At 42.6% G+C, this 114,260-nt stretch carries 111 protein-coding genes, 2 tRNA genes, 1 other RNA gene and 3 pseudogenes (1 of these 117 only partly in view); 78 read left to right on the forward strand and 39 right to left on the reverse strand.

Going from position 1 to position 114,260, the window contains the following annotated elements; genetic code table 11:
- The 6 genes from atpA to J7R05_RS01415 form a co-directional block, all read left to right on the forward strand.
- Window positions 1-1,488, forward strand: the 3' portion of a protein-coding gene (gene atpA / locus J7R05_RS01390; protein WP_208540872.1) for a F0F1 ATP synthase subunit alpha. Its footprint begins 48 nt before the window's first position; only the last 1,488 of its 1,536 coding nucleotides appear in the window; its start codon lies beyond the left edge, outside the window; the stop codon is at window positions 1,486-1,488.
- 24 nt (window positions 1,489-1,512) lie between these two features.
- A complete protein-coding gene (locus J7R05_RS01395) occupies window positions 1,513-2,424 on the forward strand; it encodes a F0F1 ATP synthase subunit gamma (protein WP_208540873.1) in 912 nt (303 codons plus the stop codon).
- 19 nt (window positions 2,425-2,443) lie between these two features.
- The gene (gene atpD / locus J7R05_RS01400) at window positions 2,444-4,054 is read left to right on the forward strand and encodes a F0F1 ATP synthase subunit beta (protein ID WP_208540989.1); all 1,611 of its coding nucleotides are present in this window, start codon (window positions 2,444-2,446) and stop codon (window positions 4,052-4,054) included.
- Window positions 4,055-4,146: 92 nt separating this feature from the next.
- Window positions 4,147-4,563 (forward strand): ATP synthase F1 subunit epsilon, encoded by a 417-nt coding sequence (atpC, locus tag J7R05_RS01405; RefSeq protein WP_208540874.1) that lies wholly within the window; start codon window positions 4,147-4,149, stop codon window positions 4,561-4,563.
- Between the two features lie 21 nt (window positions 4,564-4,584).
- Entirely contained in the window at window positions 4,585-6,261 is a 1,677-nt protein-coding gene (locus J7R05_RS01410) for an MFS transporter (protein ID WP_208540875.1), read from the forward strand.
- Window positions 6,258-7,241: an HlyD family secretion protein gene (locus J7R05_RS01415; protein WP_208540876.1), complete on the forward strand. Its 984-nt coding sequence runs from the start codon at window positions 6,258-6,260 to the stop codon at window positions 7,239-7,241. The genes J7R05_RS01410 and J7R05_RS01415 overlap by 4 nt, the downstream gene beginning before the upstream one ends.
- Before the next feature lie 193 nt (window positions 7,242-7,434).
- On the opposite strand, the gene J7R05_RS01420 is transcribed toward J7R05_RS01415, so the two are convergent.
- Window positions 7,435-7,725, reverse strand: a complete 291-nt coding sequence (locus tag J7R05_RS01420; RefSeq protein WP_208540877.1) for a hypothetical protein — start codon at window positions 7,723-7,725, stop codon at window positions 7,435-7,437.
- Between the two features lie 272 nt (window positions 7,726-7,997).
- On the opposite strand from J7R05_RS01420, the gene ispG reads away from it, so the two are divergent.
- Entirely contained in the window at window positions 7,998-9,239 is a 1,242-nt protein-coding gene (gene ispG, locus J7R05_RS01425) for a flavodoxin-dependent (E)-4-hydroxy-3-methylbut-2-enyl-diphosphate synthase (RefSeq protein WP_208540878.1), read from the forward strand.
- A 132-nt stretch (window positions 9,240-9,371) separates the two neighbouring features.
- Here the strand turns inward: ispG and J7R05_RS01430 are convergent, their stop codons facing one another.
- Window positions 9,372-10,274, reverse strand: coding sequence for a polyprenyl synthetase family protein (locus tag J7R05_RS01430; protein WP_208540879.1), 903 nt, complete (start codon window positions 10,272-10,274; stop codon window positions 9,372-9,374).
- Window positions 10,275-10,969: 695 nt separating this feature from the next.
- Here J7R05_RS01430 and rpmF point away from each other — a divergent pair.
- Window positions 10,970-11,149, forward strand: coding sequence for a 50S ribosomal protein L32 (gene rpmF, locus J7R05_RS01435; RefSeq protein ID WP_004857790.1), 180 nt, complete (start codon window positions 10,970-10,972; stop codon window positions 11,147-11,149).
- Window positions 11,150-11,509: 360 nt separating this feature from the next.
- Here rpmF and J7R05_RS01440 read toward each other — a convergent pair whose 3' ends face one another.
- The 3 genes from J7R05_RS01440 to J7R05_RS01450 all read right to left on the reverse strand — a co-directional run bounded on the left by J7R05_RS01440 (window position 11,510) and on the right by J7R05_RS01450 (window position 14,330).
- Window positions 11,510-12,094: a CarD family transcriptional regulator gene (locus J7R05_RS01440; RefSeq protein WP_010704358.1), complete on the reverse strand. Its 585-nt coding sequence runs from the start codon at window positions 12,092-12,094 to the stop codon at window positions 11,510-11,512.
- Between the two features lie 307 nt (window positions 12,095-12,401).
- Window positions 12,402-12,740 carry a ferredoxin FdxA gene (fdxA, locus tag J7R05_RS01445; RefSeq protein WP_010704357.1) on the reverse strand — a complete coding sequence of 113 codons (339 nt, stop codon included), beginning with the start codon at window positions 12,738-12,740 and terminating at the stop codon, window positions 12,402-12,404.
- Between the two features lie 21 nt (window positions 12,741-12,761).
- The gene (locus J7R05_RS01450) at window positions 12,762-14,330 is read right to left on the reverse strand and encodes a hypothetical protein (RefSeq protein ID WP_208540880.1); all 1,569 of its coding nucleotides are present in this window, start codon (window positions 14,328-14,330) and stop codon (window positions 12,762-12,764) included.
- Between the two features lie 565 nt (window positions 14,331-14,895).
- On the opposite strand from J7R05_RS01450, the gene J7R05_RS01455 reads away from it, so the two are divergent.
- The gene (locus J7R05_RS01455) at window positions 14,896-15,807 is read left to right on the forward strand and encodes an RNA polymerase factor sigma-32 (protein ID WP_010704355.1); all 912 of its coding nucleotides are present in this window, start codon (window positions 14,896-14,898) and stop codon (window positions 15,805-15,807) included.
- 167 nt (window positions 15,808-15,974) lie between these two features.
- On the opposite strand, the gene J7R05_RS01460 is transcribed toward J7R05_RS01455, so the two are convergent.
- Window positions 15,975-17,381: a M48 family metalloprotease gene (locus tag J7R05_RS01460; RefSeq protein ID WP_246468186.1), complete on the reverse strand. Its 1,407-nt coding sequence runs from the start codon at window positions 17,379-17,381 to the stop codon at window positions 15,975-15,977.
- 281 nt (window positions 17,382-17,662) lie between these two features.
- Here J7R05_RS01460 and J7R05_RS01465 point away from each other — a divergent pair, with 281 nt between their 5' ends.
- From J7R05_RS01465 to J7R05_RS01480, 4 genes are all read left to right on the forward strand, one after another.
- Window positions 17,663-18,301 (forward strand): thiamine diphosphokinase, encoded by a 639-nt coding sequence (locus J7R05_RS01465; protein ID WP_208540882.1) that lies wholly within the window; start codon window positions 17,663-17,665, stop codon window positions 18,299-18,301.
- A 92-nt stretch (window positions 18,302-18,393) separates the two neighbouring features.
- Window positions 18,394-18,555 (forward strand): hypothetical protein, encoded by a 162-nt coding sequence (locus J7R05_RS01470; protein ID WP_153302017.1) that lies wholly within the window; start codon window positions 18,394-18,396, stop codon window positions 18,553-18,555.
- A 678-nt stretch (window positions 18,556-19,233) separates the two neighbouring features.
- Window positions 19,234-19,620, forward strand: a complete 387-nt coding sequence (locus tag J7R05_RS01475; RefSeq protein ID WP_182479822.1) for a glycine zipper domain-containing protein — start codon at window positions 19,234-19,236, stop codon at window positions 19,618-19,620.
- On the forward strand, window positions 19,620-21,443 hold the full coding sequence (locus J7R05_RS01480; protein ID WP_208540883.1) for an ABC-F family ATP-binding cassette domain-containing protein: 1,824 nt from the start codon (window positions 19,620-19,622) through the stop codon (window positions 21,441-21,443). The genes J7R05_RS01475 and J7R05_RS01480 overlap by 1 nt, the downstream gene beginning before the upstream one ends.
- 13 nt (window positions 21,444-21,456) lie before the next feature.
- Here the strand turns inward: J7R05_RS01480 and J7R05_RS01485 are convergent, their stop codons facing one another.
- Window positions 21,457-21,714 (reverse strand): DUF2312 domain-containing protein, encoded by a 258-nt coding sequence (locus J7R05_RS01485; RefSeq protein ID WP_010704350.1) that lies wholly within the window; start codon window positions 21,712-21,714, stop codon window positions 21,457-21,459.
- Between the two features lie 289 nt (window positions 21,715-22,003).
- Here J7R05_RS01485 and J7R05_RS01490 point away from each other — a divergent pair, with 289 nt between their 5' ends.
- Together J7R05_RS01490 and pyk are read left to right on the forward strand one after the other, a co-directional pair.
- Window positions 22,004-22,549 carry a DUF1036 domain-containing protein gene (locus J7R05_RS01490; RefSeq protein ID WP_208540884.1) on the forward strand — a complete coding sequence of 182 codons (546 nt, stop codon included), beginning with the start codon at window positions 22,004-22,006 and terminating at the stop codon, window positions 22,547-22,549.
- Window positions 22,546-23,982: a pyruvate kinase gene (gene pyk / locus J7R05_RS01495; protein ID WP_208540885.1), complete on the forward strand. Its 1,437-nt coding sequence runs from the start codon at window positions 22,546-22,548 to the stop codon at window positions 23,980-23,982. Before J7R05_RS01490 ends, pyk begins: the two co-directional genes overlap by 4 nt.
- Before the next feature lie 216 nt (window positions 23,983-24,198).
- Here the strand turns inward: pyk and J7R05_RS01500 are convergent, their stop codons facing one another.
- Complete coding sequence (locus J7R05_RS01500) at window positions 24,199-24,564, reverse strand: cell division protein ZapA (protein ID WP_208540886.1); 366 nt, start codon at window positions 24,562-24,564, stop codon at window positions 24,199-24,201.
- Between the two features lie 11 nt (window positions 24,565-24,575).
- Window positions 24,576-24,851, reverse strand: coding sequence for a DUF4164 domain-containing protein (locus J7R05_RS01505; protein ID WP_208540887.1), 276 nt, complete (start codon window positions 24,849-24,851; stop codon window positions 24,576-24,578).
- Between the two features lie 351 nt (window positions 24,852-25,202).
- On the opposite strand from J7R05_RS01505, the gene tkt reads away from it, so the two are divergent.
- From tkt to J7R05_RS01535, 6 genes are all read left to right on the forward strand, one after another.
- Window positions 25,203-27,209 carry a transketolase gene (gene tkt, locus J7R05_RS01510; protein ID WP_208540888.1) on the forward strand — a complete coding sequence of 669 codons (2,007 nt, stop codon included), beginning with the start codon at window positions 25,203-25,205 and terminating at the stop codon, window positions 27,207-27,209.
- The gene (gap, locus tag J7R05_RS01515) at window positions 27,206-28,213 is read left to right on the forward strand and encodes a type I glyceraldehyde-3-phosphate dehydrogenase (protein ID WP_208540889.1); all 1,008 of its coding nucleotides are present in this window, start codon (window positions 27,206-27,208) and stop codon (window positions 28,211-28,213) included. The genes tkt and gap overlap by 4 nt, the downstream gene beginning before the upstream one ends.
- A gap of 278 nt (window positions 28,214-28,491) precedes the next feature.
- The gene (locus tag J7R05_RS01520; protein WP_208540890.1) at window positions 28,492-29,685 is read left to right on the forward strand and encodes a phosphoglycerate kinase; all 1,194 of its coding nucleotides are present in this window, start codon (window positions 28,492-28,494) and stop codon (window positions 29,683-29,685) included.
- 87 nt (window positions 29,686-29,772) lie between these two features.
- Window positions 29,773-30,804 (forward strand): class I fructose-bisphosphate aldolase, encoded by a 1,032-nt coding sequence (locus tag J7R05_RS01525; RefSeq protein WP_208540891.1) that lies wholly within the window; start codon window positions 29,773-29,775, stop codon window positions 30,802-30,804.
- A gap of 6 nt (window positions 30,805-30,810) precedes the next feature.
- Window positions 30,811-30,981, forward strand: coding sequence for a hypothetical protein (locus J7R05_RS01530; protein WP_208540892.1), 171 nt, complete (start codon window positions 30,811-30,813; stop codon window positions 30,979-30,981).
- A gap of 463 nt (window positions 30,982-31,444) precedes the next feature.
- The gene (locus J7R05_RS01535; protein WP_208540893.1) at window positions 31,445-31,654 is read left to right on the forward strand and encodes a hypothetical protein; all 210 of its coding nucleotides are present in this window, start codon (window positions 31,445-31,447) and stop codon (window positions 31,652-31,654) included.
- Window positions 31,655-31,820: 166 nt separating this feature from the next.
- Here the strand turns inward: J7R05_RS01535 and tolB are convergent, their stop codons facing one another.
- From tolB to ybgC, 5 genes and pseudogenes are all read right to left on the reverse strand, one after another.
- A complete protein-coding gene (gene tolB / locus J7R05_RS01540) occupies window positions 31,821-33,155 on the reverse strand; it encodes a Tol-Pal system beta propeller repeat protein TolB (RefSeq protein ID WP_208540894.1) in 1,335 nt (444 codons plus the stop codon).
- 98 nt (window positions 33,156-33,253) lie between these two features.
- The gene (locus tag J7R05_RS01545; protein ID WP_208540895.1) at window positions 33,254-34,375 is read right to left on the reverse strand and encodes a superantigen-like protein SSL4; all 1,122 of its coding nucleotides are present in this window, start codon (window positions 34,373-34,375) and stop codon (window positions 33,254-33,256) included.
- 111 nt (window positions 34,376-34,486) lie between these two features.
- Window positions 34,487-34,939 carry a protein TolR gene (gene tolR, locus J7R05_RS01550; protein ID WP_208540896.1) on the reverse strand — a complete coding sequence of 151 codons (453 nt, stop codon included), beginning with the start codon at window positions 34,937-34,939 and terminating at the stop codon, window positions 34,487-34,489.
- Between the two features lie 10 nt (window positions 34,940-34,949).
- Window positions 34,950-35,663, reverse strand: coding sequence for a protein TolQ (tolQ, locus tag J7R05_RS01555; protein ID WP_208540897.1), 714 nt, complete (start codon window positions 35,661-35,663; stop codon window positions 34,950-34,952).
- 144 nt (window positions 35,664-35,807) lie between these two features.
- Window positions 35,808-36,224: pseudogene (gene ybgC, locus J7R05_RS09155) on the reverse strand (tol-pal system-associated acyl-CoA thioesterase); the annotation flags it as partial.
- Window positions 36,225-36,296: 72 nt separating this feature from the next.
- Here ybgC and J7R05_RS09160 point away from each other — a divergent pair.
- Window positions 36,297-36,614 (forward strand): hypothetical protein, encoded by a 318-nt coding sequence (locus J7R05_RS09160; RefSeq protein WP_246468195.1) that lies wholly within the window; start codon window positions 36,297-36,299, stop codon window positions 36,612-36,614.
- On the opposite strand, the gene ruvB is transcribed toward J7R05_RS09160, so the two are convergent.
- From ruvB to ruvC, 3 genes are all read right to left on the reverse strand, one after another.
- Window positions 36,544-37,635, reverse strand: coding sequence for a Holliday junction branch migration DNA helicase RuvB (gene ruvB / locus J7R05_RS01565; protein ID WP_208540899.1), 1,092 nt, complete (start codon window positions 37,633-37,635; stop codon window positions 36,544-36,546). The genes J7R05_RS09160 and ruvB overlap by 71 nt on opposite strands.
- A gap of 78 nt (window positions 37,636-37,713) precedes the next feature.
- A complete protein-coding gene (gene ruvA, locus J7R05_RS01570) occupies window positions 37,714-38,349 on the reverse strand; it encodes a Holliday junction branch migration protein RuvA (RefSeq protein ID WP_208540900.1) in 636 nt (211 codons plus the stop codon).
- A 3-nt stretch (window positions 38,350-38,352) separates the two neighbouring features.
- Window positions 38,353-38,856, reverse strand: coding sequence for a crossover junction endodeoxyribonuclease RuvC (gene ruvC, locus J7R05_RS01575; RefSeq protein WP_010704334.1), 504 nt, complete (start codon window positions 38,854-38,856; stop codon window positions 38,353-38,355).
- Window positions 38,857-39,294: 438 nt separating this feature from the next.
- On the opposite strand from ruvC, the gene J7R05_RS01580 reads away from it, so the two are divergent.
- Together J7R05_RS01580 and J7R05_RS01585 are read left to right on the forward strand one after the other, a co-directional pair.
- Window positions 39,295-39,555, forward strand: coding sequence for a hypothetical protein (locus tag J7R05_RS01580; RefSeq protein WP_208540901.1), 261 nt, complete (start codon window positions 39,295-39,297; stop codon window positions 39,553-39,555).
- Between the two features lies 1 nt (window position 39,556).
- Window positions 39,557-39,763 (forward strand): hypothetical protein, encoded by a 207-nt coding sequence (locus tag J7R05_RS01585; protein ID WP_208540902.1) that lies wholly within the window; start codon window positions 39,557-39,559, stop codon window positions 39,761-39,763.
- On the opposite strand, the gene J7R05_RS01590 is transcribed toward J7R05_RS01585, so the two are convergent.
- Together J7R05_RS01590 and J7R05_RS01595 are read right to left on the reverse strand one after the other, a co-directional pair.
- Window positions 39,738-40,256: a DUF1465 family protein gene (locus tag J7R05_RS01590; RefSeq protein WP_208540903.1), complete on the reverse strand. Its 519-nt coding sequence runs from the start codon at window positions 40,254-40,256 to the stop codon at window positions 39,738-39,740. The genes J7R05_RS01585 and J7R05_RS01590 overlap by 26 nt on opposite strands.
- Before the next feature lie 175 nt (window positions 40,257-40,431).
- Window positions 40,432-41,592 carry an OpgC family protein gene (locus J7R05_RS01595; protein ID WP_246468187.1) on the reverse strand — a complete coding sequence of 387 codons (1,161 nt, stop codon included), beginning with the start codon at window positions 41,590-41,592 and terminating at the stop codon, window positions 40,432-40,434.
- Between the two features lie 99 nt (window positions 41,593-41,691).
- Between J7R05_RS01595 and J7R05_RS01600 the strand changes: the two genes are divergently transcribed.
- The 5 genes from J7R05_RS01600 (at window position 41,692) to J7R05_RS01620 (ending at window position 45,474) form a co-directional block, all read left to right on the forward strand.
- A complete protein-coding gene (locus tag J7R05_RS01600) occupies window positions 41,692-42,357 on the forward strand; it encodes a thiamine phosphate synthase (RefSeq protein ID WP_208540904.1) in 666 nt (221 codons plus the stop codon).
- A gap of 37 nt (window positions 42,358-42,394) precedes the next feature.
- Window positions 42,395-43,477 (forward strand): tetratricopeptide repeat protein, encoded by a 1,083-nt coding sequence (locus J7R05_RS01605; RefSeq protein WP_208540905.1) that lies wholly within the window; start codon window positions 42,395-42,397, stop codon window positions 43,475-43,477.
- A 384-nt stretch (window positions 43,478-43,861) separates the two neighbouring features.
- Window positions 43,862-44,434: an elongation factor P gene (gene efp / locus J7R05_RS01610; protein WP_078690184.1), complete on the forward strand. Its 573-nt coding sequence runs from the start codon at window positions 43,862-43,864 to the stop codon at window positions 44,432-44,434.
- Between the two features lie 3 nt (window positions 44,435-44,437).
- Entirely contained in the window at window positions 44,438-45,229 is a 792-nt protein-coding gene (locus tag J7R05_RS01615) for an inositol monophosphatase family protein (protein ID WP_208540906.1), read from the forward strand.
- Window positions 45,230-45,336: 107 nt separating this feature from the next.
- Window positions 45,337-45,474 (forward strand): hypothetical protein, encoded by a 138-nt coding sequence (locus tag J7R05_RS01620; RefSeq protein WP_208540907.1) that lies wholly within the window; start codon window positions 45,337-45,339, stop codon window positions 45,472-45,474.
- A 117-nt stretch (window positions 45,475-45,591) separates the two neighbouring features.
- Here the strand turns inward: J7R05_RS01620 and J7R05_RS01625 are convergent, their stop codons facing one another.
- Complete coding sequence (locus J7R05_RS01625; protein ID WP_425490149.1) at window positions 45,592-47,403, reverse strand: ABC transporter transmembrane domain-containing protein; 1,812 nt, start codon at window positions 47,401-47,403, stop codon at window positions 45,592-45,594.
- A gap of 214 nt (window positions 47,404-47,617) precedes the next feature.
- On the opposite strand from J7R05_RS01625, the gene rpmE reads away from it, so the two are divergent.
- Window positions 47,618-47,839: a 50S ribosomal protein L31 gene (rpmE, locus tag J7R05_RS01630; protein ID WP_007476551.1), complete on the forward strand. Its 222-nt coding sequence runs from the start codon at window positions 47,618-47,620 to the stop codon at window positions 47,837-47,839.
- A gap of 982 nt (window positions 47,840-48,821) precedes the next feature.
- On the opposite strand, the gene J7R05_RS01635 is transcribed toward rpmE, so the two are convergent.
- The gene (locus J7R05_RS01635) at window positions 48,822-49,568 is read right to left on the reverse strand and encodes a YebC/PmpR family DNA-binding transcriptional regulator (protein WP_010704326.1); all 747 of its coding nucleotides are present in this window, start codon (window positions 49,566-49,568) and stop codon (window positions 48,822-48,824) included.
- Between the two features lie 437 nt (window positions 49,569-50,005).
- Here J7R05_RS01635 and J7R05_RS01640 point away from each other — a divergent pair, with 437 nt between their 5' ends.
- From J7R05_RS01640 to J7R05_RS01675, 7 genes are all read left to right on the forward strand, one after another.
- Window positions 50,006-50,722, forward strand: coding sequence for a DUF1013 domain-containing protein (locus J7R05_RS01640; protein WP_208540909.1), 717 nt, complete (start codon window positions 50,006-50,008; stop codon window positions 50,720-50,722).
- 690 nt (window positions 50,723-51,412) lie between these two features.
- Window positions 51,413-51,934, forward strand: coding sequence for a peptidoglycan-associated lipoprotein Pal (gene pal, locus J7R05_RS01645; RefSeq protein ID WP_208540910.1), 522 nt, complete (start codon window positions 51,413-51,415; stop codon window positions 51,932-51,934).
- 802 nt (window positions 51,935-52,736) lie between these two features.
- On the forward strand, window positions 52,737-53,609 hold the full coding sequence (locus J7R05_RS01650; RefSeq protein ID WP_208540911.1) for a tol-pal system YbgF family protein: 873 nt from the start codon (window positions 52,737-52,739) through the stop codon (window positions 53,607-53,609).
- Window positions 53,594-55,582, forward strand: a complete 1,989-nt coding sequence (gene tilS / locus J7R05_RS09165) for a tRNA lysidine(34) synthetase TilS (RefSeq protein WP_246468188.1) — start codon at window positions 53,594-53,596, stop codon at window positions 55,580-55,582. Before J7R05_RS01650 ends, tilS begins: the two co-directional genes overlap by 16 nt.
- A 137-nt stretch (window positions 55,583-55,719) precedes the next feature.
- A complete protein-coding gene (gene ftsH, locus J7R05_RS01665) occupies window positions 55,720-57,774 on the forward strand; it encodes an ATP-dependent zinc metalloprotease FtsH (protein ID WP_208540912.1) in 2,055 nt (684 codons plus the stop codon).
- A gap of 698 nt (window positions 57,775-58,472) precedes the next feature.
- The gene (glmM, locus tag J7R05_RS01670; RefSeq protein WP_208540913.1) at window positions 58,473-59,822 is read left to right on the forward strand and encodes a phosphoglucosamine mutase; all 1,350 of its coding nucleotides are present in this window, start codon (window positions 58,473-58,475) and stop codon (window positions 59,820-59,822) included.
- A gap of 248 nt (window positions 59,823-60,070) precedes the next feature.
- On the forward strand, window positions 60,071-60,295 hold the full coding sequence (locus tag J7R05_RS01675) for a hypothetical protein (protein WP_208540914.1): 225 nt from the start codon (window positions 60,071-60,073) through the stop codon (window positions 60,293-60,295).
- A 146-nt stretch (window positions 60,296-60,441) separates the two neighbouring features.
- On the opposite strand, the gene J7R05_RS01680 is transcribed toward J7R05_RS01675, so the two are convergent.
- Together J7R05_RS01680 and J7R05_RS01685 are read right to left on the reverse strand one after the other, a co-directional pair.
- Entirely contained in the window at window positions 60,442-60,879 is a 438-nt protein-coding gene (locus J7R05_RS01680; RefSeq protein ID WP_208540915.1) for a hypothetical protein, read from the reverse strand.
- Between the two features lie 3 nt (window positions 60,880-60,882).
- Entirely contained in the window at window positions 60,883-61,212 is a 330-nt protein-coding gene (locus J7R05_RS01685) for an ElaB/YgaM/YqjD family protein (protein WP_208540916.1), read from the reverse strand.
- A gap of 1,333 nt (window positions 61,213-62,545) precedes the next feature.
- Here J7R05_RS01685 and J7R05_RS01690 point away from each other — a divergent pair.
- The 3 genes from J7R05_RS01690 to J7R05_RS01700 all read left to right on the forward strand — a co-directional run bounded on the left by J7R05_RS01690 (window position 62,546) and on the right by J7R05_RS01700 (window position 64,303).
- On the forward strand, window positions 62,546-62,683 hold the full coding sequence (locus J7R05_RS01690; protein ID WP_208540917.1) for a hypothetical protein: 138 nt from the start codon (window positions 62,546-62,548) through the stop codon (window positions 62,681-62,683).
- A gap of 214 nt (window positions 62,684-62,897) precedes the next feature.
- Complete coding sequence (gene exbB, locus J7R05_RS01695; RefSeq protein ID WP_208540918.1) at window positions 62,898-63,710, forward strand: tonB-system energizer ExbB; 813 nt, start codon at window positions 62,898-62,900, stop codon at window positions 63,708-63,710.
- Window positions 63,707-64,303, forward strand: coding sequence for a biopolymer transporter ExbD (locus tag J7R05_RS01700; protein ID WP_208540919.1), 597 nt, complete (start codon window positions 63,707-63,709; stop codon window positions 64,301-64,303). Before exbB ends, J7R05_RS01700 begins: the two co-directional genes overlap by 4 nt.
- A 270-nt stretch (window positions 64,304-64,573) precedes the next feature.
- Here J7R05_RS01700 and dut read toward each other — a convergent pair whose 3' ends face one another.
- The 4 genes from dut to J7R05_RS01720 all read right to left on the reverse strand — a co-directional run bounded on the left by dut (window position 64,574) and on the right by J7R05_RS01720 (window position 68,075).
- Window positions 64,574-65,164 (reverse strand): dUTP diphosphatase, encoded by a 591-nt coding sequence (dut, locus tag J7R05_RS01705; protein ID WP_208540920.1) that lies wholly within the window; start codon window positions 65,162-65,164, stop codon window positions 64,574-64,576.
- Window positions 65,165-65,624: 460 nt separating this feature from the next.
- The gene (locus tag J7R05_RS01710; protein WP_425490150.1) at window positions 65,625-66,374 is read right to left on the reverse strand and encodes a VIT1/CCC1 transporter family protein; all 750 of its coding nucleotides are present in this window, start codon (window positions 66,372-66,374) and stop codon (window positions 65,625-65,627) included.
- Between the two features lie 493 nt (window positions 66,375-66,867).
- Window positions 66,868-67,437: a disulfide bond formation protein B gene (locus J7R05_RS01715; protein ID WP_208540922.1), complete on the reverse strand. Its 570-nt coding sequence runs from the start codon at window positions 67,435-67,437 to the stop codon at window positions 66,868-66,870.
- A gap of 35 nt (window positions 67,438-67,472) precedes the next feature.
- The gene (locus J7R05_RS01720; RefSeq protein WP_208540923.1) at window positions 67,473-68,075 is read right to left on the reverse strand and encodes a YqaA family protein; all 603 of its coding nucleotides are present in this window, start codon (window positions 68,073-68,075) and stop codon (window positions 67,473-67,475) included.
- Between the two features lie 237 nt (window positions 68,076-68,312).
- On the opposite strand from J7R05_RS01720, the gene J7R05_RS01725 reads away from it, so the two are divergent.
- A tRNA-Leu gene (locus tag J7R05_RS01725) sits at window positions 68,313-68,397 on the forward strand.
- Window positions 68,398-68,746: 349 nt separating this feature from the next.
- On the opposite strand, the gene J7R05_RS01730 is transcribed toward J7R05_RS01725, so the two are convergent.
- The 3 genes and pseudogenes from J7R05_RS01730 to J7R05_RS01745 form a co-directional block, all read right to left on the reverse strand.
- Window positions 68,747-69,322, reverse strand: coding sequence for a hypothetical protein (locus tag J7R05_RS01730; protein ID WP_208540924.1), 576 nt, complete (start codon window positions 69,320-69,322; stop codon window positions 68,747-68,749).
- A gap of 459 nt (window positions 69,323-69,781) precedes the next feature.
- Entirely contained in the window at window positions 69,782-71,806 is a 2,025-nt protein-coding gene (locus J7R05_RS01735) for a toprim domain-containing protein (RefSeq protein WP_208540925.1), read from the reverse strand.
- 1,322 nt (window positions 71,807-73,128) lie between these two features.
- Window positions 73,129-73,615 (reverse strand): annotated as a pseudogene (locus J7R05_RS01745) (YdaU family protein); the annotation flags it as partial.
- Between the two features lie 517 nt (window positions 73,616-74,132).
- Here J7R05_RS01745 and J7R05_RS01750 point away from each other — a divergent pair.
- The 7 genes from J7R05_RS01750 (at window position 74,133) to J7R05_RS01780 (ending at window position 78,144) form a co-directional block, all read left to right on the forward strand.
- Window positions 74,133-74,450: an XRE family transcriptional regulator gene (locus J7R05_RS01750; protein ID WP_208540926.1), complete on the forward strand. Its 318-nt coding sequence runs from the start codon at window positions 74,133-74,135 to the stop codon at window positions 74,448-74,450.
- Between the two features lie 351 nt (window positions 74,451-74,801).
- Window positions 74,802-75,191, forward strand: a complete 390-nt coding sequence (locus tag J7R05_RS01755) for a hypothetical protein (RefSeq protein WP_208540927.1) — start codon at window positions 74,802-74,804, stop codon at window positions 75,189-75,191.
- Window positions 75,192-75,197: 6 nt separating this feature from the next.
- Window positions 75,198-75,386 carry a hypothetical protein gene (locus tag J7R05_RS01760; protein WP_208540928.1) on the forward strand — a complete coding sequence of 63 codons (189 nt, stop codon included), beginning with the start codon at window positions 75,198-75,200 and terminating at the stop codon, window positions 75,384-75,386.
- An 86-nt stretch (window positions 75,387-75,472) separates the two neighbouring features.
- Window positions 75,473-75,625 carry a hypothetical protein gene (locus J7R05_RS01765; protein WP_208540929.1) on the forward strand — a complete coding sequence of 51 codons (153 nt, stop codon included), beginning with the start codon at window positions 75,473-75,475 and terminating at the stop codon, window positions 75,623-75,625.
- A gap of 114 nt (window positions 75,626-75,739) precedes the next feature.
- Complete coding sequence (locus tag J7R05_RS01770) at window positions 75,740-75,904, forward strand: hypothetical protein (protein WP_208540930.1); 165 nt, start codon at window positions 75,740-75,742, stop codon at window positions 75,902-75,904.
- Between the two features lie 724 nt (window positions 75,905-76,628).
- Window positions 76,629-77,291 (forward strand): YqaJ viral recombinase family protein, encoded by a 663-nt coding sequence (locus J7R05_RS01775; protein ID WP_208540931.1) that lies wholly within the window; start codon window positions 76,629-76,631, stop codon window positions 77,289-77,291.
- Window positions 77,292-77,964: 673 nt separating this feature from the next.
- On the forward strand, window positions 77,965-78,144 hold the full coding sequence (locus J7R05_RS01780) for a hypothetical protein (RefSeq protein ID WP_208540932.1): 180 nt from the start codon (window positions 77,965-77,967) through the stop codon (window positions 78,142-78,144).
- A gap of 88 nt (window positions 78,145-78,232) precedes the next feature.
- Here J7R05_RS01780 and J7R05_RS01785 read toward each other — a convergent pair.
- A tRNA-Thr gene (locus J7R05_RS01785) sits at window positions 78,233-78,307 on the reverse strand.
- A gap of 224 nt (window positions 78,308-78,531) precedes the next feature.
- On the opposite strand from J7R05_RS01785, the gene J7R05_RS01790 reads away from it, so the two are divergent.
- Together J7R05_RS01790 and murA are read left to right on the forward strand one after the other, a co-directional pair.
- The gene (locus J7R05_RS01790) at window positions 78,532-78,723 is read left to right on the forward strand and encodes a hypothetical protein (protein WP_208540933.1); all 192 of its coding nucleotides are present in this window, start codon (window positions 78,532-78,534) and stop codon (window positions 78,721-78,723) included.
- 201 nt (window positions 78,724-78,924) lie between these two features.
- Window positions 78,925-80,220 (forward strand): UDP-N-acetylglucosamine 1-carboxyvinyltransferase, encoded by a 1,296-nt coding sequence (gene murA / locus J7R05_RS01795; protein WP_010704304.1) that lies wholly within the window; start codon window positions 78,925-78,927, stop codon window positions 80,218-80,220.
- Window positions 80,221-80,855: 635 nt separating this feature from the next.
- On the opposite strand, the gene J7R05_RS01800 is transcribed toward murA, so the two are convergent.
- Together J7R05_RS01800 and J7R05_RS01805 are read right to left on the reverse strand one after the other, a co-directional pair.
- Window positions 80,856-81,719: a TIGR00282 family metallophosphoesterase gene (locus tag J7R05_RS01800; RefSeq protein ID WP_208540934.1), complete on the reverse strand. Its 864-nt coding sequence runs from the start codon at window positions 81,717-81,719 to the stop codon at window positions 80,856-80,858.
- A gap of 3 nt (window positions 81,720-81,722) precedes the next feature.
- On the reverse strand, window positions 81,723-82,331 hold the full coding sequence (locus tag J7R05_RS01805; protein ID WP_208540935.1) for a 5-formyltetrahydrofolate cyclo-ligase: 609 nt from the start codon (window positions 82,329-82,331) through the stop codon (window positions 81,723-81,725).
- A gap of 811 nt (window positions 82,332-83,142) precedes the next feature.
- Here J7R05_RS01805 and J7R05_RS01810 point away from each other — a divergent pair.
- Window positions 83,143-83,361: a hypothetical protein gene (locus J7R05_RS01810; RefSeq protein WP_208540936.1), complete on the forward strand. Its 219-nt coding sequence runs from the start codon at window positions 83,143-83,145 to the stop codon at window positions 83,359-83,361.
- Window positions 83,358-83,537, forward strand: a complete 180-nt coding sequence (locus J7R05_RS01815) for a hypothetical protein (protein WP_078690157.1) — start codon at window positions 83,358-83,360, stop codon at window positions 83,535-83,537. Before J7R05_RS01810 ends, J7R05_RS01815 begins: the two co-directional genes overlap by 4 nt.
- Before the next feature lie 60 nt (window positions 83,538-83,597).
- Here J7R05_RS01815 and ssrS read toward each other — a convergent pair.
- Both ssrS and J7R05_RS01825 read right to left on the reverse strand, forming a co-directional pair.
- A non-coding RNA gene (gene ssrS / locus J7R05_RS01820) (6S RNA) lies at window positions 83,598-83,758 on the reverse strand.
- Between the two features lie 68 nt (window positions 83,759-83,826).
- Window positions 83,827-84,607, reverse strand: a pseudogene (locus tag J7R05_RS01825) (tetratricopeptide repeat protein).
- Here J7R05_RS01825 and J7R05_RS09170 point away from each other — a divergent pair.
- A complete protein-coding gene (locus J7R05_RS09170) occupies window positions 84,566-84,871 on the forward strand; it encodes a hypothetical protein (protein WP_425490148.1) in 306 nt (101 codons plus the stop codon). The pseudogene J7R05_RS01825 and the gene J7R05_RS09170 overlap by 42 nt on opposite strands.
- Before the next feature lie 63 nt (window positions 84,872-84,934).
- On the opposite strand, the gene ykgO is transcribed toward J7R05_RS09170, so the two are convergent.
- Window positions 84,935-85,060 carry a type B 50S ribosomal protein L36 gene (gene ykgO, locus J7R05_RS01835; protein WP_034990194.1) on the reverse strand — a complete coding sequence of 42 codons (126 nt, stop codon included), beginning with the start codon at window positions 85,058-85,060 and terminating at the stop codon, window positions 84,935-84,937.
- A gap of 246 nt (window positions 85,061-85,306) precedes the next feature.
- Between ykgO and J7R05_RS01840 the strand changes: the two genes are divergently transcribed.
- Window positions 85,307-85,510 (forward strand): hypothetical protein, encoded by a 204-nt coding sequence (locus J7R05_RS01840; protein WP_208540938.1) that lies wholly within the window; start codon window positions 85,307-85,309, stop codon window positions 85,508-85,510.
- A 618-nt stretch (window positions 85,511-86,128) separates the two neighbouring features.
- Here the strand turns inward: J7R05_RS01840 and J7R05_RS01845 are convergent.
- Both J7R05_RS01845 and purE read right to left on the reverse strand, forming a co-directional pair.
- On the reverse strand, window positions 86,129-87,241 hold the full coding sequence (locus tag J7R05_RS01845) for a 5-(carboxyamino)imidazole ribonucleotide synthase (protein ID WP_208540939.1): 1,113 nt from the start codon (window positions 87,239-87,241) through the stop codon (window positions 86,129-86,131).
- Window positions 87,225-87,740, reverse strand: coding sequence for a 5-(carboxyamino)imidazole ribonucleotide mutase (gene purE / locus J7R05_RS01850; RefSeq protein WP_078690155.1), 516 nt, complete (start codon window positions 87,738-87,740; stop codon window positions 87,225-87,227). The genes J7R05_RS01845 and purE overlap by 17 nt, the downstream gene beginning before the upstream one ends.
- 1,369 nt (window positions 87,741-89,109) lie before the next feature.
- Here purE and infA point away from each other — a divergent pair.
- From infA to J7R05_RS01955, 24 genes are all read left to right on the forward strand, one after another.
- A complete protein-coding gene (gene infA / locus J7R05_RS01855; RefSeq protein ID WP_004857577.1) occupies window positions 89,110-89,328 on the forward strand; it encodes a translation initiation factor IF-1 in 219 nt (72 codons plus the stop codon).
- A gap of 299 nt (window positions 89,329-89,627) precedes the next feature.
- Window positions 89,628-90,257 carry a Maf family protein gene (locus J7R05_RS01860; RefSeq protein WP_208540940.1) on the forward strand — a complete coding sequence of 210 codons (630 nt, stop codon included), beginning with the start codon at window positions 89,628-89,630 and terminating at the stop codon, window positions 90,255-90,257.
- A gap of 634 nt (window positions 90,258-90,891) precedes the next feature.
- A complete protein-coding gene (locus J7R05_RS01865) occupies window positions 90,892-91,068 on the forward strand; it encodes a hypothetical protein (protein ID WP_208540941.1) in 177 nt (58 codons plus the stop codon).
- 561 nt (window positions 91,069-91,629) lie between these two features.
- Entirely contained in the window at window positions 91,630-91,758 is a 129-nt protein-coding gene (locus tag J7R05_RS09510) for a hypothetical protein (protein ID WP_281388194.1), read from the forward strand.
- A gap of 365 nt (window positions 91,759-92,123) precedes the next feature.
- Window positions 92,124-92,267: a hypothetical protein gene (locus J7R05_RS01870; RefSeq protein ID WP_208540942.1), complete on the forward strand. Its 144-nt coding sequence runs from the start codon at window positions 92,124-92,126 to the stop codon at window positions 92,265-92,267.
- A 209-nt stretch (window positions 92,268-92,476) separates the two neighbouring features.
- Window positions 92,477-92,656 carry a DNA gyrase inhibitor YacG gene (gene yacG / locus J7R05_RS01875; protein ID WP_010704294.1) on the forward strand — a complete coding sequence of 60 codons (180 nt, stop codon included), beginning with the start codon at window positions 92,477-92,479 and terminating at the stop codon, window positions 92,654-92,656.
- 610 nt (window positions 92,657-93,266) lie between these two features.
- Window positions 93,267-95,849 (forward strand): ATP-dependent chaperone ClpB, encoded by a 2,583-nt coding sequence (gene clpB, locus J7R05_RS01880; protein ID WP_208540943.1) that lies wholly within the window; start codon window positions 93,267-93,269, stop codon window positions 95,847-95,849.
- Window positions 95,850-97,146: 1,297 nt separating this feature from the next.
- Window positions 97,147-97,476 carry a hypothetical protein gene (locus J7R05_RS01885; protein WP_208540944.1) on the forward strand — a complete coding sequence of 110 codons (330 nt, stop codon included), beginning with the start codon at window positions 97,147-97,149 and terminating at the stop codon, window positions 97,474-97,476.
- Window positions 97,477-97,807: 331 nt separating this feature from the next.
- Window positions 97,808-97,954 carry a hypothetical protein gene (locus J7R05_RS01890; RefSeq protein ID WP_153302006.1) on the forward strand — a complete coding sequence of 49 codons (147 nt, stop codon included), beginning with the start codon at window positions 97,808-97,810 and terminating at the stop codon, window positions 97,952-97,954.
- Between the two features lie 73 nt (window positions 97,955-98,027).
- On the forward strand, window positions 98,028-99,353 hold the full coding sequence (locus J7R05_RS01895) for a phage terminase large subunit (RefSeq protein ID WP_208540945.1): 1,326 nt from the start codon (window positions 98,028-98,030) through the stop codon (window positions 99,351-99,353).
- A gap of 211 nt (window positions 99,354-99,564) precedes the next feature.
- Window positions 99,565-99,687, forward strand: a complete 123-nt coding sequence (locus J7R05_RS09515) for a hypothetical protein (RefSeq protein ID WP_281388195.1) — start codon at window positions 99,565-99,567, stop codon at window positions 99,685-99,687.
- A 375-nt stretch (window positions 99,688-100,062) separates the two neighbouring features.
- The gene (locus J7R05_RS01900; protein WP_208540946.1) at window positions 100,063-100,227 is read left to right on the forward strand and encodes a hypothetical protein; all 165 of its coding nucleotides are present in this window, start codon (window positions 100,063-100,065) and stop codon (window positions 100,225-100,227) included.
- Window positions 100,228-100,305: 78 nt separating this feature from the next.
- The gene (locus J7R05_RS01905; RefSeq protein WP_246468189.1) at window positions 100,306-102,159 is read left to right on the forward strand and encodes a portal protein; all 1,854 of its coding nucleotides are present in this window, start codon (window positions 100,306-100,308) and stop codon (window positions 102,157-102,159) included.
- Between the two features lie 616 nt (window positions 102,160-102,775).
- Window positions 102,776-103,579 (forward strand): hypothetical protein, encoded by an 804-nt coding sequence (locus tag J7R05_RS01910; protein ID WP_208540947.1) that lies wholly within the window; start codon window positions 102,776-102,778, stop codon window positions 103,577-103,579.
- Between the two features lie 147 nt (window positions 103,580-103,726).
- Window positions 103,727-104,845: a N4-gp56 family major capsid protein gene (locus J7R05_RS01915; protein WP_208540948.1), complete on the forward strand. Its 1,119-nt coding sequence runs from the start codon at window positions 103,727-103,729 to the stop codon at window positions 104,843-104,845.
- A gap of 267 nt (window positions 104,846-105,112) precedes the next feature.
- Window positions 105,113-105,826, forward strand: a complete 714-nt coding sequence (locus J7R05_RS01920) for a phage adaptor protein (RefSeq protein ID WP_208540949.1) — start codon at window positions 105,113-105,115, stop codon at window positions 105,824-105,826.
- A 119-nt stretch (window positions 105,827-105,945) separates the two neighbouring features.
- Complete coding sequence (locus J7R05_RS01925; protein WP_208540950.1) at window positions 105,946-107,409, forward strand: hypothetical protein; 1,464 nt, start codon at window positions 105,946-105,948, stop codon at window positions 107,407-107,409.
- A 149-nt stretch (window positions 107,410-107,558) separates the two neighbouring features.
- Entirely contained in the window at window positions 107,559-108,116 is a 558-nt protein-coding gene (locus tag J7R05_RS01930; protein WP_246468191.1) for a hypothetical protein, read from the forward strand.
- Window positions 108,113-109,225: a tail fiber domain-containing protein gene (locus tag J7R05_RS01935; RefSeq protein WP_208540951.1), complete on the forward strand. Its 1,113-nt coding sequence runs from the start codon at window positions 108,113-108,115 to the stop codon at window positions 109,223-109,225. Before J7R05_RS01930 ends, J7R05_RS01935 begins: the two co-directional genes overlap by 4 nt.
- Window positions 109,222-110,205 (forward strand): phage tail protein, encoded by a 984-nt coding sequence (locus J7R05_RS01940; RefSeq protein WP_208540952.1) that lies wholly within the window; start codon window positions 109,222-109,224, stop codon window positions 110,203-110,205. Before J7R05_RS01935 ends, J7R05_RS01940 begins: the two co-directional genes overlap by 4 nt.
- A 348-nt stretch (window positions 110,206-110,553) precedes the next feature.
- On the forward strand, window positions 110,554-110,808 hold the full coding sequence (locus J7R05_RS01945; RefSeq protein WP_208540953.1) for a hypothetical protein: 255 nt from the start codon (window positions 110,554-110,556) through the stop codon (window positions 110,806-110,808).
- A 72-nt stretch (window positions 110,809-110,880) separates the two neighbouring features.
- Window positions 110,881-111,543, forward strand: coding sequence for a lysozyme (locus J7R05_RS01950; protein ID WP_208540954.1), 663 nt, complete (start codon window positions 110,881-110,883; stop codon window positions 111,541-111,543).
- 652 nt (window positions 111,544-112,195) lie between these two features.
- Window positions 112,196-112,321: a hypothetical protein gene (locus J7R05_RS09520; RefSeq protein WP_281388196.1), complete on the forward strand. Its 126-nt coding sequence runs from the start codon at window positions 112,196-112,198 to the stop codon at window positions 112,319-112,321.
- A 33-nt stretch (window positions 112,322-112,354) separates the two neighbouring features.
- Entirely contained in the window at window positions 112,355-112,801 is a 447-nt protein-coding gene (locus J7R05_RS01955; RefSeq protein WP_208540955.1) for a hypothetical protein, read from the forward strand.
- 480 nt (window positions 112,802-113,281) lie between these two features.
- Here J7R05_RS01955 and fdhE read toward each other — a convergent pair whose 3' ends face one another.
- Window positions 113,282-114,181: a formate dehydrogenase accessory protein FdhE domain-containing protein gene (fdhE, locus tag J7R05_RS01960; RefSeq protein ID WP_208540956.1), complete on the reverse strand. Its 900-nt coding sequence runs from the start codon at window positions 114,179-114,181 to the stop codon at window positions 113,282-113,284.
- Window positions 114,182-114,260 lie beyond the last annotated feature (79 nt).

Consider the following 114,260-nt stretch of genomic DNA (forward strand, 5'->3'; position numbering starts at 1 on the left):
AAGAACTTTGACCAAAAAGCTGAAGTTTCAGAAATTGGGTGGGTTTTGTCTGTAGGTAATGGTATCGCTCGCGTTTATGGTTTGGATAATGTCCAAGCGGGTGAAATGGTTTCCTTTTCAAATGGTGTGCGTGGTATGGCACTTAATTTGGAAATGGATAATGTCGGGGTGGTGATTTTTGGATCAGATCGCGATATTCGTGAGGGTGATTGTGTTAAACGGCTTGGGTCTATTATTGATGTTCCTGTGGGGCCGGCTTTGCTTGGGCGTGTTGTGGATGCATTGGGTAACCCCATTGATGGAAAAGGGCCTATTCAGACGCCGCATCGTCGCCGGGTGGATGTGAAAGCCCCGGGTATTATTCCGCGCCAGTCTGTGCATGAACCGATGGTGACAGGGTTGAAAGCTATTGATGCGTTAGTTCCCATTGGGCGTGGTCAGCGTGAGCTTGTGATTGGTGATCGTCAAACAGGTAAAACAGCAATTTTGCTTGATGCGTTTTTGAACCAAAAGCCTTTTCATGAAAAAGGTGCTGAGCATGATCAGGATAAAGTTTATTGTATTTATGTGGCTATTGGTCAAAAGCGTTCAACGGTTGCGCAATTTGTTAAAGTTTTAGAAGAGCGTGGGGCTCTTGATTATTCGATTATTGTGGCCGCTACAGCTTCTGACCCGGCACCGATGCAGTTTATTGCACCTCTTGCAGGTTGTGCTATAGGGGAATATTTCCGGGATAATGGCCAACATGCTTTGATTGGCTATGATGATCTTTCAAAACAGGCTGTGGCTTACCGCCAGATGTCTCTTTTGCTTCGTCGCCCACCTGGTCGTGAAGCATACCCGGGAGATGTTTTTTATCTTCACTCTCGTCTTTTGGAGCGGGCTGCAAAGCTTAATGGCGACCATGGGGCTGGGTCTTTGACTGCTTTGCCAGTGATTGAGACACAGGCCAATGACGTTTCTGCCTATATTCCGACTAATGTTATTTCGATTACAGATGGTCAGATTTTTCTAGAGACCAATTTATTTTATCAGGGAATACGCCCTGCTATCAATGTTGGTCTTTCTGTGTCACGTGTTGGTTCTGCTGCGCAAATTAAGGCGATAAAACAAGTTGCAGGCTCGATTAAGGGTGAATTGGCGCAATATCGTGAAATGGCAGCTTTTGCGCAGTTTGGTTCAGATTTAGATGCATCAACACAACGTCTTTTAAATCGTGGTGCTCGTTTGGTTGAGCTTTTAAAGCAAAAGCAATTTTCACCACTTAAAATACAAGAGCAGGTTGTTGTGATTTTTGCTGGTGTGAATGGTTACCTTGATTCATTGGCTGTTTGTGATGTTAGCCGATTTGAGCAGGGGCTATTGGCGCTTTTACGTAGAGATTATCCAGATCTTTTGGATGCGATTGGTGATCAAAAGCAACTTACAGATGCTCTGAAGAGTAAATTGGTTGATATTCTTGATGCTTACAAGAAGAATTTTTCTTAAAACACGGATTGATGGAATGTTTGGATGGCATCGCTGAAGACTTTAAGAGACCGTATCGCCTCGGTTAAGGCAACGCAAAAGATTACTAAAGCCATGCAAATGGTTGCAGCCACAAAATTGCACCGTGCACAAGAGGCGGCTGAGGCTGCGCGCCCTTATGCTCAGCGTATGGCTCATGTTTTGGCACATGTTAGCGCTCATGTTGATGGGGTTGATGCACCGCTTTTAATGCGTGGTAGGGGCCTGGATAATGTGCATCTTTTGGTGGTTTGCACGGCTGAGCGTGGTTTGTGTGGTGCTTTTAATACGCATATTGCTCGTTGTGCACGTGAGCATATTCACGCTCTTCTCTCTAAGGGTAAAGAAGTTAAAATTTTAACTGTAGGCAAAAAAGGTGCTGATATTTTGCGCCGTGATTTTAAAGCTCTGATGATTGACCATATTGATTTGCGTTGTGTAAAATCTATAGGTTTTGCAGATGCAAAAAGAATTGGTGAGCGCATTATTGATTTGTTCAATGAGGGTGCTTTTGATGTATGCACACTTTTTTACTCTGAATTTGTTTCTGTGATTAACCAGCGTCCAACAGCTTTGGGTTTAATTCCATCTGTTGTTCAAGAATGTTGTGTTGAAAAAGTTGGTGTTGGTAAGAAGGGGGATAAGGGGGAAGCTTTGCAATCGGCCGTTTATAGTTATGAGCCTGATGCAGCTTCTCTTCTAGAGACACTTGTTTTACGTAATCTTTCTGCGCAAATTTTTCGTGCTTTACTTGAAAATGTCGCGGGTGAAATGGGTGCAAAGATGAGTGCTATGGATAATGCATCGCGCAATGCCGGTGAGATGATTAATAAATTGACAGTGACTTATAATCGTCAGCGTCAGGCGCAGATTACCACAGAGTTAGTTGAAATTATTGCGGGCGCTGAAGCGCTTTAAATTGAGAAGGTAGGGATTGATGGTAAAAGCAGTGACGTCAAAAAAGGGAGCACCAAAAGCTGAAGAAAAGGAATCAGCCGCTCGTTCAGGCGTAAAAAAAGCCGCCTCGAAGTCTCAAGGGAGTTCTAAGAGTTCTGGTAATCTTGCGCGCACTTCTTCTAAATCTGTTAGTGCTTCTAAGCCTGTTCGTGGCAAGGGGTCAGTTGGTGAAATTAGGCAGGTGATTGGGGCTGTTGTTGATGTGCAGTTTGAGGGAGAATTGCCCAATATTCTTAATGCATTAGAAACTGAGAATATGGGCAACCGGCTGGTTTTGGAAGTGGCGCAACATTTGGGTGAGAACACGGTTCGTACCATTGCGATGGACACGACAGATGGTCTTGTGCGCGGGCAAAAGGTTTTTGATACAGGAACACAGATTTGCGTTCCTGTTGGAGAGGCCACACTTGGGCGTATTATGAATGTGGTTGGGGAGCCTGTTGATAATGCTGGTCCAATTGTTGCGACTAAAATGCGTTCAATTCACCAAGAAGCTCCTGAATATGTTGAACAATCAACGGAATCAGAGATTCTTGTTACGGGTATTAAAGTTGTTGATCTTTTAGCGCCTTATGCCAAGGGTGGTAAAATTGGTTTATTTGGTGGTGCTGGTGTTGGTAAAACCGTGTTGATTATGGAATTAATCAACAATATTGCAAAAGCGCATGGTGGTTATTCCGTGTTTGCAGGTGTGGGGGAGCGTACACGTGAGGGTAATGACCTTTATTATGAAATGATCGAAAGTCGTGTGAATGTGAACCCTAAAGACAATAAGGGTTCTGCTGCTGGATCAAAATGCGCACTTGTTTATGGGCAGATGAATGAACCACCAGGAGCACGTGCACGTGTTGCGCTTTCAGGTTTGACAGTTGCGGAAAGTTTTCGCGATGAAGGTCAAGATGTTCTTTTCTTTGTGGATAATATGTTCCGTTTTACACAGGCAGGTTCAGAAGTTTCGGCTCTTTTAGGGCGTATTCCTTCTGCTGTGGGGTATCAGCCAACTTTGGCAACAGAGATGGGAGCTTTGCAAGAACGTATTACCAGTACTAAAACAGGTTCTATTACGTCTGTTCAGGCCATTTATGTTCCTGCTGATGATTTGACTGACCCAGCACCTGCGACATCTTTTGCACACTTGGATGCGACAACAGTTCTTTCTCGTGCGATTGCTGAAAAAGGTATTTATCCAGCGGTGGATCCGCTCGATTCTTCTTCGCGCATGTTGGATCCAATGGTGGTTGGTGAGGAGCATTATGCTGTTGCTTGTCAAGTTCAAATGATTTTGCAGCGTTATAAATCTTTACAAGATATTATTGCTATCCTTGGAATGGATGAGCTTTCTGAAGAAGATAAAGCTTTGGTAGGGCGGGCACGTAAAATTGAGCGTTTCCTTTCACAACCTTTCCATGTGGCTGAAGTTTTTACTGGTTTTCCTGGGAAGCTTGTACCTTTACAAGACACCATCAAGGGGTTTAAAGGTCTTTGTGCTGGTGATTATGATGATTTACCAGAGGCGGCTTTTTATATGGTTGGTTCAATTGATGAAGCAATTGAAAAGGGCAAGCGTTTAATGGCAGAAGCTTCTTCATAAAAGGAGTTTTGTGGTAAATAAAGAAATTACTGCGACGAATGTCAGAAGAATTGTGTAAGGGATATTTGTCGTAGGAATGACAAGAGGTTGCTGTGGAAAACAATAGAGCAAAGCGTTTTTTGTTTGAGCTTATATCGCCTGAGAAACTTATTTTTTCAGATGAAGTGGTATCGGTTGTTTTTCCTTCAGCTTCAGGTTATTTGACAGTTATGGCCAATCACGCACCTTTAATGGTTCGCCTTATGCCGGGAAGTATTCGCGTTTTATCATCTTCAGGTGAAAAATTGTTTGCTCTTTGTGGAGGGGTTGCGGATATTACACCTTCAAGATGTTCTCTTTTGGCTGAGGCTGTTGTTGCTGTTGATCATCTTTCTTTTGATGAACTTGAACAGCGGATTTTAAAAGTTCGTGCAGCGTTAGAAGAGGGTTTAAATAGTGGGGACAATGATCCAGTGGAGGAATTTTTGCATCAACTGACGACTGTTAGCGGTGTGTTAACAGTGGTGTAGTATAATGTAGGGAGTGCAGACATGAACGGCAAAAAAAGTGCGATTGTGTCTGCTGAAAAAGGTGAAGGGGATCTTCCCCAGTCTAGTCCTATTTTTGCAGGGCCTTTACCGAAATGTTTTGTTTATATTTTTGCCTCTTTTATTTTGCAATGGGCTTATGGCTTAGGGGCAAATATGGTTCAATCCAACATTCTTCAACTTTCTGGTAATTTTCGCGCAACACTTCCTGAAACGACATGGTTGGTTGCTGCTTATATGGCGCCCAATGTCAGTGTTGCGATTATGTTGATTAAAATTCGTTATCAATTTGGGTTGCGGTCTTTTGCTGAATTATCGATTCTTGGATTTGTTTTGGTTTGTGTTTTGCAATTGTTTGTTACGGATTTGCGTTCAGCTCTGATTATTCGTTTTTTTGCTGGTATTGCTGCAGCACCAATGGCTTCATTAGCGTTTTTATATATGTTGGAGGCTTTTGCACCGGAGAAAAAATTCACGGTTGGTCTTAGTTTGAATTATATGAATGCAGCTTTAGCAGTTCCTTTATCGCGTTTGATTTCACCTCATTTGCTGGAAAATAATGGGGGATTTTCTAGTCTCTCGGCAATGGAAATGGGGCTTGTTTTAATTAGTTTGGGGTGTATTTTTTCTCTTCCGCTTGCACCTGTTGCATGTAACAAGGTGATTAGAAAGTTCGATTGGGTGAGTTATAGTTTGATTGCATTTGGGCTTGGTTTAAATGCAATGATTATGTCTGTTGGTAAGCTTTACTGGTGGCATGAGGCACCATGGATTGGTTGGGGGCTTGCTCTTGCAATTTTGTCATTAGTGATTGCAACCATTTTTGAATTGAATAGAGAATACCCATTGATTGATTTACGTTGGTTGTTCAGTAAAGAAATGGTGCAAGTTGTTTTGGTGTTGCTAATCTTTAGGATTCTTTTATCGGAACAATCTACTTTAGCGGCAGATTTTTTTGGTCTTTTGGGTTTGTTAAATGGTGATATGGCGCCGATGTATTTTGCCGTTACCATTGGGACGCTTTTAGGGGGTGGGATTTGTGTTTGTTTTTTACGCGCTGGCCGTGAAGACTATTTTTATTTTATGTCTTTAAGCTGTTTGGCGCTTGGGTCTTATTTAGATAGTTATGTAAATCACTTAACGCGCCCAGAGGATCTGATGTTGAGTCAAGGTTTGATAGGTTTTGGCTATGCACTTTTTTTACCCCCAGCTTTATTTAATGGGTTTGTGAGAGCAAATGCACGAGGCCCCAGTTATGTTTTAAGCTTTATTGCTATTTTTCTGCTAACTCAGGTAACGGGAGGGTTAATGAGTGCGGCTTTTTTTGGGAGTTTGCAATTTATTTTTGCCTATAAGCATTTTGAGTGTTTAAAGCAAGACATTGTTATTACAGATCCTCTTATTTTAAATGAGATAAATGCCTTATTATCGTCTTCTTATAATGCTTTAAGTCCTAGTAATATTGGGAGTGGGCAGTTCATGTCTGATCTGATTGGGCAGTTAAAGTTGGCAGCAAATATTTTGGCTTATGATGATGTTTTTCGGCTTTATTTTTATATTGCAGCGGTTGTATTAATTGTTTTTCTTGTCAAAATTATTTATCAATTACGCCCTTTTATTCTTGTGGAGCCGAACTGGAAAGATAAGGCAGTTTTAGTGAAGAAAAGTGAAAAAAGATGATAAGGGCATTGCGGTCGAAAGCGACAATTGTTGCATTTATATCAGGAATTGCTGGAATTTTATTAATTTTATGGGCTTGGAAGCTTCCGCCATTTGTAAGCACTATTCAAATAACCGATAATGCTTCAGTTAAGGGGGATGTCACTTTGATAAGCCCACAGATTTCTGGTGTAGTTACACAAATTTATATTCAAGATTATCAAAGAGTTGAAAAGGGAACTGTTTTATTTGAACTGGATGATACTCTTTTTCGGCAACAACTTTCTCAAGCGCAGGCAATTTTTGATTCAAAGAATGCAAAGCTTGCAAGTGTTTTATTGCAAACTCAGCTTTTGCAGGAAGAAATTGATGCGGCAGAGTCAGAATTGGCCCATTTGCAAAAGCTATCGAATGTTACTTCTGAAATGAAGAATTTAAGAACTGATGAGGCTTCGCGTCCACCTTCTTCTCTTTCACAATTATTAGCAGCACTTGAAGTAAAACGCCGATTACAAAAGCAATTGGATCTTGAACGGCAAAGTTTACAGTCAGATGTTGCTGGGGCAAAAGTAGGGGTTGAATTGGCGGAGCTTAATTTGGCACATACCAAAATTGTCTCTCCTTGTGCTGGGCAAGTTGGGCTTGTTGGCGCGCGGGTTGGGCAATATGTTTTACCTGGAACGCAATTGGTGGCTGTTATTTCTGATGATGTTTGGATTGTTGCTAATTATAAAGAAACACAGCTTGCTCATATGCGCGTTGGACAACCTGTTGTTTTTTTTGTTGATGCCCTAAATAATCAAAAGTTAACAGGTCGTGTAGTACGTTTTGCCCCTGCGACAGGTTCGGAGTTTTCATTATTGAAGACAAACACTGCGATTGGAAATTTTACTAAAATTGCACAACGTATTTCAGTTCGTATTGCTTTAGATCCTGGGCAAATAGGGGCTGAGCGACTTATTCCTGGTATGTCAGTGGTTACATATGTGGATACTTCGTGACATATTTAAAAAGGCTAAAGGATATTTATTTTGGGTTTAATTTTTATATTGCTTATTTATAGCAAATGGTTGCTGATAGTAGAGGATGTCGTTGGGTTTATAATATTTGCGTTCTGGTATATGGGGTGTAAGTTATTTTTAGGATTTGGAGAAGGGGGATGCCCGCTTTTTGGGCGGGCTTTAGAGGAGCTGATTATTTGATTTTACGCGTCAACAGGCAGCTTGCTAGAGCAACACCGGTGATAAGTGCGATTGTTGTTTTAGGGTTTTCTTTTGCTTTTTTTTTCAGATCTTCAGTGTGATTGTTAATGCGATAAAGAGCATGACGGCCTTTTTGTTTCCATGTGTCAAAGAGGTCAAAAATGGTATTTGAAGTGTTGTTATCATGACGCCAACGGCTGATTGTTACCAATTCATCTTTTAATTGTGCTATATGTTTTTTAATTTTAGTATCTCTGCAACAGGGGGGCTGAAATGTGCACATAGATTGACTCCTTCGTATTGTTAGCGTCTTCTAAATTAGAATTTTATTGAAAGACTGACTTGTTAAACAACTTGAAAATTGAAAAGTTGCATGAGAAAAACGCTTAGTTGTTGGTTTATGTTGATCATTGCGCGAGTGTTGGCTTATTTTAAGTCAGTTTTGACTCATTTGTTTATTCAAATCATTCTATGATACGGGGTGTATTGTGGTCGTATAATGATGACTTGTGTGATGAAAAAAGATAAAGTGGATTTTTAAAAATTGGGGAGTTGATGAGCGCACCATATTATTTATCTAAGCCTTTAGAGCGTCGCCGATCTGTTGGAGTAAAAGTTGGTGATGTGATTGTTGGTGGTGATAACCCGATTGTTGTCCAGTCTATGACGAATACAGATACTGCCGATATTGATGCGACAGTTACGCAAATTAGTGCTCTTTGGCGCGCAGGTTCGCAATTGGTACGGGTAACTGTTGATCGGGATGAAGCGGCAGCGGCTGTCCCTAAAATACGTGAACAATTGGAACGGTTAGGCATTTTTGTGCCGTTGGTGGGGGATTTTCATTATATTGGGCACAAACTTTTAGCAACCCACCCTGCATGTGCTGAGGCTCTTTCAAAATATCGGATTAATCCTGGAAATGTTGGTTTTGGTTCAAAAAAAGATCAACAGTTTAGTGAAATTATTGAGATGGCTTGCCGTTATCATAAACCCATACGCATTGGAGTCAATTGGGGGTCACTTGATGAGGGGTTATTAACCCGGCTTATGGATGAAAATGCAAAGCAAGAAAAGCCTTTGTCGACTGTTGAAGTGATGCGGGAATCTGTAGTTCAGTCGGCATTGCATTCAGCTTTTTTTGCTGAGGAGTTGGGATTGGGGCGTGATCAAATTATTCTTTCGGCTAAAGTGAGTGATGTACAAGATTTAATTGTTGTGTATGGCCTTTTAGCAAAGCGTTGTGATCACGCACTTCATTTGGGTTTAACAGAGGCAGGAATGGGTACAAAGGGGATTGTTGCTTCTTCAGTGGCTTTGGGGATTTTGTTACAGCAAGGGATTGGTGATACTATTCGTATTTCACTCACACCTGAACCAGGAGGTGATAGGACCCAAGAGGTGAAGGTGTGCCAAGAGCTTTTGCAGGTTATGGGATTTCGCCAGTTTATGCCTGTGGTTGCTGCGTGTCCTGGGTGTGGGCGTACGACTTCAACGGTTTTTCAGACATTGGCGCAAAAAATTGAGGCTGATTTATGCAAGAATATGCCAGTTTGGCGTCAAAAATATCCTGGGGTTGAAGGTTTGAAGGTGGCTGTTATGGGGTGTATTGTCAATGGGCCGGGGGAATCAAAACATGCTGATATTGGCATTTCTCTGCCTGGAACAGGTGAACAACCAGCAGCACCGGTTTTTATTGAGGGCAAAAAGGTGAAGGTTTTGCGTGGGCCCAATATTGCTGAAGAGTTTGAAGGCATATTGGGTGATTATATCCACACGCGTTTTGGGCAGAACTAGACAAATTGGGTAGAGCTAGACACAAGTGGTTTGTTTCTGCTCTTTCTTTTGTTGTTTAAATTATTTTGTTGTTTAAGTGGTGTAATGCGCTTTAAAATAAGAGACAATTTTAAAAGAGGGGAGAGGCATTTTTTAATTATTGCGTGTGGCAATAAAGTGTGCTGCTTGTTTGAGTGGTTTTGCTTTATCACCAAAGGGGTGGAGAAGTTCTTCTGCTTGAGTAATGAGTGTATCTCGTTTTTTTTGTGTTTTTTCAATTCCATAGAGACTGGCTAAAGTGGCTTTATTGGCTTCTTTATCTTTTCCAGCAGTTTTGCCAAGAGTTTTGGTACTCATGGTGACATCAAGAAGGTCATCTGTTAATTGAAAAGCCAACCCAAGATGTGTCCCAAAGGTGGAAAGTTGCTCAATCTGGGTTTTAGAAGCATTGCCAATTATAGCACCTGCTTGGCAAGCAAAGCTTATAAGAGCAGCTGTTTTCATGTGTTGTAGCGTGATAATTGCGTGATGATCTTGCGGTTTGTTTTCAGCTTCAAGGTCAAGCATTTGTCCACCAAGCATACCACCAAGCCCTGCTGCTTGCGCAAGAGCTGTGATAAGGTCAATTCTTATTTGGGGGCTTAGAGCACAGGCTTTGTGGGCAATAATTTCAAAAGCAAGGGTCAAAAGGGCATTGCCTGCTAGAATGGCTGTGGCTTCATTAAATGCTTTATGAACTGTGGGTTTTCCACGCCGTAGTGTGTCATTATCCATGGCGGGAAGATCATCGTGAATAAGCGAATAACAATGAACGCATTCTAATGCGACGCCAATATCGAGAGATTGTTCAAGGGGGATATCAAAAAGTGCAGCACTTTGGATAACTAAAAAAGGACGCAAACGTTTGCCGCCATTAAGCGTGCCATGACGCATGGCTTTGATTAAGATTTCAGGACGAGCAATTTCATTGTTTTGAGCTTTATAGTTTAAAAGTGTATCAAGTCTTTTTTCAATATTGTGGGTATGTTTTGCAAGAAGGGCCATGAATTCATGCATCGTTTCTTCCTTTGTTTTTGCAAAATGAGTGAGCTCTTTTTAGGATAGGAAGACGAAGAATGAAACGGTTTTTTAGTGATCTTTAAGTTCTATCAGGCAAAAATAATGCAAGATTTTTTTAATGCCTAGTCTTTGAGGATGCTTCAAGTCTAGTATGATCTTTGTTTTTTGTTGTGATTTTTACCTTTTTGTCTGGTTGTTTAGATATTCTCATGTGGTGATGCGTGATTTGCAGTTTGATGATGCATGATGTGATAAAGTGGGTGGCTATAAGCGGGAAGAAGATTGTGCTATTTTAATGTATGTTTAATCTTTTAAGGATTATGGTTGATCTATCTTGTTTTTTTAAAGGGCAGTTACAATTCTTGCCGATCAGTTTAAGAGGCCTTTATGGGGGCCATCTGCCATTAGCTTACAAATTGTTTTTTGGTTTTAACCTGGCTTGTTGAAAAATGAATTTCTCTTTTTGATGCTTGACCGATGTTGTTTTCATTAAAAATGTTTAAATAGGCTCGTAAAATCGGATAAAAAATTAAACGAAAGTCTGGTCAAAAGATTTTAATCAGTGTATAGGAAGCTATAACATTGTTACCAAAAGTGACATTACTGTTGTTAAAGATGACATAAAAGTGACAACAAATGTTATTGTTTAAGTGTTATTTGTTCTTTTTCGAGTCTATTTGGAGTATCTCTTTATGGCTGTACCTAAACGAAAAACTTCTCCATCGAAGCGGGGTATGCGCCGTTCGGCTGATGCCTTGAAAGCACCAACTTATATTGAAGATAAAAATTCTGGTGAATTGCGTCGCCCTCATCATATTGATTTAAAAACAGGCATGTATCGCGGGCGTTCAGTTTTACCCCCTAAAGATTAAGTGCTGAAATTTCACACCCCTGTGATCTAATAGAGTGGATGAATAACGGGAAATCTTTTAGTATTTCTTGTAAGCAAGCCTCATTGTTGAGGCGTAAGGCTTTTAAGTGGTGTGTAAAATTACCGATAAATTAGATTATTATAAAGTAAAAGGCTTTTGCAGTAACGCATCAGTGTGTATAGAGCTCTTCGTGTATGGAAAGGCGCTTGAAAAAACTATTTGTACTCTCTTGTTTAAGAAGTACTTTTTACAAGTGTTTTTATTTTCTAGCCGGCTTTGAGTTAAACGAAAAAATAGATCCATGCTCACATAAGTAGTGCACGGGTTTTAGTGTACTTTTTATATACATTTTATAGTTTATTATGCTGCATAGACAGCACTGCTGTCATCTTTTTCTTCATCCATTCCAGCTTTAAATTTGCGTTTGGATTCTTTGGTAAGGTGCGTTTCTATCAAATTGATAGCTTCTGTTTCAGAAAGATTATTAATGATAGCAATTTCACGCGCCATTCGATCAAGTGCAGCAGCATAGAGTTGGCGTTCGGAATAAGATTGCTCAGATTGCAATTCTGAACGAAAAAGATCGCGCACTACTTCAGCAATGAAAACGAGATTGCCTGAATTGATTTTCGTGTCATATTCTTGAGCACGGCGTGACCACATAGCCCGTTTAACACGTGCTTTTCCCTGTAGAGTTTTTAATGCACGCTCAACCAGATCAGACTCAGATAATTTACGCATTCCAATGGAAAGCGCTTTTGCAACTGGCACTTTTACGTCCATTTTATCTTTAGCAAAGTGGATGACAAAAAGCTTTAATTTATGCCCTGCAACCTCCTGCTCTTCAATTGCTATAATTTGCCCCACTCCATGTGTGGGGTAGACGATATATTCAGAGGTTGAAAACCCTTTAACACTAGAGGTTTTCTTTTGCTGGGACGCCATATTAATTTACTCCCTTTGTAACCAACAATGATGTCGGAGAACAAGTTGAAACGCCTGAAAACTAGAGTCTTCTGTAACTTATGCATATTATGCTCGTTGATATAGCATAGAAGTTAAGTGTTTCCAGTTACAAATAAAAAAACACTTCGCTTTATAAAAAAGCAAAACAAAATACTTAGCAAAATGGCTTTATTAAGACATTGTTAACATTTAAAATGAAAAAAATCAATCATTTCACTTAAGATTTTTGTTATTACATGAAATAATCTAAGTTTTTAAAAAAAGAGAACAATACATTATGGAGTTATTATTCACCACTTCCTGGATTTTCTGAAAAATACTTTTCTAATTTATTGGGAACACCATCCATTTCTTTTGCTTGGGGAAGAGGACTTTTTTGGGTGGTTAAATTAGGCCATTTAGTTGCATACTCACGGTTGAGTTCTAACCATGTTTCTAGCCCTGGTTCTGTATCAGGCTTAATGGCTTCAGCAGGGCATTCTGGTTCGCATACACCACAGTCGATGCATTCATCAGGGTGAATGACAAGCATATTTTCACCTTCATAAAAACAATCAACAGGGCAAACTTCAACACAATCAGTGTACTTACACTGGATACAATTATCGGTTACAACGTAGGCCAAGATTAAACTCCATTTCCCATTTTAATGACCTTTAAAGGGAATGATATGTACATCCTTATCGCTTTGAAGTTGGTCACGAAGCGCTGCTAATTTTGCAAAAGGTGAATCAGGATCGGGGTGTTTTCGTGTTTGAGATGGTTTGTTCTTTGCGTATTGAGTAGATGTTTTAGTGTATTTATGGGTAGAGGTGGTTTGTGATGCCTCTTTTTTGAAGGGGGCTTTATTTGGATTGGCTTCTTTTTTGAAAGTTTTTCTGTGTTTGTTTTGCCGTTTTTGCTCAGATTTAGTGCGATTACTATAAAGGCGATTGTGCTGATAATTATAACGCCATAATAAAACAATTTTATCTTCTGCTGCTAGGCAGTTTTGGTGTGCAAAAGCACCAACGGGCTCAGCAGCTGGTAAATCAGGTTCAACAGCTGATAAATGATCTTTTGAACAAGATGGTTCTTCAATACAAGCAGATGAAGCCTTTTTTTCTTCCTGCATTGTTTCTGATGCTAGGATGTCTTGCCATTGATTGCCCACAAATTCTGCTAAAGGATAATTTTCTTTTGTTATTACATCACTTGCAAAGGATTCTTTGTGCGTGAGCTCTTTTTGAAGTTCAGCGCTACTTTTGGGTTGTGATTGATAACCAAGACCTTTGAGAATTTCTTCCATGTCTGCACTATTGGCACCAAGAATGGACATCATCGTTGGTGTGACGAAAAAACTTTTGCCATCATAGGCACCTTCAGGTTTGGGTTCTATACCTGGCTTCCAATGGAGTGCAGGGCGAATAAGGTTGGCAAGGCGTTCTAAAATATCGATACGTACAGCACGCCGCCCTAAAATTTGATAACCAACAAGATGATAAATTTGAGGATTATATGTTGGATCAATAATCAGTGAAGTTCGCCCAGCAGTTAAAGCGGCTAAAATTTCACTTAAACCAATTTGGTCACGCTCTTCTTTATGAAGGCTCCAAAGAAGTGTAATGGCTTGGGCTGCAGTGGGCTTGAGCACTCCTGTGAGGTAGATATGAAAAGCGCCAAAACGAACCCCTAGTTGTCGTAACACTGCACGTGATTCTTGACCAAGATTTTTGACAATTTCAGCCACTTTTCGACGCGGTAAAATGCCCAAATTATCTACAAGTTGTAGAGCAAGAGTCTGCATTGGTCCACTCAAAGTATCAGCATTGCGTAAATCAAAAAGTGGTTTTAAGGCTGTTTCAAAATGAAAAGTTACAAAACGTTCCAATCGTGCGACCACTTTATCGCGGGCTTCACCAGTTAATTGTGCATCTGCTAAGAGAATGAGCTTGGGCTTTAAAATATTATCCGTTGAGGTTAGTTGTGCCACTGCTTGGCCAATCCAGCGTACAATTCCATCGCAGCTAAGGGTAAAATCTCCATTAGCTGAAGCACAAAAACGTGTAACACGTTGAGCAAAGGCGGTGGCTAAATCTTCATTATTTATTGTATTTTGTGTTTCAGCTTCTGTATCTGTACCACTTTTATGGGCATAAAAACGCAATCCCTCAAATCTGCCATTTTCAGGGTTTTCGACACGAATATCATTCTTGTGAACAGTTTCGCTATCCATCGTTGTTTTCTTTCTCGGCTTTTTATGGGCAAGAAGATGTGTTTTCGGCACTTTAGTATCTATGCCGTTTCTCTAGCACATTTGTTGCGCTTTCTTCAATCATTCTTGTGGTTTTAATGTTTCTTTACATCGTTTTTGCTTGAAAATTTCTTCTTTGCTTTATTCAGTTGACCCTTTGCGTGTGTATATTCACAAGTATAGGTTGTGTTAAAAGAGTGCTAGCATAAAGATGGATCTTCCAACATAAAAAACAATTTATTGACCCTTCAACAAAAGAATCTGTGTTTTTTGTATCCTTTATGGCCTTGTTTTTGTGGCAATAAAGATGTGAGGGAAGAGTGCTTTGCTTTACTGCTAAGGGCGAGGTTTTCTCTATTTTTTATTGCACGTTACCTCGTAAATTTTCATCGCATAAATTGGGCTCTTACAACAAAAACAATTATAAGTTGCAAACTACACGTTAAAGTAGTATAGACGCAATAAACAATTTTTACGTTCTTTTATATGAGAGAGCAAGTGGGTCGTTATCAAAGTAAATTTGATAATTTTAATCGCAGGGGTTGTAATGCGTAATCTTTCAAATGCAGTTTACAAAAGTAGCAAAAATTATAGCGATGCTGACAAAAGTCTGGGACGCAATATGATGCGTTCTGCAATGCAGGCGCCTTATCTTGAGAAAAAGAAGGAGCATGATTTAGCTTTACGCTGGAAGGACAAGCGTGATGATAAAGCTATGCACCAAATTGCAGCAGCGCATATGCGTTTGGTTATTTCAATTGCTAGTCGTTTTAAGCGCTTTAAAATGCCATTAAGCGACTTGGTTCAAGAAGGATATGTGGGGCTTTTAGAGGCGGCTGCGCGTTTTGAACCGGACCGGGATGTGCGTTTTTCAACCTATGCAACATGGTGGATTCGTGCTTCTATTCAAGATTATATTTTGCGCAATTGGTCGATTGTTCGAGGGGGAACGAGTTCTTCTCAAAAAGCTCTTTTCTTTAATCTTCGTCGTTTGCGGGCTCAATTGGTGCAAGATGATAGCACTATGAGCAAACAAGATATTTTTCGCGTTATTTCTGAAAAGCTTGGTGTTTCAGTGAGCGATGTTGAAACGATGGACTTTCGCTTTTCTGGCACTGATAATTCATTGAGTATGTCTGTTTCTGAGAATGATGATAATTCAGTTACTAAACTTGATACTTTAGTGGATGAAAAGCCGCTTCCTGATTCTTTAATTGAAAAAGTAATTGATGGTCAAAGACGCACACAGTGGCTTTATGATGCTTTACAAATTTTAAATGAACGAGAGCTTGAAATTATTCGTTTTCGCCGCTTAAATGAAGAAAGTGCTACTTTAGAATTTTTAGGTGAGAAATTAGGAATTTCAAAAGAGCGGGTGCGCCAAATTGAAGCGCGCGCTTTGCAAAAGCTGCGTTGTGCTTTGCTTAATGTTAACCCAGCTGATGCTTATGAAGTGTAAGTATTTAAAGTATAACTATAAGTATTTAAAGCATAAGCGTTTGAAGTGAAGGCATTAGGCGTAAACTGTAAGTCATTTGAAGTGCTCAAACCAGTAAAACGCTTAAATGAGCCTTAAAAGTTGCTTTAAGATTAAAAGTTGCTTTTAAGAATTGAGCTGTTTGCGTCTTATTCAGCAATGATTTTGACGCGTTCTCCCTCATGTAGAATTTGGGTTGGAGAAAGTGCATTCATAATGCGAAACAGCTTTTCTTTATGGGCTGTATCTTGCATTTTTTCAGCAATGTCTGCAACACTTTCTCCTTTTTTTACGCGTATAACACGAAGCCTTAAAGGTTTGAGTTTATTTAACGCCCGCGATGAAAGTAAATGAAAACTTTCGATGGTGCTTTTGGTAATATGGTTAAAGTTTTGAGGGTGATGAGGGGCGGCGGTGAGAAAACGCAAGACCTGGTCTTTAATAGGAATGACAACAACATCAAATTGCCAATGTTCATTGGATGCATGGGCGTAAGCTGCAGCTAAACCTTGGATGGTGGTGGACTTAACAGAGGCTTGATCAAGCCCTGCGACCCATCCACTTTTTAGATAATCACTAGCAGACATATTTTCAGGCAGGGGTACTGCATCAAAACGGATGGCGGTTTTGTCTGGGCCACTGGCAACAACAGCATATCCTGACGTGTTTATGGTAAAATTATTGGGGACAGAAAAAGCTATATGTAATTGTGGATGAATAAATTGGTTTCCTCGGATATATCCTTCGTGAAGGCTTCCACCAAAAATCATACCATCAATATATTTTAAAAAACTGTCACGATCGGTTTCTCCAATGTTAGGTGCACTGATTTCGTGCGCTTTTTTTATAGCAAGTTGGATTCTTTGTGGAGTAGTTGGATGGGTTGCCAAAAAATCAAGTGAAACATTTGTGGACGATGAGCTATTGCGAAAGACACTATAAGCTTCCATTGATTTTAGAAAGCGTGGAAATGCAAATGGGTCATAGCCAGCTTGGTTAAGCATTTCGATCCCTATTGAATCGGCTTGGAGTTCTTGGCTACGCGTAAATTGCGCCAGTTGTTTTTTATCTTTCAAAATATTGTGCGATTTGGTGTTAGAATGCTCTAGTATGTTTGTGGCAGCATGATCTGCAAGTTTTAGCTCAATTTCTTTTTGAAGACGCAAGATGCCATGATTGGCTGTAATATGTGCTATTTCGTGGGCTAAGATTGCTGCAACTTCTGAAGTATCATTGGCTAATGCCAACATGCCACGGGTGACATAAATATAGCTACCTGGAAGGGCAAATGCGTTGATATTTTCTGTGTCTAAAATAGTGACATAATAGGTTTGGTCAGGACTTTGTGAGGAATCTGTTAGTCTGTTTACGATTTTTGCTAACATCTGTTCAAGTTTTGGATTGTAATATTGACCACCATATGTTTGCAAAATACGTGAATGGTATGTAGCGCCCAGTGTCGTATAGAGATCATTTTTATTGTTGGTTTGGTCGACTATTTCACCAGTGTGATCTTCTGTAACAGGAGAACGGGAAGAATGAAGCTTATTGTTCACTTGGAAAGCAGTGTGACATGCAGACAATAAAAACAGGAAGCTTATGATCGCTATTGACCAGATTTTGCTCAAAACGCCTATTTGCTGAAAAAATCTGATGCTTTGGATCAAAAATTTGATGCCTTGGATCATTGCGCACCTTGTTTGTTGAATATTTTTCTTTAAAAACTTTATATGTATTTTTTTTGTTTTATTACAATCGAGGATCCTTTTGGCTTCTTTATGATGATAGCTTATAGAAATGATAATAAAAGAAGCTTCATGAAAGGCATTAATATGTCATGACAACATTTACAATATTGTTAAATGGAGATATTTTTGTCACCAATCGTTTGCTCAACCAAATTCGCAAAAGCCGAGTCATTGCTGCTGATGGAGGGATGCGCCATGCTGCAGCATTAAATGTGGTGCCTGAACTTTGGTTGGGGGATTTTGATTCTTGTGATCAAACTTTACTGCACACATATGGTGATGTTCCCCGTGAAGCTTTTCCTGCCGATAAAGATGCAACAGATGGTGCATTAGCATGTCAGAGAGCTTTAAGAGAGGGAGCTCAACGGCTTATTTTATGCGGTGCTTTTGGAGGTGAGCGCAGTGATCATAGCCTTTCTCATATGACACAAGCAATAGCCATGGAAGAGCAAGGTATTTCAGTTTTGTTGACGAGTGGTCGTGAAGAAGGGTGGCCGATTGTGCCAAAGCCTTTTTCGTGTGATTTACCTGACGGTTGTCTGTTAAGTATTATCGGATTTTCTGATTTGCAAGGTTTAACGATGTCAGGTGTTCAATGGCCCATTTTGAAGCAAAATGTGTCTTTTGGGTCTTCTTTAACACTTTCTAACCGTGTGTGTGGAACTTTTTATTGTCATTTATACTATGGCAAAGCTATAATATTAGCATCTATACCTGCTTATTCTTAATGTGTAAGAGTAAAGAAGCAAGAATACAAGAGGTATAAGAACTGACAAAACATATGAATTCATTTTGTATTTAACAAAGAAAGGATTTTGATATGTTAAAACCAATTTTAACAATGGTAATTGTTTTAGTTGTTGGTTTAAGTTCGATGGCTTGTAGGCGCGTTGATCCAGAATTATTAGATGCTCTTTTTAGTGATTTGCCCGTTGATCATGCACCAGGCATGTGTAACAGGAAAGATAATTCTTGGAGATAACTTAAGAAAATTTGCGATAACTGTGTGAGTGCAGCAGCGCAATCAATTGCTGCTGCATGCTAAATATTTGTGCAACTGTTTATTGCTATTTATATTGTTATTTATAATGTGGAGACTATATTACTGAAAGCTATAATATATTACTTAATTATAAGCATCTATACTTAATTCCATAAAGCTCTTCTTAATGCATAAAATAAAATAGCGGGGGCAGAAAGATATGTGCTAATGGGGTGTAATTTTGTTTTATTTTTACAAGGAGGGAATTTTGATATACTTAAGATCAGTTTTAACAAATGGTGGTTGTTTCAATCATTAAGTTAGACTTTGTAGTTTATACAACAACTAAGCGATAAATTGCAGATTATAGTGTTCATGGTGCCCTGTTAATATTTTGGTTGAGGGTGCTTTAAGCCGATACAGAAATTTCAGGAGTTTTTTTAAAAGTAGCTCCTGGTGCAATATTCATATTTATTATGATTTATACCATTTAAACTAGTTGTATTTGTAGAACTTTTTATTGCCATTTATGGTATAGCAAAGTTATATTATGAATATCTACACTTATTCTACGAAGCTCTTTTCAATGTATAAGAATAAAATAGTGAGAGCAAAAAGGGTAAGGGTTGATAGATACATGTAACTTTATTTTGTTTTTAACAAAGAAAGGGTTTTGATATGTTAAAGTCAATTTTAACAATGACGGTTGTTGCAATCGTTGGGTTAAGCTCGGTAGCTTGCACAACAACTGAGCAAACAGTTGCAGGATATGGTGTTGGTGGTGCTGCATTAGGTGCTTTAGCCGGAACAGCAATTAGTGGAAGCAGTTCTGGAGCAGTTCCAGGTGCAGCAATTGGTGCTATTGCAGGTACAGTAACAGGTGCTGCTGCTGCTCAGAAAAAACAGAAAATGCCTCAGCAAGTACCATTATGCACCTATCGTGATGTGAGAGGTCAGCTTTACCAAGCTCCTTGCCCACAACCTGTACCACAATTGTGCACCTATCGTGATGTGAGAGGTCAGCTTTATCAGGCTCCTTGCCCACAACCCGTACAGCCTTATTAATGGGTGTACCGCTTTTACGACTTGATCGTATTGTTTTAACTTTTGGAACAACCCCTTTGCTCAATCAGGCTTGTTTATCGGTTGGGCAGGGGGAACGTATTGCACTTGTTGGCCGCAATGGGTGTGGAAAATCAACACTCTTAAAAATTGCAGCTGGTCTATTGGAGCCTAGTGAAGGTGAAATTTTTCACCACCCTCGCGCGCATGTGCGTTATGTATCACAAAGCTCTGATTTTTCAGGGGGTGATGATGTTTATACTTGTGTAGAGGCTGGTTTAAACGATGGGCATGATGTTCAATGGGTGCAGACCCTTCTTAGAGATCTTGGTTTTGTAGGGACTGAGAAATTAGTAACGCTTTCTGGTGGAGAAAAGCGGCGCGTATCCTTACTGCAGGCGATTGCAGCAAAACCAGATATTCTTTTATTAGATGAGCCGACCAATCATCTTGATGTATCAACCATTGAGTGGCTTGAAGGTGTTTTGTGTTCTTTACGTTCAGCAATTGTTGTTATTTCGCATGATCGGCGATTTTTAGAAACAGTGGCGCATTCAACCGTATGGCTTGATCGGGGTGTGACTAAAAGGGTTGAAAAGCGCTTTTCTGCATTTGAAAGTTGGCGTGATAAAGAGCTGGAAAAAGAGGCGCGTGATCATCATAAATTGGAGCGTCAGATTGTTCGTGAAGAGCAATGGGTGCGCTATGGAGTAAGCGCAAGGCGCAAGCGTAATGAACGGCGTTTGAGCGCATTAAAGGAGATGCGAAAACTTCATCGAACCTATAAAGGGCCTGCAGAACGCGCGCTTTTTGCGGTGTCTGAGCGCCAAGATTGTGGTCAATTGGTGCTTGAAGCAAAAGGGATTTCTAAGTCTTATGGTGAGTGCGTTATTGTTAAAGATTTTTCATTGCGTTTGCAGCGTGGTGACAAGGTTGGCATTGTAGGTCCCAATGGTGTTGGAAAAACAACGCTTCTTTCTGTTTTAATTGGCCGCGAGTTGGCAGACAGTGGGGTGATTAAGCATGGAGTTAATGTGACGATGGCTCTGCTTGATCAACAGCGGATTTTAGACGGGGAAGAAACTTTAGCGCATTATTTAACAGGTGGCAGGGGTGATAGTGTGCTCATTAATGGGCAGCAGCGCCATGTTGTTTCTTATCTTAAAGATTGTTTGTTTTTGCCTGAGCAAGCTTATACCCCTATTAAAGAATTATCAGGGGGGGAAAGAGCCCGTTTAATGTTAGCGCGGCTTTTATTACAGCCTGCAAATTGTTTGATTTTAGATGAACCAACCAATGATCTTGATATGGAAACATTGGATTTGCTTCAAGAACTTATTTCTGATTTTGCAGGAACAGTGATAGTGGTTAGCCATGATAGAGATTTTTTAGATCGAACTGTGTCTCATGTTTTGGCACCTGAAGGTAATGGGCGCTGGACCCTTTATGCTGGTGGTTATAGTGATATGATGGCACAAAGAAAGCAGGCTGAGCTTTCGCAGCGTCAAGAATTGCAAAAGCCTGTTGCACGTGATCGGAAAAAACAAACAGCTTCTTCTTCAAAAATAACGCCGCGCAGATTGTCTTATAAGCAGGTCTACGCGCTGGAGCACTTGCCTGAACACATAACGCTTTTACAAAATGAGATCAGAAACCTTGAAAAAGAATTGTCTGATCCTGCACTTTATAGCTGTGATCAGGCTCGTTTTGAGCGTTTATCTGCAGCACTTGAAGAGAAAAAGAACTTGTGCACGCAAAAGGAAGAAGAATGGTTGGATCTTGAGCTTTTGCGTGAAGCTATTGAAAAAGATAATTGCTTAAATTAATCCATTATTTAAATTAATCCATGCCGAGTGCATTTTTATAAAGTTGGATGATAGCTTCTTCTTCGCTACGTTCATGATCTTCTTTTTTGCGCAGTCGTATAATGTGGCGCACGGCTTTACTGTCAAAGCCAGATCCTTTAAGTTCCGTATAAACGTCTTTAATATCGTCGGAAATTGCTTTTTTTTCTTCTTCTAATCGTTCAATACGTTCAATAAAAGCGCGCAATTGATTGGCAGATACGGCTTGTGTTTCATCGGCTAGAGTGCTCATTATATTTTTCTCCAAGGTATGTGTTATAAATTGGCTCTTTGAATAATAAACTCTTACATTAAGGATACCTGATACATTAAGGGTGCCTGAAGAGTGGGAAAAAAGTCAATCGTTTCACTTTTTTATAAATTGGCTCTAAATGGTGTGAATGAAAAAATATATGCGTGAATAAAGAGAAGATAAGCTTATACATGGATAAAAAGAAGATAAAAAAGAGAAAAAATAAAAATATGATAAATCACGCTTTAAAATTGCAGTATTTTGAATAAAAAAAGAAAAGAAGGGATGAATGTTTTATTGTAAGGACTGTTTTTGTAAGATTGGGCTTAAAAATGTCAAAAAGCACAAAGGTATGTTTGAACAGGGAAGGCATAAAAAGTTGAAGGTTTTTCTGTTGAACGTTCTTCTTTTGTTCTTATTTACCGGATATGTAAAAGCTGATTTTCGGGTTTGTAATATGACTCAAAAAACAGTAGGTATTGCCCTTGGCTATCGCACACTTTCAGACTGGGTAAGTGAAGGCTGGTGGGTTATTCTACCTACAGTGTGTAAATCCCTGATTGATGGGCCTCTTTCATCACGGTTTTATTATTTATATGCAGAAGATGCACAAAAAAAGGGAAGTTGGGTTGGTTCTATAACAATGTGTGTAAAGGATAGCAAATTTGTTATTGAGGGTGTTCATGATTGTTTTGCTAGGGGATTTCAAAAAGCTACATTTGAAGAAATTGATACAGGTGATCAAACCAGTTGGATGGTCCAGTTAACTGATAAGCCTTTTTTGAATAATTCAACTTCAAAGTCTCCTAATACTTCAGGGGAGGATTCACCATGAAACGTGCACGTAACATTAAAATCATTGCCACACTTGGTCCCTCTTCTTTTTCAGTACCAATGATTGAAAAGCTTTTTAAAGCTGGAGCGGATGTTTTTCGGATTAATATGAGCCACACAGATCATGCGACAATGCGTGATGTGGTTGAGCGTATACGGGCTGTTGAAAAGGCGGTTTGTCGGCCTATTGGCATTTTAGCAGATCTGCAAGGGCCGAAATTACGAATCGGGCGTTTTGAAAATGGCAAAGAGAATTTGGTTATTGGGCAGCGTTTTACGTTAGATAATAAAGATGTGCTGGGTGATGCACGGCGTGTTTTTTTACCCCATAGGGAAGTTTTAGCGGCTGTTAAACCCAGTGATCGTTTATTGCTGGATGATGGGAAGCTTGAACTTTTGGCTGAAGCTTGTGATGGCGCTTCTATTGAGTGCCGTGTGATTGCTGGAACACATATTTCTGATCGCAAGGGGATTAATCTTCCTGATACGGTTTTGCCTTGTGGGACGATGACATCAAAAGACCATGCTGATCTTATGGCTGTTTTAGAACAGTCAGTTGATTGGGTGGCACTTTCTTTTATCCAACACCCGGAAGATATTTTATCGGTTCGCAAGCTAACGCAAGGCAAAGTATCCTTGATGGCTAAGATCGAAAAACCTCAGGCTTTAGAGCATATAGAAGACATTATTGATGTTTCTGATAGTCTTATGATTGCACGAGGAGACCTTGGGGTGGAAGTGCCTTTAGAACAAGTGCCATCTCTTCAGATGAAGATTATCAAAGCGTGCCGTTTGGCAGGAAAGCCTGTGGTTGTTGCAACGCAGATGCTTGAATCAATGATTACGGCGCCTGTACCAACACGGGCAGAAGTTTCTGATGTGGCTACAGCTGTTTATGCTGGTGTTGATGCGGTGATGTTATCGGCAGAATCAGCTTCTGGTCTTTACCCTGAAGAGGCTGTGGGCATGATGGACCGTATTGCAAAGCAGGTTGAGAGTGATCACACCTATGCTACAATGGTTAATGCGCAGCGCCCCAAACCAGAAGCAACAGGGCCAGATGCGATTTCTTTTGCAGCCCGTCAGATAGCTGAAACACTGCAGTTAGAAGCTATTGTTGCCTATACTGCTTCAGGTGCAACAGGTGTGCGTACATCACGTGAACGCCCAAACAGACCCATTATTGCTTTATCACCGATTGTTAAGACAGCGCGCCGGTTGGCTTTGGTTTGGGGGCTTCATTGTGTGGTTAGTGAGGATGCGCATAATTTAGATGATATGGTTCATCGTGCAGCTGCAATTGCCTTTCAGGAAGGCTTTTGTCAGGCGGGTGATCGGTTTATTGTGATTGCTGGGGTTCCCTTTGGAACGCCTGGTGCAACAAATTTATTGCGTATTGCTTCTTGTTGTTTAAACAATTCAAAAAGTGTCTGACCCTTTAAAGGGTATTTTAAAAAGGCACTCAAAGAAGCCTGTTGAACAGGTGCATACTCTTAACTTTTAGCAAAAAGCTTGAAAGGTGTAAGGCTTAGAAAATGTGTGGTTTGGGCTTTGAGTGTTTGCAAGCTTTGACATTTAAGTGATTATTTGACATTTGAATGATTTTTTGGACGCATGAGAATCTTATGCTTTATGCTTTTTTCTGTTATTTTAAGAGGGTGTGAGATTAGTCTCATCGTCTTGCAGGAGTAATTGATTGGTCAGCTTTTCAATGCGCTTAGTTGTTTCGTGCACAATTTTGCTTAAGGTTTGATCTCGTTGAGAGTTTTGTTGTAAGAGAGTTGCACAGCTTTCTTGTAATTTTTTATTTTCTCGTTTTATTTCTTCCATTTCATCGATAATCATAATGCCTGCCATAACGGATAAACGATGATCACCAATTTCCCCAAAATCATTTTTCAGGTGTGTGATATATTGATCTAATTGGGCAGCAAGCTGCTGAAGGTGGTTTTCTTGCCCTTTATCGCAAGCCATACGATAAATTTTGCCATCAATAGTGACAGAAACAGTTTCCATGGTTTAAACCTTTACCTGTCAAGTACAGTACGAATTGTTTCCATAGCACGAATTAACCGTTTGGAAACCTCTTTATTGGTTATCTCTAGCCGCTCTGCATGGGCTTCTGATTTATCAAGTTCTTGAGCAAGACGGCTACGATCAGCGTTCATTTGTTGAATTTCTGCTTCCCATTCATTGTGTTTGTCGATAAGAGTATGCTGATTGGTAATGGCAGCTTCTAAGTTCCTGAGTGCTTTTTCTAGTTGCTTTAAAGCTTGTGGCAGAATATCAGTCTCTTGGTTCATAGTGATTATATCCTTTAACTTAAGCCTTTTTATAAAGACGAATCACTCATTCTCTTTTGTTGCGTTGATTTTATTGTGAAAGATAAAGAATATTTTGGCAAGAAAAACAGGATGTTGATGTTAATTAAAAACTGGATTTTTAAATACTGTTGGCATAAATATTATAAGCATGATTGGTATCATGTTAGGGGCATAGTTTAAGGGCGTAAAACGTAAAATTTAGAGGCATAAAAAGTGTAAGGAAGAAAATAGAAAGACGTGATTACAAGACATATATAGCAAAGTATATACGTATTATAAAATGTCTTCAAGTTGTCAAAAAATAACAAATTAAAAAATGGTCTATCATTCATGACAAATACTGAACAACAAAATCAAATGGCCAATGCTATTCGCTTTCTTGCTATTGATGCGATTGAAAAAGCACAATCTGGCCACCCTGGCTTGCCAATGGGTGCGGCTGATATTGCGACAGTTCTTTACACAAAATTTTTAGTGCATGACCCAAAAAACCCTCGTTGGCCCAACCGCGATCGCTTTGTTTTGTCGGCCGGGCATGGGTCAATGTTGCTTTATGCTTTAATGTATCTTTCAGGCTATGAAGATATCTCTCTTGATGATATCCGCAATTTTCGTCAAATGGGTTCTAAAATCGCTGGGCATCCAGAATATGGTCATGGTGCAGGAGTTGAGACAACCACCGGACCACTTGGACAGGGGCTGGCCAATGCTGTGGGAATGGCATTGGGTGAGCGTTTGTTAAACGCACGTTTTGGTGATTTGATCAATCATTATACTTATGTTTTGGTTGGCGATGGGTGTTTAATGGAAGGTATAGCCCAAGAAGCAATTTCGCTTGCTGGTCATTTAAAACTAAATAAGCTGATTGTATTTTGGGATGATAATGATATATCGATCGATGGGGCTATCTCTCTTACAGATAGTACAGACCAAGTGGCGCGTTTTAAAGCGTGTGGTTGGAATACCATTAAGGTTAATGGGCATAATCAAGGTGCATTGGCACGAGCCATTGAGACGGCACAAATTTCTGATAAACCCACGCTCATTGCGTGTAAAACAATTATTGGTTTTGGGGCACCTCGTAAAGGGGGGACCAATAAGGTTCATGGGTCACCTTTGGGGGCAGAAGAAATTGCTGCAACCCGTAAAGCTTTAGGTTGGGCACAAGAGTCTTTTGTTGTTCCTGCTGATATTCTTGATAGTTGGCGTTTGGCAGGTCTTAGTGCTGCAAAAAAACGAAAAAAATGGGAAACACAGCTTTCTGCTTTATCTGTGTCAAAGCGGGCTGAATTTGAGCGGTTGATGCGTGGCGATCTTGTAAGTAGCTTTGAGAGTGTGCTTGATGAATATAAAAAACAATTGGTTCTAGATTGTCCGCATGTTGCAACGCGTAAAGCTTCTGAAATGGCTCTTGAAGTCATTAACGGGGTGGTTGTTGAAACCATTGGTGGTTCTGCTGATTTAACCGGTTCTAACTGTACAAAAACAAGCCAGATGAAAAGCGTTACTGCTGAGGATTTTTCAGGCCGTTATTTGCACTATGGTATTCGCGAGCACGCAATGGGTGCAGTGATGAATGGGCTTGCTCTTTATGGAGGGTTTATTCCTTATGGGGGGACTTTTTTATGTTTTTCTGACTATATGCGTCCTGCCATGCGTTTGTCTTCCTTAATGGGGTTGCGGGTAATTTATGTGATGACCCATGATTCCATCGGTCTTGGTGAGGATGGGCCGACTCATCAGCCAGTAGAGCATTTGGCTTCTTTGCGCGCACTTCCTAATCATTTTGTTTTCAGGCCTGCTGATGCTGTGGAAACGGTGGAATGTTGGCAATTGGCTTTGAGGGCATGTAAGACGCCTTCTACTTTGGCTTTGAGCAGACAAAATTTACCGCTTTTGCGCCGGGATTATAAAGAAGACAATTTGTGTATGCTTGGTGCTTATGAATTGTTGATGGCAAGTGATACGGCTCAAGTTACCCTTTTTGCTTCAGGTTCAGAAGTGGAAATTGTTGTAAAAGCGCATGCTATTTTAGAAGAAAAGGGTATTCCAACGCGTGTGGTTTCGGTCCCTTGTTTTGAGCTGTTTTTTGAACAATCTGCTGCCTATCAAAATGCTTTAATTGGTGATGCTCCTCTTAAAATTGCTGTTGAGGCAGCCATTCGGCAAGGATGGGATTATTTTATTGGTAGTGATGGTGTATTTATTGGTATGGAAGGATTTGGTGCAAGTGCGCCGATGGACGACCTTTATATGCATTTTGGGATTACATGTGAAAATGTAGTTGCTGTTGTTGAAGAAAGATTGAAACAAATCAATGAGGGAAAAATCAAATGAGTATTCGCGTTGCAATTAATGGATTTGGTCGTATTGGGCGCTCTATCTTGCGTGCTATTGTTGAAAGTGGACGCAAAGATATTGAGGTTGTTGCAATCAATGATTTAGGTTCTGTGGAAACCAATGCCCATTTATTACGCTATGATTCGGTGCACGGGCGTTTTGGTGCACCTGTTAAGGTGGTGGGTGATGCACTTGATGTTGGGAATGGTTTGATTCAGGTAACAGCACAGCGTGACCCGGCGCATTTACCTTGGAAGGATTTGGGTATTGATGTTGCCCTGGAATGTACAGGTTTTTTTACCGAGCGCGATAAAGCCAGTGCCCACTTGGTGGCGGGTGCAAAGCGTGTTCTTATTTCTGCACCTTCTAATGATGCTGATTTGACTGTGGTGTATGGGGTTAACCACCAGACTTTAAGTAAAGAACATCAGGTGGTGTCGAATGCTTCTTGTACAACCAATTGTTTGGCACCTGTTGCGCAAGTGCTCCACAAGGTTGTTGGCATTGAAAAGGGCTTTATGACGACAATCCATTCCTATACGGGTGATCAACCTGTTTTAGATACAATGCACCGTGATCTTTACCGTTCTCGTGCTGCTGCTCTTTCTATGATCCCTACATCAACGGGGGCTGCTAAGGCAGTTGGATTGGTTTTGCCAGAATTGAAAGGTCTGTTAGATGGGGTGGCCATTCGTGTTCCAACGCCTAATGTTTCTGTTGTTGATTTGACCTTTACAGCTCAGCATTCCACAACTGTTGAAGAAATTAATGCGGCCATTTGTGATGCTGCGCAAGGACAGCTTAAGGGAATTTTAGACTATACAGAAGAAAAACTTGTCAGCAGTGATTTTAATCATAATCCGCATTCAGCCATTGTTCAAGCTGAGCAAACTAAAGTTGTTGATGGTAAGCTTTGCCGGGTTCTTGTTTGGTATGATAATGAATGGGGCTTTTCAAACCGCATGGCTGATACTGCTGTGGCTTTTGCCAAAACCTTGTAAAGAAAGAGGACTAAAAGGAGCTTTGGTTTCTTTTTTGATGGGCATGCTAGCGAGAGTTTTCTTTGTGCAGCAAGCTTCATGAAATTTCTTTTAAAAAAGAAGAGTCTTTTTTCAAAAGAATGGAGATAAGCGTTTGTTTTTTACTCTTGGACTTAAAGAGAAATATTGCTGTTTAATTGAGAGGTTTCAAGAAGAGATATGTGGGTTGCGAGAATTTTTTGGATAAAAGAGTTAAACTAAAACAATTGATGAAAAAAATCAAAAAGAGGGAGCAATTAATGGGGTTTCGGACAATTGATGAGGCTGATGTTGCAGGAAAATGTGTGCTGGTACGGGTGGACTTTAATGTCCCGATGTTGCGGGGAAAAGTATGTGATGAGACACGTCTTAAGCGACATAAAGAGACGCTGGTTGAACTGCAAAAGCGCGGTGCTAAGATTATACTGATTTCCCATTGTGGTCGCCCTAAAGGGCAAAAGGTTCCAGAACTTTCGCTTCGTCCTGTTGCGCAGGCTCTTTCCAAAATCATGGGGCAGGAAGTTTCTTTTTTGGACAAATGTTTTGGTCTTGAGGTACGTTCTGCTGTTCAAGCCTTGAAAGAGGGTGATATTCTGCTTCTTGAAAATCTGCGTTTTCATCAAGATGAAGAGGACAATGATGATGCTTTTGCTGAAGCTTTAGCATGCAGTGCTGACATTTATGTGAATGATGCTTTTTCTGTTTCTCACCGTGCTCATGCCTCAACAGAGGGAATTACACATTTTTTGCCTTCTTATGCGGGGCGTTCTTTGCAACGCGAATTACATGCTTTAGAACAAGGGCTTGGTGACCCGACGTATCCATTGGCGGCTGTTGTGGGTGGTGCTAAGGTTTCAAGTAAGCTTTTTGTGCTCAATCATTTGGTTCAAAAGGTTAATGCTTTGGTGATTGGTGGTGGTATGGCTAATAGTTTTTTAGCAGCTCAAGGCTATGCTATTGGTCAATCACTCTATGAGCACACTTTAATGGAAACGGTTGAAGAAATTATTGAAAAAGCGTACGAATATAACTGTGAGCTTGTTTTACCGGTAGATGTGGTGGTTGGATTGCATTGTGAAAAAAATACCCCGCATCGTCAGTGTGATCTTGAGGATATTTCTGATAATGAGATGATTTTGGATATTGGCCCGCGTTCTATTGCCCAGATTAATGAAATGATTGATACTGCTGCAACTGTTGTGTGGAATGGGCCGCTTGGTGTTTTTGAGGTTTCCCCCTTTGATCAGGGGACGATTGCAGTTGCGCGCCACGTTGCAAAATGTACTCAGCAAGGTAAGTTAGTGTCGATTGCTGGGGGTGGTGATACAGTTTTTGCGCTCAATCATGCGGGTGTTGCGAATGATTTTACTTATCTTTCGATTGCTGGGGGGGCTTTTTTGGAATGGATGGAAGGAAAAAGCCTTCCTGGTGTTTTGGCTTTAATGCGGGCTTGAATAAGTTATGCATATATGATGGCTTATGGGAAGCTTTCTGATGAGCCATTGTTGTTAAGAGAAATTGGGAAAAAAGAGGAGCTTTTTATGAAAGAACGTCTTGAAGATATAGCGCTTTGTTTAGTCAGTGCAGGAAAAGGCATTTTGGCGGCAGATGAAAGCAATGCGACAATTGGTAAACGGTTTGAATCAATTGGTTTGGAAGCAAATGAGGATCATCGCCGGGCTTATCGTGAAATGCTTTTTACTGCAAAGGACGCTATGAAATGCGCTATTTCTGGTGTGATTTTATTTGATGAAACCATTCGTCAAAAAGCATCCTCTGGTCAAATGTTGACCGACCTTATTCGAGATGTTGGTGCATTGCCAGGTATTAAGGTTGATACAGGTGCTAAGCCTTTGGCAGCTTTTCATCATGAGACGATTACAGAAGGGTTAGATGGCCTTCGGGAACGTTTAAAGGACTATTTTACTTTGGGAGCACGTTTTGCCAAATGGCGTGGAGTGATTGCTATTGATGAGCATTCTTTGCCAACAAGAGGAGCGATACGCCAAAATGCGCAAGCTTTGGCACGTTATGCTGCTTTATGCCAAGAGGCAGGTCTTGTGCCGATTGTGGAGCCAGAGGTGCTGATGGATGGCCAGTCGCGCCAGCATTCAATTGCGCGCTGCTTTGAGGTAACGCAAGCGGTTTTAAAGACAGTATTTACAGAATTATTCGAGGCACGGGTCGTACTTGAGGGTATGATTTTAAAACCCAATATGGTGATTGATGGGAAAGATGCGCGCAAAGCCTGTGTTGAAGAAGTAGCTGAAAAAACTCTTTGTGTTCTCAAACAGACTGTTCCTGCTGCTGTTCCAGGAATTGCTTTTCTTTCAGGAGGCCAGTCAGATGAAGAAGCCACGGCTCATTTATCCGCTATGAATGCTTCAGGCCCATGGCCTTGGACATTGACTTTTTCTTATGGTCGTGCGTTGCAATCTGCTGCTTTGAAGACATGGGGTGGAAAACAGGACAATGTTGCAGCTGCACAAAAGGCTTTTTATCACCGTGCGCGGATGAACCACCTGGCAGCTTTAGGACAATGGACAAAAGAGCACGAACATTCTTGTGCTTGACTATTTATGTGGGCAAAGCGCGATTATCGTGGGAATGGCCAGTTGTTGTCTGACACATTGACTCGTGTGTATCGTCATGATGAGGTTGGGTTTTGTGCTTGGGGTATCTGTTTGTGTCATGTGGGAGAGGTTATGGTTGATGGTGTTGAAGTGAAGGCTTTTCAAGCGTGCCTATAGGTGGGGATGCATGGGGTGTGGAAGCTTGTGGGGCAGAAACCGTGGCCATGGTGTGAAAATGTGCGCTGGATAGCGCATAAGAGATGCGGTATGTAGAGTGGTTGTGGTGTATTAGGTGGGGGTGTAGTGTATAGAGTGGATACAGTGATTGTGGGCTTGGACCAGTCATTGTTGACGCGTTGATCGCGTGCATCATCATGATCGGGGTTGGGTTTTGCCCTTAAAGGGCATCTGTTTGTATCATGTGGGAGAGGCTGTGGTTGATGGTGTTGAAGTGGAGGCTTTTCAAAAGCGTGCCTATAGGTGGGGATTGTGCATAGGGTGGATGCATGGGGCGTGGAAGCCTACAATAGGGTGGATGGCCTGATGCGTAAGGTGTGGGGGCGATTATAGGTGGATGCGGTGATCGTGAGAATGGCCAGTTGTTGTTGACGGTTGATCACGTGCATCATCATGATTAAGGTTGGGTTTTGCCCTTAAAGGGCATCTGTTTGTATCTGCTGTGGGAAAGGCTGTGGTGGATGGTGTTGAAGTGAAGGCTTTTCAAGCATGCCTATGGTGGATAGCAGTGTGTAGGGTGGATGTATGGGGTGTGGAAGTCTACGTAGGGTGGAAGCTGTGGACATGGGGCGAAAACGTGCGCTGGATGGCGCATGAAAGACGCAATATGTAGAGTGGTTGTGGTGTATTGGGTGGGGGTGTAGTGTATAGAGTGGATGTGGTGGGTAGATGTGGTGATTGTGAGAGTGGCAGTATTTAGAGTGGGGACGGTTTCATTATAGTTTGTGGAAGATTAATAAAGCGCCATTGCAAGATACGTGTGTGTTGGTTGGTTTTGTTTATTTGCTATATGAATGTACCGTAAGCAAGGCTGACCATGCTGGGTCAGAGGCATCATGGGGGGTTGGTAATTGGCGTTCATTACGCCCAGTAATATCAATTGTGTAAATTTTTGTTCCTACACCCGCATTTTGACGAAAGAACATAAGTACGCGACCATTGGGTGCCCAAGTGGGTCCTTCATTATGAAAACCTGTGGTTAAAAGCCGTTCGCCTTTCCCATTGGGGTGCATAACGCCAATGGAGAATTGTCCCTGAAATTTCTTTGTAAAAGCGATATAGTCACCGCGCGGTGACCAAACGGGGGTAGAATAACTGCCCTCATTAAAAGAAATACGGCGAGGGTTAGTGCCATCGGCATTCATGACATAAATTTGTGGTCTGCCATCGCGGTCGGATGAAAAGACGATCTGTTTGCCATCAGGTGAATAAGAGGCTGAGGTATCAATGGCTTTAGTTGTGGTTAAACGCGTCATGGTGCGTGTGCGCAGATCCATCGTGTAAAGGTTTGCGCTGCCATTATTTTGTAATAAACTCATAATTACTTTTTGCCCATCTGGCGAAAAGCGAGGGGCAATTGTCATATTGTCAAAAGTTCCAATTAATTCTCTTTGCCCCATTTCAATTTGCTGAAGATACACATGAGGCGTTTTATTCTTATCATATGCCATGTAGGTAATTTCTTGCCTATTAGGTGAGAAACGAGGCGTGAGGACTAATTCGCTTCCATCAGAAAGATAGGTTAGATTTGCGCCATCTTGATCCATAATGGCTAAGCGTTTAACCCGTGCATTGCGCGGTCCTGTTTCATCAACAAAAACAATGCGTGTATCAAAATAGCCATGTTCGCCTGTCATTTTAGCGTAGATTTCATCTGCAATCATATGGGCAATGCGCCGCCAGTGTTCTGGACCTGTATAAAATCGCCGCCCTTTAATTTGGCGGTTGCCAAAGACATCCCATAGACGAAAGTCAACTCTCAGTCGCCCATTTGGTTCTCTACTGACATGCCCAGTGACTAACCCTTGAATATTGGTATGCTGCCATTCAAGAAAGCGTGGTTGACTGTTGGGATTGATGATTGTTTCAGGAAAAGATGCTTTATTTAGTGGTAAAAAAAGTCCAGACCGCTCAAGATCTGCTGCAACGACAGCAGCAATCTTCAGCCCTATTGAATCGTTGGATATAAAATCTGCGATTGCGATCGAGATGGGGTTAAAATCAGCACTCGAAATAGTCCCCTTCAGTTGTGCGTGGGCTGATGAAAAACTGGAAAGCCATACACTTATGGTAACAATTAACCACGAAAAAAGAGAGTATCTCATTCCTGTCATACTGGATTTATCCTTTTTTTTAAGAGAGACAATATCTTCATATTATATGGTTTTTCTCTTTTTAAGAGCTTTCTCTTGGATTATAGAGTTTTTTCTTATTATAGAACTTTCTCTTGAAGGGGATCAACATTAAAATCAAAACCTTGCCCCCATAAGTTATATTGGTCACGCGGGAGATCTGGGTAGGGTTGGCATGCAAAAACGGCTGCATATACCTGTTGAACCATGACGGCTTGTTGGCTTTCATCACCTTTTAAGGGTTCAATGATTGGCGTGCCTATAATCATTCCATTACGGTTTAATTGAAACTGCAAACGCACAACTGGACGGTTATTTAAATTCCCACCAATAGCAACAAGTTTAAGCTTTTTTTGAATACATGCGCCCGCAAGATTGACGAGGGTTTGTGCCATTTTTGTGGTGTCGCCAATGTTTTTTCGCGCTCCTTGTGATTCTTGTTCTTTAGAACGTTTTGCCCCACCTCCTTGTGTGCGTGCACGATTGATTAGATTGCTTTCATCCATTGCTAAGATATCTTCAATTGTTTGTTCACCTTTTTTTTGAGAAGATTGTGCGCTTTGGGAGGAAGCGTATTTGGTGGGTTTTGGCTTCATTTTTGTCGTTGGACGAGGGATATTTGTTGGTAGCTGAACGGTGGTTGGCTGTGGTTTAGTTTCAGGTTCTGTTGGAACAGGTATTTCTGGTGTTTGTGGTTCTTCTGGCAGTGTTATATTTTCGTTTTTTGGTGTTTCTTCAGTGATTTTTGAGGTAATTTTTGGCGTTGTTTGTGGAGGGGTTTGTGTTTTTATTTTTTGTTTTTCTGGTGTTGTAAGGGATTGTTTTTCTGTTCCAGATGCATCTTTTTCACCAAAAGAGAGAGGTGTTGCCTCAACATTTTTATTTTGTAGTTTTTCTTTTGGCTTTAAGGGGGCTTTAGTGTCGAGTTTTCCGTCACCTATATGGTGTGCATCTTCTTTTTCTTGTGGCCACGTGGTTGGTTTTGGTGCTGGGCGTTCGTTAAATGGCGCATTTTTTGAGCCTTGTGCACTTGCAAGCTTTTGATCAAGAGGGGCTAAGGTGATGGGAATGGCCTCTAATTGGTGTTGAGGAAAAGAGGTGGGATGTGTCAAATGTATTCCACCCCAGATGAGAATGGCTATATGGGCTGCAAGTGAGAAAGCTAAGCTTTTTTTCATGCTATGATGAGAATTTGTATTCATCTTTTTTAAGCCTTAGCCTTTTTTTACTGTTGATCGACTGTTGTATGGTACTATTGTATGATTTTGTGTGCGCTTTTTGCCGATCATCTAGTTCTTTATGATTTTATTATATTATTGCGCTAAACTGGCTAAAGCAACTTGCGAAAAACCGGCCTTTTGAATATTTGCGAGAAGTTGTAAAACTTTTTCATATTCAACAGTTTTGGCAGCGCGCACAAAAATGCGTTGGTTTTGCAATGTTTGATCGGTTGATAGCTGCTCTTTTAATTTTGCAATCAATGCTTGTGATGTAGAGTAATAGTCTTGATTGATTGCAAAACGCCCTTGTGCATCAAGCGAAACCGTTAAAGGAGGACGGTCTGTTTGCACTGGTCCTGCTTGGCTTTGGGGTAAATCAAGAGGAACACCATTGACCAAAAGGGGCGCAGAAACCATAAAAATAATCAGTAAAACGAGCATAACATCTACAAAAGGCGTGATGTTAATTTCGCTGATTAAATGATTTTGTAAGCGACGGCGTTTTCGTGTGTTTTTTTGAGAAGGAGAAGCAAGAGAAAGTGCCATTGAAAACCGCCTATTGTAATGAGTTTGAGGTTATTTTCTCATCAATTTGCCGTGACAAAATCGTTGAAAATTCATCAGCAAAGCCTTCTATATGCGCTATGATTTGAGTGCTTTCATGCATGAGTTTGTTGTAAGCAACCACAGCTGGAATGGCAGCTAACAGGCCAATTGCTGTTGCTAAAAGAGCTTCTGCAATGCCTGGTGCGACCACTGCAAGAGATGTATTTTGAGAAGCCGAAATTGAAAGAAATGAATTCATAATTCCAACAACCGTTCCAAATAAGCCGATAAAGGGAGCAGCTGATCCAAGTGTGGCTAAAAAGCCTAATTTTGATTCTATTTTTGCACTCTCACGCCCTAAGGCTAAATCCATAGCTTTTTCAATTCTACTTTGTAAATTCAATGATGGTTGAACCCCTTTGGTAAAAGATTTTTTCCATTCCGTCATTGCTGCTATAAAAACAACACAGATGCTGTTGGTGTGCTTATTTTGATAGGTTACATAAAGTTCTTCTAAAGATTTGCCTGACCAAAAAATTTGCTCAAACTGTTTGATATCATAACGTATTTTTCGGTAAATGAATATTTTATCGATAATGATCGCCCAGCTCCATACTGATGCAAGAATAAGCCCAATCATGACAGCTTTGACAACCCAATTGGCCTGCATAAACAAACTCCACATTCCAAGGGTATTTGGAGAGGCCAGTTCTATGTGCGCCATGGTATCGTTCCTTTAAATGAAAGATTTATGTATAAAACCTCATTAAAGCATATTGTTTTATAGTTTCTAAACAAAAAGATATTCAAGCAAAAAAATGTTTAAAACCGACTTGTTTTGCCTCTTTATTTTAAAAATAAGTCAGTTTCATTTTGAAACAATTGTGGAAGAAAAAAGATCTTTGGGTAAACGGCGTGGTTTTCCTGCTTGATTCATAATAGCAAGCGTTACTTTTGCTTCAGCTAACAGAGTGTTATCACGCATGATTTGTTGATTCATGAAAAAACGTGCCCCTTGAACACACTCTAGTCGTGTTTTAACCGTTAAGAGATCATCAATATGTGCAGGGCGGGAATAAGTAATGTCTATGCGATGCACGACAAAAAATAGTTTTTCCCCTGTGCCTGATGCAAATCGTGCGCCTGATGCTAACTGTGTGTTATTACACCCTATGTTTCGCAAGAATTCTGAGCGTCCTCGTTCAAAAAATTCCAAATAACGCGCATGATATACGACACCAGAAAAATCGGTATCTGCAACATAAACTCTTGTGGGGAGGTCATGAACATAAGCAAAACTCTCACCACTGTGATTGGGTGAAGTGTCGTTTACACAAGTATTGTTGGCGTGAAGATTATGAGTGTGAAGATTATGAGTGCGAGGGTTGTTAGCGTGAGTATTGTTGGTATGGGGGATGGTGTGGGAGATATTGGTGCTGGGGGTATTGGGGAGCGTGTTATGAGGGTGAGGAGGATTGGCGCGCGTGTTGCTGGTGCAAGTATTGTTGGTGTGGTTGTTAGCGCCAGTATTGTTGGGGTGTGTATCGTGGGTATGAGAATTGTTTGTGCAAGGGTTGGTTGTGTACGTGTTATTGGTGGTGGTTTTAGTCATCTTCTTTTTCCCATAGAGTGGGTTGTATTGAGGAATGATCTTGTGTGTCAGCTGATGGGGTAGATTTTTGTGAGGCTGCTGGTTCAGGGGCACAAAGCCCTAAATGTGCCCAAGCTTTTTCTGTAATAATTCGCCCGCGGGCGGTACGCTGAATAAAACCTTGTTGCAGCAAGTAAGGTTCAATAATATCTTCAATGGCATCACGTGGTTCTGAGAGAGCAGCCGCAATTGTTTCAATGCCAACGGGGCCACCTAGAAAAGTTTCTGCAATGAGGATCAGGTAGCGCCTGTCTAGAGGGTCAAGGCCGAGGTGGTCAACCTCAAGGCGCGAGAGGGCTTCATCTGCAATGAAGCGGTCAATTTTTTCTGCACCTTTAACCAGAGCAAAGTCACAAACCCGGCGCAACAGTCTTCCTGCAATACGCGGGGTGCCACGTGCACGACATGCAATTTCATGGGCACCATCATCGCTTATTTGGACTGAAAAAAGGCGGGCATTACGCTTAACGATATATTCTAATTCTTCTATGGTATAAAAACTTAACCGGATGGGAATGCCAAAACGATCCCTTAAAGGGGTGGTCAATAACCCTAAACGGGTGGTTGCTGCCACTAAGGTAAATTTAGCAAGCTCAATTTTGACTGAACGTGCTGCTGGCCCCTCACCAATGATGAGATCAAGTTGATAATCTTCCATTGCTGGGTAAAGAATTTCTTCAATGGCTGGATTTAAACGGTGAATTTCGTCAATAAACAAAACATCACGTTCTTCTAAGTTGGTTAAAAGGGCTGCTAAATCGCCTGCTTTGGCGATGACTGGCCCTGATGTTGAACGAAAATTAACGCCTAATTCTTTAGCCATAATTTGCGAAAGTGTTGTTTTTCCCAACCCTGGCGGCCCTACAAATAAAACGTGATCTAAAGCTTCTTTACGTGCTTTTGCTGCTTCAATAAATATTTTTAAGTTTGCACGCGCTGCTTCTTGACCAATAAAATCATCAAGGACTTGTGGCCTTAAGGAACGGTCTGGGTCATTGGGCAGGGGTATGGCACCAAGAAGGCGTTGGCTTTCATCTTTACGCATTGTTACCTTGTATATGTGTTACCTTGTATAGTTACCTTATATTGTCTGAGCAGAAAATATTTATTGTATTTTGAAAAGTTACCTTGTGTTGGATGAATTGGAAAGCAGTTTAAGGCTATGGCGAATGAGAAGCGCTGAGGAAACAGTTTCTTCTTCAAGGCTAGAGAGGGTGGAGGACAAAGCTTGTGCTGCTTGATCACGATCAAAACCAAGCTTGATTAAAGCTGAGAGTGCATCATTGACGGGTTGATTGGTTTCTTGTGCTTGAAGGTTGGAAGCAAGATGTGCGGTGTTTTTGCTCTCTTCATTAAAGGGCAGTGCTTTGTTTTTGAATTCGCTTATAATTCTTTCACTAACTTTTTGACCAATGCCAGGAGCACGTTTGATCATTGCCACGTCGTTTAATGCAATTGCTTGGGCAAGTTCACCAGGTGATAAAGTTCCTAAAATAGCTAAGGCAACTTTTGCACCTACCCCTGGCACATTTTGCAAAAGGCAAAACCAATCTCGTTCAGCTTTTGTGGTAAAACCAAAAAGGCGAATGGCTTCTGCACGAACATGCGTTTCAATAAATAGGTTTAAATGTTCACCAAGGGTTGGTAAAGAAGATAAAAGCCTGTTTGACACAAAAACGCTATACCCCACACCTTGCACATCAAGAATGATGTGATCGTCACAGATGCTCTCAAGTATGCCTTTTAATTTGCCGATCATGTATTAACCTTGTGAGCTGTAGGATAAGTTAGTACGGTGGGTACTGTGGCAAAGTGCCAGTGCCAGTGCATCAGCTGCGTCACTACTATCAAATTCAGCGCGTGGGAGAAGAGTTTTGACCATCATATGGATTTGTTCTTTTGCGCCATGGCCCACACCAATAACGGATTTTTTGATGGTGTTTGGGGCATATTCAGAAACTGGAAGACCTGCTTGAGCTGGTACAAGAAGTGCAATGGCACGTGCTTGGCCAAGTTTTAAAGTGGCGGTGGCATCTTTATTGACAAAAACATTTTCAACAGCTGCTTCATGGGGCATAAAACGGTGCACAACATCAGACAGCCCTTGATGAAGTTGATACAGCCTGGAAGCAAGATGGCTTTTTGCATCAGAGCGCAGTGTGCCTGATGCAATAAAGTGTAGATGATTGCCTAATAGATCAACGACGCCCCACCCTGTTCGCTGTAATCCAGGATCGATGCCTATAATACGAATCGCTTTTACCATATGATTAAGCCTATGTTATTTCTTTGTTCTTGAATAGATGCAATACATAAAAAGAACATAGAAACATTAATACAATCCAAAAGAATACAGTAAAAACACTAAAAGAATACAATGAAATACTAAAAGAGCGTAATAAAAATGATTTGTGAAAAAGAATTAAGCTCCCTTAAATGAAAGGAAATGTGTAGCGCTGGTGGTGGTGGTGGTGAGGAGCTGGTTTTTTTTAGTGGGGGCAAGATTTCAAAGAGGTTTGATGATGATGGGAAAGGGCAGGAGGTTGAGAATGGATGGAGGGAATGAAAACTTTAAAGTGGTGAGGGGTGGGAGCATTGGTGAAGGCATTTTTGGCAAGGGTAGGGAAGAGAAAGAAGCTTGCATTGATGGAAGCAAGATTTAAGAGCAAGATTGAGCTGTGTTGGTGGAAGGTGGCGTATTAATATGAGAAGATGGGGGGTTGGAAAATTGGGGAGATGGCTTGGAAGAAGAGGGTCAAGAGTTTGGGGAAATGTTGGTGGAAGAGGATGGCATTTAAGAGGTAAAGGAAGGGGGAGGTGTAAGGTTGAAGGTGCTGGTAGCGGTGATGAGGAGGCTAGTTTTTTTAAAATGGTGGCAAGGGTAGGGAAGAGCATGAAGCTTGCATTGATGGAAGCAAGATTTAAGAGCAAGATTGAGCTGTGTTGGTGGAAGGTGGCGTATTAATATGAGAAGATGGGGGGTTGGAAAATTGGGGAGATGGCTTGGGAGAAGAGGGCCAGGAGTTTGGGGAAATGTTGGTGGAAGAGGATGGCATTTAAAAGGTAAGGGAAGGGGGAGGTGTAAGATTGAAGGTGCTGGTAGCGGTGATGAGGAGGCTAGTTTTTTTAAAATGGTGGCAAGGTTTTTTAAGAGCGTCGAAAAGCACGTTTGAGCAATTGAATTTGTTTGGTTACAGGATTGTTCTTTTTTAAGGTTTTGCAAGAGGTTTGATCGATATCATAACTAACATGGCGCATACGTTCTTCTAAACGCAAAGAACGTGCTACAAAGTGGCGGAAAATTTCTGGCAATTCTGTCCAATGAGCAGTCTGAGGTCCTAGTGATGGTGTATGAAGAGAAATTTTTGCAATCTCTTTTTGTATTTGTTTGGGAGACATTTCCCCTTCACGCCCTGCACGAAAAAGCAACAGTCGAGAGGCAATTTGCATTAGCCGTGTACTTAAATACATGGCTTCTTTTGCATAAAGTGCAGAAGTTTCGACTGGAAGGTGACGAGCAGCACATTTACCTTCTTTATCAATATAGTCTGCTGTTTCTTCAATAAGGTCCATCGTCTCTTCATAGAGGCGGTTAAAAACACTTTCAAAAGCATCGTGTTCCATCATGATAATGGTTTTATCTTTTGAAGGTTCATGTGCATTCACGTCTTTATACTCCAAACTGTGATATGAGAAAAATAATGATACTAAAGATCAATTTAAAGACTCATTTTCTCATTGTTATAAAGGATGCCTTTTTAAAGACAATTACGCAATACACTTCTTATGCTAAGGTTAATGAGCAAGATGGACAATATTTATAAATATTTATAAATTTGTTTTATCTTTTGGAAGGTACAGGACGATGTGTTTTTTGACTTTCATAATAGTATGCTACAGTAAATTGTATTGCGATACCGCTTATTATCAAGAGAGTGTCGGAAAAAAATGTGCTTGTCGTTAGTGTTTTAAAAATTTGCCCACACATTGCAAAGATGGTGCCGGTGATAAAAACTGGTAAGCTCTGTTTGCCTAAAATCGCTAAGGGGTGCTTTGGGGAGACGTGAAATCGTTCATGCAAACAGGGAAGGCAAAGGATCAAAGACGCTAAGGCTAGAATGTGCACCAAACGGGGAAGGCTTAAGAATGTTTTGTTAAAATTTATAAGGGGTGAAGACCAGTCAGATGAACCAAAACTTCCCCACCATTCTAAGCGCACCCATAACAGTGCAAACACGAGATAACTTGCTGAGACAATTACAATTAAAGGACGAAAGATGATTTTCCCTCCTTGTTTGAGATATACAGCACTTATTAACCCGATAATGAAAAGAAACTGCCACGATAAAGGATTTAAAAACCACTGCCCTTGGAGTGGATAAGAAGGTGGTGCAATGCTATAAAGGCCACATATAAAGTATATCATCAATGATATGAAAAGAAGAGGCCCTTTATGTTTGCCAGTCAGATAAAGGGCAAAAGGGGCAAACAACATACACACAATATAAAGAGAAAGAATATTATTATAGCCTAGTTGATGGCCAAGGCTTAAAATGCTTAAAAATGTGATAAAAGGTTGTGTGAGGAATATACCCACATTATTCATAGATAAAAGTCGTTCTGAGTGCCAAAGAATAGAGGCTCCCAAAAAGAGGGCTAATGTGGTAAAGGTGGTAAAAAGATGTGCTTTATAGAGCACAAAAGCTCTCTTCCAAAGTTTGTGCACATGTGAAATAAAACAGCTTTTGAGGGCGTGAGTATGAAAGCTTAATCCAAGAGCAACGCCTGAAAGCAAAACAAATATTTCTGCCGAATCAGAAAAACCGAAGTTTTTGTGTGTGAGATGCTCATAAAATGTTCCGGGAATATGATTGATGAAAATCGTTAACAGAGCTAAAGAACGCAATACATCAATACGGGTATCACGGTAAGATAAAGGGGGGCTATGCTTTTCATAATTTGAAGGAAGTGTATCATGAGGGGAAGTGCTATGATGTGCCATCAAAAGATCTTTCTTTGTGATCAAAGGGGTAAATCTGCCTTTAACAAAGCGTGATGATAAAATAAATCTTTATTTAATTTAATCTTTAAGGGAGGCTGTATGGTCCATCAGAAAAATAAACCAATTGAACATTGTTCTTTTCCTCAGTTGGCTCTAACATTGGATGTTCGGCGTGTTATTGAGCCTGCATTTTTACGCCAGCTCTTTCAAACGAAGTCCTTTGCGTGCATTATTTTATATGATTCATTTGTTGATCAGGACGATGGTACTTTTTTACAAAATAGTGCCAAGATGTATGCTGATGATATTCAACACAATGGTGCTGCCCTTATTATTGCTGAAGATAGCCGTGTTGCTGGCAGAATTAAAGCTGATGGGATGCATTTGGAGGGTGGTCTTGATGCTTTTGACGTGTTGGAGAATCAGAAAAAAAATCAAAAAATAGTTGGTTTTGGGAATTTACGAACACGTCATTGTGCTATGAGTGTTGCTGAGGCTGGGGTTGATTATGTGTTTTTTGGGAAATTAGGTGCTGATAAAAAGCCATCCTCCCATCCTCGAAATATTGCATTAGCAAAATGGTGGGCTGAGATTATGGAAGTACCTGCTATTATTCAAGCAGGCAGTGATCTTGCAACTATTGATGAAGCCTTAGAGACGGGATGTGAATTTATTGCCATTGAAGAGATGATTTTTGCTCATGATCACCCCTTTATTGTACTTGATAGGGTTAAAGAAAAATGCAAAAATCATCTTTTATCATAGATAAAGATATCCATAATGAGCGGGTAGAGGGCATCTTATGAGTAAAGTGTTTGCGTGTGTGTTGATTTTGACAGCTTTTTTGTCTTTTTCTGCTGTTGCGGACCCTGTGGGAGAAGAAGCACAAGATGTTGAAGTTGAATCTAGTGAGATAGAAGAATCACCAGATGAATCCACTTTAAAGGTGCCTGAAAACACTGTAAAAGCCCAAGATCATGAGAGTTCTGCTCAAATATTAAAAGCAGGCCAATATGATGAAGCCTATGATTATTATGTTCAAGGCTATTATTTAAAAGCTTTTCATGAAGCACTCAAACGTGCTGAATACAATGATCCAGCTGCGCAAACTTTGATTGGTCAAATGTATATGGAAGGATATGCCGTTCCCCTTGATGGTCAGCGTGCTGCTTTATGGTTTGGAAGCGCTGCAAAACACGGGGACCCACAAGCACAACTGCGCTATGGTCTTATGTTGTTTAGTGGGACCTTTGTCACAAAAGACAAAGAGCGTGGCATAGAATTTGTTCAAAAAGCACTGCATGCTGGTGTGAGGGAAGCCTATTTTTATTATGGGCAAATGCTTCTTCATAAAGTTTTCGATGAAAAAAACGATCTTGAAGGTGTGACTTTACAAAACAAAAAAGATGAAACAAAAGAACAGGCTTTGAAGTTGTTTTTAAAGGGTGCTGCTCTTGGTGACCCTGAGGCTGCTTTTGCTGCTGCAAAGATTTTGTCTGAGGGGACTTTAACAAAACCAAAAGATGATTATAACGCACGAAGATTGATTGAGGTTGCAGCCCAAAATAAGCACCTTATGGCTCAAATGCTGTTGGCACAATGGTTGATTGAAGGCCGTGGTGGGGAAACCGATTTTAAACGGGCTTTTTATTTGCTGTTTGACAATGCCGTTAAAATGGTTGCGGTGGCACAAGTTAATCTGGCAAGACTTTATCGCGATGCAATAGGGGTAGAGGGTGATATTGTTACTGCTGCTGCGTGGTATATGGTGGCAAAGAAGGCGAAAGTGCAAGCTTCTGATCTTGAAGTGATGCTCCAGGGAATGGATGAGGCTCAATTGAAGGAAGCAGAACAAAAAGCGATCGCATTCATACCTGTTCTTTAAGCGCATTTTGGGTGAAGATTAATTGATGGTTTTAGGAGATTATTTTCACCAAATTGTTTTTGAGTAATTTTCATAAAAGTGTTTTTTGCAAATCCTATAGGGTGATTGTTTATATAAGGGTGGTTTTTTTGCAAAATTATTTAAGGTTTTTTGCCAAGGTGCTTTATAGTCTTGCAAAAAGCTGAAAAGCTAGGGTACACAACGATTCTTATTTGAAAAAACCAAATGAGGCTTTAAAAACCATAATGGTTTGAGAAAATAATAATGGTTTGAAAGAATAAAATGAAGCTTAATGAAGCTTTAAAAGATGCAATGGCTTGAAAAAGCCAGATAAGACCTGGAAAAATTAATGGGTCTTTAAAGGGATCAAATGGAATATACACGATGAAAATTAATGGTAATGAAATTCGCCCTGGAAATGTTATCGAGCATCAAGGAGGTTTGTGGGTTGCTGTTAAATGCAATGCTGTCAAGCCAGGAAAAGGTGGTGCCTTTAACCAGGTTGAGATGAAAAATCTGATTGATGGAACAAAACTCAATGAACGGTTTCGTGCTGCTGAGACTGTTGAGAGAGTGCGGCTTGAACAAAAGGATTTCACATTCCTTTATGAGCAAGGTGAGATGTTGGTTTTTATGGATTCAAGTTCTTATGAACAGCTTGAATTGCACAAAGATTTTGTCGGTGATCGCGCTGCTTTTTTACAAGATGGAATGGTTGTCACGGTTGAGCTTTATCAAGAAAAACCAATTGGCATATCGCTGCCTGATCAGGTTGTTGTGACAATTGCTGAGACTGAACCTGCAATTAAAGGGCAAACTGTTACCTCATCTTATAAGCCTGCGATTTTAGAAAATGGTATTCGTATTCTCGTGCCACCTTTCATTCAGGTTGGGGAACGTGTTGTTGTTGACACCAATGAATTAATTTATGTGCGTCGCACAAATGAAAAGGGATAAAATATGGCACGTTCTGCGATCATGAATATCATGGTTCAAGCTGCCCTTAAGGCTGGCCGCTCTTTGGTGCGTGATTATGGTGAGGTTCAAAACTTACAAGTGTCTTTAAAGGGGCCGGCTGATTATGTGAGCCAGGCAGATCGCAAAGCTGAAAAGATTATTTTTTCTGAATTGATAAAGGCGCGGCCTAAATTTAGTTTTCTAATGGAAGAATCAGAAGAAATTATTGGGGAGGATTCTCAACATCGTTTTATTGTTGATCCTTTAGATGGTACAACAAATTTCTTACATGGTATTCCTTTTTTTGCTGTTTCTATTGCTTTGGAACGTCAAGGGCAGATTGTTGCTGGCGTGATTTATAACCCTATTTTAGATGAGCTTTTTACAGCTGAACGCGGGTGTGGAGCTTTTTTAAACGATCGGCGCTGCCGTGTGGCGGCACGGCGTAAATTGGGGGAATGTGTGATTGCAACAGGAATGCCCCATTTTGGAGGGCGCAATCATGGGCACTATCTTGTTGAGTTGCACAATATTATGAGTGAAGTTTCTGGTGTTCGTCGTTTTGGTGCGGCTTCTCTTGATTTAGCATATGTGGCTGCAGGAAGAACAGATGGATTCTGGGAAGATAACCTGCAAATTTGGGATATGGCTGCTGGAATCATCATCGTTCGTGAAGCGGGTGGTTTTGTTAGTGATAAAGATGGTGGGAACGCTATGTTTGGCATAAAAAACATTATCGCTGGTAATGAGTTTATTCATGCTCAATTAAGTCAAACCCTTAAAAAAGGTGTGTGAAAGGCCAGATTATAACTGGCAATTGAGATATGCGCCAAGCGTGTGAATTCATAAGATGAGAGGGGAAGAGCTTATCCACTTTTTTGTGAGATTAGAGGGTAGGGGGGGTGCCTAGTTTTCAGCGTTGGTTAGAGCTTGTGGGGGGTATGGTTGTTGGAGCTTGTGAGGAGGGAGAGGCTGTCTGCTGTTTTTGCGAGATTGAGGGTAGGGGGTGTTTAGTTTTCAGCGTTGGTTGGAGCTCATGAGGGTATGGTTTGATGGAGCCTGTGGGGGATATAGTTGATAGCACTCTAAATGTTTAGAGATTATTTGAGTGCTATATTTTGGTGTGTTTAAAGACTTCTGGATATTTTAAAAATCTTTTATGATTTTTGGTCTGGTGAAAATTGCAGTTGAGCCCAATGTGCATAAACCCCATTTTGCTCAATCAATTGGGTATGGGTTCCTTCTTCAATGATGGTTCCTTTATCGAGCACGAGGATGCGGTCTGCTTTTAAAACTGTTGCCAAACGGTGTGCTATTACCAATGTTGTTCGGTTGTGCATGAGCCCTTCTAAGGCTTCTTGCACGAGTCTTTCGTTATGTGCATCTAAGGCTGATGTGGCTTCATCAAGGAGCAATAGCGGGGCATTTCTTAAAATCGCTCGTGCGATGCCGATGCGTTGTTTTTGCCCACCAGAGAGCATAATTCCACGTTCTCCAACTTGGCTGTTAAAGCCTTCTGGGAGAGATTCGATAAATTCAAGTGCGTTTGCTGCTTTGGCTGCGGCGATGACTTGTGCTTCATCAGCATTTTTTGTACCAAAGATGATGTTGTCGCGCAGTGTGCCTTCAAAAATAACAACCTCTTGCGGGACATAAGCAATTGATGAGCGTAAATCATAAAGAGAAAGACGGTTAAGATCAACGCCATCAAATTGGATTTGCCCCTTTAGGGGGTCGTAAAAACGCAAGATGAGAGAAAAAAGAGTGCTTTTTCCTGCCCCTGAGGAACCTACAAAAGCAACAGTTTCACCGGCTTTGATGGAAAAGGATAAATTTTGCAAAACCTGTTCTTGGGGTCTTGAGGGGTAGTCGAAATCAATCTGATTAAAAACAATAGCTCCTTGAACGGGGTGAGCTAAAGGCAAGGGGGAATCTGGTGTTGTGATGGTTGGTTTTTCTTGCAATAATTCGGCAATTCGTTCTGTTGCACCTGCTGCTTGTACTAATTCTGCACCAAGTTCGGATAATTGTGCAAAGGTCATGGCGCCGAAAATTGCATAAAGAACAAATTGACCAAGTGTACCGCCAGACATGGTGCCATTTAAAACATCACGTGAGCCGATCCATAAGACGGCAACAATGCTTCCAAAAACTAGGAAAATTGCACAACCGGTGAAAAAAGAGCGCAAAACCACAGACAATTGCGCTGTTTGAAAAGCGCGTTCAATAAGAGATGTGAAGCGAGAAGAAATAAAGTTCTCAGATGTAAAGGCTTGTACAGTTCGAATAGCGTTTATCTGTTCAGAGGCAAGAGCATTTGCATCTGCTAAACAATCTTGCGCAGTACGTGTGCGTTGGCGGACTTTACGCCCTAAAATAATCAATGGAATGGCAACAAGGGGGATGGCAAGAACAACAAGAAGAGATAGCTTAAGATTGGTGATGACCATCATCACAATTGCGCCAATTACCACAATGAGATGACGCAGAGCTGTCGAGGTTGTTGACCCAACAGCTGTTTTAATTTGTGTTGTGTCTGTGGAAAGCCTAGACATAATTTCACCAGAGCGAGAATGATCAAAAAAATCAGGTGAAAGTTGTGTGATGTGGACAAAAAGATCACGGCGTAAATCAGCAACAATGCGCTCGCCCAATGTGATGACACAATAGTAACGGCATGCTGAAGCAAGTGCTAAAAGTAAGGCTAATACAAATAAAATGCCAAAATAAAAATTAATATTACCGTGACTTGAAACGGAAAAACCATGATCAAGCATTTGACGAATGGCAAGAGGCAAGGCCAATGTGACAGAAGCGGCAATAAATAAAGCGACAAAGGAATAAAGAACAAGCCAGTGATGGCGTTTAATATAAGGAGCAAAAGTTGCAAGCAAAGCAAAAGAAACTCTTTTTTTAGAAGGCTTTGCAAATTTGTCAGAATGATTTGATGACTTTGTGGTGGTGTGCATGTTCATCTTATTCCTTATCTTTTTATTTTGTGCCTTATAAGACTTTTTTATTCCTTATAAGACTTTATGGATTGATAGGCTTTGCACACTTGTTTTTTTATGTACGCTCAGCTATAAGAATCTCAATTCAATTAATGTATCAAAAAGACGAAGCGAGCGCACTTAAAAAAGCAAAATAGCGCTTTTTCGTTATGTAAAAACGAAAGTATGCCGTATGAAAGCGAATATTCATCCCGATTATCATATGATTTATGTTGCTATGACTGATGGAACTAAATATGAGACTCGCTCGACATGGGGAAAAGAGGGAGATACCCTTTCTCTAGATATTGATCCTACAACCCACCCAGCGTGGACTGGTGGTTCTCAGACATTGGTCGATCGTGGTGGTCGTGTTTCTAAATTCAAAAATCGCTTTGGTAATCTCGGCGTTTAAAATATTCAACTTCTAAAAACAGTATTTGTGAAGTTTGCAATGTGAAGATTGAGCGCATTTGAGCACGGGGATTTGACGTGTGATGTGAGAGGGGGCATCCAAGATTTCAAGAGGTGAAATCTGTTTTTAAGAACACGGGGGTGTGAAGCTTGAGACGATTTGCGAGAGTTGAAATCACGTGGGGAACGTGATGATTTAAGGGGTGTAAGGTTTTGAGATCTTAAGTGGGTGTTCAGCCGATTTTAAAGGTGAAACCAGATTTCAAGAATACGGGTGTATGAGGTTTGAAGCGATTTGCGAGAGTTGAAATCGCGTGGGGAGCGTGATGATTTAAGGGGTGTAAGGTTTTGAGATCTTAAGGGGGTGTTCAGCGATTTTTAAGGTGAAACCAGATTTCAAAAACACGGGGGTGTGAAGCTTGAGGCGATTTGCGAGAATTGAAATCGCGTGGGACGAGTGGATATTTGAAGGGGTGTAAGGTTTTGAGATCTTAAGGGGGTGGTCAGCCGATTTTTAAGGTAAAACCAGATTTCAAGAACACGGGGGTGTGAGGCTTTGAGGCGATTTGCGAGAATTGAAAATCGCGTGGGACGGGTGGATATTTGAAGGAGTGTAAGGTTTTGAGATCTTAAGGGAGTGTTCAGCCGATTTTAAAGGTGAAACCAGATTTCGAGAACACGGGGGTGTGAGGCTTGAGGCGATTTGCGAGAATTGAAAATCGCGTGGGGATGAGTTGAAGGTTTGAGGAGGAATGAGCAGTTAAAATTTTATGCATGTGGTGAATATGCGTGTGATGAGAGACTTTTATATACTGAATGCTCAATATCATGCATTGAAAATTCTCAATTAAAAATGCTCAAGCGTGTAAATTACAAAAACTAAAAAAATAAAAAAACCCCTTTGCTGCTTTCAAAGAGATACTCTTTGATGCATTCAATCAAACTTCGTGGGTAGTAGAGCAGGTGATGATTTAGAGCCAGTTTTATGGAGATAGCTTGGCTAAAATTTCATCACTGACATCGAAATTGGCATAAACATTTTGCACGTCATCATCGTCTTCCAATGTGGTGAGGAGGCGTAGGATAGACAGAGCTTTTTCTTCATCCACGGGTGCAAGGGTGGTTGCTTTCCAAACGGTTTTAATAGACTGTGCTTCACCAAGTGTTGCTTCCAACATTTTTGAAACCTCACCAATATTTTCAAAGGCACATAAAATGTGGTGACCAGTTTCTTCTGTTTGGACATCTTCAGCGCCAGCTTCAATGGCTGCTTCCATGATAGTGTCTGGTGTGCCGGCTTCAAGATTATAGATAATTTCACCGATTCGGTTGAACATGAAACTGACAGATCCTGTTTCCCCTAAAGCCCCGCCAGATTTTGTAAAGGCAGCACGCACATTAGAAGCGGTGCGGTTACGGTTATCGGTTAAAGCTTCAACAATAATTGCAACACCGCCTGGGCCATAGCCTTCGTAGCGCACTTCATCATAATTTTCGACATCACCACCTGAGGCTTTTTTTATGGCGCGTTCAATGTTATCCTTTGGCATGGATTGCGATTTAGCGTTTTGGATAGCTAGTCTTAAACGCGGATTCATTGCTGGATCAGGAGCACCTTGTTTGGCTGCAACTGTAATTTCACGCGCAAGTTTAGAGAACATTTTTGAGCGTATCGCATCTTGACGCCCTTTACGGTGCATAATATTTTTAAATTGTGAGTGGCCTGCCATGGCTTCCCTTTCAGTTTGGACGATCACATACCTTATCTGGCAAAATAACCTTGTGTGGCAAGATATATGTTTATAGATTGTCTGGCAAAATATATTGTTTAGCAAAATAATATATGTTGTCTAGCAAATAATATATGTGTTGCAGCATAGGGTGTGCAGATTGAAAAAGACTTTATAAAAAGATTCACGACAAAGGTAAATACACTCTTGTTATGATCATCCAAAGACAGATGTCTTGTCGTGGTAGAAAAATCACGCTATAAAGGCAGTTTCATGAAAAAGGAGGAGATTTCGTGGAAAAATGGTTTACTCTATGGTTCTTCATTGGAAGGCGTGATAAGCCATTGTACATTTCAAAGATAAACGCCCAGAGTTCCTAAAGTGGGCAGTAACTTGCCTTTAGTCTTAAAAAAGGCAAACAAAAGGATAGTATAAAGATGGCAACAAAACTTTTGATGCCCAAAGCGACAGCTGTGTGGTTGGTTGATAACACGGCACTTTCTTTTGATCAGATTGCAGAATTTTGTCAGTTGCATGTTTTGGAAGTAAAAGCCATTGCTGATGGTGAATCTGCTCATGGGGTTAGAGGTCTTGATCCCATTAGTTCTGGGCAATTGACACGCAGTGAAATTGCTCGTGTGGAAGCTGATCCAAAAGCACGTTTAAAGGTTTGCGAATCAAGGGTGCGTATTCCAACGCCAAAACGCAAACGCGCTCACTACATCCCTTTGTCTCGACGCCAAGATCGCCCCAATGGAATCTTATGGTTAGTGCTTAATCACCCTGAGTTAAAAGATGCACAGATTTCACGATTGATTGGAACAACAAAAACAACCATTGAGCAAATTCGCAATCGGACACATTGGAACAGTGCTAATTTAGTTCCTCTTGACCCTGTGGGACTTGGTTTGTGCTTGCAAATTGATTTGGATATTGAACTCCAACGGGCTGCAAAAAATCGCCCTGTGCTTACACAACAAGAAAGTGAAACTTTGCTTCCTGCATCAGTGACAGAAAATTTTGTTCTTGGTGGAGAGTCTCAATCGGCTGTCAATGTTGAGGATGAACCAATGGTGGACAACAATTTTGATGCTGATAAGGTTTTTGCTAAACTAAATGCGCTTAAAAAAGATCATTCAGATAACGAACATTAGCATTATTTAGCATTATAAAGTGGTAGTGGTTTATTTTTTGTGCAAAGGGGCTTTAAGATTTCGCATCTCTCTTGTTTAAGAAGAAAATTTTAAGAAGAAGAATTAGCATCTCAAGTAATCGGCGAGTCTCAAGTGATTGTGAATTGTAAGTGAGACGGTTATCAAATGATCGTGCATTTCAAGCAATAGCCATATTTCAAATGATGGCGTATCTTAAACGAGGGTGATTTTAAAGGGCGATTTTAGATGTTGGTGAGGTTGAAATTAATTGCCAATGTTGGGGGAATCAAGGGGTAATCAATTATAGGTAAAAGCTTGTAATATTTTTGCCAAGCTCAATATATTTTTAAGAAGCCATTTAGATTGCTAAAGTGAGCGTGTAGAATATTTATAGCTTGAAAGGGCCTTGGGCTTTAAGAGCTTGTTAAAGCACTAAAGGTTGCGCGAAAAGAGTAAAAAGCAGTTTGAAAAGACTTGAAAAGGGCTGCAAAAAGGGAGAGAATATCAAAAAGGGAGAAAATGTGAAAAAGAAAAAGATAGGTAAATGACAAAGAGAGTGTTGCTGGGAGTGTTGTTTTTAGGAGTGCTGTTTTAAGTCAAATATTTACTTTTTTGTGATAAAAAATTTTTTAGGGGATAATGTATTAAAATTCCTTAACTTTGGTGCTTTTTATTAAGGAGAATCAGCATATGGGGTTTATCCAGAACATGCTTCGTTGTCCACTGGTTGTGGTCTTTTTTTTCTTGTTGAGTGTTGTTGGTTGTGCCAAAAAAAATTTCGATGAGACTGGTGGCATGCATTCTTCTATGGGGGATGCAAATTTTAGTAGTGTTGTAAGTGGTTCAACACAAGATTTTATGGTGAATGTGGGAGACCGTGTTTTCTTTAGTCTTAATTCTTCTTCTATTGAGCCTGATGCTGAGCACGTTTTGAAGCGTCAAGCCGAGTGGTTGTTGCGTTATCCTCATTATTTTGTTACTGTTGAAGGGCATGCTGATGACCGTGGGACACGTGAATATAACTTAGCCCTTGGGCAGCGCCGTGCTGTTGCTGTTCGCGATTATCTCGTTTCTCTTGGAGTTTCTTCACAACGGATGAAAACAATTTCTTATGGAAAAGAAAGGCCTGTTGCTGTATGTGATGATATTTCATGTTGGAATCAAAATCGGCGTGTTGTTTTGACAATCAATTCCGGAAATGGGGGTTATTAAATCTATAAGCGGTGGATTAAAACCGTAGGTCAATGGTGGTCAAAGAAGTGAAATCAGTGGTCTATTGAGATCATTAACAATTATTTAGGGGAAAAAAATTTTGCATGCTGGGCGCAAAAAGAGCTGGAAAGCTGGTTTTTTGTATCAATTATCATTCTGGCATGCTTGCGTTTTTACATTAATTTTGGTGGTTTGTTTCTTTTGGCCTGTTCAAAGTACACCTCAAAATGCTATTCAATTTTCTGATCACGGTTTAAATTCATATTATGGTCACAGTTTGGGCGCATTGGTTGCCCACAGCATGGATCTATCTCTCCCCCAGAGTATGGATTCGGCTTTTGGTCAGAGTTTGGGTACATTGGGTGCCCAAAGTGTGGGTCCATCTCTCCCCCCTTCGAGTATGGGTCCATTTTCTGATCTCAGTTTGGGCACATTGAGTGCCCAAGGCATGGGTCCATCTCTTCCCCCGAGTATGGACCCGTCTTCTGGTCAGAGTCTGGGCATATCGTCCGCCCACAGTATGGACCCGCCTCTCCCCCCGAGCAGGGGTCCATCTTCTGACCAGGGTTTGGGCACATTGGTTGCCCAAAACGTGGGTCCAACTCTTCCCCCGAGTATGGACCCGTCTTCTGGTCAGAGTCTGGGTACATCGTCCGCCCATAGTATGGACCCGCCTCTCCCCCCGAGCAGGGGTCCATCTTCTGACCAGAGTTTGGGCACATTGGTTGCCCAAAGCGTGGGTCCATCTCTTCCCCCGAGCATGGACCCACTTTTTGTTTACAGTGTAGATGCGGCGCAAAAGGTGGCTGCGGATCGTCAGGATACTCTTCTTAAAGACAAAGATTTGGATCTTCTTTTGCGTGCGATACAGGGGGTGCTAGAGCGCGATAAACGAGGAGAGAGGGAAGAGCGTTTGTTTCGGCAACACTTGCTTGATCTTTTTAATCAAGAAGGTTCTTTTCGTTATTATTGCCCTTCGAATAACCCTTATTTAAAGGAGACAGCTTTAAAAGGGACAGCTCAAGTGATTAAGGGGCAAGGTGGGAGCCGGGATGAAAGTCAAGAGAAAGCGGTTTCAGCTGGCAAGTACAGTTACAGTAAAGAGCAAGGGAGGAAAAACAAGCACAGTGGAAAAGGGGGTAAGAGTAGTGCTGTTGATGGTATGGATGATGAGCGTAAAAATGGTGTAAAAACAGCGCATGGTGAGTATTTACAGCGTGGGGAGCAAGAGCATGAAAAGGATGGTGCTGCCAAACAGGTAGACGGGGATGAAGATCAACGCTTATTGCCTAAGAAACTGTATAGAGAGGGCTATCATTTTATTCTTTCTGGCAATTATGCTGAAGCTGAAAAAGCTTTTTGTGCTTTTCAAAAGCGTTATAAACAAGACCCTTTAGTTGGTGATGCTGTTTTTTGGTTAGCAGAATCTTTGCTTGGGCAAGAACGCTATCATGAAGCCGCGCAGGTTTATTTGTATGTATGGTATACGTATAAAAATACCTTATATGGTTCTGAAATTTTGCTAAAATTAGCGATGAGTGTGTCTGCTCTTGGTCAAAATAAAGCGGCTTGTGATGTTTTTGCTGACATTCCAAAACACTACCAAACGTTAGAATGCGTTTTTTGTAAACGTCTTAAACAAGAACAGAGTCGTTCTCAGTGCTCATTCAATTAGCAGAAATTTTTAAGAAATCAGATTTTACCCATTGTCAGAAGTTGATTGTGGCAGCTTCTGGGGGGGGTGATTCGCTGGCTTTGTTGTTTTTGCTTAAAGATTATTTTAAGACACTGCTTTCTCCCCCTGAGATTATTGTTGTTACGGTTGATCATCAATTGCGTGAGGAATCAGCGTGTGAGGCTCAGAAGGTGGCAGAGATTTGTCGCGCTTATCAGATTAAGCATGTCATTGTGCGGTGGGAAGGCACGAAGCCAAAGACAGATATTTCTCAAAAAGCACGTGTTGCACGGTATGATTTATTGTTCCAAGAAGCTGAAAAACAGGGTGCAACGCTCATTATGACAGGGCACACTCTCAATGATCAGGTTGAAACCTATTACATGCGCTGCCAACGTGTCTTGAAGGATAAAGCTGTTTCACAACAGGGGGGGTGGGGTGATGAAGTTTTTGCTTTAAGATCAAAAGGTGAGGGCGGTGTTGGTGTAGAACAGGGTAATGAGGCTGCTGGTGCGCGGTGTGGTGTTGAGGCTGCGGGTATTTCACAACAGGGGGGATGGGGTGATGAGGTTTTTGTTTTAGGATCAGAGGGTGGGGGGGGTGTTGGTGTAGAGCAGGGTGATGAGGCTGCTGGTGTGCGGTGTGGTGTTGAGGCTGCGGGTGTTTCACAACAGGGGGGGCGGGGTGATGAGGTTTTTGCTTTAAGATCAGAGGGTGAGGGTTTTGTTGGTGTAGAGCAGGGTGATGAGGCTGCTGGTGTGCGGTGTGGTGTTGAGGCTGCGGGTGTTTCACAACAGGGGGGGCGGGGTGATGAGGTTTTTGCTTTAAGATCAAAGGGTGAGGGTTTTGTTGGTGTAGAACAGGGTAATGAGGCTGCTGGTGCGCAGTGTGGTGTTGAGGCTGTGGGTGTTTCACAACAGGGGGGGCGGGGTGATTATAATAATACATGGGAGGAAATGGGTGTGACAGGCCCATTAAAAGATGCTAGTGTCTTGAAAGACAATGGTGAATTGATTGAACGTGGTTTGTCTTGTATTGCGCGTGAGGCATTGTTGCGCCGAAAAGTGCGTTTGATTCGCCCATTACTTGGCATTAAACGCGATACTTTGCGCGCTTATTTGCGTTTGCGAGGAATAGAGTGGATTGATGATCCCACGAATGATGATTTGCGTTTTGAACGCGTACGTGTGCGCCATTCTATTCATTTTAAAGACTTTTCCGAGGTTGCTCAAAAGGTCAATGAAGCTGCATTAAAACGGCGTCAATACGCGCAGATGATTGCTGATTTGATTCTAGCCTTGGATATTGTTGTTAAGTATGGGCGATGTTTTATTAAAAGGCCTGAGCCTTTTTTATGCCGTCATCCTGGTTTTCCATTTGTTGTGGGGTTATTTGCTGTGTTGATGGGGGGTAGCCCTTATTTGCTTGCATCTCAAAAATTGAGTGCTCTTAATCAAAAATTGTGTCTCCATTCTTTAGAAAAAAAGCGCTTTACTTTGGCTGGGTCTCTTGTCGAATATAGTCAAAAGGGGATTGCTTTTTGGCGTGAAGCTCGAAATATTCAAGAGGCAATCATCCTTCCTGGGCAAACCTTTTTATGGGATGGGCGCTATCAGATCACCAATCATGAGAGAGATGCCCTTAAAGTGCGTGCAGCTGATCTTGTTCATTTAAAACAGTTTTTTAGGTATGGAAAATATTTTTCCAATACTCATATAATTGGGGAGGGTGAGGTGATTGGGGATATGGTTGATTTTGAAGCTATGGTTGATCGTAAACGACCTCATTTTCCTTCGTTGCAATCTCTTCCATTGGTTTTAGGGGCTAAAGGTATTGATATTCCAGAGCTTTCTCACCTTTCTTGTTGCCATAAAGTGACTGTGCAGCGCATTCTTGCACCCTTTAATTGGCTATCGTTGCACGAAGATGCCGCTCTTATTAATGTTGTAGAACCTTTTTTTAACATTACATGAAAACATTATGTGAAAAAGATGCAGAAAAATCGTTTTAAAAAATGATAAACATCTCATTCATGTCTTGGCAAGGCGTGGACAAGATTATATGTTACTCATAATTCTATAAAAATTTATATCTGATAAATGGACTGAATATGAATTCCAATTACCGCTCCCTCATGATTTGGGGGCTCATTGCCTTAGTACTCATTGCGTTATTTTCTTTCTTTAATGGAAGCACCCAGCGGACTGGGAATAGTGAGCTTTCCTATTCTGATTTTTTAAAGAAGGTCGAGAATAACGAGTTTACAACTGTGACTATCCAAGGTCAAAAGTTAACAGGACATACGGCTGATCGTCGAATCATTTCAACTTATGCACCAAGAGATCCCTCTTTGGTACAAAAGTTGGAAGATAAGAAGGTTAATGTGAAGGCTGTGCCTGAAAGTTCTGGGAATAGTATCTTTCTCAATTTATTGTTCTCTCTTCTTCCTGTTATTATTATCGTTGGGGCGTGGATCTTTTTTATGCGACAAATGCAAAATGGATCACGTGGTGCAATGGGGTTTGGGAAATCAAAAGCAAAATTGCTAAACGAGGCGCATGGACGGGTCACCTTTCAAGATGTTGCTGGTGTTGAAGAAGCAAAGCAGGATTTACAAGAAATTGTCGATTTTCTACGTGATCCACAAAAATTTCAGCGTTTAGGGGGGCGTATTCCCCGTGGGGTTTTACTTGTTGGACCACCAGGAACCGGGAAAACCTTGCTTGCACGCTCTGTTGCTGGGGAAGCTAATGTTCCATTTTTTACCATTTCAGGGTCAGATTTTGTGGAAATGTTTGTGGGTGTTGGGGCAAGCCGTGTTCGTGATATGTTTGAACAAGCTAAAAAAAATGCTCCTTGCATTATCTTTATTGATGAAATTGATGCGGTTGGGCGCCACCGTGGTGCAGGACTTGGCGGTGGAAACGACGAGCGTGAACAGACATTAAACCAGTTGCTTGTTGAAATGGATGGGTTTGAACCTAATGAAAGCATTATTTTAATTGCTGCAACAAACCGGCCAGATGTGCTTGACCCTGCTTTGTTAAGACCAGGGCGTTTTGATCGACAAGTTGTTGTGCCAAACCCTGATGTTGCTGGGCGTGAGCAGATCTTGAAAGTTCATGTGCGCAATGTGCCTTTAGCGCCCAATGTTGATTTGAAAGTTTTGGCAAGAGGAACACCAGGGTTTTCCGGTGCTGATTTGATGAACCTTGTTAATGAAGCTGCTTTAATGGCTGCAAGCCGCAACAAAAGAGTGGTGACAATGCAAGAGTTTGAAGACGCGAAAGATAAAGTCATGATGGGGGCTGAACGCCGTTCAACCGCTATGACACAAGAGGAAAAAGAGCTGACTGCTTATCATGAAGCGGGGCATGCTATTGTGGCTTTAAATGTGCCTGTTGCTGACCCTGTTCACAAAGCAACAATTGTGCCAAGAGGAAGAGCTTTGGGGATGGTCATGCAATTGCCTGAAGGCGATCGTTATTCCATGAGCTATCGGTGGATGATTTCACGCTTGGCTATTATGATGGGTGGAAGAGTGGCCGAAGAATTAAAATTTGGCAAGGAAAATATCACATCTGGTGCGGCTTCTGATATTGAACAGGCTACAAAATTGGCACGTGCTATGATCACAAGGTGGGGATTTTCTGATATGCTTGGCAATGTTGCTTATGGCGATAATCAGGATGAAGTTTTTTTAGGTCATTCGGTTGCAAGAACGCAAAATGTCTCTGAAGAAACGGCACGCATGATTGATGCGGAAGTGCGCAGACTTATTGATGATGCTTATAAAAGTGCAACAAAAATTCTTACAACAAAAAAGAAACAATGGTTTGCGTTGGCACAAGGTTTGTTAGAATATGAAACATTAACTGGTGCAGAAATTAACGAAGTGATTGCGGGTAAACCACCTTCACGCACACAGGGTAATGATCATGTGCCTTCACGTACTTCATCTGTGCCTAAAACAGGTGGTAAGGGTGGAAAAGAAAAGCTCAAATCTTCTGCTGCGGAAAAGAAAACGGATGTTACTGAGAAGAAAACGGATGTTGCCGAGAAAAAGGTGCGTAGTTCTAAAAGTGCTTCTAAAAATACGCTAAAGGCAAGTGATAACAAGAAGGTGAAAGCAAAAAGTGATTCTGCGAGCAATCCAGATGCTTAGAAATAGGTAAATAGTACTCAATGCAAAAAACTTCCCTTTAAGATTTGAGTAAAGCAGTAAGCAGGAGGTTTTGCTGACTTTAAGTCGAAGATTTTAACAATAAGTGAGAGGTCTTTGGCTGGGTGTGTGGGCTTTCTTGTGCATGCAGACACGTTTTGAAAAGATGGAAGAGTGTTAAGGTGTTGCTTTAGTAAGTTATCTATTGGGAACAGGATTTTTGTGCGTGGGTAAAGGTTGTTTATCTCAATAGATTCGTGCGAGAGGCTGGTCTTTTTTAAAAAGATTGGGGGCTTTGTGAGGAGGGTTCTAGGAGTGGGCTTGAAGAGCAAGATTTGTGAGGAACGGTTGGAAATTTGGCAGATTGGTGGGGCATTTTGGTAAGCTGAGTGGTTTGTGGTTTAAAGGGGTGATAGCTTGAGGGGGGATTGATGATTCTCGAAGGGGTTGTGGTAGAGTGGTTAGTAATTAATTTGGAAGGTTGATGACCCGAAGGGGTTTAAAGAACGAAGTTTGTGAGGAACGGTTGGCAACTTGGCAGATTGGTGGGGGCATTTTGGTGAGCTGAATGGTTTGTGGTTTAAAGAGATGATAGCTTGAGGGGGAATCGATGATTTTTGAATGGGTTGTGGTAGAGTGATTGGTAATTAATTTGGAAGGTTGATGACCCGAAGGGTCTTCTGGGTGAAAAGGGAAAAAAGATGGCGCAAAAATATTTCGGAACAGATGGTATTCGGGGGAAAGCCAATTGTTTTCCTATGACACCAGATTTTGCCATGAAAGTGGGGATGGCTGTGGGTGTTTTGTTTCGCTCACAAGGGCAGCCGTGCCGTGTGGTGATTGGTAAAGATACTCGATTGTCTGGTTATATGCTCGAAAATGCTTTAGTTTCAGGATTTACTGCTGCTGGAATGGAAGCTTTTTTGCTTGGGCCTGTGCCAACCCCTGCTGTTGCCATGCTTTGCCGTTCTCTGCGGGCAGATATTGGAGTGATGATTTCTGCTTCTCATAACCCTTATTACGACAATGGAATTAAGCTTTTTGGCCCTGATGGTTTTAAGCTTTCAGATAAAATTGAAGCAAAAATTGAACAATTACTTGAGAAAGATCTTTCACATTCTTTAGCAAATTGTGCAGAAATTGGGCGTGCAAAACGGGTTGAAGGGGATATTTACCGTTATATTGAATATGCAAAACGTACGCTGCCGCGTGATGTGCGTTTGGATTCTTTGCGTATTGTGGTCGATTGTGCCAATGGTGCTGCATATAAGGCTGCACCACTTGCTTTATGGGAATTGGGTGCAGAGGTTATTGCGATCAATCATGAGCCTAATGGTTTTAATATTAATCAAGAATGTGGATCTACTAATCTGACTTCTTTAAAAGAGAAAGTTCATGAGGTGCGTGCCGATGTGGGGATTGCTCTTGATGGGGATGGTGATCGTGTTTTAATGGTTGATGAAAAAGCCCAAACCGTAGATGGTGATCAATTAATTGCGGTGCTTGCTGAGCATTGGCACAAAACTGAGCGGCTGCAGTGCAATGGTGTTGTGACAACCATTATGACAAATCTTGGGTTGGAGCGTTTTTTAAACGCTAAGGGGTTGGATTTGGTGCGTACTAAGGTTGGGGATCGCTATGTTGTCGAAGCGATGCGTGAGAAGGGTTATAATGTTGGTGGGGAAAATTGTGGGCACATTGTCTTGAGTGATTTTGGGACAACGGGTGATGGGTTAGTTGTTGCTTTGCAGATTTTAGCGTGCATGAAAGAAAGCCAACTTTCGATGAGCGAGCTGTGTAAGCGTTTTGAGCCTGTGCCCCAAATTTTGAAAAATATAACAATTAAAGACAAAAATGTGTTGAACAAATCTCCGGTCAAAGCTGCGATTGATCAAGTGACAGAAGGGCTGGGAAAGGAAACACGGTTGGTTATTCGTGCTTCTGGAACTGAGCCGTTGATCCGTGTGATGGTTGAAGGTGATGATACTAAAGCCATTGAAACTATTGCGGCAGATATTGCAGACGTTATTGTGCGCAATGATCGTGTTTAGAGTGCTCCAAGGGTGGATGTAGAATGCCCTTTCTGGGGGAGGGGGTGTTTTAAGAGAGGTCTAAAGCGCCTTATCTTGCGCGGGGTTTTAGGTGGTTAAGGATTACTCTTTCCCTTAAAGGCTGGTGAAAACAAATCGCGGGTTTGTAAGCTGAATTAAATCAATCTCATTCCGTTTATCATTTTGACGATAATAATGGGGGGTACTTTATTTGTATCTTTTGTGTGCTGAGGGTTTCTCAATATTTCATGAGCAAGTTTGGTTTAAAGGTGTGTGTGCTTTTTACACAAGGTGAATGTGCTGGGAAGGAAGAGGATGTGTGGGAGAGGGGTAATTGGGAGAGAGGTGTTGGGTGTTATTGTGGTGTGTGCTTGGTTGGAGAGGGGATGAGGTTGAGTGCGTTTGAGGAATGGTGTGAGCTGGTGGGTACTGTTGTGGGGTCAGTAGCGCGTGGGGAAAGGTGGTCAGGGTAGTCAAGCGTGAAGGGGGGTGGGGGTATGCTTTGAGAGGGGGCAGATGTGCTCTTGTGGGGGGGTGTGCTTTTTGCAGAGGAAAAAGGCACATTCTCTGGGTATAGAAGAATGTGCCTTTGGGGGGTGAATCACAATAGCTATATGTTTTAAAAGTGATCTTTTTTATCTTTTTGCCACAAAAAGTAAGCTGCAAGTCCCAAGGCTGGCACTCCTAATTTAACAAGAGGCAAGTATTTACCCAGCATTGCGATGCTGGAAAGAGTTGACTCTGTCATAAACTTACGGTGCTGTTCTTTATAGTGTCTTTGATAATTGCGTTGTTGATATGCTTTGAAAAACCGACTTAGCAAAACACTTAATCCTGCAACAAAAAACCAAATAAATACCATTGTTGTGGCTGCACCAACTGGGTGCATCACTAAACACAAAGCAAGGAAGCTTAAGACATTTAAAAACACTAGAGCCATCAATAATGAAAACCCAATAATTCCACAGCAAATTGCTTGGATACGGATCTGTTTGATCGTATTTTTGAGATTTCTGCCAGTCAATTGGTACAGTAAGGATACAATAGACGTTTGCATGAGTTAACGGCGGATCAAGTAAGAGAGAACAAAACCAATACCCGCTGCAACCAAAACGCTCTTACTAGGATTTTTGCGTACACATCTGCTTAAATTATGTTCAAAATCGCTTAAGACATCTTTGGCTTGTGATACAATGTCTTCACCACTGTCTTTTACTGAAGCATAGAGTTTTGTTGCTTTGTTTTTGGCTTCGCTTAATAATGTGTTTGAACCAAGGTCACTTAGTGCTGAGGTTATGTTTGCCATTTCACTGCGTAATTGTTTCAATTGAGCGTGCAGGTCTTTTTCTGTTGATGTTGCTCTGTCATCTGCTGCTTTGTTGTTTGCCATAATGATTCTTCCTTCTTTTTTGGTTATTTTCGATTCACGGTGAAGGCCATCACCTGAGTCAAAGATTTGAACATTCTTTAGTGTTTAACGCCCCCAAATCATATTGGTTCCATGCTTAATACAATTTATAAGTGTATTTTTATAAATGTTGTTTTTCCTAAAGATTCTTAACGGTATAAGGCAGGTTACGCAAAAAACCCTTGAAAAATAGGATATGATGGCATGGACAAAATTTTTATGATTCTTTTTTCATGAAGTTTTGCAACAGTCTATGCCCCCTTTGCGATTGAATTGTTAGGTTTTATAGATAAACCTATGGTTGTATATGCGAACCTTTAGGGAGTGTGGGCTCTCTTTAAAAGAGATGCATAAATGCATGAGGGGAAGTATGCGTAAGAGGGATATGCGTGCGGGGGAGAGGATGTGCTGTGTGGGATAGGTTGGGTACGTGCGGGAGGTGTGCGTGCGAGGTGTGAGTGAGGGGATGCTGAGGCGTGAGGTGGTGAGAGAGGGGAGTGAGTGTATGGTTGGGGCGTTGGTTTGAAAGGGCGGGGATGAGCAGACAGACTTGGGAAAAGGGGTGGATGTCGGGGAAGGGGGGATGAGAGCGAGGAGGTTGTGGGTGTTGTATGGTGTGCGAGCTTGGAGGGATGATACGAGCTGTGGGTACTGTTGTGGGATTAGTATGAGTGGGGAAAGGTGGTCAGGTAGTCAAGTAGGGGAGGGTTGGGAGTGTGCTTGAGAGGGGGGAAGATGTGCTGTGTGGGATAGGTTGGGTGCGTGAGGGTGTGTGAGTGGGGAGATGCTGAGGCGTGAGGATGGTGCCGGGGCTTTGGTTTGAAAGGGTGGGGATGAGCAGACAGACTTGGGAAGAGGAGTGATGTGTGGAGGAGAGAGGTGTTTGTGAGAGAGTAGGCTGTGAGTGTTGTGTGGTGTTGCGAGCTTGAAGGGATGATACATACGAGCTGAGCTGTGGGTACTATTGTGGGATTAGTGTGAGAGGGGAAAGGTGGTCAGGGTAGTCAAGCGGGGGAGGGTTGGGGTGTGTTTGAGAGGAGGCAGATGTGCGGTGTGGGGTAGGTTGGGTACGTGAGGTATGTGTGTGCATGAGAGGTGTGAGTGGGGGATGCTGAGGCGTGAAGTGGTGAGAGAGGGGTGTGTGAGTGTATGGTTGGGGCGTTGGTTTGAAAGGGCGGGGATGAGCAGACAGACTTGGGAAGAGGAGTGATGTGTGAGGGAAGAGAGGTGTTTGGGAGAGAGGAGGTTGTGGGTGTTGTGTGGTGTGCGAGCTTGGAGGGATGATACGAGCTGTGGGTACTGTTGTGGGATTAGTATGAGTGGGGAAAGGTGGTCAGGTAGTCAAGTGGGGGAGGGTTGGGAGAGTGTGCTTGAGGAGGCAGATGTGCTGTGTGGGGTAGGTTGGGTACGTGAGGTATGTGTGTGCATGAGAGGTGTGAGTGGGGGATGCTGAGGCGTGAAGTGGTGAATGGGGGGTATGTGAGTGTATGGTTGGGGCTTTAAGAGAGGTGTGTGAGCGGCTTTAAGATTGTGTGGGTGAATGATTGTTTTATGAGTAAAAGTGATGGCACTTTTTATTATAAACTGGACTTGATTTGTCTTCTTTTATTTTTTATAACCGTTTTAAAAAGGAGGGGTGGGGTCATTTTGGAGATTTGTGAGAAACAATGGAATCTGAAACAGGGGCTTTAGGTAAGAGTTTTACTTTATTTTCAGCAGGTGATTTTTCTCCCTTTTCGATGTTTATGGCTGCCGATGGGGTTGTGCAAGCTGTGATTGTTGTGTTGATGCTTGCTTCTCTTATATCTTGGACGATTGCTCTGGCTAAAATTATTGAAATAACGTGGGCAAAGCGCAAAGCACATCGTGCATTGCAGTTTGTTCTAAATGCTCAAACTTTCACGCATTTGACCTCTGATTTCAAAAATCAGCAAGAAGCGAATTTGGTCTTTCTGGGGGCAGGTGCAGTCTTTTTGGAAGAAACGCTCAAAGAGGTGAATCTTTCTACTCAGCAGGTGGTCTTCATCAAGTTTCAAGGTACCAGAGAACGAAAAGATGACGATAGTGCTTTGTATGCTTTCAATGAGGGGGTGAAAGAACGGGTACATTTGCTTTTAGCCCGGTGTGTGCTGGCTGCTACAAGACGTGTGGCTTGTGGGACTGCTGTTCTTGCAACCATTGGTGCTATTGCGCCTTTTGTTGGGCTTTTTGCAACCGTTTGGGGGATTATGAATGCTTTTATTGGGATTGCTCAAACTCAGACAACGCGCTTGGATGTTGTGGCGCCGGGAATTGCTGAAGCTTTGCTTGCAACGGCTGTGGGGCTTTTTGTCGCTATTCCTGCTGTTGTTATGTATAATGGTTTAACGCGTGCTCTTAATGGATATCGAAATGATTTAGGAGATATTGCTGCTGCTATTGAACGGCTTTTGAGCCGTGAACTCGACCAACAAAGACAGCAAAAAAGCCGCAAACAATGAAAACAGACTATCATAATGAATATGAGGGCGATGATTTTCAGGTTCAAAGTGAGATCAATGTAACGCCTTTTATTGATGTTGTTTTGGTTCTTCTTATTGTGTTTATGGTGGCTGCGCCTTTGGCAACATCTGTTATTTCTGTTCAGTTGCCTTCTGTAACAAAAACGCCTGTTTCCCAACCTGATAAGCCTCTTTATATTACCTTACAAAAGGATCATTCTTTTTATGTTGGTGACACTCTTGTGGAGGAGAGAGAATTTATTGAGATCTTGTCTGGAGAAACTCAAGAGAATTTAGAAACAAAGATTTTGATTCAAGCAGATGAAGAAATTGACTATGGCCGCGTTGTTAATGTGCTGGATCAGTTGCAAGCAGCTGGATATACCAAAATTGGTCTTGTGGGAATGCACAAGACTTTAAACCATGGTGAAGGGAGAAATGGTAGGGAAGAAAACAGGGGTGATAGGGGAAATAATGGTGATGGAGAAAATAGGGGCAATGGTGATAATAATGACAAGGGGGGTGGTAATAGTGAGGGGGATAGCGGGGGTAACAAAGAGCCTGCAGCTGATACAACGTTTTCTCATGAATAAGGTTTTTTTATGAGCCTGAAAAGAGAAGAGCCTTTCTCTTGAAAATAGTGGGTGAGCTGTTTTTTAAGATAAAAGAGCTTTCGTTTTCCAGAAGTGGAGAGGGGTTTGTTTATGTTATTTGCATGGTGAATGGGAGAGGGATTCTCTTATAAAAAGTGCACTAAGAGGTTGCGTTTTTAAGCAGGAGAATAGCTTTTAAAAGCGCTAAGAACCCCACCGCACCTTACACAGGAGCGGGGGGAGGGTAGATATTAGAGCCGCGGGGGATTATTAATTGTGCCCTGTTGAGCCAAAGCCGCCTGTTCCACGCCCTTGTGTGTGGTTTCCTTCATGTGTTTTACATGAGGTATTTTCCTGATCTGGTTCAATGACACGTACATTGACTTGAGTAACAGGTGCGATAACTGTTTGTGCAATGCGCATTCCACGTTGAATGGAAAAATCTTCTTGCCCTAGATTGATGAGAAGAACTTTCACTTCACCACGGTAGTCACTATCAATCGTTCCGGGGGTGTTTAAGCATGTGATACCATGTTTTAAAGCCAAGCCAGAGCGTGGACGTATTTGTGCTTCATAACCAGGTGAGAGGTGGAAAATTAAACCTGTGGGGATGAGGGCACGTTGCCCAGGAGTTAAAACGATTGTTTCATTTTCTGCTAATGCTGCCCGCAAATCAAGGCCAGCAGAGCCGGCTGTGGCATATTGGGGAAGATCTAAATCTTGCCCGTGGGCAAGGCGTTCTACCGAAAGGGTAAGCTTTTGTGAAGGGGTGGAGGAAAAATCACAAGAAGAGGTGCTCTTTTGGCTGTGTGCATGAGCATTAGGGGAAGGGTGAGGCGAAGTGGAGGAGGGATGAGACATAACGTGGAATTTCCAAAATATAAATGACAGCGAGCCACTTTAACAAAAGCTTCCAAGCAAGACAAGCCGGTAGATTTGCTGATGGAGGGGCTGTTGATGAAGGGCTTATCGGTGGGGGGTATTAGTGTGGAGGTTTGTCGATAAGGGGTGCTAGTGAAGATTTATCGGTGAGGTACAAGGAGCATGAGAGAGGGGGGAGGGAAGTCACAAGGGGTGGTGCTCTTTTGGCTGTTAAATGAGTATTGGAAGAAGGGGTGGGATAAGGTGGGAAAGGGGGGATGAGGTGGCGAGATAGAGAGGGAGGTGGGAGAAGCGTGGGATAAGGTGATAGGGGGATGAGGCGGTGCGGTAGAGGGAGGTGAGAGAGGGGGGAGAAGAGAAGATGAGGCGGTGCGGTCGAGAGGGAGGTGAGGTGGTTGGGTGGGGTGGGAAGAGGCGAGGTGGGATTAAGCGTTTTTGTTTATATACTGCCAATTAGGATACCCGTTGCAAGGACTAAGGCTCCACCCACGATAACTTGGAAAGAAGCGCGCCAGAAAGGTGTGGCCATAAATTTATTTTGGATCCAGACAATAGCCCAGAGTTCAAAAAATACGATAAGGCAAGCAAGGGTTGTTGCAAGGTAAAAGTTGTCAATAAGATAGGGAAGAGCATGGCCTAGCCCCCCAAGCATTGTCATGACGCCGTTGGCAATGCCTCTTTTAAGTGGAGAGCCACGCCCCGATAATTTTCCATCATCATGGGCTGCTTCAGTAAAGCCCATTGAAAGACCTGCACCAATTGCAGCAGAAAAACCTATCAAAAAAGTTTGATAGGTATCACCTGTTGCAAAGGCTGCTGCAAAAGTGGGGGCAAGGGTTGAGACAGACCCATCCATTAGGCCTGCAAGGCCAGGTTGAATCCACGTTAAAAGTGTTTGTTTATATGCTTGCGTTTGTGATGAGGTGGTTTGATCTTCTTCTTGTGCTGTTTGAAAATTTGTTTCATTGCGCGAAATGTCTGAAAGAGTAGGCTCATCAGATGAAGGCTCTGAGGTTGGTGCAGGAATATTGCAAGCTGTGCGCAGAGATTCTTGAAAATGCTCAAGCTCTTTGGTGCCCATTTTGGCAAAGATTGCCGCTTGCTCTGGACAATGCTCTTGCAGAGCTTTGGCATATTTTAAATAAAGTGCTGCTTGTTCTTCTTGTAATTTGAGAGCATAAGTGACCATCTCTTGGCATAAAGGGTGTTCAAAAGTGTTATGATGTGAAGAGGGGGAGGAGGACTTTGACATTGTTGCTCTCATTATTAGAATAATTCTAAAATGTAAGAGGCATCAAACAAAAGTCAAATTTGAATATCGTTGGGTTGGATATCAAAACTCAAATCTTGGGTGTAAAATCAATCTGAAATGTAAGGTTTAATTTGGGGTGTAGAGTCAATTTTAAGTGTAGAGTCAATTTTGGGTGTAGAATGCCTTTAAAGTTTAGCTGCACTGGGGGTGCGGGTTGTGTTTATGAGGCGGGTTGTGTTGTAGGATGGCAGTTTGGGTTGTGGGCGGTGTGCCTTGTGTTGTAGGGTGTTAGGGTGTGTAGGGGAAGAGATGCGCTTAAAAAGCGTGTGCGGGTGTGTTACACGGGTAGTGCGTGTTGGAGGGGGGATGTGCTTTGTGTTAGAGGGCGGTGCTGTAGCTTTGCAGGTTTTTGCTTTATGGTGTTTATTGTTCATCCATCATTTGAGAGGAGTCCTTTGGATGCTACATACAGACTAAGGAGCATGAACAACAAACTGGCAAGGACATTCCACCCAGCAAATGACAGAAAAAGAAAACGCACTGGTGCTTGAGCACAAGAGGGAGATGCTGGAGGCTTTTCCAGTGAAGTAAAAAGTTGGTCTACGTTTGTTGTGAGTGTTATTGTATTTAAGCTGCAGTGGGCTGGTGCTGGCCAAAAGTGATATTCAACACCGGTATGATAGATTGCAAGCCCAAGGCTTGTTGCCATGAGCACAAAAACGCATATAAATAAAAACCGTACTAGAGAAGACAGGCAAGAAACCCATGCTAAAAAGCCTGCTAAGATTAAAAGCGGGAGAGCACCGTAATAGGGCAGGCGCTCAAGCAGGCATAAGTGGCATGGAAGATAACCACCGATCATTTCAAAGCTTAGTGCGATACCCAGTGTGGTGGCAAGGCAAAGGGTTAGAAAAAAGGCCCACAAACTTTGCTCTTTATTGCTTGGTTTGCGATAAAGATGTTTCTTTATAAAGCATTGGCAAGGCAAAGAAGCATTCATTTTAACAATTCCTTCAAGTGGACGAGGAAATGATTTTAAAAAGCAGAGTATAATTTATAGACTAAGAGGTTATAGACTAACAAGAGAAGAATCAAACCAATGGGCACAAACCATGTAAAGTGACGTAGGAGAAGATCGATCACTTTTTGACCAAAACGTCGAATAAACCAGGCAAAAAGATAAAAGCGAGCTCCACGCGCTAAGAAACAGATGACAATAAAAAGCGGGAGAGGTACGCCCATGACCCCTGATAAAAGCGTGACAAGCTTGATGGGTGGAAAATGGAAAAGCCCTGATGTGATCAGTAAAATTATGAGAAATTTTAGTGTTGCGCCATTTTGAAATGTCTGAAAACTTTCATATTTACCGTAGAATTCTAAAATTGGTTTGGCGATGGTGTCGTAAGCATAAAAACCTATGATCCAGCCCAATGCCCCGCCTAAAGTAGAACACAATGTGCCAATTAATGCATAGTGATAGGCTTTTTGCGGGCGAACAAGTGCCATTGGAATGTACAAGACATCAGCCGGAACTGGAAAAAAGGAACTTTCAAAAAAAGCAATAAACCCAAGCCAATGTGGCGCTGTGCGACGCTGTGCTAATGATACGACCCATGCTTTTAATTTGTTTAACATCATGGTTTTAAAGTCCCTATAGTATAGTTTCCCCTATAGTTTTTAGCACATATTTTCAAAATTAAACCAGGTCAATTCAATGGGTTAAACATGATGCATAGACTTAAAAAAACAAAAGTCTAGTTAAAAAATGAAAGTCCAGTGTTGACGAATCTCTACTTCTTCATATAGTGCAAGAGAAAAGGGCACAAGCTTGCCTTATGTCTTGATAAAGCTACAGTGTGATAAAAGCTGCAGTGTGCGGGTGTGGTGGAACTGGTAGACGCGCCAGACTCAAAATCTGGTTCCGAGAGGAGTGTCGGTTCGAGTCCGACCACCCGCACCATAGACAAATTTCTTTCAGACATGGATGTTTACTTGGGTAAATGAAGGGGCGCGTTTGCTTGGGAGAAAGCCCCGAGGGCCTATGCTGTTTTTTCAATTTAGGTGAGTGGGGGGAAGGGATTTTACCCCCCTTGGTTGAGTGGGGGCACTGTTTTTGGAGTTGAGGTGGGTGGAGCGGTTTGTTTCATGGTTTGAGAGTGTGAATAAAGGTGTGTTTATTTGGGGGAGCTCCGAGGGCGTATGCTGTTTTTTCAATTTAGGTGAGTGGGGGGAAGGGATTTTACCCCCCTTGGTTGAGTGGGGGCATTGTTTTGGGGTGGGGAAGTTTTTGTGCGTTTATTTAAGACTATTTAAGTTTTCGCATAACCCCAATGAGTTGCCATCAGGTCTAGACAATCGCGTAAATGATCAGCAAGAGAGTTTTGTCTGCGCTTTAAAGGGCTTAAGTCTTTGATCGATAGGTTATAGCCGATTACTTGCTCAACAAGTTGGTAACCAAGAACACCCAGTTGAATCTTAATCGCTTGTAATTGATCTGTTGCTTCCATTTGGCGTTCAAGGGTATCTGTATAACAAAGACCGCCATCGACTTTTTGACGAGTGTAATCGATGCTCATATGTGTGTTACCTTGTTGTATGTGCCAATAATAATAAAAACGTTCTGCTGCTTTATATTGTGCTGTGCTGATATGTCCTTTTGCATATAAAAGGGCAATGGGGCGGCTATGGGCGTTGGCAACTGCAACGATGGTGCGTGGGTTGCTGGGGCTTTCTTGATGGGTTGGTTGAAAATAAGGATTGCTTGTTTCGATAAGCATTTCTTCTGTTTTTAGGTGGCCAATGTGCTGGTGTTTTGTATGTGGGTGTGCATAATTTACAGTGTTTTTTTTGAGTGTATTGGTATTTTTATCGTGGTGATATTTCATTGCTTTCCTCCTTTAAGATGAAAAATGTGTCAGAAGATTTTCAAATGAAAATGAAGGGGACCTAAATGAAAATGAAGGGGACCTAAATGAAAGGGAAAGGGACCTAAATGAGAATGGGTGGAGGAGTCTTTAAATAAGAATGGGGGTTTTAAGAAAATGGAAGGGGATGAGTGGACATAAGAGGGTGGTTAGTAAAATGATAGGGGGTAAATGAAAATGAGGGGGTAAATGAGGATGATGAGGATGAGTGGAAACGGGGGTGAATGAATGAGACTGAGGGGAATGAGTAAAGAATGACGGGGATGAGTGAAACGGAGTTTTAAGTGAGAAAAAATTACTAAAGTGGTGTGTGTTAACATGGGTTCTTTATGGTGTGCGTGTTTTTTACGCTGTGGAAGTGTTTTTAAGGACGAGGGAGTATTCTTTAGGGGATGGTTTTGTTTTTGTATGGTTTCGTTTTTAAGGAGTGATCTGTTTTAAAGGTGTGGCATGTGTTGGGTGGTGGGTGTGTTTTAAGGGGTGAGGCAAGGCTGCATTGTTGGGCAGAGTTGTAAAAGGGGAGGTTGTGTTTTCCTTTTTTGATTGTGGGGGTTGTGTGTTTGTGTGCTCTTGGGGTTGTGATGGAAAATGGAGATGTGATGGAGAATGGGGCCGTGAGGAGGGATGAGGATGTGATGAGGGGTGTTTGTCTGTGAATTCAAGATAATGGCGTGGTTCTTGGTGGGGTGTTGAAGAGCAACGGTAGCGGTAGGTTTTAGGGTCAAACCAAAGGCCGATTTTTCCTTCAAAATCGCCTGAGCGTTGTTTGGCGATGTTCATAATTACCCCGGGGCGGGCTGCTAGTTCAGCTTTTTCTGTTGCACGTTGGGCTGAAAGAATTTTATCCTCTAAAGAGCGGTTGCGCCAGATTGTAATGATATTAAATGCATTGGCTCCAATTTCTGAGGCTCCTTTTATATCTTCAGTGCCAGGAATATCTTTCTCTATACTACTTTTGCGTGCATGGGCGACAAGGTGAACGTGCACGGCATTTAAAATTGCCCAGTCAACAATTTTATAGACTGCTTGTTCTTGCCCTGTATAGTCATCTGCAGCGATGCCAAGGCGCATCAAACTGTCGATAATAAATTGATCGCAGCCATATTTTGCACGGCAATAGTCAAAGACATCAAGCAGGGTTTGGATGTCTGATTTGCCTACGTGCTCATACAAAATGAGACCATCATCTAAAAAATGAAGAATTTGTTCGATCATGGTTTTTGTTGGTTGGTTATCTCCCCCTGTTTGTCTGATTAAACGACGAAGCGATTGTTCCCCTTTCATTTCGAGTGAGGCTAAACAAAGACGGCTTTTTTGCGCAATCCAATGGACAATACAGTCTGATAACAATTGGCTTTTGCCGGCACCGCTTGCACCGCTCCAGAGGGTTAATTCTGCTGGGCGAAAATACAATTTGCCATTTAACTTTGGATAGGGAAGTGTATAGCCGAGATGCTGTTTGGGAGTGGGCCAAAACAGCTCGATCACCTGGTTGTGATAATCAGATGCACGTTTTAATCCCTCTGGTGCAAAGCTTTGGGCTTTTGAAAAAGCGGCTTTTATGGTTGAAGCCTTAACACCTGATTTTAAACAGTCATTGGCATCTTTACAGGGCAAGTGGACACGATAACACCGGTGGCGACCAAGCCTGTGGGCAATTTCAAGGGCGGCTTCTTCACCTGGTTTATCCATGTCGGTTGCTAAGAAAATTTTCTCGAAAGGTTCTAGGTGATCAAATTCATTTTCAATCCAAGCGTGTTTACCCCCCTTGCCCCCTCCAAAGGGGACTGATAGGGCTGGGTACCCATAGGCTGCTAATGAAAGCGCATCAATTTCACCTTCGGTGATAACAAGGGTGCGCTGTGTTGGGCAAAGAGCCTGCCAGCCAAATAAAATCGGTTCACAATGAGAAGCTGTGGGTTTTGCTTTTGCACCTTCTTGTGCAGCGCGCGCTTTTACCAATGCAAGGGTACCGTCGGGTTTATAAAATGGAAAAATGATCTGGTTTCCATCTTCTTGGATGCGATAACGTTTTAAGATATCCAAGGGGATATGCCGTTTTGTGTGTAAATAATTTTTCACCTCATGGCGGGGTTCGCCCCCTTTTGGAACAGGGGGAAGGCGATAGGGATGACGCGGGGCCATAAAGGGTTTTGGGCGCGAAAGATTTAAGTAAGAACGGGCTTCATCTAATGCTTGAGAAAGGCTGATTGCTTTAACAGCACACCACAGGTCTAAAAGGTCACCGCCACTTCCTTCTGCAAAATCATACCACAGACCTGCTTTGCTGCCCTTTAAACAGAGTGATAAGCTTTGACCCGGTTCACCTTGTGTGCTGCCCACAATCCAATCATTACCGCGTTTTTTCCCTTGTGGGAGAAGCATTTGTGCAACCGATTCTGCTTGAGATGCAAGCTTTTGTTTGATTTCAAAAATCGTGCTCATGTTCCCCTGCTTGTAGTCGTCTATATCGTGTTTGTGTTGTGCTTGAAGTTTATGTTTGTGTTGTATTTGTATGGCGCTTAAAGTTATGTTTGCATTGGTTTTCTTATGTTGCTTTGTTTGTCTGGTTGTATTGGCTTTGGTTTTTGATTTGGGTTTTTGTTACTTTGCTTGATAATTGATAAGGTTGCGGTAAAGGGCATCTTCTTGAGTGCTGTGAGGCCATGTGTTTGAACCAGATGATAAAGCGCAAAGCCTTTCTTGGTTTTCTCTTAATCGCTCGATTTCACGCCGATACCAATTGCGCCATGTGGCTGACCAGTCGACCTTTAGGGCTTGTTTTCCGCTTTTAGCATGCCAATAGTCGCGAAATTTCTTTTCTTGCCAGCGGGCTTGTTCTTCGCTTAGACCTTCTGAGATTGCTGCGTGAATGTCGCCCACCCAGTTGGCAGGAAGGCGGTGGCCTTTCAAGCTTTTTGCGGTGGAAGAATGCGCGCTGGATGAGAGGGGGGTGGATGATGAGAGGGCAGTGGAAGAATGCGCGCTGGATGGGCATGAAGCGGTCTGCTCGGTGGCATGTTCAGCGGGGTGCTTTATGGAGTGGGGGTTTGTTTCAGGATATGTGGTGGCAAGGTCTGGTGCGAGGAACTCAGTGGATGAGTGCTCGGTAGGGCAGTGCTCAGTGGATGATGAGAGGGCAGTGGAAGAATGCGCGCTGGATGGGCATGGAGCGGTCTGCTCGGTGGGATGTTCAGCAGGGTGCTTTGTGGAGTGGGGGGGTGTTTCAGGATATGTGGTGGCAAGGTTTGGTGCAAGGAGCTCGGCGGATGAGTGCTCGGTAGGGCAGTGCTCAGTGGATGATGAGAGGGCGGTGGAAGAATGCACGCTGGATGGGCATGGAGCGGTCTGCTCGGTGGGATGTTCAGCAGGGTGCTTGGTGGAGTGGGGGGTTGTTTCAGGATATGTGGTGGCAAGATCTGGTGCAAGGAGCCCAGTGGATGAGAGGGGGGTGGATGATGAGAGGGCAGTGGAAGAATGCGCGCTGGATGGGCATGGAGCGGTCTGCTCGGTGGGATGTTCAGCAGGGTGCTTTGTGGAGTGGGGTTGTGTTTCAGGATATGTGCTGGCAAGATCTGGTACGAGGAGCTCAGTGGGGAGGAGCTCAGTGGATGAGTGGGTGATAGATGGGTGGGTGGTGGATAAGTGCGCGCTGGATGGGCATGAAGCGGTCTGCTCGGTGGGATGTTCAGCGGGGTGCTTTGTGGAGTGGGGTTGTGTGAGGAGATGTTTTGTGAAGTGGGGTTTGGTATCAGAACAAACATCTTTCTTTTGTGAAACACCGTTAGGTGTTTCTTTTTCTTCCTTCTGAGCTTTTGAGTTAAGTTCACCATCTGTAGGGCATGTGTTGAGCAGATGTTGAATTTTTTCATTGATTTTTTTACGTTTTTGTGCTGAAGAGCGACCCGCAGAAGATTTTTGTTCAAGCAATTGTGCTCGCTCACGAAACACATTTTCGCATCGCTTATTCCATAATCCACAGGTTAAATTTAAAATCTTGCCTTCTGCAATCAACATTTCTAAAACACTGGTAAAAGTTCGCTTATCACAACCACAAAGGCGTGCTAAACGTTCTTCTGATAAATCTAAAGGACGGCCCCTTGCATACATTTCATTGAGAAGAATTGTGTAAATTCCAATTTCGTGCGCACGCATTCCGCGTACCCCACCTAAAAAGTCATTTTGATACCAGCAAACATAAGGAAGTGTAGACGATTCATAATTGGGAAATGCAGATTGTTCAGCTTGTTTCATGGGGGGATAAGCTTTCTTAAATGAGGGAATAAGCCTTTTTTAAGGTTTCGTTTTTTGTTTAAAAAGTTTTGATTGAGGCGGCTTTTGTGGAAGAAAAAAACTAAAAACAGCCTTTTGCTTCCTCCTTAATGCGTGCAATCAAAATTTACGATTTCGTAAAATGTTTCTGATTTGTTTTGGTTTTGTTTCATTTTGTTCTATTATTTGTTAGAGTGTTGTATTTATTTTTGTATTTCTCTTAAATCATCTGAAAGTCAGTCGTATTTACTAGAAGGGGTGGAGTTTGCAATTTGAGGTTGCATAAACTGTAAAGGATAAATAATACATACAGAAGATGCATAGGCTTTGGAGGTGGGCTGTTTGTGTCTTTTGGGGTGTTTCATTGTTTTTTGATAAAATGTAGAATTCACTCCCTAAATAAAATTTATTTATAATTTTATATCCTCTTTAAAGGATATTGCAAGTCAATTTTATGAAAGACTGTGTATTTTATTGAAGACAGCTAAGGGTGAGACTTATGAGTATTGATGGTTGGCGTCACAGATTGAATGAAGCACTTGTAAAAAGTGGACGATCAAAGCGCTCTATTTCCCTTGCAGCAGGAAAAGGAGCTGGTTATCTCCACTCTATTCTTTCTGAAGGGAAAGACCCCACGATTGAATCGCTTGCAAACGTGTGTCAGACAATTAATGTGAGTATGAGCTATATTCTTTATGGAGAAAATCCTGCCCCTGAAGATCGGGAATTTATTGATCTTCTTGCAAAGATTTCTCCTGAGGAACGACAAGCAATTTTAACTCTCTTGCGCAGACCAACTGACGAAGTAAAACCATAACAGCTCTTTGACTTTCAGGCTCAAGATTTCCCCAATACTGTATCAATTTTAAATCACTCATTTCAGCTCTCCCAATCTGTTTGTGTTTATTGACTCATCTGTTTTTGCCTATTTATTGTGCTCTTTTGTTTGTCTTTGTGTCTATTTGGAACAAATAGAGAACAATGTGAAAATGGGATAGAAAATTAGTCAATTTTTACGCACTGTTAGAATGTTCGCAAAAATTAAAAATATATCTTCTATTAAGGATAAAACAATTGACATATCTCCCATAGAGGAGATAAGACTAACGCTATATTTGACTATGTCAAGACAGAGTTTAGCTTTATCAACTGTCTGAGGGAGAAATTTATGAAAGACATTCCATTCGTTAAAGAGGATGAAATCCTCATCATTCTTGGTGAGGATGCAGATGATGATGTTTATGTTGGGCCTATTGATTACCTTGAGGAGGTTTTGGATCTTATGGAGCAATGCGATGCTGTTCAAAGATTTTTACGGCTCGATTTAAGGACTCTCCATGCTGATGATGTGAGTGAGCACGTTGCTGAAGTGTATATGAAATCTCACGATCTTGATGAGCAAGATGGTTACTTTCATCCCTTTATTCTCGATAGTGATGTGTATCATGAGTATTTAGAAGACAAGGCTACCCGTGTGTATCAGGATAATGTCTATGGGTCTTATGAAGAACAGCATCGCTTGCGCCCGTGTGATGTTTTGGACCGTTATTGGAGGTGAATTATTATGGCGAACTATCTTCAAACAATTTATCACGGAGTTCCCCTTTATTATGCTGGAACCCTTCGCAATACGATTATGCTTGAACCACAAAAACACAAGGCAGTTCCTTTTATTTCGCGAAAGGTTGCTCAGCGTGTTGCTTATAATTTGAGTTGCCGCTCACCCCAAAACGATTTTTATGTAGTGCCATAGGTTGATTGCTTTGCCCCTCTCTTAAGGGAGGTTTTCTTATAAAGAGGGGGGATCTTTATGTGTGGGGGCTTTTTGAGGGGCTGTGTTTGGGAGGGCCCTCTTCGAGGGGGATTTTTAAAAGAGCGTATGATGTGGGGGATGAGGCTGATGTGAGTGGAGAAAGGGGTATGTCGATTGTGTTGGTGAGAGGAGGATGGCGTTTGGGGGTGAGTGCCCTGTGCGTTGGTAGAGGAAGGTGAGAGCCAGGTTGGGTTGTGCTGGTGGTGGGGTGGTTATTTGAGATGTACTGGTGGGGGAGATGGATGAAGTTTGAGGGTGGCTGTGGGAGATGGCCAGATGGCTAGGGCATTAGTGTGAGAGGTGGGTTTGGGAGGGCTCTCTTCGAGGGGATTTTTAAAAGAGCGTATGATGTGGGGGATGAGGCTGGTGTGAGTGGAGAAAGGGGTATGTCGATTGTGTTGGTGAGAGGAGGATGGCGTTTGGGGGTGAGTGTCTTGTGCGTTGGTGGAGGAAGATGAGAGCCAGGTTGGGTTGTGCTGGTGGTGGGGCGGTTATTTGAGATGTACTGGTGGGAGGATTAGGTGAAGTTTGAGGGTGGCTGTGGGAGATGGCTGGGGGAGTGGGAAGTGGGTTTGGGAGAACTTTCTTCGAGGGGGATTTTTAAGAGCATTAGAGGTGGGGTGTTGAGGCTGGTGTGAGTGGAGAAAGGGGTATGTCGATTGTGTTGGTGAGAGGAAGATGGCGTTTGGGGGTGAGTGCCCTGTGCGTTGGTGGAGGAAGATGAGAGCCAGGTTGGGTTTGCCGCGGTGGTAGGGCGGTTATTTGAGATGTACTGGTGGGGGAGATGGATGAAGTTTGAGGGTGGCTGTGGGAGATGGCTGGAGGGGTGTGGGAAGAGATGTGGCGGGGCCAAGCATGAGCTTTGGGGGATGAAATCTATGAAGAGCGTGGGTTGGAGAAGAGGAGGGATTTGATTTCAGGAGGCTGCATGAATTTGAGAAGCCGCATGAGAAGTGTGTGGTGAGAGAGTGTGGGAGGTCATATTGGCCAAGAGTGCAGAAGAGTAGGCACCTTTTATTGATGGAGGAGAGGTTGGGGAAGCGAAGATCGGGCTGTGCCGGTGGTGGGGCGATTATTTGAGGTAGTACTGGTGGGAGGATTAGGTGGGGTTTGATGGCGGCTGTGGGAGATGGCCGGGGGGGGTGTGGGAGAAGAGAATAAAGAAAGGGAGATGGAGAGACAATGCCAATTATTATTGATTGTGTTCAAGGAACAGATGAATGGCGCCAGGTACGCAATGGTTTGATTACAGCTTCTTTGTTTGAGATGGTTATGGCGCGCAAAAAAGATGGACAAAAAACACAGAAATATCACTGTGTGATGATGAAACTTGCTGGAGAAAGAATCACAGGAAAATCTGTGGAAGAGGGGACAACACCATCTATGCGACGTGGTACACAGTTGGAACCAAATGCGCGCCAGCTATATGGGATGTTTACGCAGACAGAGCCTGAATGTATTGGTTTTGTTTTAGCTGATGATCGCAAGAAAGGTTTTTCGCCCGATGCTTTTATTGGGGAAAATGGTCTGTTGGAAATTAAAACGAAAAAACCTGAAATTTTGATCCCTCATTTTTATCAAAATATATTTCCTATTGAGCATAAGGCACAATGCCAGGGAGGGTTATGGATTGCTCAACGTGAATGGGTGGATTTGATGCTTTATTGGCCCGATATGCCGCCTTTAATTAAACGTGCTTATCGTGATGAAGTTTATATTCGTAGGCTTGAGGCTGAAATTAACCGTTTTAATGATGCTTTGGAAAATATGGTGCATAAAATTCAACAAGCCGACAGGGGATTCTTCACAATAGTGCGAGGAAACGGGCCTAGAGAGATGCGTTAAAAGGTGGATCTGGAAAGCTTTAGCTGTGTTGGTAGTGGGAGGTGGTTGCTTAAAGGTGTGCCAGTGGGAGATTGAGGGGGAGAGGCTGGGGAGGTGAGGGGGAAGATTGGGCCCTTTCTTCGAGGGGAATTTTCTTTGGAAAGGGGATTTTTGTGGGGGATTTAGGGTGCGTTTGAGAAGGGCTGTATCTGGCAAGAGCGTGGAAAGGGGAGTGGCAGGCAGATTACGTTGGTGGAGAAAAGGTTGAAGAGGTGGAAGATTGGGCTGTGCCAGTGGTGAGGTGGTTGCTTAAAGGTGTGCCAGTGGGAGGTTGAAGGGGAGAGGTTTGATGGTGATTGTCGGGAGATTGGGAGGTTGTTTGATGTGAAGAGGCTGGAGGAGGTGAGGGGATGGGTGTTGGATGGCGTTTGAGGGTGGTGATTGGGTGTACTGGGGGATATTTAGGAAGAGTATGGAAAGGGGGGGCGCAAGGTTTGGTGTGAGGGAGAAGAGATGCAGGATTTAAGGATGAGTTTTGGAGGGGCATGAGTTTGGGAGGCTGTATGAGAGGTGTGTGGGTGCAGGCAAAAGTTTATGGAAACTGAGTAATTGCGCCGATGTGTAGGGTGACTTTGGGGATAAAATGACTGGGGATTTAAGAGGATGAGTATTGGACGGCGTTTGAGGGTGATGATTGGGTGTACTGGGGGATGTTGAGGAAGAATGTGGAAAAGGGGGGGTGCGAGAGGCAGATTGCGTTGGTAGAGAAAAGGTTGAGGGGGTGGAAGATTGGGCTGTGCCGGTGGTAAGGCGGTTTCGTGAAGGTGTGCCGAGGAGAAGAGGTCGTGGGTCTGAGAGGATGAGCGAGATTTGATGACGGTTATGGGAATGGCTGGGGGATTTAGGGTGAAAAGAGGATTTGGGAGATTGGAAGATTTGGAGGAGAGAAGAGGCTGGTGGAATGGTGCTGCGAGAGAGGATTGAACTCTCGACCTCTCCCTTACCAAGGGAGTGCTCTACCACTGAGCTACCGCAGCACTTGTCAGTCTTTGCGCTGCCTTGTGCCATATTGTTATAAAATAGGCAAGAGAGCATTTATCTCTTCTTGCAAGAAAACGCTTCTTATGGCATGACGTAGACGTTTTTTAAAAGAAATTCTTGACTTAAAATATATTATTCTTCCAAAAGGTTATAAAAGCAAAAAGCTTGTGAAAGCTAAAGGGCTATAAGAGTTATTGCAAGGGTTGTAAAAGTTATTGCTATGACACATCAAAACCAGAATAAGAATACACAAACAAAAGATGCCCAAAATGATAAGAAAAAACAACGTGAGCAAAGGCTGACAAAGCAATTGCGCGACAATCTGAGACGACGAAAAGAACAAAGTCGAAAACGCTCGCAAGAAGAGTGCACAAAAGAATTTTCAGTTTGCGAAAAAGAACGCGTGGTTTAAAAAGTGTGACGCCATTGTTTACACCATACACCAGTGTGGTTTTAATGAATGAGTGCTAAACCATGAGCAAAGAATCACTGCCCCAAAAATGACATTATTGTGAAAAGAGATCTCAAAAAGATAGAATATATGACAGAATAAGGTAGAGTAGAATAGACAGTAAGGTAGAGTAAGATAACAATAGGATAGAGTGCAAATACGATGGATTCGATTAAAATTATTGGAGGAAATACACTCCAGGGGGTTATTCCTATTTCGGGCGCTAAAAATGCTGCTTTGCCTTTGATGATTGCGGCATTGCTTACTGAGGAAACATTGATTTTAGACAATATTCCTCATTTGAGCGATGTTGAGCTTTTGATCCGAATTTTGAATAATCATGGTGTCGGTTATGCTGTTGAAGGACGCAAAGTTCATAAAGATTGTGCCGATTCAAGAACAATCCATTTTACCGCAAAAACAATCACATCAACGCGTGCTCCTTATGAACTTGTGACAAAAATGCGTGCAAGCTTTTGGGTTATTGGGCCTTTGCTGGCACGGTGCCGGGAAGCAAATGTTTCATTGCCTGGGGGATGTGCTATTGGAACAAGGCCGGTTGATTTTGTCCTCGATGGGCTCAAATGTTTAGGCGCACAGATCACCATTGAAAAGGGATATGTTCATGCTACAGCACCCCAGGGATTAAAAGGGGCGCAATATCAATTCCCTAAAATCACTGTTGGGGGAACGCATATTATGCTGATGGCTGCTACCCTGGCACAGGGCACAACTGTTCTTAAAAATGCAGCTTGTGAACCTGAAGTGACAAACCTTATTCAAGCACTCAAAGCGATGGGGGCTAATATCACCGGGGAAGGTACCTCAACCCTTACAATCCATGGGGTTGAAAAATTGCACGGTGCACGGGTTGGTGTGATTGCTGATCGAATCGAGGCAGGAACCTATGCAATGGCTGTGGCAATGACCGGTGGACAAGTGTTGTTGAAACATGCAAACCCTGATCATCTTATTGAAGTGCTTGAAGTGTTGCAAAAGGCGGGGCTTACTATTGAACACAAACCAGATGGTCTTGAAGTTACCCGCGATCATACACAAACAAAGATTACGCCAGTTGATATTACAACTGCCCCTTTTCCTGCTTTCCCAACCGATCTTCAAGCACAATTTATGGCCTTGATGGTGTGTGCTCAAGGGTGTGCGAGGATTACTGAAACCGTTTTTGAAAATCGGTTCATGCATGTGCAAGAATTGGTGCGGTTGGGTGCGCAGATTACGCTTGATGGAAACACAGCCATTATTCATGGAACCAATCATTTGCAAGGGGCACCAGTGATGGCTACAGATCTACGTGCTTCTGTTTCTCTTGTTATTGCTGCACTTGCTGCACAAGGAGAGACAATTGTAGGCCGTGTTTATCATCTTGATCGTGGGTTTGAACGGTTGGAAGAGAAATTGTCCAATTGTGGGGCCAATATTCAACGTATAACGGCTTGAGTAATGCTCTCTTTAGGGCGTTCTTTGAGGGGATTTTTTCTTTAATGGGGCCCTCTTTGAGGGATATTTTTTAAAAGCATGAAAGGCAAGGGTGCAAGGTTCGTGTGAGCGAGGGAGAAGTGCGGGGTATGGGGAACCGTGTTTTGAGGATGAATCTGGCGGGGGCATGAGTGTGGGAGGTTGCATGAGTTGGGGAGAAAGGGAGTGAGGGGTTTTAAGTTCAGGAAAGGAGGGGGCGTGAGTGTGGGAAAGGAACAGGTTTAAGAGGCCGTGTGGGAGAGAGAGGTGAGGGATGAATTGGGGATGAGGTGAATAGGGGGCTGGAGAGAGCTGGCCAGGGGTTTGAGTGGATGGATGTTGGGTGGCTTTTGAGGGGAAGATTGGGTTAGTGTTGGGGGGCGTTTAAGTTTAAAGGTATGAAGGGGAAGGGGTAGAGTGCGAGGTCCGTGCGAGCGAGGGAGAAGTGCGGGGTATGGGAAACCGTGTTTTGAGGATGAATCTTGCGGGGGCGTGAGTGTGGGAGAGGAGCAGGTTTGAGAGGCCGTGTGGGAGAGAGAGGCGTGAGGGATGAATTGGAGATGAGGTGAATAGGAGGGTTGGGAGAAGCTAGAGAGGAGCTTGGGAGAAGTGTGGTCTTACAGCTGAAAATTTTCGGGGAGCGCTTCCCAGAAATCTGGAACCTCATTCTTTAAACGGGGGCCTAAGCGTATGGCTGAAACATGTTGGGCAAGGCCTGTGCGATCTGAGAGTTCAACGGCAAATCCACAAAGTGTTACTGGGCCTTGCGCGGGTTCATAACGACCCCGTTTTTTCTTATAAAGAAAACGGTATAAAGGCTCTTCCTTATCCATACCAAGAGAGGAATTGTAATTTCCGCACATTCCTGCGTCTGATAAATAAGCGCTGCCTCCTTCTAAAATCTGTGCATCAGCTGTGGGGATATGTGTATGGGTTCCTACGATGACGCTGACGCGACCGTCAAGAAAATGGCCAAAACATTGCTTTTCACTTGTGGCTTCTGCATGAAAGTCAAAGATAATAGCGTCTGCCTGTTCACGCAAAGGGCAGGCGGAAACAATCTTTTCAGCTGCTTCAAATGGGTCATCGGTGGTACACGGCATAAAGACGCCTCCTAAAACATTGGCGACGAGAACTTGCGCTCCATTTTTTGCTGTTATGAAACAAGAGCCTCTACCAGGAGTGCCTTGGATAAAATTGGCAGGACGTAAAAAACGCTCACTATAAGTGGCAAATTTCAAAGTTTCTTTATGGTGAAAAGCATGATTGCCTGTGGTGACAACGTCAACGCCTGCTGCTAAGAGGTTTTGATATACATCTTGCGTGATGCCAAAGCCATGAGAAGCGTTTTCACCATTTACAACAACACAGTCAAGTTGCCAATGTTCAATGAGTTGGGGAAGTGTGTGACAAACAGTGGAGCAGCCTATTTCCCCCACAATGTCTCCTAAAAATAAAAATCGCATAAGGGTTTTAAGCATAATTTAGCGTTCTATAAAACCCTTTTCTGTGAAAATTTTCTGTAAAACAAGGTCATGCTTTCTTTCAGGGATAGACTCCACTTCCTGACATGAGAAGCTTAAGCCCCATAAGTGTGCACGGTGCCCATGTTTTTGAAGATGCTCAATGGCGCGATCATAGTAGCCTGCACCATAACCAAGGCGGTGGCACTGGTTGTCAAACGCGCAAAGCGGCACAATGATCACGGTGGGGGCGACAACTGCATTGTTTTCGCTGGGGCCAAATGTGTTAAACCGCATTAGCTCTAGCTGTGTTGTTGATGCAAATGTTCGAAAAACCATTGTTGTTTCATCAATAACAGCGGGCAGTGCTACATGCCCACCACGTGATGAGACAAAATCGAACAAAGGGCGTGGGTCTATTTCTGAGTGGATTGGCCAATAGCCGGCAAGAATTGTATGTGAACAATCCCCAATCATTTGTTCAAGATAATGTGCGATGTGGGAACAGGCACGGTGCGAAAAGGCGGTGCGCTCATGTGCACAAAGGGCGTTACGCTGCGATATGCCAAGAGCACGCAAACGTGATCTCTCAGATGAAATGGATTGCAAACGTTGGGAGGTTGTGGGCATTGTTCAGTTTGTTATCTCTTCAATCAATAAAAAGCAATCACATTTGAAAAATGTTTTGGGTAGGGACGAGCTGGTTATTTCAATCAGTATAAAAGAAAGGCTGGGTAAAAGGAAGGTGTTACGAAGACAGATGTGTAAAAGGAAGAGCGGGGGTGGGCTCTTAAGGGAAGGTTTAAGTGTACTTGTCTGAGGGGATGTTGGCTTAACATTGGTGTGTTGGAGGTTTTGTGGGGGATGGGCGAGGCTGGTGCGAGCAAGGAGGGGGGCAAGGTTGTGGGGAGGGCATGTGGGTGAGGAGTGGAAACTAGAAGTGTGCGGTGAATGCTCTGGGTGATGGGGACGGCGTTCGTTCGTGTTGTGGAAGAATGTTTGGGAGGAGAGGTGGGAGAGAGTTGTTGGTGATGGGGAGAGGGATGAGTTGGGGAAATTAAGGTTCGCATTGGTAGAAAAGGTGTAGGTTGTGGGTGTAGTGCGAGGCTGGTGCGAGTGGGGGAAGCGTAAGGATTGTGTGTTGTGTGAGGTGGTGAATCTGGTGGAGGGGTGAAGATGTGTGAGAGAAGGCCAAGAGTTTGTGGCTTGTGAGGAAAAGGTGTTGAGTAAAAAGGGAGAGGTGCGTTGTGTGAAGGGGAGAAGAGAGAGCGTGCATTTTGTGTGCTGTATGTGGGGACTTTCTCTCAAGGGCGGGGGAGGTTTTGGAAAAGAGAGCTTGAGGGAATGTTTTGGGAGGAAAATAGGTTATGCTGGTGGGGGGGGGTGAGGGCAAGATTGTGGGGAGGGCATGTGGGTGAGGAGTTGAAACTAGAGGTGTGCGGTGAATGCTCTGGGTGATGGGACGGCGTTCGTTCGCGTTGTGGAAGAATGTTTGGGAGGAGAGGTGGAGAGAGTTGTTGGTGATGGGGAGAGGGATGAGTGTGTACGTGGTGTGAGGAGAAGGCGTTGTAAGGTGAAGGGGATGTTTGGAAAGGAAATGTTGGGTGTTGTGGGGTGCTTTTCTAAAGGTGATTTGGGAGTGTTTTGGGGAGGAAGGTGAGCTACGTTGGTGGAGGTGTGAAGATGCGTGGGAGAGGGCCAAGAGTTTGTGGAAACCAAGTTGATTACACCGGTTGTATAGGAGGCTGGTGTAAAGGTATTAGGGGGGTGGGGGTGCTGGGGGGGTTGGAAGGATGGATGTGTTGGTGTGGAGGAATGCTGGAGGGGGAAAGGTAGCTAGAGGGAAAGGAAGATGGCTAGGGGGGGGAGAGAAGATAGCCTGAGTGGAAAGGAAAATGGTGAACCGCAACGACCGATGGAAAAGTTTGATTCCGAGGACCTAGGCTACTAGGTGGGTGCCGTGTGAAAAAGCCCACGAGCCTTTTCAGGGACAGCTCCCTTGGAAATCAATAAGGTCTCAGGAATATGTTATTTCCTATCGAGAAGCGCAGAACACCACCTCTTATTATAAGGTAGTTTAATGATTTCTACTAGAAAAAAATTACTTTATGATTTTTAAAATGGCTCAAATATTTTGATCAAAATCTTTGCTTAAAAGCGTGTCGATACGGTTTTGGATTTGTTGCATTTGTGGGTAAAATGTTAAAGCTGTTTCATAAGCTTTGATGGCAAGGTCTGGCCTTTCTGTTGCTTCCATGACGATTCCAAGCTCAAAAAATGCAATATAATTGCGAGGTTCAAGTTGAAGGGCGTGATGAAGGTCTAGCATTGCGAGTTTGAAGTCGCTTAATTGAATGTGTATCCATGCACGTCTGCTCCAGGCTTCAGCATAGGTGGGAGAAAGTGCAATTGCTGTGTCAAGATAATCTAAGGCAAGGCCATAATTTTCTGCGCTAATGCCTTGTTCAGCCCATGTCATCAAAAGATCAATGGTTTCGCTGCCAGATTGCGACCATAACCGTTGAATTTGCTGACTTATAGTTTTAGCTTCCTTTGCATTGGCACAGTATTTTAATTCTTTCAGTAAACGCACAATCTCTTTTTCTTTACGCTGTTTGGTTTGATGAGCGTGGCCGTGGTGTGGCGATTCTTGATCTTCTAAAAGAGTTGCGCCCGCATCTGGTTCATGAGGTGTTGTTGACGGTTGATCCGGGATGAGATCATCCAACGGTAGGAGCGATTGTGGGGGAGGTTCTTCAAATGGTGAAGATGGGGAAGATGCAGCAGAAACAAGTGGAGTAGGTGAAAATGAAGAATGCGAAAGTGAAGGCGGTGGCGGTGAAAACGCAGTGAGTAGAGGTGGAGTGAGTAGAGTTGGAGTGGGTAGAGTTGGAGTGGGTAGAGATGCAGCGAAAAAAGATAATGAGAGAGAGGACGCACTGAGAGAAAATGGGGGCGAAGTTATAATTAAGAAGGGTGAGGTTGTGGGTGAAGATGAGGCAGGAGTAGATGAAGCAGGAGTGGATGAGGCGAATGCCAATGGAGAGATATATCCATTACCGTGGGAAAGCAAAAAAAGAGTGCTGACACAGACTGAAATAAATATCTGTTTTTTCAAAGTCTTGAAATACAGAGGGAAAAAATGTGTCATCAAAAAAGATATGTTATAAGAAAAAGCTTTGAGAGCCTTCAAAAAGCAAAGTTCCTGCAAAAGACAGCAGGCCACACCATTATTAACCTTGACGTGCTCTAAAGCGCGGATTGGTTTTATTAAGGATGTAAATACGACCTTTGCGGCGCACCAACCGATTGTGGCGGTGACGTGTTTTGAGTGCTTTGAGCGAATTTTTAATTTTCATAATAATCACCGTTTATAACGCATACTCATGATATGATACCCTTTTGGCATCATCATATAGTTTCTCTCATCATCGCTTTAAAAAAACACCGCGCTTCTCTCAAAGAGATAACACCATTCATCGCTAATGAATAAGAAGAAAGATAAATTTCTAGCAGGGTGTCTTAGTTTTGTCAACTAAGCATTTGCTGTGGAATTAAGGAAAAAGGGAAGGGTATTAAGTGCATTATTGAGCAGGGAGGCTTGTGTGGGGTGTGAAGGCAAGGAGAGCTTGGGGACAAGTGAGGGAGAAGAGGATATGGAGCGTGGGGGTGGAGAAGGTATGGGGTGTGTAGGTGGGTGTTGTGTGGGTGGAGAGGAGTACTTGAGGGCGTTGGTGGGAGCAGGCTGGTGGGTGAGGTGCGTTGAGGGCGAATTGGGGATACTGATGGGGGAGTTTGTAGTGGGTTGATAGAGGGGTGCGGGCTGCAGATATGGTGTGGGGAACAAGTTGTGTGTGCTTTGCGGGGTTAGTGTGCGTGGGAAGGATATTAGGGAAAGAGGATGGGGGGGAGCGGGGGAGAGAGTGTGTGAGAGGGAGAGGATATGGAGCGTGGGGGTGAAGAAGGTATGGGGCGTTGTGTAGGTGGGTGATGTGTAGGTGGTGGAGAGGAGGGCTTGAGGGCAAATTGGGGATACGGATGGGGGAGTTTGTGGTGAGAAGAGAATGTAACAAGTGAGGTTGTAGGGGAGAGTAATTTGAGAGGGAGAGGAGGGAAGTGTGTGAAAAAAGTGAGCGTTGGTGGGAGCAGGCTGGTTGTATTGGTATAGGGGAAATGCTGGAGAAGATGTCGAGGGCTTTGGTTTGAGAAGGCGGGTTTGGAGGGGAATGGTGTGCGAGTGGTAAAGGGAGAGATTGAGAGCAGGTGATGGACGGGGTGTGCTGAGGGGAGGATTGTTTGCTGGGTTGATAAAGGGGTGCGGGCTGCGGTGTGGTGTGGGGCTAAGGAGTGGGAAGGATATAGGGAAAAGGATGGAAAATGAGAGGGGAGTGCTTGGGAGGGGCTTTATGGGGGAGAAGGGTGGTAGATTATGGAAGATGAGGAGAGGGAGTGGCTGGCCCTGTTAATTGGATGACATGACCCATCTTGCGTTCTGGTTGTACAGAGTTTTTACCATATAGATGGACTGATGTGCGTTCTTGTGTGAGAAAATATTTGAAGTCATCCAAATTATGGCCAAGAAGATTGGTCATTTCACAATTACTGTGGCGGTATGTGCTACCTAAAGGAAGGCCACAAATGGCACGGATATGCTGTTCAAACTGTGAGGTTATGCATGCTTTTTGCGTCCAATGACCAGAGTTGTGTACACGAGGGGCAAATTCATTCACAAGAAAACGGCCATCTGCTAAAACAAAAAATTCAATGCACAAGACACCAACATAATCAAGCGTGCGCATAACCATAGAGCTTACCTCTTGCGCGGCTTCTTGGATGGCATATGAAACTTTTGATGGAACAAATGTTTTATGAAGAATACCATTTTTGTGCTGATTTTCAGGGCAGTCATAGGCGACAGAAGCTCCCTGGGGTGAGCGGGATGAGACGACTGAAATTTCCGATGAAAAGGGCACAATTTCTTCTAAAATCGAGGGCTGATAGTGAAGGGCGCTTAAAGCTGCATCAATGGCCTGTTCACTGGGGTGATGAAGGACAACCTGGTTTTTGCCATCATAGCCAAAGCGCCTTGTTTTCAAAATGCCATGTCCACCCAATGCAGACAGCCCTGAAACTAAAGAAGCACGATTATGGACTGCATACCATGAAGCTGTGAGAATGCCTTTTTCATTTAAAAATGTTTTTTCAAGAACCCGGTCTTGCGCAATTTCCAAAGCTTTAGATGAGGGATAAAGGCGCTTTTCTTTCTCAATATAATGAGCTGTTTGGAGAGGAAGATTTTCAAATTCATATGTGACAACATCACACATTTCAATCAGACGGTCTAACGCTATCTCATCATCATAAGGGGCAACGATATGATGATTGGCTGTTTGCGCTGCTGGGCAATGTGCTTCAGGACAAAGAACAACTGTGCGATAGCCAAGTTCTGCTGCTGCCATCGCTAACATGCGAGCCAATTGCCCGCCACCAATCAGACCAATCATACTTCCTGGTTGTAAACTCTCAGGAGGATGGGGCATCTAAAACCTCATTCATAGGGTATTCAGCAATATTTTCTGTTTGTTGTTTTCGCCATTCTTCAAGGCGCTTAGCAAGGCTTTCATCATAAACAGCCATTACTGCTGCTGACAAAAGCGCTGCGTTAATGGCGCCTGCTTTGCCTATTGCCAATGTGCCAACTGGTATGCCTGCAGGCATTTGCACTATGGAAAGTAAAGAATCTTGACCCGATAAGATGCGTGATTGCACAGGAACGCCAAAAACAGGCAATGGGGTTAAGGCTGCAAGCATGCCGGGAAGATGTGCTGCCCCCCCAGCGCCTGCTATCAAAACTTTAAAGCCTGCTGCTTTTGCCCCTTTTGCAAAATGATAAAGCCGATCAGGGGTGCGGTGGGCGGAAATGATCTGTGAGACATGAGAAATGCCAAGCTGTGTTAAAATATCCGCGCTGTGGCGCATTGTTTGCCAATCTGATTGGCTGCCCATTACAATCGCGACGTCAAATGTGTGTTTGGCCATTCCACATCCTTTTTTGTTGCCAGACTTTATGTGTTGTCAAAGCGACCTGCTTTCTTGCTTGCTTGAAAGATCCACTTTCTTGCTTTTTAAAAGGTTGCCATTCTAAAAGTTTTCCATTTTTTTGCAAAGTTAATTTTTGCACGATCAAAGTAATTTTTTGCAGAGTCGAGTAATAAGCGTCAACTGTTTTTCTTTAATTGACTCATCTCAAATTGTACTTTGTGAGAGGCAAATAGAGATAATGGGGTAAGGTTATTGGGTGATGGCAGTATGCACGGTGTGTGATGGGAGTGTGGGGGTGTTTTTGGGGTGAGTTTAAGGAGATGCGTTGGTGTAGAGAAATGCTGGGGGGATATGCCGGGGACTTTTGTTAGAGGGTATGAGTTGTGGGCGCTGTGTGGGGGAAGGTTGGATACATTTGTGGAGGGGGAGAGTGCTGAGGGCAAGGTTGTGGAGAGGTCTGGGATATGAGGAGGTAGAGTGATGTGTGAGAGGGGGTGCTGAGTGATGAGAGGCTGGGTTTGTTGTGTTGTGGAAGAGTGTTGGAGAAAGAGGTGGGAGAGAGTTGGGTGATGAAGAGGGAAAGGGTGTGCTTTGTGGGAAAGGTTGGGTGTGTTAGTTGAAGGGGGATGCTGGGGAGAAGATGCCGAGAGCTTGGTTTGAGAGGATGGATCTGGAGGGGTGATAGGGATGTTTGGGAGAGAAACGTTGGGCGCTGTGTGGGGAAGGTTGGATACATTGGTGGAGTGGGAAAGTGCTGGGGGCAAGGTTATGGAGAGTGCTTGTGGGATATGAGGAGGCAGAGTGATGTGTGAGGGGGGGTGTTGGGGTGGTGAAAAGTATAAGAGGAAGGGCGTGCTTTGTGGAAAAGGTTGGGTGTGTTAGTTGAATGGGGATGCTGGGGATGAAGATGCCGAGAGCTTGGTTTGAGAGGATGGATCTGGAGGGATGATAGGGATGTTTAGGAGAGAGGTGCTGGGCGTTGAGTGTATGCTGGGAGGCTTTGGTTGGAGGGGGTGGGTTTGCAAGGGTGGATCTGAAGGCAGAGTGATGTGCGAGGGGGGGATGTTGGAAAGAGGCGGGAGAAAGCGATGAAAGTGGGATTTTAAGATCAAAACTCTTAAATTAAAACAGGTAAGAAAACCCTAAATCAACACTGTTTTGATCATGATTGTTAATAAATGCAAAGGAAAATGTTAAATCCCTGTTCACAAAACCGTAAAAATACGATATGAGTATCGTCCAATAATTTGCGATGTATAAGCAATCAATAAATTTACATTAAATTTGCATTATAAAATCAGTAAAATAAAAATAAAGTCAGTAAAATAAAATCCAATCAATTCATTATAAAGAAAGCCTTTTATTTATGTCCAAAGAAGAAGTTTTGGAGTTTTCTGGTATTGTAACCGAGCTCTTGCCTAATGCAATGTTTCGCGTGAAACTAGAAAATGATCATGAAATTATTGCTCATACCGCTGGAAGAATGCGTAAAAACCGTATTCGTGTGTTGGCTGGTGATAAAATTATGGTTGAAATGACCCCTTATGATTTGACAAAGGGACGTATTACGTATCGCTATAAATAAAGGGATGCAGGGGCTACTTTCTCAAAACTTTTCCAATTGCTTCAATAAAAGTTCATAGAGTTGTTCAAAAATGCAGAAACTTTAAAACGATTTGGTGCATGTGTTCAAAAAAATTCCAAGTTGTTTGTGGGGGAAAAGCGGATCGTAAGCAAAGTGGGGTGTGGCATAAAGTTCACACAATAAAGTTTGATGGTTGCTAAAAAGGTCTGGTGGTTCTAAGAGATTCCTTTTGCAGGGGAAAGAGTGTCAAAGTAAAGTCAGGTGATGCGTTTTAACGCAATCTGAAAGGGGTTTTCGCTATGGAAATCGATTTGGTACTTGCTTCTGCTTCTCCACGTCGTTTAGAACTTTTGGCGCAAATTGGTGTTAATCCAAGCCGGGTTTATGCGGCTGTGATCGATGAAACGCCAAAACCAAAAGAGCATCCCGCTCATCTGGCTAAACGCTTGGCATGTGAAAAAGCGCTCAAAGCTTATGAAAGCATGTTATGTTCTGATCATGTTAGCGAACATGCTGTGTTATCGGAAAAATGTCTGATTTTGGCTGCCGATACTGTTGTTGCTGTTGGGCGTGTTATTCTTCCTAAACCTGGTGGAAAAGAGGAAGCTTATGAATATTTGAGCTTTCTGTCTGGGCGTTCTCATAATGTATATAGTGCTATTTGTGTTGTGAACGAATGTGGGAGGAAAACTGTTCAATTGGTCAAAAGTTGTGTTCGTTTTCGATGTTTGACCCCTTCAATGATTGAGGCTTATCTAGCTTGCCAGGAATGGGAAGGAAAAGCTGGTGGTTATGCTATTCAAGGCAAAGCTGGGGCTTTTGTTACCAATATTTCTGGTTCTTATTCCAATGTGGTTGGTTTGCCATTGGCTCAAACAATGGATCTCTTAACATCTTATCATTACCCTGTTCTCTCCAAGTGGGCTTAAAATATACTTTAAAAATGAGGAGGCTAAGGTGCTGCTTAGATAGCATAAAGAAGGGTGGTAGTGTGGGGTAAGAAGGTATTGTGTGGTGGGGAGTGGTGCACGAAAGGGAGGTGATGTGTGGGAATAAAGGGAAAAGGGAGGTAGGTGTGTGAGTGAGGGAGAGCTAGAGGTATATGGTATGAGGAGGAGGTGTTGTAGGGCGAAGGGAGTGTTTGAGGGAGAAGCGTTGAGCGCTTGTGTGGGGTAAGTGGCAGTGAGGGTTTTGGGGTAAGGTTGTAGGGAGGGGTGTGCTCTGTGGAGCGGGTTAGTTGCATCAGTGTGGAGGAATGAATGCTGAGGGGATACTGGGGGCTTTGATTTGAGAGGTAGGTTTGAAGGCAGATTGATGTGCGAGAGGGGGCCGCAAGGAGAGGCTTGAGTTGGGGTATGATGAGAAGGTTATGGGGTGAAGAGAGTATTTGTGAAAGAAGTTTTGAGTGCTTGCGTGGGATAATAGGAGTGGGGGAGAGCTGGGGACAAAGTTGTGAAGAGGGGTGTGCTCTGTGGAGCGGGTTAGTTGCATCAGTGTGGAGGAATGAATGCTGAGGGGATGCCGGGGGCTTTGGTTTGAGATGGTTGATCTAGAGGGAGAGTGATGTGTGAGTGGGAGAGTGCTGGGGCGGGTTGTAGGAAGGGTTTGTGGATGAGAAGGGGAATGGTGTGCCGTGAATGCTGGGTGATGAGGGTTGGGTTTGTTGTATTGTGGAAGGGTGTTGGAGGAAGGGGCGAGAGAGAGTTGGGGATGAGGAAGGAAAGGGTGCGTTTTGTGTGAGGCAGTGGTAGTGCGGGTGGGAAAGTGCTGAGGGCAAGGTTGTAGGGAGGATCTGTGGATGAGAAGGGGGTTGGTTGTATCAATGTGTGCGGAATACTGGGGAGATACCGGGGACTTGGTTTAAGAAGGTGGATTTGAGGGCAGATTGATGTGCGAGAGGGGGCGCAAGGAGAGGCTTGAGTTGGGGTATGATGAGGAGGTTATGGGGTGAAGAGAGTATTTGTGAAAGAAGTTTTGAGTGCTTGCGTGGGATAATAGGAGTGGGGGAGAGCTGGGGACAAAGTTGTGAAGAGGGGTGTGCTCTGTGGAGTGGGTTAGTTGCATCAGTGTGGAGGAATGAATGCTGAGGGGTGCCGGGGGCTTTGGTTTGAGATGGTTGATCTAGAGGCAGATTGATGTGCGAGAGGGAGAGTGCTGAGGGCAAGGTTGTAGGAAGGGTTTGTGGATGAGAAGGGGAGCTGCGAGGGGAGGATCTGTGGATGAAGAGGGGTTGGGGGTGGTGGACAATGTGAGAAGAGGAGGCACTGTAGGGTGAAGGGAGTGTTGAGAGAGAAGCGTTGAGTGCTTGTATGGGGTAGTGGCAGTGAGGGTGGGAGAGTGCTGGGGGATACTGGGGGCTTTGATTTGAGAGGTAGGTTTGAAAGGGGAATGATGCGGGGGGGTGCTTGGGGTGGTGGAAAGTGTGAGTGAGAGAGAGCTGGGGGCAAAGTTGTAAGGAGGGTTTGTAGATGAGGAGGGGGTTGGTTGTATCAATGTGGAGGAATGCTGGGTGATAAGGGTTGGGTTCGTTGTATGGTGTAAGAGGCTTTGATTGGAGAGTGGGGTTGCGAAAGTGGATTTGGAGGAAAATGATCTACAGGTAAGGGAAGTATTGGAAGGAGTGGATGTTAAGAAAGAGTATGGTGTGAAGAAGTGGAGGTGTTTTTTGGGGAGGTTTAGGAGGTGTATGGGAATGCTGGGAAAAAGATGCCGAGGGCTTGGTCTAAGAGGGTGGATTTGAGGGCAGATTGATGTGCAAGAGGGGGGTGCTGTGGCAAAGGTTGTGGAGAGGGTTTGTGGATGAGAAGAGGATGCGCTGTAGGGTGAAGGGAATATTTGAGGGAGAGGTGTTGAGGGCGGTGGAAAGTATGAGAGGACGGGGATTGATTGAAGGTAGTGAAAGCCGGAGAGGGGTTGTAGATGAAGGGGGTGGGAGCTAGAGAGGTGTGGTGTACGTGCTGGTGGCTTTGGAGGAGGAAGCGGGAGAATGATGTGTGGGGTAGGTTTAAGCAGGGAGAAGAGAGATGTGGAGTGTGAGGGTGGTATGAGTGTGTGCTTGTGGGTTTTGATTGGAGAGGATGAATTTGAGGAGGTGAAAAGAAGGAGGATGATGTATAAGGAGAAGGGAAATCTATAAAAAGGAGAAGTGATGCAGGAACAATCAACACCACGGCGCCCATTGCGCCCTTGTCCAGAATGCGGGAAAATGTCACAGCAGGATTCTTATCCTTTCTGTTCTTCACGATGCCGGGCAATTGATTTAAATCGGTGGCTTTCAGGTGCTTATATTTTACCGCCACCGCCGCACAATACAGATGAAGAAGAATAAAAGATTGGCAAAAAATTACACGGTTAATTGTTAATGAAGGAGTTGTTAATGGAGGAGTATATACATCACTATAGCGACTATAGCGGAGTTAAGTGAAAGTGATGGAGTTGAATGAAATAGAGTGGCGTGAAAGTGGAATAAAGTGGAATAGAATGAGGATAATGAGAATAGAGTGGAGTAGAGTAAAAATTGAATAAAATAAAAATGGAGTAGATTAAAAGAAGTATGCTGGAATAAAAGAAGCGTTGTAGAATGTTGTAGAATAAAGAAGCGTGTGGGAAAAAATATAAAAAGAAAAAACACTTAAGAAAAAGTGCACTTCTTATGCGTGTTATCATGTTTTTCAATAATGCTATTTCTTATTCTCTTTTTGTTATACTTGTTATTTGCCCGCCTTTTGCCATGATTGGCACATTTCCCTCTTGCCATGATTATTGTGAGAACCCATATTTTAAGGTGTGATAATTTGGTTACAGTGTGTTCATTTGTTACAGTGGGTGATTGCTTAGTGTCATTGTATGTATGAACAATTGGAGTGTGGCCTTAAAGAGAGTTCTTTAAGTGGTGTTTTTAGGGATAGGCATGTGAGAGTGCAAGAGAGGGAAAAACAATGAACGTGGACAAATATAGCGAACAGCTGCAGATGTTTCTACAAACAGCACAAGGTAGTGCTCTTGCTTGTGATCATCAGCAATTTATGCCTGAGCATTTGTTGAAAGCACTGTTGGAGGATAGTCAAGGTTTGGCTATTTCTTTGATCCAAAAAGCTGGGGGTAATTTGGCCGCGCTTAAAGATGCGCTTGAAGATGCGCTTAATGCTTTGCCTAAAGTGCAAGGTGGAAATGGCCAGCTCTATATGTCGCAGCCTTTGGCGAAAGTCTTAAAAATGGCTGAGGATTTGGCGCAAAAAGCCGGGGATCAGTTTGTGACTGTGGAGCGTGTGTTGCAAGCGCTTGTTATGGAGAAAGCGGCTAAAACTGCCGATATTTTATCCAACGCAGGGGTGACACCACAGGCTGTTAACCAAGCAATTAATGCGATGCGAAAGGGAAAAACGGCAACAAGTGCGCATGCTGAAAGCCAGTATGATGCCTTGGAAAAATATGCGCGCGATTTGACAAAAGATGCACGTGAAGGAAAACTTGACCCTGTTATTGGTCGGGAAGAAGAAATTCGCCGGGCTATTCAGGTTTTATCACGCCGGACTAAAAATAACCCTGTTTTGATTGGGGAGCCTGGTGTTGGAAAAACTGCAATTGTTGAAGGTTTGGCACTGCGTATTGTTAATGGGGATGTCCCTGAAACGTTGCGTGATAAACATCTTTATGCGCTTGATATGGGGGCGCTGATTGCGGGGGCAAAATATCGCGGTGAATTTGAAGAACGTTTAAAAGCCGTTTTAGCAGATGTGCAAGCTGAAAATGGGCAGATTATTTTGTTTATTGATGAATTGCATAATCTTGTTGGTGCTGGGAAATCTGACGGACCTATGGATGCTTCTAATTTGCTTAAGCCTGCTTTAGCCCGGGGGGAGCTCCACTGTATTGGGGCGACTACGCTTGAGGAGTATCGCAAATATGTGGAAAAGGATGCGGCTTTAGCACGCCGTTTTCAGCCTGTTTTTGTGCCTGAGCCCACACTTGATGATACGATTTCTATTTTACGTGGGATTAAAGAAAAATACGAACAACACCACAAAGTGCGCTTGGCTGATAGTGCTTTGATTGCTGCTGCACGCCTTTCAAACCGGTATATTACGGATCGCTTCTTGCCTGATAAGGCGATTGACCTTATTGATGAGGCTGCGGCGCGGTTGCGTATGCAGGTTGATTCCAAGCCAGAAGAGCTTGATCATATTGATCGGCGAATTTTGCAGTTAAAGATTGAGCGAGAAGCTTTGAAAACGGAAGTTGACCCTACGGCAAAAGAGCGTTTGCAAACGGTGCAAGCTGAGCTTGATACATTAGAAAAACAGTCTTTTGAAATGACGCGAGCTTGGCAGGCTGAAAAGCAAAAATTGGGGCATGCTGCTGATTTGAAAAAAAGGCTTGAAGAGGCGCGAAATGCTTTGGCTATTGCACAGCGCAATGGGCAATTTCAACAAGCTGGGGAATTGGCCTATAGTGTGATTCCTGATCTTGAAAAGCAACTAAGTGCTGCTGAAAATGATGAGCAACGCAACAATTTGATTGAAGAAATTGTGATGGCTGAACATGTGGCACAGATTGTTTCACGCTGGACGGGGGTTCCTGTTGACCGGATGCTTGAGGCAGAACGTGAGCGGTTGTTACGTATGGAAGATGAGATCGGCCAACGTGTTGTGGGGCAAAAAGATGCTGTTCAGGCTGTGGCCCGTGCTGTGCGCCGTGCCCGTGCTGGATTGCAAGATCCCAACCGGCCTATTGGGTCTTTCATGTTCTTAGGGCCAACGGGTGTTGGAAAAACCGAATTAACAAAGGCACTTGCGGCTTTTTTATTCCAAGACTCTAATGCAATGCTGCGCATTGATATGTCTGAATATATGGAAAAACATGCCGGTGCACGGCTGATTGGTGCGCCCCCTGGATATGTTGGATATGAAGAAGGCGGTGTATTGACAGAAGCTGTAAGACGCAGGCCTTATCAGGTTATTCTTTTTGATGAAATTGAAAAAGCGCATCCTGATATTTTTAATCTCTTATTGCAAGTGCTTGATGAAGGGCGTTTAACCGATAGCCAAGGACGCACAGTTGATTTTCGTAATACTTTGCTCATTATGACTTCTAACCTTGGGGCTGATATTTTAACCGCTCTACCTGAAGGACAAACAACCGATGCGGCTAGAGATGATGTTATGCGTATTGTTAAAGCAGCGTTTCGCCCTGAGTTTTTAAACCGAGTTGATGAGATTATTCTCTTTGAGCGATTGCAACGTAAAGATATGGAAGCGATCGTTGATATTCAGATCAAACATTTACAAAATTTGCTTGGTGAGCGCAAAATTACAGTCCAGATCGAGCAAGAGGCAAAAGAATTTTTAGCAAATAAGGGTTATGACCCGCTTTATGGGGCACGGCCTTTAAAGCGCATTATTCAAAAGGAAATTCAAGATCCTTTGGCTGAAGATATTTTGCTTGGGGCTATTGGTGATGAAACAACAGTTGCTATTACAAAAACTGGTGATCGTTTGGCTTTTTCCCCTATTACGGGTTAGCCCACAAGTGTTTAGAATCAAAAGAGAAAAAGTTAATAAGAGTTGACAAGGTGAACGTAAACTGATATTATTATAGCATAATCACAATTGTATCTCTCATCCATAAATGTTTGAAAATAGGTTTTCGTGGGGATGGTATCTGCCGCGCAGGGGTGTTGTGTGGTGTGATTGTGGTGCCCTATTATAGGCGAGATTTCATGAGACATGATGATTTTATGACAAATGTCGGTGAACAAGTGAACACGGTGAATAAGTGAACAAGTGTCGGTGAAATGTTGATAATGTAAGAGTTATCGCGAGTGTGGAAACTACCGGCGATGTAGAGGTGTTGACGATGTGAGGGGAGGAGGTAAGTTTTGTGCCTTTCTTGTGAGAAGGGGCTGAGGGGTGAATTGTGAGGGAGAAGTTGCTTGCAATTGCTTGTTACTTGGGTGATGAGAGTTTTTAAAGTGAGAGCTTTTTTAAATAAGTTAAGAGCTTTTTGAAGGTGTTTGGGACAGACGGGCCAGAGAGGTTTTAGTGGCTTATGTCTGGGGTTTGTGCCTGGTGTGTTTAGAGCTTTTCTTGCTTATTTCAGATTTATCGTGTTTTTATAATTTGCGTGTCATTTTTTGATTAGGTTTTGCGCTTTTCTTGTTGTTTGAGTGGGGTTTTTGCTCGCGACTTTGCGTGTAATTGAGATTACGATTTTCTCAAGTTTTTCTGTGATGGGTTGATGGTTTTGCGCCATGATGTGAGTGTTGTTTTCTTGTTATTTGAGTGGGGTTTTTGCTCACGGTTTTAGAGCTTACAGTTTTCTCAAGCTTTTCTGTGATGTGCTGATGGTTTTGCGCCCTGGTGGAAGTGTTGTTTACTTGTCATTTGAGTGTATCTTCTGTGGATTTATGGGGAGATTATTGTCGTGGTGGGATTAATGAGGAAGAGTGACTGGAGTGGTTTTACAGGTCTTTGGGCGTAAGATGCCTTGAGAGGGGAGATTTTTTACTTTTTCATGCGTGGTTATTTCTTTGTGGGGAAATCGTATTGTTATTAGTGGGGCGTGTGGTTGATACGATGTGTTTGGCAGCATGAAATGAGAGAGGCTTTTTGTGGTTGGGTGGTGCCCATTCTTTATTGTGGGAAGTCCTTGATTTAGAGGTTATGGAGTTCTTTTTGTTTGGAGACATTAGAGCGCTTACTGATTTTGATTGGTTGGGTTTCGAGCTTTTTTACATAAAACAGGTGAATGAGTGGCTTTGTGTTAGAGTTTATGAGGGGCTGCGATAAATTTGTTTATAGCCGATAAAGGAATGTTAATGTGACGAAAGAACAGTGCGTGCCTGTGCGTGGAAGAGGGCGGCCTAAAGGCGCATTGAATAAAAACACGAAATTACTCAAAGATGCTCTTTTGGCGGCTGCTACGCAAGCAGGAGATCACTATGGCCGTGATGGCTTGGTGTCTTATCTTGAATATCATGCGATTAATAATCCGGTATCGTTTTTCTCGCTTTTAGCAAAGGTTTTGCCTTTGCAAGTAAGTGGGGAAGGAGGCAGTGATGTTAAGACAGTGTCGCGTGTTGAAATTGTGCCGGTGGCTCCTAAAGCTGCAATAACGGATGATCATAAGACATCTGTTTTTGATGTATGACATTCTAAAAATTTTTGCTCTATTGGTTGTGGGGGGAGTGTTGGCTGTGGGTTTGTGTTCAGTTTCTTGTGCATTTTAGCACTGAGTTCTGTTTTTTTTATGTGGAGCTCTTGGTTGATGGGGGAGCAGTGATTTTTCGGTGCAGCCAGTTTGGCTGTAGGGGTGAGAGGTTTTTGTGAAAAGGGCTCGCGTGGCGGGGGAAGTTTTGCTGTAAGTTGGTGAGGGATTGTGTGTGGTGTTGGAGGAAGCGTGCGTGCAGTGGAGAGGGGCTGTATGCAGTAGAGAGGGGCTGTATGGCATAGTGAGGAAGGCCATGTGGTGAGGGGGCTGTGTGATAGCTAGAGAGCTTGTGTGGCAAAAAGGCTCTGGTGTGGCTGATGAAGGTTTGTGCGGTGGAAAGGTTTGTGTGGTGAGGAGAGACCCCCCGTGTGGTGAGGATGCTCACCATGATGGGGGAAGTGTTGCTGTAAGTTGGTGAGAGGATGGATGGTATTGTGCTTGATCTGCTGTGGGGTTGGCTTATTCTCATAATGTTACAATGATATCTCGTAATGACGACTGTTCAAATTGCTCTTATTCCAAAATTGATTCCTGTTTTTTCTGGTCAGGCTGATGTGCGTGCTGCTTGGGGAGGACGTGGATCTGGTAAAACACGCTCTTTTGCCCTGATGTCGGCTGTGGTTGGATATCGGCATGGAAAGGCAGGGGAAAGAGGCATTATTTTATGTGCAAGACAGTTCCAAAATTCGCTGAATGAAAGTTCGCTAGAAGAAATTAAACGCGCTATTGAATCTTACAGTTTCTTGAGAGACTATTATGAGATTGGTGATAAATACGTTAGATCAAAAGATGGATGTATTGTTTATGCATTTGCTGGTTTAGATCGCAATATTGCAAGCATTAAATCAATGGGGCGCATTCTGCTTTGTTGGGTTGATGAGGCTGAGCCTGTTACTGAGGCTGCTTGGCAAACATTGATTCCAACTTTACGAGAAGAAGGGGAAAATTGGCATTGTGAATTATGGGTTACGTGGAACCCTTTACGCGAGAATGCCCCTGTTGAAAAGCGATTTCGTGCTGTGAAGGACCCTCATATCAAGGGAGCTGAAATTAATTGGAGGGATAATCCTCAATTTCCTGATAGGCTCAATCGTGCCAGGGAAGCTGATTTCACGCAAAGGCCTGAGCAGTACAATCATATTTGGGAAGGAGAATATTTACAAGCTGTGCAAGGGGCATATTATCAAAAATTATTGCTTGAGGCTGAGCAGGAAGGACGTATTACTCATGTGCCGCGTGACCCGCTCATTCAGATCAAGATCTTTTGGGATATTGGTGGAACGGGAGCAAAGGCTGATGCGACGGCTTTGTGGGTTGCGCAATTTATTGGGCGCGAGATCCGTGTTCTCGATTATTATGAAGCACAAGGGCAACCTTTGTCTGAACATATTGGATGGATGTGCCAAAGGGGATATGACAAGGCTTTAATGGTTTTGCCCCATGATGGGGCGACAAAAGATCGTGTTTGTAATGTTAGTTTTGAAAGTGCTCTCCAACACGCTGGTTTTCAGACCAAAATTATTCCAAACCAAGGAGTGGGTGCTGTCAAAATGCGTATTGAAGCTGTGAGGCGTTTATTTCCAGCTATATGGTTTAATCGTGATACGACAACAGCAGGACGAAAAGCACTTGCGTGGTACCATGAAAAGCGCGACGAACAGCGTAATATTGGTTTGGGAGCTGAACATGATTGGGCAAGCCATGGGGCTGATAGTTTTGGGTTGATGTGTGTTGCTTATGAACAGCCCAATATCCAGCCGCGAAAAAATGTTTATCGTTCTTCTCAGAGTTCTTCAACTTCGTGGATGGCTTTTTGAGCGCATAGATGCTTTGAAATGCCATGGGTGGTTTGTGGGGTTTCATGGGGGGTTGAAGCGTATGAAGGGTGAAAGCTTGTGAGAGAGGTGAGAATGTCCGCGAGGGGAGTAAGCGTGAAGGTGAGATTTGAGTTTGTGAGGGGGAAACCCGTGTGAAGAGTAGGTGGGATTTGAGCGCATGGGAAATTGAGGCTGGGAAGAAGGATTAAGGTTGGGAGAAGAGTTTGAGGCTGTGAGAGGAATTGAGGATATGAGGGTTCGTGGATGTATTGGGTGGCTTGAGGGGGCTCAGGCTCATGGGGGTTTGAAGCGTATGAAGGGTGAAAGCTTGTAAGAGGGATGAGAATGGCCGCGAGGGGAGTAAGCGTGAGGGTGAGATTTAAGTTTATGAGGGGGAAACCCGTGTGAAGAGTAGGTGGGATTTGAGCGCATGGGAAATTGAGGCTGGGAAGAAGGATTAAGGCCGGGAGAAGAGTTTGAGCATATGAGAGGGATTAAGGATATGAGGGTTCGTGGATGTATTGGGTGGCTTGAGGGGTTTCATGGGGGTTTGAAGTGTATGAGAGGTGAAAGCTTGTGAGAGGGATGAGAATGGCCGCGAGGGGAGTAAGCGTGAAGGTGAGATGTGAGTTTGTAAGGGGGAAACCCGTGTGAAGAGTAGGTAGGATTTGAGTGCATGGGAAATTGAGGCTGGGAAGAAGGATTAAGGTTGGGAGAAGAGTTTGAGGTTGTGAGAGGAATTGAGGATATGAAAGTTCGTGGGTGTATTGGGTGGCTTTTAAAGCTTGTAGCTGTTTTGAAGCACATGGGTGTTTTGAACGATATTAAGGGAGTGAAGACCACGAAGGGAAAAAACCGTGAAGGTGGGATTTGAGTTTGTGAGGGGATAAGGTTTGTGCGGGGTTTTGCACATTGTAAGTGAATTTACCATCGTGGATGGGTTTTTAATATTATGGGTGATTTTTTAATGGACCAACAGACATCTTTCATCGATCCGATCGATACGCTTCAACATCAGGCACTGTTTAAAAAGCTTGTTGCCTGGTATCAGGAAGATATTGCCCATGTCGAACAGTGGCGAAAAAACGCTCAAGAAGATTATGACTTTTATAATGGGCGCCAATGGAATGAGCAAGATCTTGCTGTGTTGCGAGAACACAATAGACCGGTGATGACTTTTAACCGCATTGCTCCTTTGGTGAATGCTGTAATTGGGGCTGAGCGCAACAATAAACGACAGGTTCAATTTATTCCTCGGCAACCAGGAGCAGCTCTGGCCAATCAGATCTTAACGGGAGCTGCTGAATGGTTTCGTGATGAGGCTGATGGGGAATATGAGGATTCGGATGCTTTTCAAGATGCTATTATTTGCGGAATGGGTTGGACTGATACGCGGCTTGATTATGAAGATGATCCTAATGGAAAACCTGTAATTGCGCGCTTGGATCCTATGAAAATGGTATGGGATGCAAGTGCTGTTAAGCCTAATCTTATTGATGCGCAGCGTCTATGGTATATTGATGAGAAGCCTTTAGAGATTGCGCAAGAAATGTTTCCCGATGTTCATTGGAGTGATCTGCACGCCGATTGGGCACACCACCTTGTTTCAACACGCTCAAGTAGAAGTGGTGCACAAAGTTATGAAGATACAATCGACGATGAATTTAGCTATCATGAGCGCACAATGGTGACGCTGGCTGAATGTCGGTGGTTTGAACGTGAGGTTTATTATAAAGTTCTCAATTTAGAAACTGGGCAATATATTGATTATTCTGAGGAAGATTTTCAATTTTTGCGTAAAAATAATCCGCATATCCAAGCAACAAGATTGACGAAAAAAGTTGTTAAACGTGCTTTTTTGGGCAAAAGATTGCTTGAAGCCCCTGATAAGCCATTGGTGCCATCTAATCAATTGGGATGGGAGTGCATTACGGGCTATTTTGATAAATTCAGTCGACATTTTTACGGGGTTGTAAAACCTGCAAAAGATCCACAACGGTGGGCTAATAAGTATTTTAGTCAAGTAATGCATTTGCTCAATAGCCAATCCAAAGGTGGGGTGATGGCTGAAAGAGATGCTTTTGATGACGATCGCCAAGCTATGGAAAGCTGGGCAAGGGCTGATAGTATTACGTGGCTTAAAAGTGGTGCTTTGGCTAGTGGAAGAATACAGCCAAAACCTGCTGGGCAATTTCCCAACGGTTTTTTTCAGCTTTTTAATGAAGCAAAGGGGGCTATTTCTCAAGTTACAGGGTTGTCTGCGGAATTTGTTGGAACACGTGCGGTAAACCAACCGGGCGTTCTTGAAGAACAACGTCGTCAATCATCGCTTAATTTGTTGGCATCCTTCTTTGATGGTTTGCGACGCTATCGACAGCGACAGGGAAAAATTATTCTTTATCTTATTCAAAATTATCTCTCTGATGGGCGATTGGTGCGCATTGCTGGGGAAGAAAATGCGCAGTATGTTCCGCTGACACGCGAAGTCATGACGAGTTTAGAATATGATATTGTGGTGGATGATGCTCCAACAAGCCCCAATGAAAAAGAGCGTACCTTTGCTGTGATTACGCAGTTGCTTCCTTTGATGCAAAATTTTGCAACACCAGATATTATGCTCGATTTGTTACGCTATTCACCTTTGCCGGCATCGCTCATTCACAAAATTGCTACAAAAGCTGGGCAGCAGCAGGGGCAATTGCAAAGTGACCAACAAGTTGGGACACAGGATGGGAGTGCACAAGAGACAAAGCAAGCGATCCAAGCTCTTTTGCGTATGGCGCAAAATGCCCAACAAACTTCCTAATGGGTAAGAAATGTGTCTTCATTGCCCATTATTACTCGTTTTATTGTTTGGGGGTGATGGGTGAGGTTTTGTTGAGAAGAAAGGTGTTGTCTTAAAGGGGAGGGGCACACTGGGTGAGGAGGCGTTTGTGTCTTGAGGGATGAAGAGGTGTTTGTGGCTGGAAGATGAGGGGACGTTGTTTTAAGGGAATGAAGGCCTATTGCCTGGGAGAGGCTATTTAGTAGGGGCATGCGTGTGGGGAAAGAGCATTGTTTTAAGGAGAGATCATTCGTGTGAGGCAAGAGCTGGTACAGTGGATGAGGACACTGGATGAGGAAGCGTTTGTGTTTGAGGAATGAGGGGGCATTGTGGCTGGAAGATGAGAAGGTGTTGTTTTGAGAGGATGAAGAGGCGTTGAAGTTAGGGAGGGGGAGCGTTGAGGCTGGAAAAGAGAAGGATAAACGCATGCGGGGTTTTCTTGAAAGATAAGTGGAGAGAGTGAAGCGATAGGGAAAGGCAGAGGCACACCTTATTGTTTTAAGAAGAAGGGCATTGTTTTTAGAAGCATTGCCTGAGAAGCCGGCATTACAAGCATTATTTGAGAAGCAAGCATTATTGAAGAAAGAAGGTTAGCACAATGGATGAAGAAATATTAACACCAGAAGAGCAAAACCAACTCGTACAAGATTCTCTTCAAGAAAATGGAGAGGGTGAAGCGATAGGGGAAAACGAGAGCATATCTTTTGATGATAATTCTAAAAAAGGTGAAGTTTCTCAAGAAGCACCAAAACTTCAGGGTGATGAAGTGCAGCCAGACCCCAATGCAGATTTTATGGGTTATGTACAATGGCTGGGGAAAAAAACTCAGACACAGCAGGATCAAACACAACAGGAATTGGTGCAAGCGCAAGACGACAAAAACACCTCTGCCCCCTCAGAGGCAGAGCAGCTGCGTTCCTTTTTTAATCAGTCTGTTGCGACTATTAAGCACAAGCATCATGATTTTGATCAAGCTGCTGATTTTGTTTATGATATGCGCGCAAAACAGCTGGCTTCTTGCGCTTCTCTCTACCCTGAAAGAGCCGATCCCAAAGTTATTGATACATTGATTGGTAATGAGTTGAAGCAGATTTTGCGTGATTGTGCGCAAAACAAACAAAACCCTGCGCAAGTGATCTACTCTATTGCGCACAATATGGGATATACAAACAAGCAAGGCAACACTGTTAACACTGTTGCCCCTATGCAAAATGTTGTTGAGCATGTGCAGGAAAGGCAAAATTCTGCACGTACACTTTCTGCTTATAATGGTTTAAATCCAAAAGGCCCTATGTCTTTGGAAATGCTCGACAAAATGTCTGAGGCAGAGTTTAGCATTTGGATTGATGATCCCAACAATAAAGCTGCTTTTAATCGTTTAATGGGTGATGTGGATCTTTAAAAAAGGGAGGCACAAATCTGCCAAAAAACACAACGCATCATTAAGTGACCGCTGTTCTGGTTATCAGGCATCTGGTTATCAGATAGGGGGAACATTCGGCAACCGGCTTTTTGGCCGGATTTTTAATCAAGACTATAAGAGGAAATAATGGCTGTAACTAGTATCAACGTCAATAACGCATTGGCTGTAAAAGCATGGTCCAAATTACTTAATCGGGAAATTTCAAAAGCGACTTCCATTGCTCCATTAATTGGGAGAGATTCCAATAGCATCATACAATTGAAAGATGAGACTACTAAGGCAGGTGGTGATTCCATTACTTTTGGTTTGCGTATGCATTTGTTTGGTGAAGGTGTTAGTGAAGGGGAGGAACTTGAAGGCAAAGAAGAGGCCTTGAAATTTACAAACGATCGCTTGGTTATTAATGAACTTTCTCATGCTGTGCGTGTTAGAAATGAAGGAACAATTGATCAGCAACGCGTCTTATATAATTTACGCGCAGAAGCTAAAAATGCCTTGGTTGATTGGTATGCTGACCGTTTAAGCATGATGTTTTTCATTCAGGTGTGCGGGTATTCGGCAGAAAGGATAGAGTTTGAAGGACAAGAGTTTAAATTAAAGCCTGTCCATTATGGGTTTAACAAGCCAACTGCTCCAACCGATCAACGCATAATACGCCCTAATGGGAAAGAGAGAGATGAGGATTTAAAAAAAGATGATGTGTTTAATCTGAAATTGATCGATCAAGCGGTTGAACGCGCTAAGCTTGCAATGCCAAAAATTAGACCGGTGCGTGTTGATGGGGAAAGTGTTTATGTGATGTATCTTCACCCAACACAAGTGACACAATTGCGCACCAATACAGAGCCTGGTCAGTGGCTTGATATTACCAAAGCGATTTATAGTGGAAGCCGCATGAAGAACCCTATCTATAATGGGTCACTTGGCATGTATAATGGCGTTATTTTGCGTGAAGCTGCACATGTGACAGCAGGTGTAAAGAAAGCTTTAAATAATGAATTTGCTGAGAATACACGCCGTGCTGTTTTGCTTGGGGCGCAAAGTGCTGTTATTGCTTTTGGTAAAGACCGTGGGGCCACACGCTATAAATTGGTAGAAGAGCTTTTTGACTATGAACGTGAGTTTGGTGTGGCTGCCAAAACGATTATTGGGATGAAAAAACCTGTATTTCATTTGCCAGGAAGCTCCCAAGGGAAGCAGGATTTCGCGACGATTGTTATTTCAACTTATTCAGAACCTGTTTGAGGTTATTTAGAACCTGCTTGAAGCCTTTAAGATTAGCCTTGTGCTTATTTGATGAGGCTTCGGGTGCGTCTATTAAAGTGGCCTTGTGAGGCTGTTTTACACCTGTTTGAAAGGTGAAGGCGCACCTTATTGAGAGGCTTTTTTAAAGTGAGGGCGCCGCTTTATGCACCTATTTGGGGTATTTAAGGGCGTTTTTGACATGTTCTTTCCCAACAGAGCATTTTGTTGGGGGAGAAGATAACACGTATAAAGAGATTGTTTATGCCAATGACTATTCCAGCTGTCGATACTCATTCTTTTGACTTCAAATCAGGTTGTGCAACAACTTTTTCTCGCATGGTTGAGCTTATTCAAGATGAGATTGATGATACAACGGGTGAATATTGTGTTCAAATTTATGATTCCATTTGTGCTGCTTTGCGCATATGTGAACGGGAGCCTTTTTTCTTTAATGAGCATAAAGAGGTGACTTTCAAAACACAAAGTGGGCAAACGTGGTATGGGCAAGAAGACGATGTTTCGATTAAGACGGTGGAGGGCTTAATTAAAACAGTAGAGGCTCTTGAAGGTGTGTTTTTAGAACATGGTGGTGCAACACGAACACAACTTATCTATAAAACTGCTAAGACGTTGCAAAAAGATTATGGGTCCAACTCACCGCAGGGGATGCCTGTTTTTTATACTTATTGTCAGCGCAAAATAGGTCTCTTTCCGACACCTGAGACTGTTGGAACAGTTCGTCTTTCCTATAGTGCTTTGCGTTTTGTTGAAGGGGGTATGGAGGGGGAAGATCATCCTTGGTTTGTTCATGCCTTTGATTTTATTAAAGCGCGGGCAAAATACGAACTTTATAAAAATATCCTTAAAGATCCTGAATGTGCTGCTGTTTCTTTGGGCGATTTTCAAGAACAGCTTCAGATTTTGCGTTATGAAACATCGCGTCGAAAGGGTTGCTCACAAATTGTGCCGACAGGGTTTTAGATGCTTAAGGTTTAGATGCTTGGATTTGAGTGCTTGGATTTGAGTGCTTGGCGAAAGTTTTGATGGCTGTGGGTTTTAAGGATTGTGAGGTTTAGATGATTGGGTTTATGGGGTTTTAAATGGCTTTTTTTTCAGTTGCTGAATATAGACCTGATATTGCTGATATTAATGGTCTTTTTACTGATGAGCTTGTCAATGTGCTGCCTGCTGATGGGTCTTATATTCCTATGCCAAGCTTTAATCCTTTGTCTCAGCCTTGCCCTGATACGATTTTAGGCGCTATTGCTGTGAGGACACAAAATGGTGTGTCTATTATTATTGGGACGGAAAAAAAAATCTACCTTCTCGATAATACAAGCATGCAGTGGAAAGACATTAGCCAAAAGGGAAAGACTTATTTTGCTAATGTCGATGCGCCTTGGTCATTTGCTTTGTTTGGTGATTATGTCATTGCTGTTAATGCCAATGATAAACCACAGGTTATTGATATTGATCATGATGAAACTTTTAGAGATTTAGGAGGAAACCCGCCACAAGCTGGGATTGTGCGTGTTTGGGGTGATTTTGTTTGTTTGATGAAATTAACTGAGCACCCCCGACGTGTGCATTGGTCTGGGTTAAATGATGCAGAATTTTGGACTGTAGGCAAAAAAAGCTGCGATTATCAAGATTTTCCTGATGGTGGATATGTGCAAGGGGCAACAGAGACGACCAATCCACTGATCTTTATGCGTTCGGCTATTTATGCTGGGTCCTTTATTCCTGGGTCTAAGATTATTTTTAGTTTTCAAAAGATCCACGATAAACGAGGTGCAAAGACTTCTGAATCAATTGTGTGTCGAGGTGATCTTGCTTTTTTTATTGATGAGGGTGGATTTTACCAAATTACCATTGATGGACACATTACACCCATTGGCTTTGAAAAAGTCGATCGGACTATGATTACAAGAATTAATCAAAGTAGCCTACCTATTTTGTGGTCTGCGATTGATGGTGTTTATACACGTGTTTATTGGATGATTGATCTTGATGAGAATACGCAAGAACGCACTTTGCTGATTTATGATTGGGGCTTGCAAAAGTGGTCTGTGGCGACTGTTAACATTGCAATGATTTTGCCTGTTTTTTCTGCTGGATACAGCTTGGAAGGGCTTGATCGGGTTTCTTATAGTTTGGATGATTTACCATTTTCTCTCGACAGTAAAGTTTGGCAAAATGAAGTGCCTGTTCTTGGTGCATTTGATCAACAAGGCAGGCTTGGGTCATTTTCTGGTGAACCAATGGCGTGTGTGGTGACATCGCAAGAAATGGGACAGACAAGTGGCGTGATGACCCGTGTGAGCAATATTATGCCCCAGGTTAATAGTACAGAATTTTATGTGTCTGTGGGGATGCGTTTGCGCCAATCGATCGAGGAAAAAATTGTTTGGTTTCCAGAACGGCAGCCTTCCTCTCATACAGGTCAGGTTCGTTGTCGTGTGAGGGCGCGGTTTTATCGCTTTAAGTTGCGGATTCCTGAAGGGGCTAACTGGTCACATATAACCGGATTTGATGTGGCGTTAAAATCTGCTGGCCTGCGGTGAGCTGTTAAACAAGAATGTGAGTGAACCAAGTAAGTAATTAATGGGCTGGCGAGTGGACAAACAAAAGATGCGGATGAGTGAGTAAGGAGCTGACGGGTAGGAAAGTAGGGGATTGGTGAGTAGGCAGACAAGAATGCGGGAGCGGATGGATGGGCAGAAGATGTTGGAGAAAAGTGCAACAAATGGTGAAGGCAGTTGAACAAAAAGATGTTGAGATTGACTGCCAAAAGGGTGCAAAAGCTCAAAATGTAACTGCTCAACAAGACAGTCAAAATTTGTATTCTATTCATCTTACAAATCAATGGCCGTGGGAAAAAATAGCCCTTTATCAAGAGGCTATTAATGCGGCAATGCAAAAATATGCCAAGCGGTTTCCCGATGATGTGTGTTTGGACACTATTGCAAAAGAGATTGCTGGTGGACAAGCACAATTATGGTTGATCTTAAAAAATGAAACTCAATTTAGTGCTTTTGCGATTACTAAAATTGAAATGACGCACACTGGGAAAAAACGCGTTGTCATTTTAGACCTGGCTGGAAAGGGCGGGCTGAAATTGGTCAAATTAATTGATCAGGTTGAAAAATGGGCTCGAACAATTCACGCTGATGAAATGCTGACTATGGGAAGGTTTGGGTGGTCTAAAATGCTTGGCCAACATGGACATGCTATCAATCTTATTCATTATAGAAAGGTTCTCACCCCATGAGTAGACGAAAAACCCCTCAAGTTCAAACAACAACACAGAAAAATGCTCCACCGATATGGGCGCAAGGTATTTTGCAACAAGCAAGTTCTGATGCTCTTGATTTGTATAATCAAGGTATTGGAGGAAATGTTTATGAAGGTGACCGCCATGCCGGTTTGAGTGGTACAACGCTCAATGCTATCCAGGGGTTGGGAAATGCTGCAAACCAGTTTAACAATCCGACGATCAATCAGTGGTTAAATAGCCCCACTCAAAGTCAACAAAATCTTAGCAATATGGCAAGTGGTGGTTGGATTGGCAACAACAGCAAATTTAATGATGCGCTAGATAATGCGCTTTCTAAAACTTCTGATGCTGTTAATCAGTCTATGGCAGGCGCTGGGCGTTATGGTTCTGGAGCGCATACTGGTGTGTTAACAGACGAGTTGGGGGCTTTGGCAACAAATGCAGCAGCGCAACAATATAATCAAGATGTGCTCAATATGATGAATGCCAATCAGATGATTGATAAGGCTATGCACAATCAGATTAATGCGGCAAACAACTTCTATCAAGGACAAAGTAATGCTCAAAGCAATGCTTTAAAGGGCGGTATGGTGCAAGATGCCAATAACCAGCATGCTTTGGATGTTGAGCGCGAAAAATGGATGGAACAAGACAATCAAGCGTGGAATCGATTACAACAGTTGCTCAAAGTGGGCACAACAGCAGCTGGAAATTACGGCACTCAGACAGGACACAGTGTGACAGTGCCTTCAGTTACCAAAGATCCTTTACGTGATGCACAGCAAGTGCTTGGATTAATTGGTGGCATTATGGGCCTTTCTGATGCCAGAGTTAAAGACAATATCGTATCGGTGGGGGAGAAGAATGGTTACCCGCTTTATGAATTTAATTATAAAGGAGATCCTCAGCGTTATCGTGGGGTGATGGCGCAAGATCTGGTGCGTTTGAAGCCTGATGCTGTTCATGTGGATGACAAGACACAGTTGTTGTATGTCGATTATGATAAAATTGGCTTTGAGATGGAAAAAGTTACACCAGCTGAAAGTAAACACTCTTCCCTTTTTTCTGGTATTGATTTGGTGCAAGAAGGACAAGCTCTATGAGTTCGATTTATGATTGGTCGCTGGTTGCGCACGAAAATGCACGTGCTGATGATATCATTAACTGGGCAGAAGGACAACCACCAAGCTCAGTCAATGATAGTGCACGTGCAATGATGCAACGTATTAGAGAATATTTAACAGATAATGGCGGGACAATTGAGGCAAAATTTACCACACAGAAAGATGGGGATGAAACATCTATTCATCTGGTTACTAAATCTCCTATTAAGGGTTATCAGAACGATATTGTTGTTCGCTTTAAGGCGCAAAGGGCTAATACTAAAACAACAAGTGTTGTGTTAAATCAATTGTCTGCTCAGCCTGTTTATAAGGTAACATCAAATGGATTGGTGCCTTTAAGTGGCGGAGAGATTCGAAAAAACGGTCTTTATGAACTTGTTTATCAATGTGGTATTGATGGAGAAGATAAAGATGGGTGGTATTTAACCAATCCCACACCTGCGGCTGCTCCAAAACCAGTAAGTAGTTTTCCATCAGGTTTCATTGGGACTTTTGCCATGGAAAAAATTCCTGAAGGGTGGCTGTTATGTGATGGTAAAGCTTATTCACGCAAGGATTATGCAAGTCTTTTTGCAGTCATTGGTGAAACATGGGGCAGTGGTGATGAAAACACTACGTTCAATGTACCTGATTTACGTGGAATATTTTTACGTGGGCTTGATAGTCAAAGAGGGATTGATAAAAACCGTGTTTTAGGAAGCAAACAAGATGATGCTATTAAATCTCATACGCATACAGGAACAATTGATAGTGCGGGTGAGCATAAGCATGAATTTGCAGAACAAATTTTCACGGTGGATGCGGCTAAAGGAAGTTCTTTGCCCAGATATCATAGTTATGAAAAGCGGGTTTTGACAAAGCCTGCGGGTACTCACACGCACACATTTACAATCAATAAAACAGGTGGTCCAGAAGTACGCCCTGTCAATGTTGCAGTTGTTTACGCCATTAAGGTATGAGAACCGAATAAAGGCATGAGAACTTAAAATATATTGCAAATATGTGAAGATTCTTCACCGCACTATTTCCATTAAATTAAGCTGTACAGAAAAAGAAAATTGGTGGATCACACCTTATTAATAAAATGACAGGCTCGTATTTTAGAGGCTTCTTTTCCTTTTTTTGCGAAAGAGGAAGGGATGTATGTTTTTGTTTGAATAGTTGGGTTGAGGGGTTTTTGGTTTGTTTGAACGGTTGGGTGGCTGACTTATTTGACTTAAGTGGTTGGATGATTGGTTTGTGTTTGTGAGCATTTAAAGCATTTTCCAAAAGAGTTGTTTTTAGCACTAAAAGGATGAGAGAACGAAATGGCACTTTTTCCATTTTCTATCGCTGATATTGATGATCCTGAACATATTCGCTTGGTTCTTTATGCAAGTGGGAGAATGGGCCATGCTCCTTTAAATGCTCTTTTAAAAAATGTGCAGCAAGAAATGAGGCGCGAGGATAAACGGAATACTCAAGTTACTGCACAGTTATTACAGCGTGTTTGTGCTTTAGAAGAACAATTGACAACAATTCTTCAGGACAATGGAAGCAGAGGCACTAAAAGCAAGGCATAAGGCAATTGTGTGTTGGCCAACAATCTGAGGTGGTGCACATTAACGCCTGGGGGAAATTTAAGGATTTAAAAAATGCGGACAATATCAGACGAAGGGTTAGCGTTGATTAAAAAATGGGAAGGTTTGCGTTTGGAAGCCTACCGAGATGCCATGGATGTGTGGACAATTGGTTATGGACACACAACCAAGGCGGGTGCGCCCGTTGTACAAGAGGGCATGAAGATCACAAAAGATGAAGCAGAAGCCATTTTACGAAAAGATTTAGCGCAATTTGAACAAACGGTTGAACGGGCGGTTTCTCAGCCTTTGACCGATGAGCAATTCGCAGCTCTTGTTTCCTTTTGCTATAATGTGGGAACAAGCGCTTTTTGTAACTCTACACTTTTAAGAAAGCTCAATAAAGGTGATTATGAAGCTGTGCCGGCTGAATTGCAAAAGTGGACAAAATCAGAAGGGCAACGCTTGCAGGGTCTTGTGCACCGACGTGCTGCTGAAGCGGGATTGTGGGCTAAAGGAGCTTATGTTTGTTCTAATTATCAAGCTGTGGAAGCTACAGGTAGTGTTTCTATTTTGACAGCAGAATTTCTAGCGCCAGTTATTGGGGCCTTCTCAGGTTTAACGGGGCTTTTTACCGGATATGGGCCTGTACAATGGGCTTTAGCAGCCATTATGATTATCGCGATGATGGTAGGTGTTTTCGTGTATCTTTCTCGAATAAAAGAAGAAAAATTGTGACCTTGTTATTCTATTAGAGCTTAGTTGTTGCTTGTATTGTTACCTCGTATGAGGCTTTTTTTATGAACGCTCTTTTGAACAGATAAAAATGCTTATCCAAACCATGTTGGCTTTTTAAACGTGAGAAAATCAATGATGAAGTTTTTTCGCTTTCTTTCATGTCTGTCGTTTTCTTTTTTGTTTTCTTGGTGGGGTGCCAAATAAATGATCCACTGTTTTGCGCAGATTGGATGAAACCACCTCTCATTAACAGGCCGGCACATTTGCTTTAAACAGAGCTGTTTTTATCGCACTGGATTTATGGGTACAAACCATTTTGATTAAATGCAAAGATGGTGGCAAAGCATAGATAGCACAAACGATGAATTTGATTTAGATGGGTGAGGGTGATATGGTGTTTAAGACAGGCTATCTTTGATCTTTATAGTGTTTTAAGGATATGCACCAATGTCTTTAGTAGTGTTTTATATATTCTTTATGTATATTTGCCATTTTAAAAAAGAGAGTGGGTCCTACAAGAAGATGAGGAGTGCTCGCTTGTTTTATTAAAGATTGAGTAAAAAAGATTGAGAATACTTAAAAGAGCTGCAGAATAATTTAAAGCTTTATCTCCTCTTGATTATGATTTTTTGATTACGAAAAGGGCGGTGGCTTGATAGAACGAGTGATTGCTTTTTGGTGCAAGGCAATTCATAATGCTATTGATTGTTCATGGATTTTTATGGATCGTTATGCTCGTCGCACTATTTACTGTTCAAAAATTGCCATGATCGATTAAAATTTGCCATAGTCAGTTAAAGGCAGACAGTTCATGGACAAAAAAATCCACACAAGGTTAAGGTATTATCGTAGAAAAGCATATCGTAAGATTGCTGTTGTTCTTTTTGCGTTTTTTTTGTGTTTGTTGATTTTTTATTTTGCGGTTCAAAAAATTGCTAATCACTTTTTTTCCGTAAAACAGATTCCACAACATGCGCCTGTTAAGCTCGTTATTCCGGAATTTGATTTGTACATTTATTGTAAAGAAATTGCTGCTTCGGTTCTGCCTGATATGAGGGGTGAGGTTTATTCACGTTGCTTGCGTTCAGAAAGTGAAGCCTATTTTACAGTTCGCGAAATGTGGGAAAAGGTCTCTGATAGCTCAAAGGAAAAATGTATCAAAATGATCAGACCAGGGGATGGAAATTATTTTCTCTTACGAGATTGTTTGATCAATGAACAAGATGAAAATAGTAGTAAAGTGCGCAATCATTTTTAGATTATTTCATGAAGAATTGAGAACAGATCAATACGATGAAAGGCAGATGTATGAGCCAACGGGAGTATTGCTCAATTTAATTTAAGCTGCTTAATTTTAAGCGATAAGCGTGGTGAGTGGGAGTCGCTGATTTTTTATAATGCTGTAAGTGAATGTTTGTTTAAAAGAATATTAGTTAAGTAAAAAGGTTAGCTTGAAACACATTAAAAGCAAGAGGCTTGTCTTTTTAAAATGATTATTGGGCTTTTTGTATTAGGAAGTGCACTAATACGTGGACCATTTCTTTACAAGGCGATGCGTTTGTTTTGGGATAAAAATCTTTTTAAAAGATGCTAGGTGTTTTGATTTCTTTAGTTTTTGGTAGCTGTAATAGTGCAACGGCCATGAAGGGGTGCAAGGTGAACACTTTCTATTGATGCAAATGAGGTGGTTGAAAAAAGGGGAACACTTAACCGTTTGTGCTTTTTAGTTTTAAAAGGGTTAGAGTTCTTCTGCTTTAAATGAGGGTGAATTTTCAAGAAAAAATCTGGGATGAGTGTGTTCATTATCATGAGCACAAACATTGAGAGATGAATTTTCGTGTTGATTGAATTGGCTATAGTCATGTCTACACACTTCACAGGCTTCAATGAGAATGTTGTCTAGTAGAATGTTTTTTGAATCTTTTTCATACTTATGGTGAAATGTGCTGTGTGCTGCGTTACAAATAGTGCATTGAAAATGTGCAGAGCGCCATAATGTGCCACAATAAAGGCAAGAACAAAGCTGTGGTTTTTCTTCCCCTTTCCAGTCCCCCACGATGTTGACCAGGTATGTACCTGCACAGGCTGGGCAAAGGTTATTTTGTTGTGGTGTCAATGTTTGAGGATCAAGCTGTGAAGAGGTGAGGCAATAAATAATTTGCAAAGCACCGGTGATGAAAATATGTTCTGCTAAATGTTGGTGAGAAAGCGGATGATTTAACAGATCATGCCCCCATAAGCGCCATTGGTCTTGCTGCTGTTGTGCTTTATTGAAAGCTTCTTGATATTTCACAGGTAGTGCGCTGGTTGAAATATGATTTAAAAAATTATGCACAACGCTATCATAAAATCCTAAGTTCAATATTTTTGATCGATCAAAAGGAGGGGTAGACACTATCGTAAAACGGCTAAGTGCTGTGGCAAAATCTTTCAATGTGTTTGTTAATTGTTGCTGTGCATTGCAAAAATGAGCCCAAAATAAGAGATCCTCTTTATTGGGGTTGGTTGTGGCTAAATGCATAAAACGATGTGCACGCTTTTCAAACAAACTTTCTCTGTCAGGTAGTTTAACCCAAGGGGAGGGGTGAACAGCATTACTCTCGCTCTTCTTTTCTAAAAGAGTGTTGCATTGTAGCATGATAATTATTCCCCTTGTTTATTTTAACCCTTATGCTTTTCATCATTTAGGTGTGTTTTTATAAGTGCGCTTTTTAACA

The sequence above is a fragment of the Bartonella capreoli genome (assembly GCF_902813205.1).
GTDB lineage: Bacteria > Pseudomonadota > Alphaproteobacteria > Rhizobiales > Rhizobiaceae > Bartonella > Bartonella schoenbuchensis.

What these genes read in the sequence shown, in the direction of transcription:
- J7R05_RS01485 (WP_010704350.1), bottom strand. Translation starts at nt 21,714, where the DNA reads ATGAGCACTCTAGCCGATGAAACACAAGCCGTATCTGCCAATCAATTG.
- J7R05_RS01945 (WP_208540953.1), top strand. Translation starts at nt 110,554, where the DNA reads ATGGCACTTTTTCCATTTTCTATCGCTGATATTGATGATCCTGAACAT.
- purE (WP_078690155.1), bottom strand. Translation starts at nt 87,740, where the DNA reads ATGGCCAAACACACATTTGACGTCGCGATTGTAATGGGCAGCCAATCA.
- J7R05_RS01805 (WP_208540935.1), bottom strand. Translation starts at nt 82,331, where the DNA reads ATGCCCACAACCTCCCAACGTTTGCAATCCATTTCATCTGAGAGATCA.
- efp (WP_078690184.1), top strand. Translation starts at nt 43,862, where the DNA reads ATGAAAATTAATGGTAATGAAATTCGCCCTGGAAATGTTATCGAGCAT.
- J7R05_RS01730 (WP_208540924.1), bottom strand. Translation starts at nt 69,322, where the DNA reads ATGAAATATCACCACGATAAAAATACCAATACACTCAAAAAAAACACT.
- J7R05_RS01615 (WP_208540906.1), top strand. Translation starts at nt 44,438, where the DNA reads ATGGCACGTTCTGCGATCATGAATATCATGGTTCAAGCTGCCCTTAAG.
- ftsH (WP_208540912.1), top strand. Translation starts at nt 55,720, where the DNA reads ATGAATTCCAATTACCGCTCCCTCATGATTTGGGGGCTCATTGCCTTA.
- J7R05_RS01940 (WP_208540952.1), top strand. Translation starts at nt 109,222, where the DNA reads ATGAGTTCGATTTATGATTGGTCGCTGGTTGCGCACGAAAATGCACGT.
- J7R05_RS01775 (WP_208540931.1), top strand. Translation starts at nt 76,629, where the DNA reads ATGCCAATTATTATTGATTGTGTTCAAGGAACAGATGAATGGCGCCAG.
- J7R05_RS01905 (WP_246468189.1), top strand. Translation starts at nt 100,306, where the DNA reads ATGGGTGATTTTTTAATGGACCAACAGACATCTTTCATCGATCCGATC.
- J7R05_RS01640 (WP_208540909.1), top strand. Translation starts at nt 50,006, where the DNA reads ATGGCAACAAAACTTTTGATGCCCAAAGCGACAGCTGTGTGGTTGGTT.
- J7R05_RS01715 (WP_208540922.1), bottom strand. Translation starts at nt 67,437, where the DNA reads ATGAATGCTTCTTTGCCTTGCCAATGCTTTATAAAGAAACATCTTTAT.
- pal (WP_208540910.1), top strand. Translation starts at nt 51,413, where the DNA reads ATGGGGTTTATCCAGAACATGCTTCGTTGTCCACTGGTTGTGGTCTTT.
- J7R05_RS01860 (WP_208540940.1), top strand. Translation starts at nt 89,628, where the DNA reads ATGGAAATCGATTTGGTACTTGCTTCTGCTTCTCCACGTCGTTTAGAA.
- gap (WP_208540889.1), top strand. Translation starts at nt 27,206, where the DNA reads ATGAGTATTCGCGTTGCAATTAATGGATTTGGTCGTATTGGGCGCTCT.
- infA (WP_004857577.1), top strand. Translation starts at nt 89,110, where the DNA reads ATGTCCAAAGAAGAAGTTTTGGAGTTTTCTGGTATTGTAACCGAGCTC.
- J7R05_RS01690 (WP_208540917.1), top strand. Translation starts at nt 62,546, where the DNA reads ATGAGTGGGGAAAGGTGGTCAGGTAGTCAAGTGGGGGAGGGTTGGGAG.
- J7R05_RS01530 (WP_208540892.1), top strand. Translation starts at nt 30,811, where the DNA reads ATGTGGGCAAAGCGCGATTATCGTGGGAATGGCCAGTTGTTGTCTGAC.
- J7R05_RS01755 (WP_208540927.1), top strand. Translation starts at nt 74,802, where the DNA reads ATGAAAGACATTCCATTCGTTAAAGAGGATGAAATCCTCATCATTCTT.
- J7R05_RS01800 (WP_208540934.1), bottom strand. Translation starts at nt 81,719, where the DNA reads ATGCTTAAAACCCTTATGCGATTTTTATTTTTAGGAGACATTGTGGGG.
- J7R05_RS01440 (WP_010704358.1), bottom strand. Translation starts at nt 12,094, where the DNA reads ATGGCGTCCCAGCAAAAGAAAACCTCTAGTGTTAAAGGGTTTTCAACC.
- J7R05_RS01760 (WP_208540928.1), top strand. Translation starts at nt 75,198, where the DNA reads ATGGCGAACTATCTTCAAACAATTTATCACGGAGTTCCCCTTTATTAT.
- yacG (WP_010704294.1), top strand. Translation starts at nt 92,477, where the DNA reads ATGCAGGAACAATCAACACCACGGCGCCCATTGCGCCCTTGTCCAGAA.
- J7R05_RS01950 (WP_208540954.1), top strand. Translation starts at nt 110,881, where the DNA reads ATGCGGACAATATCAGACGAAGGGTTAGCGTTGATTAAAAAATGGGAA.
- ykgO (WP_034990194.1), bottom strand. Translation starts at nt 85,060, where the DNA reads ATGAAAATTAAAAATTCGCTCAAAGCACTCAAAACACGTCACCGCCAC.
- J7R05_RS01845 (WP_208540939.1), bottom strand. Translation starts at nt 87,241, where the DNA reads ATGCCCCATCCTCCTGAGAGTTTACAACCAGGAAGTATGATTGGTCTG.
- J7R05_RS01605 (WP_208540905.1), top strand. Translation starts at nt 42,395, where the DNA reads ATGAGTAAAGTGTTTGCGTGTGTGTTGATTTTGACAGCTTTTTTGTCT.
- J7R05_RS01470 (WP_153302017.1), top strand. Translation starts at nt 18,394, where the DNA reads ATGTTAAAACCAATTTTAACAATGGTAATTGTTTTAGTTGTTGGTTTA.
- J7R05_RS01505 (WP_208540887.1), bottom strand. Translation starts at nt 24,851, where the DNA reads ATGAACCAAGAGACTGATATTCTGCCACAAGCTTTAAAGCAACTAGAA.
- J7R05_RS01490 (WP_208540884.1), top strand. Translation starts at nt 22,004, where the DNA reads ATGTTTTATTGTAAGGACTGTTTTTGTAAGATTGGGCTTAAAAATGTC.
- J7R05_RS01865 (WP_208540941.1), top strand. Translation starts at nt 90,892, where the DNA reads ATGTGTGAGTGGGAGAGTGCTGGGGCGGGTTGTAGGAAGGGTTTGTGG.
- J7R05_RS01600 (WP_208540904.1), top strand. Translation starts at nt 41,692, where the DNA reads ATGGTCCATCAGAAAAATAAACCAATTGAACATTGTTCTTTTCCTCAG.
- murA (WP_010704304.1), top strand. Translation starts at nt 78,925, where the DNA reads ATGGATTCGATTAAAATTATTGGAGGAAATACACTCCAGGGGGTTATT.
- J7R05_RS01915 (WP_208540948.1), top strand. Translation starts at nt 103,727, where the DNA reads ATGGCTGTAACTAGTATCAACGTCAATAACGCATTGGCTGTAAAAGCA.
- J7R05_RS01675 (WP_208540914.1), top strand. Translation starts at nt 60,071, where the DNA reads ATGAGCAAGTTTGGTTTAAAGGTGTGTGTGCTTTTTACACAAGGTGAA.
- J7R05_RS01910 (WP_208540947.1), top strand. Translation starts at nt 102,776, where the DNA reads ATGGATGAAGAAATATTAACACCAGAAGAGCAAAACCAACTCGTACAA.
- J7R05_RS01750 (WP_208540926.1), top strand. Translation starts at nt 74,133, where the DNA reads ATGAGTATTGATGGTTGGCGTCACAGATTGAATGAAGCACTTGTAAAA.
- J7R05_RS01545 (WP_208540895.1), bottom strand. Translation starts at nt 34,375, where the DNA reads ATGAATACAAATTCTCATCATAGCATGAAAAAAAGCTTAGCTTTCTCA.
- J7R05_RS01920 (WP_208540949.1), top strand. Translation starts at nt 105,113, where the DNA reads ATGACTATTCCAGCTGTCGATACTCATTCTTTTGACTTCAAATCAGGT.
- J7R05_RS01635 (WP_010704326.1), bottom strand. Translation starts at nt 49,568, where the DNA reads ATGGCAGGCCACTCACAATTTAAAAATATTATGCACCGTAAAGGGCGT.
- fdhE (WP_208540956.1), bottom strand. Translation starts at nt 114,181, where the DNA reads ATGCTACAATGCAACACTCTTTTAGAAAAGAAGAGCGAGAGTAATGCT.
- J7R05_RS01735 (WP_208540925.1), bottom strand. Translation starts at nt 71,806, where the DNA reads ATGAGCACGATTTTTGAAATCAAACAAAAGCTTGCATCTCAAGCAGAA.
- J7R05_RS01585 (WP_208540902.1), top strand. Translation starts at nt 39,557, where the DNA reads ATGAGAAGATGGGGGGTTGGAAAATTGGGGAGATGGCTTGGGAGAAGA.
- J7R05_RS01955 (WP_208540955.1), top strand. Translation starts at nt 112,355, where the DNA reads ATGGACAAAAAAATCCACACAAGGTTAAGGTATTATCGTAGAAAAGCA.
- tolQ (WP_208540897.1), bottom strand. Translation starts at nt 35,663, where the DNA reads ATGGCGCACATAGAACTGGCCTCTCCAAATACCCTTGGAATGTGGAGT.
- J7R05_RS01395 (WP_208540873.1), top strand. Translation starts at nt 1,513, where the DNA reads ATGGCATCGCTGAAGACTTTAAGAGACCGTATCGCCTCGGTTAAGGCA.
- ispG (WP_208540878.1), top strand. Translation starts at nt 7,998, where the DNA reads ATGAGCGCACCATATTATTTATCTAAGCCTTTAGAGCGTCGCCGATCT.
- ruvC (WP_010704334.1), bottom strand. Translation starts at nt 38,856, where the DNA reads ATGGTAAAAGCGATTCGTATTATAGGCATCGATCCTGGATTACAGCGA.
- ruvB (WP_208540899.1), bottom strand. Translation starts at nt 37,635, where the DNA reads ATGCGTAAAGATGAAAGCCAACGCCTTCTTGGTGCCATACCCCTGCCC.
- J7R05_RS01500 (WP_208540886.1), bottom strand. Translation starts at nt 24,564, where the DNA reads ATGGAAACTGTTTCTGTCACTATTGATGGCAAAATTTATCGTATGGCT.
- J7R05_RS01580 (WP_208540901.1), top strand. Translation starts at nt 39,295, where the DNA reads ATGAGAAGATGGGGGGTTGGAAAATTGGGGAGATGGCTTGGAAGAAGA.
- J7R05_RS01680 (WP_208540915.1), bottom strand. Translation starts at nt 60,879, where the DNA reads ATGCAAACGTCTATTGTATCCTTACTGTACCAATTGACTGGCAGAAAT.
- J7R05_RS01475 (WP_182479822.1), top strand. Translation starts at nt 19,234, where the DNA reads ATGTTAAAGTCAATTTTAACAATGACGGTTGTTGCAATCGTTGGGTTA.
- rpmE (WP_007476551.1), top strand. Translation starts at nt 47,618, where the DNA reads ATGAAAGCGAATATTCATCCCGATTATCATATGATTTATGTTGCTATG.
- J7R05_RS01465 (WP_208540882.1), top strand. Translation starts at nt 17,663, where the DNA reads ATGACAACATTTACAATATTGTTAAATGGAGATATTTTTGTCACCAAT.
- J7R05_RS01415 (WP_208540876.1), top strand. Translation starts at nt 6,258, where the DNA reads ATGATAAGGGCATTGCGGTCGAAAGCGACAATTGTTGCATTTATATCA.
- J7R05_RS01720 (WP_208540923.1), bottom strand. Translation starts at nt 68,075, where the DNA reads ATGATGTTAAACAAATTAAAAGCATGGGTCGTATCATTAGCACAGCGT.
- J7R05_RS01525 (WP_208540891.1), top strand. Translation starts at nt 29,773, where the DNA reads ATGAAAGAACGTCTTGAAGATATAGCGCTTTGTTTAGTCAGTGCAGGA.
- pyk (WP_208540885.1), top strand. Translation starts at nt 22,546, where the DNA reads ATGAAACGTGCACGTAACATTAAAATCATTGCCACACTTGGTCCCTCT.
- J7R05_RS01895 (WP_208540945.1), top strand. Translation starts at nt 98,028, where the DNA reads ATGACGACTGTTCAAATTGCTCTTATTCCAAAATTGATTCCTGTTTTT.
- J7R05_RS09160 (WP_246468195.1), top strand. Translation starts at nt 36,297, where the DNA reads ATGAGTGTGAAGATTATGAGTGCGAGGGTTGTTAGCGTGAGTATTGTT.
- rpmF (WP_004857790.1), top strand. Translation starts at nt 10,970, where the DNA reads ATGGCTGTACCTAAACGAAAAACTTCTCCATCGAAGCGGGGTATGCGC.
- J7R05_RS01480 (WP_208540883.1), top strand. Translation starts at nt 19,620, where the DNA reads ATGGGTGTACCGCTTTTACGACTTGATCGTATTGTTTTAACTTTTGGA.
- J7R05_RS01625 (WP_425490149.1), bottom strand. Translation starts at nt 47,403, where the DNA reads ATGCACACCACCACAAAGTCATCAAATCATTCTGACAAATTTGCAAAG.
- J7R05_RS01455 (WP_010704355.1), top strand. Translation starts at nt 14,896, where the DNA reads ATGCGTAATCTTTCAAATGCAGTTTACAAAAGTAGCAAAAATTATAGC.
- dut (WP_208540920.1), bottom strand. Translation starts at nt 65,164, where the DNA reads ATGTCTCATCCCTCCTCCACTTCGCCTCACCCTTCCCCTAATGCTCAT.
- ruvA (WP_208540900.1), bottom strand. Translation starts at nt 38,349, where the DNA reads ATGATCGGCAAATTAAAAGGCATACTTGAGAGCATCTGTGACGATCAC.
- J7R05_RS01520 (WP_208540890.1), top strand. Translation starts at nt 28,492, where the DNA reads ATGGGGTTTCGGACAATTGATGAGGCTGATGTTGCAGGAAAATGTGTG.
- exbB (WP_208540918.1), top strand. Translation starts at nt 62,898, where the DNA reads ATGGAATCTGAAACAGGGGCTTTAGGTAAGAGTTTTACTTTATTTTCA.
- J7R05_RS01410 (WP_208540875.1), top strand. Translation starts at nt 4,585, where the DNA reads ATGAACGGCAAAAAAAGTGCGATTGTGTCTGCTGAAAAAGGTGAAGGG.
- J7R05_RS01935 (WP_208540951.1), top strand. Translation starts at nt 108,113, where the DNA reads ATGAGTAGACGAAAAACCCCTCAAGTTCAAACAACAACACAGAAAAAT.
- J7R05_RS01430 (WP_208540879.1), bottom strand. Translation starts at nt 10,274, where the DNA reads ATGCATGAATTCATGGCCCTTCTTGCAAAACATACCCACAATATTGAA.
- tolB (WP_208540894.1), bottom strand. Translation starts at nt 33,155, where the DNA reads ATGACAGGAATGAGATACTCTCTTTTTTCGTGGTTAATTGTTACCATA.
- J7R05_RS01595 (WP_246468187.1), bottom strand. Translation starts at nt 41,592, where the DNA reads ATGGCACATCATAGCACTTCCCCTCATGATACACTTCCTTCAAATTAT.
- J7R05_RS01700 (WP_208540919.1), top strand. Translation starts at nt 63,707, where the DNA reads ATGAAAACAGACTATCATAATGAATATGAGGGCGATGATTTTCAGGTT.
- tkt (WP_208540888.1), top strand. Translation starts at nt 25,203, where the DNA reads ATGACAAATACTGAACAACAAAATCAAATGGCCAATGCTATTCGCTTT.
- J7R05_RS01930 (WP_246468191.1), top strand. Translation starts at nt 107,559, where the DNA reads ATGGGCAGAAGATGTTGGAGAAAAGTGCAACAAATGGTGAAGGCAGTT.
- tolR (WP_208540896.1), bottom strand. Translation starts at nt 34,939, where the DNA reads ATGGCACTTTCTCTTGCTTCTCCTTCTCAAAAAAACACACGAAAACGC.
- atpD (WP_208540989.1), top strand. Translation starts at nt 2,444, where the DNA reads ATGGTAAAAGCAGTGACGTCAAAAAAGGGAGCACCAAAAGCTGAAGAA.
- J7R05_RS01710 (WP_425490150.1), bottom strand. Translation starts at nt 66,374, where the DNA reads ATGGTCACTTATGCTCTCAAATTACAAGAAGAACAAGCAGCACTTTAT.
- clpB (WP_208540943.1), top strand. Translation starts at nt 93,267, where the DNA reads ATGAACGTGGACAAATATAGCGAACAGCTGCAGATGTTTCTACAAACA.
- J7R05_RS01790 (WP_208540933.1), top strand. Translation starts at nt 78,532, where the DNA reads ATGACACATCAAAACCAGAATAAGAATACACAAACAAAAGATGCCCAA.
- glmM (WP_208540913.1), top strand. Translation starts at nt 58,473, where the DNA reads ATGGCGCAAAAATATTTCGGAACAGATGGTATTCGGGGGAAAGCCAAT.
- J7R05_RS01420 (WP_208540877.1), bottom strand. Translation starts at nt 7,725, where the DNA reads ATGTGCACATTTCAGCCCCCCTGTTGCAGAGATACTAAAATTAAAAAA.
- J7R05_RS01685 (WP_208540916.1), bottom strand. Translation starts at nt 61,212, where the DNA reads ATGGCAAACAACAAAGCAGCAGATGACAGAGCAACATCAACAGAAAAA.
- J7R05_RS01925 (WP_208540950.1), top strand. Translation starts at nt 105,946, where the DNA reads ATGGCTTTTTTTTCAGTTGCTGAATATAGACCTGATATTGCTGATATT.
- J7R05_RS01450 (WP_208540880.1), bottom strand. Translation starts at nt 14,330, where the DNA reads ATGGATAGCGAAACTGTTCACAAGAATGATATTCGTGTCGAAAACCCT.